Origin of the sequence: Burkholderia sp. EMB26 (genome assembly GCF_024730645.1) — a bacterium.
In the GTDB taxonomy this organism is placed as follows: domain Bacteria; phylum Pseudomonadota; class Gammaproteobacteria; order Burkholderiales; family Burkholderiaceae; genus Burkholderia; species Burkholderia cenocepacia.
This window is the reverse complement of sequence record NZ_CP078071.1, coordinates 2,156,072-2,271,414: the sequence shown is the minus strand read 5'-3', so window position 1 is coordinate 2,271,414 and position 115,343 is coordinate 2,156,072. Positions and strand designations below refer to the sequence as shown.

Annotated in this window: 100 protein-coding genes (2 of these 100 running past the window's edge); 43 read left to right on the top strand and 57 right to left on the bottom strand. The window is 65.1% G+C overall.

Going from position 1 to position 115,343, the window contains the following annotated elements:
* On the bottom strand, positions 1 to 206 hold the 5' end (the start) of the coding sequence (locus KU887_RS26965; RefSeq protein WP_258256098.1) for a YadA-like family protein. The gene continues 9,856 nt to the left of window position 1, outside the view; the window shows 206 of its 10,062 coding nt (coding positions 1-206); its start codon is at positions 204 to 206; the stop codon falls past the left edge of the window.
* 453 nt (positions 207 to 659) lie between these two features.
* Here KU887_RS26965 and KU887_RS26960 point away from each other — a divergent pair, with 453 nt between their 5' ends.
* The 5 genes from KU887_RS26960 to KU887_RS26940 all read left to right on the top strand — a co-directional run bounded on the left by KU887_RS26960 (position 660) and on the right by KU887_RS26940 (position 5,728).
* Entirely contained in the window at positions 660 to 3,641 is a 2,982-nt protein-coding gene (locus KU887_RS26960; protein WP_258256097.1) for a sensor histidine kinase, read from the top strand.
* Positions 3,642 to 3,916: 275 nt separating this feature from the next.
* Positions 3,917 to 4,312 carry a type I toxin-antitoxin system SymE family toxin gene (locus KU887_RS26955; protein ID WP_258256094.1) on the top strand — a complete coding sequence of 132 codons (396 nt, stop codon included), beginning with the start codon at positions 3,917 to 3,919 and terminating at the stop codon, positions 4,310 to 4,312.
* Positions 4,312 to 4,632: a helix-turn-helix domain-containing protein gene (locus KU887_RS26950; RefSeq protein ID WP_258256093.1), complete on the top strand. Its 321-nt coding sequence runs from the start codon at positions 4,312 to 4,314 to the stop codon at positions 4,630 to 4,632. The genes KU887_RS26955 and KU887_RS26950 overlap by 1 nt, the downstream gene beginning before the upstream one ends.
* A 413-nt stretch (positions 4,633 to 5,045) precedes the next feature.
* The gene (locus tag KU887_RS26945) at positions 5,046 to 5,408 is read left to right on the top strand and encodes a type II toxin-antitoxin system RelE/ParE family toxin (RefSeq protein ID WP_006494467.1); all 363 of its coding nucleotides are present in this window, start codon (positions 5,046 to 5,048) and stop codon (positions 5,406 to 5,408) included.
* Positions 5,408 to 5,728 (top strand): helix-turn-helix domain-containing protein, encoded by a 321-nt coding sequence (locus tag KU887_RS26940; RefSeq protein ID WP_043204562.1) that lies wholly within the window; start codon positions 5,408 to 5,410, stop codon positions 5,726 to 5,728. The genes KU887_RS26945 and KU887_RS26940 overlap by 1 nt, the downstream gene beginning before the upstream one ends.
* A 98-nt stretch (positions 5,729 to 5,826) precedes the next feature.
* Here KU887_RS26940 and KU887_RS26935 read toward each other — a convergent pair whose 3' ends face one another.
* The 3 genes from KU887_RS26935 to KU887_RS26925 all read right to left on the bottom strand — a co-directional run bounded on the left by KU887_RS26935 (position 5,827) and on the right by KU887_RS26925 (position 8,321).
* Positions 5,827 to 6,669 (bottom strand): peptidyl-prolyl cis-trans isomerase, encoded by an 843-nt coding sequence (locus KU887_RS26935; protein ID WP_258256092.1) that lies wholly within the window; start codon positions 6,667 to 6,669, stop codon positions 5,827 to 5,829.
* Positions 6,670 to 7,203: 534 nt separating this feature from the next.
* Positions 7,204 to 7,968: a glycosyltransferase family 25 protein gene (locus tag KU887_RS26930; protein WP_258256090.1), complete on the bottom strand. Its 765-nt coding sequence runs from the start codon at positions 7,966 to 7,968 to the stop codon at positions 7,204 to 7,206.
* 38 nt (positions 7,969 to 8,006) lie between these two features.
* Positions 8,007 to 8,321 carry a hypothetical protein gene (locus KU887_RS26925; RefSeq protein ID WP_006494471.1) on the bottom strand — a complete coding sequence of 105 codons (315 nt, stop codon included), beginning with the start codon at positions 8,319 to 8,321 and terminating at the stop codon, positions 8,007 to 8,009.
* A 346-nt stretch (positions 8,322 to 8,667) separates the two neighbouring features.
* On the opposite strand from KU887_RS26925, the gene KU887_RS26920 reads away from it, so the two are divergent.
* Entirely contained in the window at positions 8,668 to 10,242 is a 1,575-nt protein-coding gene (locus KU887_RS26920) for a hypothetical protein (RefSeq protein WP_258256089.1), read from the top strand.
* A gap of 26 nt (positions 10,243 to 10,268) precedes the next feature.
* Positions 10,269 to 11,123: a hypothetical protein gene (locus tag KU887_RS26915; protein ID WP_258256088.1), complete on the top strand. Its 855-nt coding sequence runs from the start codon at positions 10,269 to 10,271 to the stop codon at positions 11,121 to 11,123.
* Between the two features lie 30 nt (positions 11,124 to 11,153).
* On the opposite strand, the gene KU887_RS26910 is transcribed toward KU887_RS26915, so the two are convergent.
* From KU887_RS26910 to KU887_RS26900, 3 genes are read right to left on the bottom strand one after another with little or no spacing between them, the layout of a single operon-like run.
* Positions 11,154 to 12,737, bottom strand: a complete 1,584-nt coding sequence (locus tag KU887_RS26910) for a DHA2 family efflux MFS transporter permease subunit (protein WP_258256087.1) — start codon at positions 12,735 to 12,737, stop codon at positions 11,154 to 11,156.
* A complete protein-coding gene (locus KU887_RS26905) occupies positions 12,734 to 13,858 on the bottom strand; it encodes an HlyD family secretion protein (protein ID WP_258256081.1) in 1,125 nt (374 codons plus the stop codon). Before KU887_RS26905 ends, KU887_RS26910 begins: the two co-directional genes overlap by 4 nt.
* Before the next feature lie 59 nt (positions 13,859 to 13,917).
* Complete coding sequence (locus KU887_RS26900; protein ID WP_258256080.1) at positions 13,918 to 15,411, bottom strand: efflux transporter outer membrane subunit; 1,494 nt, start codon at positions 15,409 to 15,411, stop codon at positions 13,918 to 13,920.
* Positions 15,412 to 15,527: 116 nt separating this feature from the next.
* Between KU887_RS26900 and KU887_RS26895 the strand changes: the two genes are divergently transcribed.
* Positions 15,528 to 16,301, top strand: a complete 774-nt coding sequence (locus KU887_RS26895) for a helix-turn-helix domain-containing protein (RefSeq protein WP_006494477.1) — start codon at positions 15,528 to 15,530, stop codon at positions 16,299 to 16,301.
* A gap of 119 nt (positions 16,302 to 16,420) precedes the next feature.
* Positions 16,421 to 17,407, top strand: coding sequence for a LysR family transcriptional regulator (locus KU887_RS26890; protein WP_258256079.1), 987 nt, complete (start codon positions 16,421 to 16,423; stop codon positions 17,405 to 17,407).
* 28 nt (positions 17,408 to 17,435) lie between these two features.
* On the opposite strand, the gene KU887_RS26885 is transcribed toward KU887_RS26890, so the two are convergent.
* The 5 genes from KU887_RS26885 to KU887_RS26865 are packed head-to-tail and all read right to left on the bottom strand — an operon-like array spanning position 17,436 to position 23,647.
* The gene (locus KU887_RS26885; protein WP_006491040.1) at positions 17,436 to 17,924 is read right to left on the bottom strand and encodes an SRPBCC family protein; all 489 of its coding nucleotides are present in this window, start codon (positions 17,922 to 17,924) and stop codon (positions 17,436 to 17,438) included.
* 55 nt (positions 17,925 to 17,979) lie between these two features.
* Positions 17,980 to 21,546, bottom strand: a complete 3,567-nt coding sequence (locus KU887_RS26880) for an amino acid adenylation domain-containing protein (RefSeq protein WP_258256077.1) — start codon at positions 21,544 to 21,546, stop codon at positions 17,980 to 17,982.
* Between the two features lie 9 nt (positions 21,547 to 21,555).
* Positions 21,556 to 22,482 carry a diiron oxygenase gene (locus KU887_RS26875; protein WP_006479989.1) on the bottom strand — a complete coding sequence of 309 codons (927 nt, stop codon included), beginning with the start codon at positions 22,480 to 22,482 and terminating at the stop codon, positions 21,556 to 21,558.
* A complete protein-coding gene (locus tag KU887_RS26870) occupies positions 22,479 to 22,868 on the bottom strand; it encodes a hypothetical protein (RefSeq protein ID WP_006490841.1) in 390 nt (129 codons plus the stop codon). The genes KU887_RS26875 and KU887_RS26870 overlap by 4 nt, the downstream gene beginning before the upstream one ends.
* A complete protein-coding gene (locus KU887_RS26865) occupies positions 22,865 to 23,647 on the bottom strand; it encodes a DUF3050 domain-containing protein (RefSeq protein WP_006479991.1) in 783 nt (260 codons plus the stop codon). Before KU887_RS26865 ends, KU887_RS26870 begins: the two co-directional genes overlap by 4 nt.
* Before the next feature lie 396 nt (positions 23,648 to 24,043).
* Here KU887_RS26865 and KU887_RS26860 point away from each other — a divergent pair, with 396 nt between their 5' ends.
* Both KU887_RS26860 and KU887_RS26855 read left to right on the top strand, forming a co-directional pair.
* Positions 24,044 to 25,405 carry a condensation domain-containing protein gene (locus KU887_RS26860; RefSeq protein ID WP_105866198.1) on the top strand — a complete coding sequence of 454 codons (1,362 nt, stop codon included), beginning with the start codon at positions 24,044 to 24,046 and terminating at the stop codon, positions 25,403 to 25,405.
* A gap of 56 nt (positions 25,406 to 25,461) precedes the next feature.
* Entirely contained in the window at positions 25,462 to 26,808 is a 1,347-nt protein-coding gene (locus KU887_RS26855; protein ID WP_006494482.1) for an aspartate aminotransferase family protein, read from the top strand.
* Positions 26,809 to 26,838: 30 nt separating this feature from the next.
* Here KU887_RS26855 and KU887_RS26850 read toward each other — a convergent pair whose 3' ends face one another.
* The gene (locus KU887_RS26850) at positions 26,839 to 27,654 is read right to left on the bottom strand and encodes a helix-turn-helix transcriptional regulator (RefSeq protein WP_006490827.1); all 816 of its coding nucleotides are present in this window, start codon (positions 27,652 to 27,654) and stop codon (positions 26,839 to 26,841) included.
* 196 nt (positions 27,655 to 27,850) lie between these two features.
* On the opposite strand from KU887_RS26850, the gene KU887_RS26845 reads away from it, so the two are divergent.
* On the top strand, positions 27,851 to 28,564 hold the full coding sequence (locus tag KU887_RS26845) for an autoinducer binding domain-containing protein (RefSeq protein WP_006494484.1): 714 nt from the start codon (positions 27,851 to 27,853) through the stop codon (positions 28,562 to 28,564).
* 71 nt (positions 28,565 to 28,635) lie between these two features.
* Here KU887_RS26845 and leuA read toward each other — a convergent pair whose 3' ends face one another.
* On the bottom strand, positions 28,636 to 30,345 hold the full coding sequence (gene leuA, locus KU887_RS26840; protein WP_258258449.1) for a 2-isopropylmalate synthase: 1,710 nt from the start codon (positions 30,343 to 30,345) through the stop codon (positions 28,636 to 28,638).
* 960 nt (positions 30,346 to 31,305) lie between these two features.
* Here leuA and KU887_RS26835 point away from each other — a divergent pair.
* From KU887_RS26835 to KU887_RS26825, 3 genes are all read left to right on the top strand, one after another.
* Positions 31,306 to 31,695 (top strand): fucose-binding lectin II, encoded by a 390-nt coding sequence (locus KU887_RS26835; RefSeq protein ID WP_023474822.1) that lies wholly within the window; start codon positions 31,306 to 31,308, stop codon positions 31,693 to 31,695.
* A gap of 122 nt (positions 31,696 to 31,817) precedes the next feature.
* A complete protein-coding gene (locus KU887_RS26830) occupies positions 31,818 to 32,639 on the top strand; it encodes a fucose-binding lectin II (RefSeq protein ID WP_258256076.1) in 822 nt (273 codons plus the stop codon).
* A 162-nt stretch (positions 32,640 to 32,801) separates the two neighbouring features.
* Complete coding sequence (locus tag KU887_RS26825; RefSeq protein WP_258256075.1) at positions 32,802 to 33,536, top strand: fucose-binding lectin II; 735 nt, start codon at positions 32,802 to 32,804, stop codon at positions 33,534 to 33,536.
* Between the two features lie 153 nt (positions 33,537 to 33,689).
* On the opposite strand, the gene KU887_RS26820 is transcribed toward KU887_RS26825, so the two are convergent.
* The 4 genes from KU887_RS26820 to KU887_RS26805 all read right to left on the bottom strand — a co-directional run bounded on the left by KU887_RS26820 (position 33,690) and on the right by KU887_RS26805 (position 40,896).
* The gene (locus tag KU887_RS26820) at positions 33,690 to 36,989 is read right to left on the bottom strand and encodes an autotransporter outer membrane beta-barrel domain-containing protein (RefSeq protein ID WP_258256074.1); all 3,300 of its coding nucleotides are present in this window, start codon (positions 36,987 to 36,989) and stop codon (positions 33,690 to 33,692) included.
* 529 nt (positions 36,990 to 37,518) lie between these two features.
* Positions 37,519 to 38,085: a cytochrome b gene (locus tag KU887_RS26815; protein WP_112750893.1), complete on the bottom strand. Its 567-nt coding sequence runs from the start codon at positions 38,083 to 38,085 to the stop codon at positions 37,519 to 37,521.
* Positions 38,082 to 39,248 carry a catalase family peroxidase gene (locus KU887_RS26810; RefSeq protein WP_258256073.1) on the bottom strand — a complete coding sequence of 389 codons (1,167 nt, stop codon included), beginning with the start codon at positions 39,246 to 39,248 and terminating at the stop codon, positions 38,082 to 38,084. Before KU887_RS26810 ends, KU887_RS26815 begins: the two co-directional genes overlap by 4 nt.
* 274 nt (positions 39,249 to 39,522) lie before the next feature.
* Complete coding sequence (locus KU887_RS26805; protein WP_212266664.1) at positions 39,523 to 40,896, bottom strand: M23 family metallopeptidase; 1,374 nt, start codon at positions 40,894 to 40,896, stop codon at positions 39,523 to 39,525.
* A gap of 280 nt (positions 40,897 to 41,176) precedes the next feature.
* Between KU887_RS26805 and KU887_RS26800 the strand changes: the two genes are divergently transcribed.
* Positions 41,177 to 42,046: a mechanosensitive ion channel family protein gene (locus KU887_RS26800; protein ID WP_060264286.1), complete on the top strand. Its 870-nt coding sequence runs from the start codon at positions 41,177 to 41,179 to the stop codon at positions 42,044 to 42,046.
* Between the two features lie 33 nt (positions 42,047 to 42,079).
* Here KU887_RS26800 and KU887_RS26795 read toward each other — a convergent pair whose 3' ends face one another.
* The gene (locus tag KU887_RS26795) at positions 42,080 to 43,222 is read right to left on the bottom strand and encodes a branched-chain amino acid ABC transporter substrate-binding protein (protein WP_258256070.1); all 1,143 of its coding nucleotides are present in this window, start codon (positions 43,220 to 43,222) and stop codon (positions 42,080 to 42,082) included.
* A 68-nt stretch (positions 43,223 to 43,290) separates the two neighbouring features.
* Entirely contained in the window at positions 43,291 to 44,328 is a 1,038-nt protein-coding gene (locus tag KU887_RS26790; RefSeq protein ID WP_006493206.1) for a histone deacetylase family protein, read from the bottom strand.
* Positions 44,329 to 44,456: 128 nt separating this feature from the next.
* Here KU887_RS26790 and KU887_RS26785 point away from each other — a divergent pair, with 128 nt between their 5' ends.
* The 3 genes from KU887_RS26785 (at position 44,457) to mqo (ending at position 47,508) form a co-directional block, all read left to right on the top strand.
* Positions 44,457 to 44,945, top strand: a complete 489-nt coding sequence (locus KU887_RS26785; protein ID WP_006483264.1) for an Lrp/AsnC family transcriptional regulator — start codon at positions 44,457 to 44,459, stop codon at positions 44,943 to 44,945.
* Between the two features lie 70 nt (positions 44,946 to 45,015).
* The gene (locus KU887_RS26780; RefSeq protein ID WP_077021448.1) at positions 45,016 to 45,321 is read left to right on the top strand and encodes a hypothetical protein; all 306 of its coding nucleotides are present in this window, start codon (positions 45,016 to 45,018) and stop codon (positions 45,319 to 45,321) included.
* 543 nt (positions 45,322 to 45,864) lie between these two features.
* Positions 45,865 to 47,508: a malate dehydrogenase (quinone) gene (gene mqo / locus KU887_RS26775; protein WP_375167903.1), complete on the top strand. Its 1,644-nt coding sequence runs from the start codon at positions 45,865 to 45,867 to the stop codon at positions 47,506 to 47,508.
* A gap of 95 nt (positions 47,509 to 47,603) precedes the next feature.
* Here the strand turns inward: mqo and KU887_RS26770 are convergent.
* Positions 47,604 to 48,967 (bottom strand): IS3-like element ISBcen10 family transposase gene (locus KU887_RS26770; RefSeq protein ID WP_258250486.1). Its coding sequence is split into 2 segments (ribosomal slippage): positions 47,604 to 48,505 and positions 48,505 to 48,967, totalling 1,365 coding nucleotides; the frame shifts between segments, so codons are not numbered across the junction.
* Positions 48,968 to 49,235: 268 nt separating this feature from the next.
* Here KU887_RS26770 and KU887_RS26765 point away from each other — a divergent pair.
* Together KU887_RS26765 and dbpA are read left to right on the top strand one after the other, a co-directional pair.
* A complete protein-coding gene (locus KU887_RS26765) occupies positions 49,236 to 49,433 on the top strand; it encodes a hypothetical protein (protein WP_006483193.1) in 198 nt (65 codons plus the stop codon).
* Complete coding sequence (gene dbpA / locus KU887_RS26760; protein ID WP_006483214.1) at positions 49,430 to 50,827, top strand: ATP-dependent RNA helicase DbpA; 1,398 nt, start codon at positions 49,430 to 49,432, stop codon at positions 50,825 to 50,827. The genes KU887_RS26765 and dbpA overlap by 4 nt, the downstream gene beginning before the upstream one ends.
* Before the next feature lie 50 nt (positions 50,828 to 50,877).
* On the opposite strand, the gene KU887_RS26755 is transcribed toward dbpA, so the two are convergent.
* Complete coding sequence (locus tag KU887_RS26755; protein WP_258256066.1) at positions 50,878 to 51,705, bottom strand: phosphate/phosphite/phosphonate ABC transporter substrate-binding protein; 828 nt, start codon at positions 51,703 to 51,705, stop codon at positions 50,878 to 50,880.
* Positions 51,706 to 51,947: 242 nt separating this feature from the next.
* Between KU887_RS26755 and KU887_RS26750 the strand changes: the two genes are divergently transcribed.
* Together KU887_RS26750 and KU887_RS26745 are read left to right on the top strand one after the other, a co-directional pair.
* A complete protein-coding gene (locus KU887_RS26750) occupies positions 51,948 to 52,973 on the top strand; it encodes a fatty acid desaturase (protein WP_048992435.1) in 1,026 nt (341 codons plus the stop codon).
* 174 nt (positions 52,974 to 53,147) lie between these two features.
* Positions 53,148 to 54,356 (top strand): benzoate/H(+) symporter BenE family transporter, encoded by a 1,209-nt coding sequence (locus KU887_RS26745; RefSeq protein WP_258256064.1) that lies wholly within the window; start codon positions 53,148 to 53,150, stop codon positions 54,354 to 54,356.
* A gap of 73 nt (positions 54,357 to 54,429) precedes the next feature.
* Here the strand turns inward: KU887_RS26745 and icmH are convergent, their stop codons facing one another.
* The 17 genes from icmH to tssH form a co-directional block, all read right to left on the bottom strand.
* Positions 54,430 to 55,635 carry a type IVB secretion system protein IcmH/DotU gene (icmH, locus tag KU887_RS26740; RefSeq protein WP_258256063.1) on the bottom strand — a complete coding sequence of 402 codons (1,206 nt, stop codon included), beginning with the start codon at positions 55,633 to 55,635 and terminating at the stop codon, positions 54,430 to 54,432.
* A 31-nt stretch (positions 55,636 to 55,666) separates the two neighbouring features.
* A complete protein-coding gene (tssM, locus tag KU887_RS26735) occupies positions 55,667 to 59,758 on the bottom strand; it encodes a type VI secretion system membrane subunit TssM (RefSeq protein WP_258256060.1) in 4,092 nt (1,363 codons plus the stop codon).
* 25 nt (positions 59,759 to 59,783) lie between these two features.
* Entirely contained in the window at positions 59,784 to 61,085 is a 1,302-nt protein-coding gene (tssL, locus tag KU887_RS26730; RefSeq protein ID WP_258256059.1) for a type VI secretion system protein TssL, long form, read from the bottom strand.
* Between the two features lie 2 nt (positions 61,086 to 61,087).
* Positions 61,088 to 61,369 (bottom strand): PAAR domain-containing protein, encoded by a 282-nt coding sequence (locus KU887_RS26725; RefSeq protein ID WP_258256057.1) that lies wholly within the window; start codon positions 61,367 to 61,369, stop codon positions 61,088 to 61,090.
* A 24-nt stretch (positions 61,370 to 61,393) separates the two neighbouring features.
* Positions 61,394 to 63,766: a DUF2235 domain-containing protein gene (locus KU887_RS26720; RefSeq protein WP_258256056.1), complete on the bottom strand. Its 2,373-nt coding sequence runs from the start codon at positions 63,764 to 63,766 to the stop codon at positions 61,394 to 61,396.
* Between the two features lie 12 nt (positions 63,767 to 63,778).
* On the bottom strand, positions 63,779 to 64,306 hold the full coding sequence (locus KU887_RS26715) for a DUF3304 domain-containing protein (RefSeq protein ID WP_258256054.1): 528 nt from the start codon (positions 64,304 to 64,306) through the stop codon (positions 63,779 to 63,781).
* Between the two features lie 171 nt (positions 64,307 to 64,477).
* A complete protein-coding gene (locus tag KU887_RS26710) occupies positions 64,478 to 65,116 on the bottom strand; it encodes a hypothetical protein (RefSeq protein ID WP_258256053.1) in 639 nt (212 codons plus the stop codon).
* A gap of 37 nt (positions 65,117 to 65,153) precedes the next feature.
* Positions 65,154 to 65,681 carry a DUF3304 domain-containing protein gene (locus KU887_RS26705; RefSeq protein WP_258256052.1) on the bottom strand — a complete coding sequence of 176 codons (528 nt, stop codon included), beginning with the start codon at positions 65,679 to 65,681 and terminating at the stop codon, positions 65,154 to 65,156.
* Positions 65,682 to 65,692: 11 nt separating this feature from the next.
* On the bottom strand, positions 65,693 to 66,562 hold the full coding sequence (locus tag KU887_RS26700) for a DUF4123 domain-containing protein (protein ID WP_258256051.1): 870 nt from the start codon (positions 66,560 to 66,562) through the stop codon (positions 65,693 to 65,695).
* A 10-nt stretch (positions 66,563 to 66,572) separates the two neighbouring features.
* Positions 66,573 to 69,104, bottom strand: coding sequence for a type VI secretion system Vgr family protein (locus KU887_RS26695; protein ID WP_258256050.1), 2,532 nt, complete (start codon positions 69,102 to 69,104; stop codon positions 66,573 to 66,575).
* A 75-nt stretch (positions 69,105 to 69,179) separates the two neighbouring features.
* Positions 69,180 to 69,515: a hypothetical protein gene (locus tag KU887_RS26690; protein WP_258256049.1), complete on the bottom strand. Its 336-nt coding sequence runs from the start codon at positions 69,513 to 69,515 to the stop codon at positions 69,180 to 69,182.
* Positions 69,516 to 69,590: 75 nt separating this feature from the next.
* Positions 69,591 to 70,934, bottom strand: a complete 1,344-nt coding sequence (gene tssK, locus KU887_RS26685) for a type VI secretion system baseplate subunit TssK (protein WP_212260662.1) — start codon at positions 70,932 to 70,934, stop codon at positions 69,591 to 69,593.
* A 31-nt stretch (positions 70,935 to 70,965) separates the two neighbouring features.
* Positions 70,966 to 71,469, bottom strand: coding sequence for a type VI secretion system lipoprotein TssJ (tssJ, locus tag KU887_RS26680; protein ID WP_212157558.1), 504 nt, complete (start codon positions 71,467 to 71,469; stop codon positions 70,966 to 70,968).
* Positions 71,470 to 71,550: 81 nt separating this feature from the next.
* Positions 71,551 to 72,036, bottom strand: coding sequence for a type VI secretion system tube protein Hcp (locus KU887_RS26675; RefSeq protein ID WP_258256044.1), 486 nt, complete (start codon positions 72,034 to 72,036; stop codon positions 71,551 to 71,553).
* A 96-nt stretch (positions 72,037 to 72,132) separates the two neighbouring features.
* Positions 72,133 to 73,626: a type VI secretion system contractile sheath large subunit gene (gene tssC, locus KU887_RS26670; protein ID WP_212157557.1), complete on the bottom strand. Its 1,494-nt coding sequence runs from the start codon at positions 73,624 to 73,626 to the stop codon at positions 72,133 to 72,135.
* A 27-nt stretch (positions 73,627 to 73,653) separates the two neighbouring features.
* The gene (tssB, locus tag KU887_RS26665; RefSeq protein WP_212260844.1) at positions 73,654 to 74,196 is read right to left on the bottom strand and encodes a type VI secretion system contractile sheath small subunit; all 543 of its coding nucleotides are present in this window, start codon (positions 74,194 to 74,196) and stop codon (positions 73,654 to 73,656) included.
* Positions 74,197 to 74,233: 37 nt separating this feature from the next.
* Positions 74,234 to 76,915: a type VI secretion system ATPase TssH gene (gene tssH, locus KU887_RS26660; RefSeq protein WP_258256041.1), complete on the bottom strand. Its 2,682-nt coding sequence runs from the start codon at positions 76,913 to 76,915 to the stop codon at positions 74,234 to 74,236.
* A gap of 542 nt (positions 76,916 to 77,457) precedes the next feature.
* Here tssH and KU887_RS26655 point away from each other — a divergent pair.
* Genes KU887_RS26655 through KU887_RS26630 form a run of 6 tightly spaced genes read left to right on the top strand, consistent with a single transcriptional unit; the run spans position 77,458 to position 83,626 of the window.
* Positions 77,458 to 78,105: a TagK domain-containing protein gene (locus tag KU887_RS26655; protein WP_212260660.1), complete on the top strand. Its 648-nt coding sequence runs from the start codon at positions 77,458 to 77,460 to the stop codon at positions 78,103 to 78,105.
* Complete coding sequence (locus KU887_RS26650) at positions 78,102 to 78,953, top strand: type VI secretion system accessory protein TagJ (RefSeq protein WP_212260659.1); 852 nt, start codon at positions 78,102 to 78,104, stop codon at positions 78,951 to 78,953. The genes KU887_RS26655 and KU887_RS26650 overlap by 4 nt, the downstream gene beginning before the upstream one ends.
* On the top strand, positions 78,946 to 79,506 hold the full coding sequence (gene tssE, locus KU887_RS26645; protein ID WP_212260658.1) for a type VI secretion system baseplate subunit TssE: 561 nt from the start codon (positions 78,946 to 78,948) through the stop codon (positions 79,504 to 79,506). The genes KU887_RS26650 and tssE overlap by 8 nt, the downstream gene beginning before the upstream one ends.
* 35 nt (positions 79,507 to 79,541) lie before the next feature.
* Entirely contained in the window at positions 79,542 to 81,431 is a 1,890-nt protein-coding gene (tssF, locus tag KU887_RS26640; RefSeq protein WP_212260843.1) for a type VI secretion system baseplate subunit TssF, read from the top strand.
* Positions 81,431 to 82,498, top strand: coding sequence for a type VI secretion system baseplate subunit TssG (gene tssG / locus KU887_RS26635; protein WP_258256035.1), 1,068 nt, complete (start codon positions 81,431 to 81,433; stop codon positions 82,496 to 82,498). The genes tssF and tssG overlap by 1 nt, the downstream gene beginning before the upstream one ends.
* Before the next feature lie 6 nt (positions 82,499 to 82,504).
* Positions 82,505 to 83,626 (top strand): ImpA family type VI secretion system protein, encoded by a 1,122-nt coding sequence (locus KU887_RS26630; RefSeq protein WP_212260656.1) that lies wholly within the window; start codon positions 82,505 to 82,507, stop codon positions 83,624 to 83,626.
* Positions 83,627 to 83,707: 81 nt separating this feature from the next.
* Here KU887_RS26630 and KU887_RS26625 read toward each other — a convergent pair whose 3' ends face one another.
* Entirely contained in the window at positions 83,708 to 84,601 is an 894-nt protein-coding gene (locus KU887_RS26625; protein WP_258256030.1) for an NAD(P)H-binding protein, read from the bottom strand.
* A 229-nt stretch (positions 84,602 to 84,830) separates the two neighbouring features.
* Positions 84,831 to 85,748 carry an AraC family transcriptional regulator gene (locus KU887_RS26620; protein WP_202588731.1) on the bottom strand — a complete coding sequence of 306 codons (918 nt, stop codon included), beginning with the start codon at positions 85,746 to 85,748 and terminating at the stop codon, positions 84,831 to 84,833.
* A 192-nt stretch (positions 85,749 to 85,940) separates the two neighbouring features.
* On the opposite strand from KU887_RS26620, the gene KU887_RS26615 reads away from it, so the two are divergent.
* Positions 85,941 to 86,135: a hypothetical protein gene (locus tag KU887_RS26615; RefSeq protein WP_006483197.1), complete on the top strand. Its 195-nt coding sequence runs from the start codon at positions 85,941 to 85,943 to the stop codon at positions 86,133 to 86,135.
* A 13-nt stretch (positions 86,136 to 86,148) separates the two neighbouring features.
* On the opposite strand, the gene KU887_RS26610 is transcribed toward KU887_RS26615, so the two are convergent.
* Positions 86,149 to 87,102: a LysR family transcriptional regulator gene (locus KU887_RS26610; RefSeq protein WP_048987382.1), complete on the bottom strand. Its 954-nt coding sequence runs from the start codon at positions 87,100 to 87,102 to the stop codon at positions 86,149 to 86,151.
* 100 nt (positions 87,103 to 87,202) lie between these two features.
* Here KU887_RS26610 and KU887_RS26605 point away from each other — a divergent pair, with 100 nt between their 5' ends.
* The 4 genes from KU887_RS26605 to KU887_RS26590 all read left to right on the top strand — a co-directional run bounded on the left by KU887_RS26605 (position 87,203) and on the right by KU887_RS26590 (position 91,697).
* Positions 87,203 to 88,561 carry an NAD(P)/FAD-dependent oxidoreductase gene (locus KU887_RS26605; RefSeq protein WP_062885135.1) on the top strand — a complete coding sequence of 453 codons (1,359 nt, stop codon included), beginning with the start codon at positions 87,203 to 87,205 and terminating at the stop codon, positions 88,559 to 88,561.
* Positions 88,562 to 88,887: 326 nt separating this feature from the next.
* Positions 88,888 to 89,322 carry a hypothetical protein gene (locus KU887_RS26600; protein WP_006483196.1) on the top strand — a complete coding sequence of 145 codons (435 nt, stop codon included), beginning with the start codon at positions 88,888 to 88,890 and terminating at the stop codon, positions 89,320 to 89,322.
* Positions 89,323 to 89,504: 182 nt separating this feature from the next.
* Positions 89,505 to 91,139: a histidine-type phosphatase gene (locus KU887_RS26595; protein ID WP_258256029.1), complete on the top strand. Its 1,635-nt coding sequence runs from the start codon at positions 89,505 to 89,507 to the stop codon at positions 91,137 to 91,139.
* Positions 91,140 to 91,322: 183 nt separating this feature from the next.
* Positions 91,323 to 91,697, top strand: coding sequence for a hypothetical protein (locus tag KU887_RS26590; protein WP_034203042.1), 375 nt, complete (start codon positions 91,323 to 91,325; stop codon positions 91,695 to 91,697).
* An 18-nt stretch (positions 91,698 to 91,715) separates the two neighbouring features.
* Here KU887_RS26590 and KU887_RS26585 read toward each other — a convergent pair whose 3' ends face one another.
* Entirely contained in the window at positions 91,716 to 92,726 is a 1,011-nt protein-coding gene (locus KU887_RS26585) for a sterol desaturase family protein (RefSeq protein ID WP_258256028.1), read from the bottom strand.
* A gap of 49 nt (positions 92,727 to 92,775) precedes the next feature.
* On the opposite strand from KU887_RS26585, the gene KU887_RS26580 reads away from it, so the two are divergent.
* Together KU887_RS26580 and KU887_RS26575 are read left to right on the top strand one after the other, a co-directional pair.
* Entirely contained in the window at positions 92,776 to 93,822 is a 1,047-nt protein-coding gene (locus tag KU887_RS26580; RefSeq protein WP_006494522.1) for an AraC family transcriptional regulator, read from the top strand.
* An 86-nt stretch (positions 93,823 to 93,908) separates the two neighbouring features.
* Complete coding sequence (locus KU887_RS26575; protein WP_006494523.1) at positions 93,909 to 94,214, top strand: hypothetical protein; 306 nt, start codon at positions 93,909 to 93,911, stop codon at positions 94,212 to 94,214.
* A 21-nt stretch (positions 94,215 to 94,235) separates the two neighbouring features.
* Here KU887_RS26575 and KU887_RS26570 read toward each other — a convergent pair whose 3' ends face one another.
* The gene (locus KU887_RS26570; RefSeq protein ID WP_058902530.1) at positions 94,236 to 94,532 is read right to left on the bottom strand and encodes a hypothetical protein; all 297 of its coding nucleotides are present in this window, start codon (positions 94,530 to 94,532) and stop codon (positions 94,236 to 94,238) included.
* Between the two features lie 425 nt (positions 94,533 to 94,957).
* On the opposite strand from KU887_RS26570, the gene KU887_RS26565 reads away from it, so the two are divergent.
* A complete protein-coding gene (locus KU887_RS26565) occupies positions 94,958 to 96,562 on the top strand; it encodes an EAL domain-containing protein (protein ID WP_212157543.1) in 1,605 nt (534 codons plus the stop codon).
* A gap of 18 nt (positions 96,563 to 96,580) precedes the next feature.
* Here the strand turns inward: KU887_RS26565 and KU887_RS26560 are convergent, their stop codons facing one another.
* The 4 genes from KU887_RS26560 to kduI form a co-directional block, all read right to left on the bottom strand.
* Positions 96,581 to 96,952 carry an SH3 domain-containing protein gene (locus KU887_RS26560; protein WP_048986381.1) on the bottom strand — a complete coding sequence of 124 codons (372 nt, stop codon included), beginning with the start codon at positions 96,950 to 96,952 and terminating at the stop codon, positions 96,581 to 96,583.
* Between the two features lie 64 nt (positions 96,953 to 97,016).
* Positions 97,017 to 97,913 carry a DNA-binding transcriptional regulator KdgR gene (gene kdgR, locus KU887_RS26555; RefSeq protein WP_006483201.1) on the bottom strand — a complete coding sequence of 299 codons (897 nt, stop codon included), beginning with the start codon at positions 97,911 to 97,913 and terminating at the stop codon, positions 97,017 to 97,019.
* A gap of 59 nt (positions 97,914 to 97,972) precedes the next feature.
* A complete protein-coding gene (kduD, locus tag KU887_RS26550; RefSeq protein WP_060264235.1) occupies positions 97,973 to 98,779 on the bottom strand; it encodes a 2-dehydro-3-deoxy-D-gluconate 5-dehydrogenase KduD in 807 nt (268 codons plus the stop codon).
* A 4-nt stretch (positions 98,780 to 98,783) separates the two neighbouring features.
* On the bottom strand, positions 98,784 to 99,620 hold the full coding sequence (gene kduI / locus KU887_RS26545) for a 5-dehydro-4-deoxy-D-glucuronate isomerase (RefSeq protein WP_006494530.1): 837 nt from the start codon (positions 99,618 to 99,620) through the stop codon (positions 98,784 to 98,786).
* A gap of 281 nt (positions 99,621 to 99,901) precedes the next feature.
* Here kduI and kdgT point away from each other — a divergent pair, with 281 nt between their 5' ends.
* Positions 99,902 to 100,921, top strand: coding sequence for a 2-keto-3-deoxygluconate transporter (kdgT, locus tag KU887_RS26540; RefSeq protein WP_006494531.1), 1,020 nt, complete (start codon positions 99,902 to 99,904; stop codon positions 100,919 to 100,921).
* Between the two features lie 505 nt (positions 100,922 to 101,426).
* Here the strand turns inward: kdgT and KU887_RS26535 are convergent.
* On the bottom strand, positions 101,427 to 102,734 hold the full coding sequence (locus tag KU887_RS26535; protein WP_258256024.1) for a sel1 repeat family protein: 1,308 nt from the start codon (positions 102,732 to 102,734) through the stop codon (positions 101,427 to 101,429).
* Between the two features lie 2 nt (positions 102,735 to 102,736).
* A complete protein-coding gene (locus KU887_RS26530) occupies positions 102,737 to 103,618 on the bottom strand; it encodes a phospholipase D-like domain-containing protein (protein ID WP_258256022.1) in 882 nt (293 codons plus the stop codon).
* 257 nt (positions 103,619 to 103,875) lie between these two features.
* On the opposite strand from KU887_RS26530, the gene KU887_RS26525 reads away from it, so the two are divergent.
* The 4 genes from KU887_RS26525 to KU887_RS26510 all read left to right on the top strand — a co-directional run bounded on the left by KU887_RS26525 (position 103,876) and on the right by KU887_RS26510 (position 109,198).
* Positions 103,876 to 104,634: a hypothetical protein gene (locus KU887_RS26525; protein ID WP_060212147.1), complete on the top strand. Its 759-nt coding sequence runs from the start codon at positions 103,876 to 103,878 to the stop codon at positions 104,632 to 104,634.
* Positions 104,635 to 104,735: 101 nt separating this feature from the next.
* On the top strand, positions 104,736 to 107,120 hold the full coding sequence (locus KU887_RS26520) for a DNA polymerase II (protein ID WP_258256021.1): 2,385 nt from the start codon (positions 104,736 to 104,738) through the stop codon (positions 107,118 to 107,120).
* Positions 107,121 to 107,635: 515 nt separating this feature from the next.
* Positions 107,636 to 107,962: a DUF4148 domain-containing protein gene (locus tag KU887_RS26515; protein ID WP_258256020.1), complete on the top strand. Its 327-nt coding sequence runs from the start codon at positions 107,636 to 107,638 to the stop codon at positions 107,960 to 107,962.
* Positions 107,963 to 108,070: 108 nt separating this feature from the next.
* Complete coding sequence (locus tag KU887_RS26510) at positions 108,071 to 109,198, top strand: J domain-containing protein (protein WP_006483103.1); 1,128 nt, start codon at positions 108,071 to 108,073, stop codon at positions 109,196 to 109,198.
* Positions 109,199 to 109,214: 16 nt separating this feature from the next.
* Here KU887_RS26510 and KU887_RS26505 read toward each other — a convergent pair whose 3' ends face one another.
* From KU887_RS26505 to KU887_RS26480, 6 genes are all read right to left on the bottom strand, one after another.
* A complete protein-coding gene (locus KU887_RS26505; protein ID WP_006483110.1) occupies positions 109,215 to 110,120 on the bottom strand; it encodes a LysR family transcriptional regulator in 906 nt (301 codons plus the stop codon).
* Between the two features lie 79 nt (positions 110,121 to 110,199).
* Positions 110,200 to 111,444, bottom strand: coding sequence for an acyl-CoA dehydrogenase family protein (locus tag KU887_RS26500; protein ID WP_006494538.1), 1,245 nt, complete (start codon positions 111,442 to 111,444; stop codon positions 110,200 to 110,202).
* Between the two features lie 39 nt (positions 111,445 to 111,483).
* On the bottom strand, positions 111,484 to 112,242 hold the full coding sequence (locus KU887_RS26495) for an SDR family NAD(P)-dependent oxidoreductase (RefSeq protein WP_060264229.1): 759 nt from the start codon (positions 112,240 to 112,242) through the stop codon (positions 111,484 to 111,486).
* 7 nt (positions 112,243 to 112,249) lie between these two features.
* Positions 112,250 to 113,014, bottom strand: a complete 765-nt coding sequence (locus KU887_RS26490) for an SDR family oxidoreductase (RefSeq protein ID WP_034178669.1) — start codon at positions 113,012 to 113,014, stop codon at positions 112,250 to 112,252.
* A gap of 69 nt (positions 113,015 to 113,083) precedes the next feature.
* Positions 113,084 to 114,115 (bottom strand): phosphotransferase, encoded by a 1,032-nt coding sequence (locus tag KU887_RS26485; protein ID WP_006483113.1) that lies wholly within the window; start codon positions 114,113 to 114,115, stop codon positions 113,084 to 113,086.
* Between the two features lie 19 nt (positions 114,116 to 114,134).
* Complete coding sequence (locus KU887_RS26480; protein ID WP_006483087.1) at positions 114,135 to 114,809, bottom strand: histidine phosphatase family protein; 675 nt, start codon at positions 114,807 to 114,809, stop codon at positions 114,135 to 114,137.
* 203 nt (positions 114,810 to 115,012) lie between these two features.
* On the opposite strand from KU887_RS26480, the gene KU887_RS26475 reads away from it, so the two are divergent.
* Positions 115,013 to 115,168: a DUF3309 family protein gene (locus KU887_RS26475; protein ID WP_006483086.1), complete on the top strand. Its 156-nt coding sequence runs from the start codon at positions 115,013 to 115,015 to the stop codon at positions 115,166 to 115,168.
* A gap of 128 nt (positions 115,169 to 115,296) precedes the next feature.
* Here the strand turns inward: KU887_RS26475 and KU887_RS26470 are convergent, their stop codons facing one another.
* Positions 115,297 to 115,343, bottom strand: the 3' end of a protein-coding gene (locus KU887_RS26470) for a BON domain-containing protein (RefSeq protein WP_006494542.1). The gene runs 331 nt beyond the window's last position; the window shows 47 of its 378 coding nt (coding positions 332-378); the start codon falls outside the window, past its right edge — the gene reads right to left on this strand; the stop codon is at positions 115,297 to 115,299.

The window sequence follows — 115,343 nt, the reverse complement described above, 5'->3', positions numbered from 1 at the left end:
AGCGAACCGTTACCGTTCGCCGCCTGCGCATTCGCGTCGAGCGACATCGCACCGCCACCCACGCCGGTCATGACCGCGACTGCGGCCGTCACCGACGACTTCATCGTCGTATTCGACTTCGATTTCGTACGCATCCGCGCGGTTTCGGCCGCCGCCGTCCATGTACCCGTCGTCGCGTTCCAGACGGTGCGATAACTCTTGTTCATGTTGATTGCCTCTGTAGAGAAAAAGGGAGAAGGACGCTCCTCGTCCACAGATGCCAATGTATTGATCGCCTGTCATTTCGATAATCAGACGGCTGGACGTGCGACGACTTATTTCGTAGGCCCAGTCCTAACATGACGTTGCTTGACAATCGGCCGTGCCAGACACGGCACGACACGCCGTTCGCTTGAACGATTCCGTTTGACACGAGCGCGCGGCAAGCCTTATATACGCACCGCGCCGCCGATTGCTTGAATAGGACTGGTCCTATCCATCGCGCGCGAGTGTTTCGGACTGCCCTACATACAGACCCGCCCGCTATCCCGATAATTTTCCCGTTCCCCGAGCCGGCCGCGCATCGCGCCGCCGTCGTGCGGCTCGCGGATATCGTCCGCGTTCCGGCATCGCCGTAGCGCGTCTCCCGATTTGCGCATTGATTCACCGGTCTTCGTCTCATGCCCATCCGCCATCTCTTCGCGTCCCATACGGACGCCAGCGCGCCGTTCGCGTCGATCGACGACGATGCGCACGACCTGAGCCTGCTGAACCGGTATCAGCGCTTCACGCTGTACGGCGGCGCGGTCGTGCTGTCGCTCGTGATCCTGATCGCGGCCGGCATCCTGCTGGTCGGGTCGGTGCGCGACTACATCGCCGAGCGCCGCGACCTGTTCGCGACACACAAGGCGCTCGTGCAACTGGAAATGGACGCGAAACAGGCGTCGATGCGCCGCGCGGTGATCAACGCCGAGCTGTTGTGGAACGGCCATCCGCCGCATGCGCGCGAAGCCTCCGATGCACTGAGAAAAGACGGGCACGTGCTGCTCGCCCCGATGCCCGGCGTGAGCGAGATCTTCGTGGCCGCATCGCCGAAGGCGCTCGCCGACCACGAAACCGATCGATACGTGCAGTTGATGGAGCGCCAGACGATTTCCGTCGCGGCTGCCGAGCGGCAGACCGGCCGCGCAGTGCGCGGCTATGCGTACAGCCCCGACCGCAACGTGATCGCGATCACCCCGCCGCCGTCGATGCCGTATCCCGACCTGCTCGCGCGCATCGGCGTGCGCGACACGCATGCGTTGATCCAGCACCTCGCATTCGACGTGGCCGACTGGTCCGATCCGGCCGTCGCGCGCTACTGGCGCCTGTCGCGCCGGATCGCGTGGCAGGCGCCGTCGATCGATCCGCTGACCGGCAAGACGGTCTTCCGTCTCGTCGAGCCCGCCTTCGACGGTCAGCAGCATTTCATGACCTTCGTGAGCGACTTCGACGTCGACGTGATCGCCGATCGCATGAAGCACGCGCCGGCCGATGCGGTCGCGATGCTGATCGACGAAAACGGCCGCGTGCTGCTCGATGTCGACCGCACCGGCGACGCGGAGGACGGCGCCGCGCTGATGAAGCACGCGCTGGCCGAAGGCACGTGGCGGCGCGGTCTCGCGCATTTCGACGAAAGCTACCGTCACGGTGTGTTCACGATCAGCGACCGGATTTCCGACACCGGCTACGCGATCGTCTATGCGTACTCGTGGCGCACGATCGCCTTTGCGATCTGGTCGACGATGCTGCGCGAGTTCGGTACGACCGCGACGATCCTCATCGTGCTGTGGACGCTCGTGATCGCGTTCGACCTGCAGGTGTTCGCGCCGCTGTTCCGCCGCTCGCGCCGCGTGTTCGAAAGCGAGCGGATGAGCCGCACGATCGTCGCGACCGCGCCGTTCGGCATCGGCCTCGTATCGCCCGACACGCGACAGGTGCTGCTGCGCAACCGGATGCTCGAACTGTACGAACGCGAGGCCGGCGATCCGCCGCTGCACGAGCGGCTGCTGGCGCGCTACCGCGAACACGCGGACGCGTCGCCCGTCCAGCTCGACGTCGAACTGCCGGTGATGCTCGGCGACGGCCGCGCGCGCGACCTGCTCGTCAATTTCGTACGCGTACGCTACAAGGGCAAGGACGCGCTGCTGTGCAGCTTCTCCGACATCACGACGCGCGCCGACGCCGAACGCGCGCTCGACAGCGCGAACCGCGCGAAGTCGACGTTCCTCGCGACGATCAGCCACGAGATCCGCACGCCGCTGAACGCGATGCTCGGCAATCTCGAACTGCTCGACAAGGCGCCCGACCCGAGCCGGCAGAAACCACGCCTGCATGCGGTCACGTCGGCCGCGCGGATGCTGCTCGACATGCTGAACAACGTGCTCGACATGACGAAGATCGAAGCCGACCGGATGACGCTCGAAGCGACCGGCTTCCGGATCGACGAGCTGATGCGCGACGTCGCGGACCTGTTCGAGCCGGTGGCCGGCGCGAAGGGCATCGCATTGCGCATCGACGTCGATCCTGCGGTCGCGCACACGTACCTCGGCGACCCGATGCGCGTGCGGCAGATCGTCGTGAACCTGGTCAGCAACGCGATCAAGTTCACCGACCGCGGCGCGGTCGCGTTGTCGGTGTCGGCGCCGTCGGGCGACGCGACGCCCGTGACGATCCGCGTCAGCGATTCGGGCATCGGCATGACGGCCGATCAGCTGGCGCACGTGTTCGAGCCGTTCGCGCAGGCCGACGAATCGATCGCGCGCCGCTTCGGCGGCACCGGCATCGGCCTCGCGCTCAGCTACAAGCTCGCGGAATCGATGGGCGGGCGTATCGACGCGAACAGCGTGCCGGGCGTGGGTTCGACGTTCGTCGTCACGTTGCCGCTGCCGCTCGACCGCCAGCCGGGCGCCGCCCAGGCGCTTTCAAGCGACGACGCGCCGGACGTGCGCGTGCTGTTCGTCGACGACAATCCGGTCAACCGTTCGCTCGTCCACGATCAGCTGGACGTACTCGGCTATCAGGCCGATATCGCGTCGAACGTCGCCGACGCGCTCGACCTCGTGGACCGCCACGACTACGCGGTCGTGCTCACCGACCTCAACATGCCGGGCCTCGACGGCTACGCGTTCGCCCGCGTGCTGCGCGAGCGCGGCCGCGTGCAGCCGATCCTGGCGGTCACCGCGCATGCCGAACCGGACGAGTTGCGGCTGGCGTGGGAAGCGGGTATCGACGAGATCGTCACGAAGCCGACGTCGCTGAAATCGCTCGAGCAGGCGATCGCGAAGTACGCGGGGACGTGGCGGCGGCCGACGTATCCGCCCGTACCCGCGCGCGCCCCCGGCCCGTTGCCGAAAGACCTGCACACGGTGCTCGTCGATGCGACGCGACGCTCGAGCACGACCATTGCGCGGGCGTTGCAGGACGGCGATCTGAAGGTTGCGCGTTCGGAGATTCACAGCATGCGCGGTGCGTTCGCGATGATCGGCGAGCGGGAGATTTCAGGGCTCTGCGCGTCGATGGAAGCGCTGGCGCTGGCCGGGGATGCGGCGGCGTTCGCGCGGGAGTTCGAGCGCTATCGACAGAGCGCGAACGAGATCCTGATGCGGCGTGCGGCAGGCTGATCGAATCGTCGACTGAAACGATTTCTGACACATCGGGAATGAATCGACGACGCAGTCAGCCGACGCGATCGCGCCGGATTCTTTATGCAGCAAGCGTCGATGCATAGGCCGGATGGCCAACATCGATAAATTCGTACGTGACCGATCCATGACGCCGGATGTTCTCGGCTACAGTGGTTGCACGTTTTCGCCAGGGTTCTCAGGCCGCTTCGACATGCGATGCATGTGAGGAAGCGGTACTCGAAATCCGTTGCGTAAACGAGCGCGGCCCGCAGGTGAAACAGCACCTGCGGGCCGCTGACCACAACCAACTCCACACCGGAGAGTTAATCATGGCTGGCGCGAATCATAACGCACCGACGTATTTCCGCGATCGTTTTGTCTCCCCTCGTTCGTCTCTTCAATCCCGCCGTATCGTTCCGCACATCCGGCTCGCCGACATGGCGGCGCCTGTTATGCATCTGTGGATGAAATTGTCCGGCCGCTGGATCGAAGCAGCAGGCTTCGATCCCGAGCAGCGCCTGCGAATCGAGGTGTCCCACCGGCGGCTGGTGATCACGCCGATCGACGATGCGGATTGCGATCCTGGCGGGAAAGCAGGATTCCCCGATATCGATCCGGCGGCGATGCGACAGCAGCTGCGACTTTCGGTAACGACGGAGGAAGCGTAATGAACCACGATGCCTCGACCCCCTACACCGACGACGTGCCGGACGATTTCGACTACTACGACGTCGGTGAACTGGCGGCCAAGTCCGTACTCGTACTGAAACTCAACGCATTGATGGCGTCGCGCGGCCTGACCGAAGAAGAGGCTGCGGCGCTCACCGAAATGGCGCGGCCGGTCGTCACCCCCGAGCAGCGCGAGCGGCTCCGGAACGTGACGCTGGATCAACTGATGCTGACGCTGGCGTCGTTCGGCCAGCATGTGGAGATCGTGGTGAAGCCGGCGGGGGAATTCGGGCCGGCGGGAATTACGGTTTCGGTCTGACGGCCTGCGACGCAGGCTTAAAGAAGTGTGTGGCGGCCGGAAGCGCCTCGGCGCTCGCATGAGGCAGCGTTAGGAGTAGGTGCTATCAAACACATAGCATGACGACGGCCGGGCCCAACGGCCGCCGCCGAAGCGGCTCCGGCGCCACACTCGATCAATTTAACGTGAACAATCGTTACAACCAATCGGACCAGGCTGATTCTGTCATCCCCGTCGAAGCGTCGCCTGACCAACCGAACGCAACTGGCTTGATGTTCATAGGAGCGCAGCCGAACCCGTCACTTCACGTGCCCCGGGGCATCGCGCCGATCGCACTGACCTCCGCTTTCACCTTGTTTTGAACCGTCGCGCTGAAAGCCATGCTGCCGCGTTAGATTCAGTTCTTGCAGAATATACCTGAACGGATATAATCAATGGAGCAGAAACGAAAGCCGCTGTACTGGGAAGGCACTTCGAAGAAGGACTTCAAGACCTTCCCCATTGGCGTTCAGAAGGATATGGGCGTGGCGCTTTTTATCGTCCAGTCCGGCTGCACACCAGACTCGGCCAAACCTTGGAAAGGGTTGGTGTCCGGTGTGTACGAACTGGTTGACGACCACCGCGGCGATACCTTCCGAGTGGTTTATGTCGTACAAGTGGGCGACGCCGTGCATGTGCTCCATGCATTTCAGAAGAAGTCCCGTACCGGCATTGCCACGCCGCAGCCCGATGTGGAACTGATCAGGAAGCGGTTAAAAACTGTGCTCGCCCGTCATGGGCGATCAGGAGATCAATGATGAATCGCAAACCACACCCTCGCGGCACAGACAACGTGCTTGTCGACCTCGGTTTCGACGATGCTCCGGAACTGACCGCCAAAGCCGCACTCGCGCTCAAACTCAACGATCTGATCGACAAGCGAGGCCTGAGTCAAATCGAAACAGCAGCAATCACGGGTATGACGCAGCCGAAGGTGTCACAGATCCGCCGTTACAAGCTGCAGAACATTTCGCTCGTGCGGTTGATGGAGGCGCTGGTGTCACTGGACCAACATGTGGAAATCGTCGTTCAACCTGCACGGCGCACGCGTTTGGCGGGTATCACGGTCGTCGGGTAACAGTCGATGACTATTCGGCCATGCACCGAAATGAATCGGCCCGCGCTCGCTCCGAGCGACGGGTCGATTTCATCATGCGAGCCTGAAACGAAAGCCACTTACTGCTGAATCGTCGCCTGCCCGGCCAGCTTGTCCACCAGCGCCGTCATCGCACGCTGCTGCGCTTGCGCTTCGAGTTGCTGACGCAGCACGTTCTTCGCCGCCTCGAAGGTCGGCACGACCGTCGCGCGCTTCTCGTCGAGTTTCACGATCGCGAACGCATTGCCCACCCGAATCGGGCCCGCGACGGCACCCGGCTGCAGCGACGTAATCGCCTGCGCGAGCGGCAACGGCAAACCACCCGTCTTCCCTTCCGCCACCGGCGTACGCAACTCGACCCACTGCGCGACACCGCCGTTCGGCGTCGTGTTGTACTTCTTCGCCACCGCGTCGAACGCCGCGCCCTGCTTCAGCTCCGCGACCAGCGCGTTCACTTCGGCCGGATCGGCCACGGCGATCACGTCCGCGCGATATTCGAACTGCGCGGCGTTCGCGACGACGTCGTCGTAACGCGCCTTCACCTGCGCATCGGTCACCGCTTGCGGGTGCAGGTTGTCACGCAGATAGAGATCCGTCGCCGCGACCGTGCGCGCACGCATCACGACGCGGTTCACTTCGGGGCGGCTGCCGTAGTTGGCCGTTTCCGCCGCCTGCTCGACCAGTTGCCGGGCGATCAGCTCGCGCCTGGCCTGCTCGCGCAGTGCCGGCGTATCGGCCTGACCCCATTGATGGATCAGGACGTCCACGTCGCTGCGCGCGATGGGGGTGTCGTTGACGACCGCTTCGACGCCCGACGGCAGCGGCGTTTCGGTTTTCGTGCCTGCGGCGCGCGCGACGGGGGCGCCGCAGGCGCACGCGAGTGCGATCAGGGTGGAAACAATGGAAATGTGATGCTTCTTCATGACGATTCCTTCATCGATGGAGGGAGGTGCCGCACGCGAGGGCGGCCGTGAGGAGATGCGGCAGCTTCACCGCGGGCAGCCGACCGGGTCGGTGCCAGACAGGCCGCGCGCGCAATCGCGTCGCGGCCGGACCTGAAGCGCGAACCGGTCGAGCCGGCCGCGCGTTGCCGTGCAGGGTCACCGCCGTCGGCGAGACACGGGTGACCGACGGAGGGAAAGACAGAGATGAATGCCCTGCGCTCGCATGAGGCAGCGTTCTCCCAACCTGCGACCCGAATGGTGCAGACGCGACCGAGCCCACCGGTCGCCGCAAGGCATTCATGTGTGTCCGTCCGGTTTGGCCGATGCCGAGGACATCGTTCGCTTCGGTCACGCGCGGAGAAAAATACGCCGCCCGACGAACGGGCAGCGCGTCCAACGAAGCGTGGCTTCGGATACGAGGTATCTGGCGCGTACCATGCAGCCGCCCGACCTTCGCATTGTCGAAGCGCATACCGCGTCCGCACAATCGGTCTGGTCCTATTCCGCACGACGTCATCGTTGAATCGTCGACGTCTCGCACGCGTTCATCGTCACGGCGAGCGGCGGAAATGCGGCGACGCTGCGCATCGCGCCATAGCACTTGTTCATCGCGACGTCGATCCCGTAGTTCGGCAGCGTGCGGCCGAGCCCGTGCGAGAACAGCGTCTCCGGTTGCAGCGGAAAGCACTGGTCGAGCAGGAAGCGCGCACCGGCCGGCGAGATCGTGTACGCGCAGATCCCGTAGAACTCGAGCAGGTCCATCACGAGCACCGGGCCGCGGTCGGTACGAAAATCGTCGACGGCCTGCGCGAGCGCCGCTTCGTCGAAACGCATCGTCACCGGCGTGCGGCTGTTGAAGATCGCACCGCGCAGGATCGAATCGAAGTTGTAGCCCCACGCGACGAAGTCGTAACGGCCGGCATGCGCGGCAAGAAACTGCATCGCCGTCTCGTCGAAGTCCGGGCGGAAGATCGCGTCGTCCTCGACGATCGTGACCAGTTCGTTGCCCGCGGCGATGTCGGTCCACAGGCGATGCGTGGTCATCGCGATGCCGATCGCGCCGCGCGTGTACGGCAGCGCTGGCGCGAACAGGCCGCTTCGTGCGATATCGTCGTCCGACAGCGCCCGGCCGTCGACTGCGTCGACGAATTCGAATGCGAGCGCCGGATGGTTCGCACGAAACGTCTCGCGGCGGCCACGCTCGCCGCGCAGCGAAATCACGCGAAGCGTCTTGCAGACGGTCGGCGCATCGATCGCAGGAACACTTGCGGAAGCCATGGCCGCGTCGGTTCGGTCGGTAACGGGCATCGACATCGTCACCACCCCGTCACGATCGAAATGCCGAACACGATGCCGACGACGATACCGATCGTCCGCCCCTGCAGCATCGGCTTCAATGCCGCCGGCTCGTAGAACGGATCGACCACATCCTTGCGGTTGCGCCATGCGGTAACGAGCGGCGGCACGAGCAGCAGCATCGCCATCAGCAATGCGGTCGCCATCGTCACGACCATGCCGCTCGACGACCAGCGCGTGCCGAACTCGACCGCCACATGGACCATCCCGACCGTGGCCGCGCTCGCGACCATTCCGATCACCGTGCCTTTCACCAGAAAATCCGCTGCGCTCATCGTCAGTACTCCCTGTCTGATAGTTGCCGAACGACGTCGGCCGGAATACTGCGTATTACAAAGATCGCCGGGCGCGATCTCTATCAGACGGGTCTTATTGGCGAACGCCGAACTCCAAAATAGGACTGGGACTACAAACGTGACGAAGCACGCGTTCGGCTCCCGTCGTATCGCACAGTGCGATCGATTCGGACTGGTCTTATTCAGTTGCCGGATGCGGATCCATACAGTGGATGTCAAGCCGGCGCCACGCTGCTTGTACCCCACACACAAGCCGCCGGCGCCCCACGACAAACCCGCCACCGGCCGCTGCCTCGACAGGCGGCCGGCCCTCCGGAGCCCCGACATGCAGATCACGCCCCACGACACGCCCACGCTCGACCACACCGACGACACGATGCTCGCCACGCTGGCCGAAGCCGCCTCGCCCGATATCGACGACGACGCCGTGGCCACCGCCACGCAAACGCTGATCGATCGCGGTGAAGCCGAACGCGCCGCCCGACTGGCCGCCGCGCATTGGGACCTGCGCCCGGATTCGCCGGCAGCGGCGTTCAACTGCGGCTACGCGATGCAGATGGCGGGACGTCACGCGGATGCGATCGCGCCCTATCGCCGCACGCTCGAACTCGCGCCCGCGTGGCCGTCGCTGAAGAACAATCTCGCGCTCGCGATCCGCCTCACGGGCGGCGATCCCGAGGTGGAATTCGCGCTGATCGAAGGCGCGCTCGACGACAACCCGGGCGACGCACGCGCGTGGACCAATGCGGTCATCACGCGCATCGACCGTTTCGATCTCGACGGCGCACTGCGCGCGGCCACCCGCGCGGTCACGCTGGCGCCCGACAGCGCGCTGGCCGTCAACAACGCGGCGACGGCCATGAAGGAAGCGCAATGGTGGGGCCAGGCCGAACGGCACGCGCAACGCGCCGTCGAACTCGCGCCGCACGACCCCACCTATCGCCACAACCTGTCGCTGCTCCAGCTTGCGCGCGGCGATTTCGCGGCGGGCTGGGCCAACTACGAAGCGCGCTGGGAGGGCTCGGCCGAGCTGCGCGGCAACCGGCCGGCGTTTGCCGGCCCGCGCTGGCGCGGCGAGTCGCTGAAAGGCAAGACGCTGCTCCTGTGGGGCGAACAGGGCCTCGGCGACGCGCTGCAGTTCTGCCGCTACGTGCCGCTGCTCGCGGAACGCGTGCATCGCGAAGGCGGCCGAATCGTATGGAATGCGTTTCCGGTGATGGGCGACCTGTTCGGGCGCAGCCTGGCGCGGCACGTCGACGTGTTCGACACCAGCACGCGCATCGAGGACCTGCCCGCGTTCGACGTCGAGCTGCCGCTGATGAGCATTCCGGGCATGCTCGGCCTCGACGGCGACGCGCTCGCCGCGACGGCGCCATACCTCCACGCCGATGCGGCCGCCACCGACGCGTGGCGCACGGCGCTCGCGGGCGAACGGCGGCTGAAGGTCGGTCTCGCGTGGACAGGCAGTCTCTCGCACCAGCGCAACCGCTTTCGCCGCGTGGGCCTTGAGCGTTATGCCGAAGCATTCGGCCACCTGCAGCAGAACGTCGCGTTCTACTCGCTGCAACCGGGCGCGCAGCACGACATCGAAGCCGCCCGCTCGGCAGGCTTCGTCGTGAGCGACTGCACACGCGACTGGCGAACGATCGACGACACCGCCGCCTTCGTCGGCGCGCTCGATCTCGTGATCACCGTCTGCACGTCGGCCGCGCACCTGAGCGGCGCGCTCGGCCAGCACACGTGGGTACTGCTCGACGCGAACCCGCACTGGGTCTGGCAGCACGATCGCCGCGACAGCCCGTTCTACCCGAGTGCGTCGTTGTATCGGCAGAAGACGTTCGCGGACTGGCAGCCGGTCATGGACGCCGTCGCCGCCGATCTTCGCCACCTGGCCGGCTGACGGTCGCCCCCGACAGGAGATTCGTGATGGACTACAACCTCTGCATCGTCCGCCCGCGCGGCTACGTGCACGCCGGCGCCTTCACCGAACTCGCCGAAGTGATCGCGTACGGGCTCGAGGATCTCGGCCACGCGGTTCACTTCAACGAGAACAGCATGATGTCCGACGCACGGAACATCCTGATCGGCTGCCATCTCGCCGATCCGCGCGTGACCGAGCACGTGCCGGACGACACGATCGTCGTCAACACCGAGCAGCTGCATGTCGACGAGCAAGCGTGGAACCAGAACATCTATCGCTGGGCGTCGCGATACGAAACCTGGGATTACAGCGCACGCAACCTCGCGAAACTGCGCGGCCTCGGCATCGGGCATGCGCGCTATCTGAAGCTTGGCTTCCATCCGAAGCTGCGGCGCATTCCGGATGACGTCGAGCAGGATATCGACGTGCTGTTCTACGGTACGATCGGCCCGCGCCGCGCGGCGATCCTCGATGCGTTGCAGGCGCGCGGGCTGAACGTCGGAATCGTCAGCGGCGGCATCTACGGCGCCGAACGCGACGCCTTCATCGCGCGGGCGAAGGTCGTGCTGAACCTGCATCACTACGCGTCGCATATTTTTGAAGTCGTGCGCGCGTTCTATCTGATGACGAACGGCAAGGCGATCGTCGGCGAGGTGTCGCCGACGACGTCGGTCGATCCCGATTACGCCACCGGTTTCCGCGCGGCGCCGTATGACGGACTGGTGGATGCCTGCGTCCAGCTGGTGCACGATACCGCGCAGCGCCGCCGGCTCGAAGCGGCCGCGCTGGATACGATCGGACGGATACCGCAGGCGAAGTCGCTCGCGCCGCTGCTGTCGTGGGAGCCGGTGGCGGCATGACGGTGCGGCGGCGAGGCGACCACGCCGCCGTTACGCCTTCTTCTTCCCCCTCAACACGAACGCCGCCGCCGTACACCCGATCATCGCGATTCCCGCGATCAGGAACGTATCGCTGTACGCCATCAGCAGCGCCTCGCGCATCACCCGCTGGTTCACGAGCCCGAGCGCCATCTCCTGCACGCCGGAGATCGATCCGCCGGGCAGCACGTCCGCGCGCGGCGCATGCACGCGGGAAAGCAGCCGCGCAAGCATCGCCATCCGTTCCTGGAACGCTTCGGAGAACGGCGTGACCGTCTCGCCGATACGCATCGCATGCAGCTTCTGCCGCTCGACGACGATCTGGCTCATCACCGCGATGCCGATCGCGCCGCCGACGTTGCGGACCATGTTGAACACGCCTGACGCGGAGCCGAGCTGCGCCTTCTCGATCCCGTCGACGGCCATCACGGCCAGCGCGATCACGACGAACGACTGCCCGATCCCGCGCACGATCAGCGACGGTACGATCACGTTCGATGCCGCATCGGCGTCGAGGTGGATGTTCATCAGGCAGCCGGCCGCGACCAGCACGAAGCCGAGCACGATCGTCGTACGCGGGCTGGTGCGGCGCATCAGCGGCGGCGTCAGGAACGACATCGCGAACTGCACGAGCCCGTACGGAATCATCGCGAGGCCGATGTCGCGCGCGCTGTAGCCGTGCAGCTCGGCAAAGTAGTTCGGCACGAGGAACACCACGCCGAACACCACCGCGCCGAATAGGAACTGCATCAGGCTCGCGATCCCGAAGTTGTACTGGCCGAGCAGCCGCAGATTGATGAACGGCTCCTTGCGCCGCAGCTCGATCGCGACGAACGCGGCCAGCCCGAGCGCCGCGACGATCGACAGCTCGACGATCAGGTCCGACGCGAACCAGTCCTTGCGCCCGCCTTCCTCCAGCACGATCTGCAGCGCGCTCAGGCCGACCGCCATCGTCGCGATGCCGAACCAGTCGGCCCGCCTGAGCATCCCGAGCTGCACCGGCACGGGCTTGATCGCCCAGCCGATCGCCGCGACCAGCGCGATCGCCGGTGGAATCTGCAGATAGAAGATCCAGCGCCACGAATACATGTCCGTCAGCCACCCGCCGACCGACGGCCCCGCCGCCTGCGCGACGTTGTTCGCGATCGCGAACAGCGCCATCCCGAGCGGATGTTTCGACGGCGGCAATTCGGTGACGATCAGCTGGAACGACAGCGGGATCAGCACGCCGCCGAACGCGCCCTGCAGCGCCCGCGCGATGATCATCGTCGAGATGCTCGGCGCGACCGAGCACGCGAGCGAGAACGCGAGAAAACCGCTCGCGCCGACCAGCAGCACGCGTCGCGCGGAAAACACCTGCACGAGCCAGCCGGTGAGCGGAATCACGACGATCTCGGCGACCAGGTACGCGGTGGTGATCCACGAGCCTTCCTCGAAGCTCGCGCCGAGCGAGCCGCGGATGTCGGGCAGCGACGCATTGGTCACGTGCACGTTCATGCCGGCCATGAAGCAGCCGAACACGCCGCCGAGCACGGCGACCCACGCGCGCAGCGAAACGGTGTCTTCGTGCGCGGCCTGCGCGGTCGTCGTGCTCACGTGCCGGCCCCCTGCGTGCCGCGCGTGTCGACGCGCGCGATCACCGACATCCCGGGCCGCAGCACGACGCCGGCCGGCGGCGCATCGACGCGGATCTTCACCGGGATGCGCTGCACGATCTTCGTGAAGTTGCCGGTCGCGTTGTCGGGCGGCAGCAGCGCGAACTGTGCGCCCGAGCCCGGCGCGAGGCCGATCACGCGGCCGTGCAGCGTATGGCCCGAATAGGTGTCGACGTCGATCTGGACGGGCTGGCCGTCGTGCATCGCGCCCAACTGCGTTTCCTTGAAGTTCGCCACCACGTACACGTCGCTCAGCGGCACCACCGCGAGCAGCGGCATCCCGACTTCGACGTACTGGCCGGCCCGCACCGCGCGCTGGCCGACGCTGCCGTCGCGCGTCGCCCGGATCACCGTGTGGTCGAGATCGAGCTGCGCGAGCGCCAGCTTCGCCTGGGCGGCTGCAAGCCGGGCGCGCGCCTGCGCGGTCGCGGCCGTGCTCTGTTCACGCCGGCGCTGCAGCACGGTCTGCTGGTCGGTCTGCACCCGCACGGCCGCGCCGGCGCGGGTCAGTTCGGCGCGCGCCTTCAATGCGTCCGCGTGGGCCTGCTCCCAGCGCTGTCCGCTCGCGGCGGATTCGGCCAGCAGTTGCTTGTAGCGCGTCGCATCGGCGTCGCGCCGCGCGGCTTCGGCGCGCGCGGCGGCCGCATCGGCGTCGGCCTGCGCGATCTGGCTGCGCTGCTGGCCGATCTGCGCGTCAAGCGTCGCGGCCGCCGCCTGCTCGGCCTGCAGCGTCGCGTCGGCCGCCGCGACGGCGGCCTGCGCATCGTCGACCTTCGCGCGATAGTCGCGGTCGTCGAGCCGCACGAGCACGTCGCCGCGCTTCACCGGCTGGTTGTCGTCGACGGCGACCTGCGTGACGTAACCCGACACGCGGGAGCTGACGGTCACGACGTCGGCGCGGACATACGCGTCGTCGGTGCTTTCGATGAAACGGCCGACGGTCCACCAGTGCCAGCCGAACACGGCGAGCGCGATGACGGCGAGCACGACGCCCGCGGCGATCAGTTGGCGCCGGGAGAACCGGGCGGTTTTGGCTTTTTCGGGTACGGCAGTCGTGCTCATGATCGGAATGATGAGTTGGCGTGCAAGAGAACGGACAGGGACGCGGCGAACGCGGCCGGCTACGGTTGCCAGCCGCCTCCGAGCGCCTTGAACACGGCGACCTGGTCGAGCGAGACCTGCTGCGTCGACTCGGCCAGCGCCGAATCGACCGCGACGAGGCTGCGCTGCGCGTCGAGCACGCCGAGGAAATCGAGTGCGCCGGCTTCGTAGTTCAGCTCGGCGAGACGATAGGCGCGCGCATGCTCGGCGCGGGCGGTTTCGAGCGCGGCGCGGCGGCGCCACGCGGCGCCGTAGCGAGCCAGCGCCTGTTCGGTTTCCTTCAGCGCGCGCAGCACCTGCGCATCGAATTGCGCACGGGCGAGCGTGTCGTCGGCGCGGGCCTGCGCGAGCCGCGCGCGGCTCGCTGCCATGTTCGGAAAGCGCCACGTGATCAGCGGGCCAACGCCCCACGCGATCGCGTACTTGTCGCCGAGCGTCGACGGATCGCCGCCGGTCGACAGCCAGTTCACCGAGCCGCCGAGCGAAATCGACGGATACAGTTCCGCCGTCGCCACGCCGATCCGCGCATTCGCGGCGGCCAGCTGGCGCTCGCTCTCGCGCAGGTCGGGGCGGCGGCGCAGCAGCGACGCGCCGTCGCCGACCGGGAACGGCCGTGCCAGCACGGGCGCGGTACGGCAATGCGCGGCGGCGTCGGGCAGCGCGCCGGGCGCGCGCCCGGTCAGCACCGCGAGTTCGTACAGCGCCGCGCGCCGCGAGCCGACGAGCGCCGGCAGGTCGGCGCGCGTGTCGTCGGCGAACGCGCGCGAACGCGCCACTTCGAGGTCGGACACGAGCCCGTGCGCGCGCTGCTTCGCCGTCAGCGCGGCCAGCCGGTCCGCGATACCGACCGACTGCTCGGCCACGTCGATCCGCTCGCCGTATGCGCACACCTGCGCATACGCGGCCGTCGTCTCGGCGGCCACCACGACGCGCATCGCATCGGATGCGGCCTGCACCGCATCCGCGTCCGCCCGCGCGGCGTCGACCAGATGGCGCACGCGGCCCCACAGATCGACTTCCCACGACAGCGAGAACGACGGCGCGAAACCCCAGCGCGTACGGGCTTCGGTGCCCTTGGCCGCCGCGACGATCTGGTCGGGCGCGTGCTTGCCGTAGTCGACGCCGAAGCCGGCCGTCGTGTCGGGCAGCCGCGCGGCGCCGGCCTCGTCGAACACGGCGCGCGCGCGCTCGACCCGCGCCACGGCCGCCGCAAGATCGCGGTTCTGCGCGAGCGCATCGCGCACGAGGCCGTCGAGCACCGGATCGTCGTAGAGGCGCCACCAGCGTTGCGGCGGTTCGCCGGCGGCCACGGCCGGCACGTCGGCCACCGCGTCGAACGGCCCGGTGCGCGTTGCGTCGGACACCGGCGGCCGATACGGCTCGCCGACCGAACACGCGGCCAGCGCGGCCGACGCCAGCAGCACGGCCGCACAGGTGGCGCGCCGCACGCGCGGCAAGCGTGTCTCGACGGCGGGAGAAACGAGCGAAGCGGACGGAATGGACGGAACGCGCATCGGGTGGCAGTGGCAAGGAGGTCGAACAAACGATGGGCTTATGGTAATTTCGACCTATGCGGTCGATCTCGCGCGTAAAGCGCATTCGTCGTCGAGAAAAGGACAATCCCGATCAATTGGAAAATTTCTTCATCGCACTCGAGCGTCAGGCGCGCGACAAGCAGATCGCCGTCGTCGCCTCCGACTCGCCGGCGGGCATGGCGTACCCGCCGCATTCGCACCGCCAGGGCCAGCTGATCCACGCGATTTCCGGCGTGATGATCGTGCACGCGGACGCGGGCAGCTGGGTCGTGCCGACGGGCCGCGCGGTGTGGGTGCCGGGCGGCACGCAGCACGAGATCCGCTCGGCCGGCGACGTGCAGATGCGCACCGTGTTCGTCGGCCCGGAAGTGCGGCCGAGCCTGCCGACCGAATGCCGCGTGATCGAGGTCGGCACGCTGCTGCGCGAACTGATCGTGACGGCCTGCGACCTGCCCGCCGACTACGACCTGTCGCACCGCGCGGGCCGCGTGCTCGCACTGATCCTCGACGAGATCGAGATCGCGCCGTCGCTGTCGCTGCACGTGCCGATGCCGCGCCATCCCGCGCTCGTCGCGCTGTGCACGCGGCTCATCAACGACCCGTCGTCGGCCGTCACGCTGCAGGCGTGGGCGCGCGACGCGCACATGAACGAGCGCACGCTCGCCCGCGCGTTCAAGCGCGAGACGGGCATGACGCACGGCGCATGGTGCCGCCACGCGCGGCTGCTGCTGAGCCTGCCGCGCCTCGCCGCCGGCACGCCGATCCTCGAACTCGCGCTCGAACACGGCTACGACAGCCCCAGCGCATTCGCTGCGATGTTCCGCAAGGCGCTCGGCGTCGCGCCGAGCGAATACTTCCGGCGGCGCTGACCCGGGCGTCGATTGTCCGTTTTGCGACGATCGATCGCTGATGCGCGCGCGCGGCGTGCCGTGGCCGTCGCTACAGTAGCGGCATTGCCATACGGCCAGCCGGAGGTTTCGTTATCCCGATGGATCTGATTCAAAGCATGCAGGCGTTCGTCACGCTCGCGGACGCGGGCACCTTCACCGAGACCGGCAAACGGCTCGGCATCACGACCGCGCACGTCAGCCGGCTCGTCGCGTCGCTCGAGCATCGTCTCGGCATCCGGTTGCTGAACCGCACGACGCGTTCGATGTGCCTGACCGAAGCGGGCGAACGCTATCTGGCGCGCGCCCGCGACATCACGCTGGCCGTCGATGCGAGCGAGCGCGAGGCGCGCGACGCGCGCGTGCACCCGCACGGCCGGCTGCGCGCGCATTGCAGCGCCAGCATCGCGAACCATTTCGTGATTCCGCTGATCGGGCAATTCCAGGCGCGCTACCCGGACGTCAGCGTCGACCTGACGCTCGCGCCGCACCTGCCGAAACTGGTGCGCGACAGCTACGACGTCGCGGTGATCGCGATGCCGAGCCTGCCGAGTTCCGAGCAGGTCGCGATCGACGTCGGCCGGATCCGCAGCGTGCTGTGCGCGTCGCCCGCGTATCTCGATGCGCACGGCATGCCCGATTCGCCGGGCGCGCTGGTTCACCATCGCTGCGTGCAACTGGTCGCGCCCGCCTATCACGAGCGCATCTGGACGCTGTGGAACGGTACGGAAGCGCAAACGGTGGACGTCGATCCGTCGATGACGGCCGACGTCGCCGCGTCGCTCGCGATCGCGGTGCGCGAAGGCGCGGGGATCGGGCTGCTGCCGGACTTCGTCGCCGCGGCCGACCTGCGCTCGGGCGCACTCGTGCGCGTGCTGCCCGACTACCAGGCGGAAGAAATCGGCGTGTTCCTGGTGTACGCGTCGCGCCAGCATCTCGATGCGAAGACGCGTGCATGGGTCGACTTCATGAAGGCCGCGCTGCGCGACGCGTTCGCGCAGGTGCACGACGACGCGTGCGCACCACCGGCCGGGAAGAAAAACCACGCGCCGGGCAAGGCCGGCGCGTGGGCCGGCGCCGCCGCATAGCGGCACGGCGCCGGTGGCCGATACACGGTTACTGCGGCTTGAACAGCGCGCGCAGGTTCGTCATCGCCATGTCGAGGAAGCCGGTGACGAACGCGTCGAATTCCGGCTGGCGTGCGGCGCCGCCGTGCGACGGTTCGCCGGCGATATCCCACGTCACCGTGCAGGCGTGGTCGCCGCGCGGCTCGACGCGCATCAGCGCCCACAGATTGCCGATGTCGAACGACGTATGGATCAGGCTCCACGTCATCACCATCGCTTCGTCGTCGTGGCTGTTGAGCTGTTCGACGACGACGTTGCCGTCCGCGAAATGCTTGATGCGCAGCGAGCGCACGCCTTCGCCGATCATGTCGGTATGGTCGAGCCCCGTGATGAAGCGCGAGAAGCCGGCGAAATCGCCGACCACGCGCCACGCGTCGCGCGCTGGCACGTCGAGATCGGCCGAGCCGGACAGGATCGGCGTTTGCGGCGCATAGACGAGCGTGGACGGACGGGGTTGCGTTGCAGTACGTTGCAGCATGATGCCTCCTTGATGAATGATGCGATGACAGCGATTGATCGAACGGGGTACGTCTTCACCACGCGGGTTCGGGCTCGGCGTCGCGGCGGGCGTCGTTCGCGCGCGGCGCCGGCTCGGGCGGCGGCGGCATGAAGCCGCATTCGGCGAGATAGCCGAAATGCGCATCGAGCAGCGCGTCGTCCTTGTCCGGATACGTGACGCCGAGCCGGCGCAGCGTCGCCTCGGTGCGCGCGTGATCGATCACGGCCATGTCGCCGATATCGTCCTGCCGGTCGTCGAGATAGAACGCGACGACGTCGAACAGCGCATTCGATTCGTCGATCGACAACAGCCGCTCGCGCCAGACCTCGGGCGCCTCGAATCGCAGCGGATAGCCGCGCCGCGCGAGTGCGCGCAGGTAGCCGGCCCAGTCGAGCGGGCGCGGGTTGTGCAGATGGAACACGCGCTCGGTGCGCGCGCCGTCGAGCGTGCACGCGACGATCGCCCGCGCCAGGTAGTCGACCGGGCTCAGGTCGAACAGTCCGCCCTCGCTCGCGAGCGGGGCGCAGCCCAACTGCACCGCGCCCTTGAGCAGCAGCAGGATGCGGTTGCGTCCCGGCTGGCACAGCCCCGTGCGCGAATGGCCCGTGATGTTGCCGGGCCGCAGGATCGTCGTGTCGATCCCGCGCGCAGCCGCTTCGGCAACGAGATGCTCGGACACCCACTTCGTCAGGTTGTAGCCGTTGTTGACGAAGGCAGGACCGGCCTCCGACGGGGCCGCCTCGATCAGGCGGCCCGTCGGGCCCGTCGCGCTCGCCGCGGATAGCGTCGATACGAAATGCAGCGCCTTGCGGCGGCCGCTGCAGCACAGGCGGAGCAGTTCGAGCGTCGAGCCGACGTTCTCCGCGTGCAGGTACGGGTAGTCGTACACGTGGTTCACGTGTGCGCCGTTGTGATGAATCGCGCCGACCTCGGCCGCGAGCGTCTGCCACACCGCATCCGACAGCCCGAGGCGCGGCGCGCCGAGATCGCCGCGCAGCACCCGCACGCGCGGATGCCCGCACAGATGGCCGAGCCCGTTGACGAACGCCGCTTCGTCGAGCCGCCGGCGCGCGCTCGCATCGTCGTCGCCGCGCACGACGCAGTAGACGATCTGGTTCGTGCGGCTGATCAGCTCGCTGAGGATGAAACTGCCCAGGAAGCCGTTCGCACCGGTCAGCAGCACCGCGCCGGGGCCGTCGCCCGCCGGCTGGCCGGCCGGCAGTCGCACGTCGTCGGGCAGGCGGCGATCGTCGTGCACGCGCGCCGGCACGTTCGCGCCGCGCTCGCCCGACTCGTCGGTCAGCAGCGCCGCGAGCGCGGCGATGGTCGGCCGCTCCATGAAACGCGCGAGCGCCGCGTTGCCGCCCAGCTCGCGCTTCACCGCCAGCATCAGCCGCGACACCAGCAACGAATGGCCGCCCAGTTCGAAGAACGACGCATCGCGGCCGATCTCGTCCGGCGCGAGTTCGAGCAGCGTGGCCCACATCGCGGCGAGACGCATCTCCAGCGCGCCGCGCGGTGCGTCGCGCGTGTCGCTCCCCGCACGCGACACCGGCATGCGCGCGAGCGCGGCGCGGTCGATCTTGCCGTTCGGCGTCGCGGGCAGCACGTCGAGCGTCGTGATGTCGTACGGCACCATGTAGTCGGGCAGCGTGGCGGCCAGCACGGCGCGCAGCGCGTCGGGCGTCGCCGCCGCGTCGACCGGCTTCGCGGCGAACAGGCGGATGCGCTTGCGCTCGTCGGGCACCACCGCGCACTGGCGGTACAGCCCCGCCGCCAGCGCGGCCGTCTCGATCTCGCCCGGCTCGACGCGAAAACCGCGAATCTTCAGTTGCGCGTCGCGGCGGCCCACGTAACGCAGCGTGCCGTCCGGCTCCCAGCTCGCGATGTCGCCGGTCCGGTACATCGTCGCGCCCGGCGCGCCGTACGGATCGGCGACGAAACGCTCGGCGCTCAGGTCGGGCCGGCCGAGATAGCCGAGCCCGACGCCCGCGCCGGCGATGCACAGCTCGCCCTCCTCGCCGGTGAGCGTCGGACGGCCATCGGCCGCGAGCACATGGCAGCGCGCGTTCGCGATCGGCCGGCCGATGCGCCGGTTGCTGTCGCCGGCGCGCAGTTCGCCCGTCGTCGCGAGCACCGTGCATTCGGTCGGCCCGTAGATGTTGTGCAGCCGCCGGTTCGCGCTCCAGCGCGCGATCGTGTCGGGGTCGCACACGTCGCCTCCGGTGACGAGATGCGCGAGCGCGGGCCAGTCGCAATCCGGCAGCGCCGCGAGCAGCGCGGGCGGCAGGAACGCGTGCGTGATGCGCGCGTCGGCGACGAGCGTCGCGAGCGCGTCGAGTTCGCGGCGCTGCGCTTCGCTCGGCGCGACCAGCGTCGCGCCGGCGAGCCAGGTCGGGAACATGTCGAGCAGCGACGCATCGAACGCCACCGTCGAGAACTGCAGCACGCGCGACGACGCATCGAGCGACACGTGCGCGCGATACCAGTGGCAGAACTGCACGATGTTCCGGTGCGACAGCATCACGCCCTTCGGCACGCCGGTCGACCCCGACGTGTAGATCGCGACCGCGCAGCGCGCATCGCGGTCCGCATCCCGTTCGAGCGGCCACTGGCCGGCCAGCGCATCGGGCACGGCGTCCGCGTCCGCTTCCGCGTGCGCGCCGCAGTCGATCACGTCGAGGTCGAATCCGTCGAGCAGCGCCGGCTCGACCGCCCCGCCGACGACGAGCGCCTGCGCCCCCGATTCACGCAGGATCGTGCGGGCCCGCTCGGGCGGAAACGCGGGATCGAGCGGCACGCAGGTCGCGCCGGCGCCCAGCACGCCGACGATCGCCGGGTACAGCGCGACGCCCTTGTCGAGCCGCACCGCGACCACGCGCGGCGCGGCGGGCCGCGCGGCGATGCGCGCGGCAACCTGGCGGGCACGCGCGACCAGCTCGCGATAGGTCAGCTGGCCATCGGCCGCGACGAGCGCGCAAGCGTCCGGCGCAGCGGCCGCCGCACGCGACACGAGCTCCGGCAGCGACGGCTCGCACGGCCATTCGGCCGCCGTGTCGTTCGACGCATGCCAGCCGGCCAGCCGTTCGAGGTCCAGCGCGATGTCGGCCGGTCCGGGCGGCGTCGCGCGCGGCGCGTCGTTCGGATCGCTCAGCTCGCGCGCGATCCCGCTCGCGACTTCGTGCATCAGATCGACCGCGCATGCGGCGATCTCGTCCGCGAGGTCGGCGCCGTTGAGCGCCGCGCCGAACGCGAGCGTCGCGTCGGCCAGCACGCGCGTGTCGCCCGGCGCCGCGTCGGTCAGCCACGCGACGCGTACCTCGCGCGGCGGAAACGCATCGGCGACGATCTCGCAATGCAGCGGCCGTGCGTGCGCGCAATGCACCGCGGGGTCCGGCGCGCCGCAGACGATCGACCACTCGGCCGCGTTGCGCAACGGTTCGGGCGCCGGCGCCGGCAACAGCAGCGCATCGGCCGCGTCGCGCAGCGGGCCGTCGCGTCCGTCGGCGATACAGACGGTATGACCGGTCGCCTCGAGTTCAGACGCCAGCCGCGCGGCGAGACGGGTCTGCCCGCCGATCGCAATGATGATCGCTTTCATCGACGTGACTCACAGGTAGTCGGACAAGGCCGCGCGGGTCGGCGCGTGATCGAGCAGGCCGCTCATCCGGAAGAACTGCCGGATGTTGACGATCATCGGATGCTGGCTCGTGATCGGATACGCGCCGACCATGTCGTCCGCGATCCGTGCGCGCTCGGCGGCCGGCAGATCGAGCGCATCGATCAGGCGGCGATCGAACTGCAGTTGCAGGTCGGCGCTCAGGTATTCGCGCAGGAAGCAGGGCAGCCCTTCGCCGAGCGCGAGCCGCGCGGGTTCGTCGATCTCCGACCAGTACAGCTTCACGAGATTGATCCAGAACGCCGAGTGACGGCCTTCGTCCGCGAGGTGATCGGCCATCACGCCCTTCACCGAGCGCTTGAGCGTCGCGTCGCGCGAGAACGCCGCGACTTCCGCCGTGACCGTGTTCTCCGAGATCGCGACGCACAGCAGCTCCATGCCGTCGCGGTACTGCGCGCCGACCCGCTCGACCGCGCGCGGAATCGCCCGCGACAGCTCGATCTCGCTGTTCGGCGGCAGCGGCGCGATGCCGGTGGCCTCCTCGACCTGCCGCAGGTAGTCCATCGCGACGTACGCGTGGTAGTCCTCGTCGATCACCACCGTCATCGCATCCTGCCGGCACGCGAACGGAAACGGGTGCGCGAAGCGGCCGCGCGCGATCCGCAACGCGGTGGCGTTGACGATCTCCGTCTCGAAGATGATCACGTCCTGGATGTACTTGTAGAAGCTCTGCAGCAGGACGAAATCGCGCACCGCATCGCCCGCGTCGACGATCGCCGGGTGCGCGCACAGCGGCTGGCGTTCGAGCGGGTAGTAGCGCAGTTCGTCGTCCTCGACGATCCGCCGCGGGCGCGATCGCACGGTCGCGCGCGCCTCCCAGCGATCGACGTGGCTCACGTAGGTGACGGCGGTCGTCATCGCGTGTCCTCCGGGGAACCGTAGTAATGGATTTCGAGCAGCAGGCAGCCCGCGTCGCTGCGGAACGGGCCATGCGGCGTGCCGGCCGGACGCACGAAGTAGCTGCCTTCCCGATACGTCGCGCGATACTCGCGCGTCGCGACGTCGACCAGACTCTGGTCGCCGTCGATCAGGTGCACTTCCTCGTGGTAGTCGTGCAGGAACGGCACGCGCGTGCCCGCGCCGGGATCGAACCGCACGATCCGGGTCCGGATGCCGCGCTTCGCGTGCTCGTCCAGCGTATCGACGAGCACGACCTGGTCGATGCCGTCGTCGAACGCCGCCGGGTGCTCCCACTCGAGCGCCGCGAAATCGACGATGCGCTCCGACAGCCCGCGCGCGTTCATGCCGGCACCACGTTGCGGGTCTGGCCGAGATGCGCGAGCAGCCCGTCCCACAGACGCATGCGCTCGTCGATCGCATCGAGCCCGGCCTGCAGCGCTTCCTCGAGCTTCGCCGCGTCGCCGTCGGCCGCCTCGCGGATCATCGCGCGCGCCGCCGGCCCGTGCTCGCCCGAATCCACTTCGATGTGGCGGTCGAGGTAATACACGAGCAGCGGGATCGACGAGCGCTCGATCTTCCATTCGTCGAGCAGCGTGCGGAACATGTCGGGAATCACGTTCTCGCGGCCGTAGAAGAAGTTGCCGAGCACCTGGTGCGTCGCGCCCGACGTGCACGCGGCCATCGTCGCCTCGACGAAGCGGATCACCGGCTCCGGCGCATCGACGGCCTTCAGCGCGGCCGACACCGAGAAGCCCGAGCGCACCAGCGACACCATTTCCTCGATGCGCGAGGTTGACGCGCCGACATCGCGCATCGCGTGCAGGTACAGGTCGTAGTGGCTCATGTGGCCGTTCGGCGTTTCGTCCGATTCCTCGCCGAGCACGATCTCGTTGATCAGGCGCGACGCGTTCGCGTTGCGCGGCGCGACCCACGGCACCGCGACGGTCGTCAGGTCCTGCTGCAGCCGCTTCACGAGCGACATGAAATCCCACACGGCGAATACGTGCCATTCCATGAACACGCGCAGCTCGTCGATGGTACGGATCGATCCGAACACCGGATGATGCGCGAGCCGCTCGTGCTGCTCGCCGATTTTTCGCTCCAGCCCTTCCAGTTGATTCACGGGACTCTCCTAGTAATGTCCGCTCGCGCCAGCCCACTGCGCCGGCTTCCGGCGCCGGAAACCGTTTCCGGCGAATTGCCTACATGCCGTTTTCGGCTTGCGCAGCAATTTCAGGCGTCGATGCTAAATAAGCCGTCAATTTGCCGCCTATTCAAAACGGACATTCTCATATTCTTTCCGGACCAGACTACTCACCCATCCATCAGAGCCTTTACCGGTAAGGCTTTGACGCATTACCAACAAAACCGCATGGAATTGACAGCCGCAAATCGGGCTGTCTAGGATAAGAATTGCGATTCATCAAAAATGAAATGCACGATGCGAATATGTATTTTTTATTAAACAAATACGCGTATTTAATTCATCCACCGGAATAAGCTTTACAGGAGAAACGACGTGACCGATTCGACGCTTCAATTGCCGCTGTCCGCGCCGCAGCGGGATTTCTGGGAGGCCGCGCTCGCGTATCCCGTCCCGTCGACGCATATCTACGCGGCCGAGTATTTCGACATTCGCGGCGCGCTCGACACCGGCGCATTCGAACGCGCACTGCGGCAGGTGATCCGCGAGGCGCAGACGCTGCACACGACGCGGATCGTGCTGGATGGCGACACGCCCGTGCGCGTGCTCGATGCCGCGCTCGCCGACGACTGGACGCTCGAACACGTCGACCTCGCCGGCACGAAAGACGCGCACGCCATCGCGCTCGCCGGCATGCGCGCACACTGCACGGGCGCGATCGAGCTGGCGCGCGGGCCGTTCTTCCGCCATACGCTGTACCGCATCGCGCCGGATCACTACTACTGGTATCACGGCTACGCGCACATCCTGGTCGACGGCTATTCGGGCAGCCTGATCGCCACGCGCGCCGCCGAGCTGTACAACGCATTCGCCTCGGGCGCCAAGGCGCCGCCTGCGCGCTTCGCGTCGCTCGCGGAGCTACAACTGGACGAAGACGCGTACCGCGCGTCCGAACAGTTCGCGCACGATCGCCGCTACTGGCTCGAGCGCTTCGCGGACCAGCCGCGCACGGTCACGCTCGCCGGCCCCGCACGCTTTCCCGAGCGCGACGACGGGCCCGACCTGCGCGAGACGCGCCTCGCCACCGCAACCGAAAGCGCACGCCTCGAGGCGGTCGCCAGGGATCTCTTCACGTCGACGGTGCCGCGGCTCGTCACCGCGCTGACCGCCGCGTACCTGTACCTGAACACCGGCGCGCACGACATCGTGCTGTCGGTCGCCGCGATGGCGCGCACGTCGGCGCGCGAGCGCCGCACGCCGGCGCAGTGCGCGAACATGCTGCCGCTGCGCCTGCACGTCGAGCCGGGCCACACGCTCGACGATCTGTGCCGCCAGGCGAACCGCGAGATGACCGCGCTGCGCCAGCACCAGCGCTACCGGATGGGCGACCTGCACCGCGAGCTGACGTCGCTCGACAACGGCCAGGGCGTGTTCGGACCCGAGATCAACATCATGGCGTTCGACTACGACCTGCGGTTCGGCGACTGCGTGACGACGTCGCACAACCTGTCCGTCGGCACCACCGACGACCTGATGGTGAACCTGACCGACCGCCGCAACGGCGAGCCGCTGCGCTTCGACTTCGACGCGAGTCCGCAGTACTACAGCCGTGATGCGCTGAACGCCCACGTCGGCCAGTTCCTGACTTTCATGCGTGTCGCGCTCGACGAACCGTTCGCGACGCTCGGCGCGCTCGAGAGCCGGCTCGACTTTCAACCGGCGGCGCTCGCCGGCTGAGCGCCACCTGCGTCACCGTGTTGCCCCGTCAAACCGAATCACTACGGAGTCCTGTCATGTCCTATTCGGAATCGCGCTTCTGGCATCCCCGGCAACATCCGCTCGCCGCGTCGCGCCCGCCGGTCCGCATCACGCGCGGCGAAGGCTGCTATCTGTACGACGACACCGGCCGGCCGTATCTCGACGCAGTCGCGTCGCTGTTCAACGTGTACGTCGGCCACGGCCGGCGGGAAATCAAGGAAGCGATCGTCCGGCAGCTCGACGAGCTCGAATATCACCCGGTGTTCGCCGGGTTCAGCCATCCGCGCGCGGAAGAACTGTCGGCGCGGCTGATCGACATGCTCCAGCCGGAAGACATGAGCCGCGTGATCTTCGGCTCCGGCGGCTCGGACGCGGTCGAGGCCGCGCTGATGATCGCGCGGCAGTACTGGAAGGTGTCCGGGCAGCCCGAGCGCACCAAGTTCATCGCGCTGCGCCAGGCCTATCACGGCTCGCACTTCGGCGGCAGCTCCGTCACCGGCAACACCGTCTACCGGCGCAACTACGAGCCGACGCTCGCCGGCTGCTTCCACGTCGAGACGCCGTGGATCTATCGCAACCCGTTCACGCACGACCCGGAAGAGCTCGGCCGCCTGTGCGCGTCGCTCGTCGAGCGCGAGATCCTGTTCCAGGGCCCCGATACCGTGGCCGCCTTCATCGCCGAACCGGTGCAGGCGACGGGCGGCATCATCGTGCCGCCCGCGAACTACTGGCCGCTGGTGCGCGAAGTGTGCGACCGCCACGGCGTGCTGCTGATCGCCGACGAGGTGGTGACCGGCTTCGGCCGGACCGGCGCGGCGTTCGGCAGCCGCGGCTGGGGCGTCGCGCCCGACATCATGTGCCTGGCGAAGGGCGTGTCGTCAGGGTATCTGCCGCTCGGCGCGACCGTCGTCAACCGTCGCATCGAGAACGCGTTCGCGTCCAACCCGGGCGGCATCGGCACGCTGATGCACGGCTACACCTACTCGGGCCACCCGATCGTCTGCGCGGCCGCGCTCGCGAACCTGCAGATCATCGTCGACGAGGATCTCGCCGGCAACGCGGCGCGCGAAGGCGCGTACCTGCTGGAACGGCTGCAGCCGCTGGTCGACCGCTATCCGGTGGTCGGCGACGTGCGCGGCAAGGGCCTGCTGGTCGGCATCGACCTCGTGAAGGACAAGGTCACGCGCGAATCGATCGATCCGTCGGACGGCTATGCGGCCGCACTGGCCGACGCGGCGCGCGATGCCGGCGTGCTGATCCGCTCGCTCGGCAACCGGCTCGCGATCGCGCCGCCGCTCGTGATCGGTCGCGAGGACGTCGACCGGATCGTGCATGCGATCGAGCATGCGTTCGAAGCGGTGCCGCGCTGGACCGCCCGCTGAACGCGGCAGCGGGGGCGGCAGTGGCGGCGGTCAGCGCGCCGCCGCTTCCGCCGCCGCGAGGTACTGGCTCGGCGTGACGCCGAACGCGCGCTTGAAGGTGGCCGCATAGGTGGTCGGGCTGCGATAGCCGACCTGGTGCGCGGCCTGCGTGACGGGCATGCCGCTCGCGAGCAGCGCGAGTGACATCGACAGCCGCAGTTGCTGGCGCCACGCGGCCACGCTCATGCCGGTCTCGCTGCGAAACAGGCGCGCCAGATGGCGCGCGCTCAGCGCGGCGTCGCGTGCGAGCGTGTCGAGCGGCAGTTCGCAGTGCGGCTCGCGCTGCAGTCGCTCGCACAGCTTCAGCAGGCGCCGGTCGCGCGGCAGCGGCAACGTGAGCGGCGTCTGCGCGAGTTCGCTCAGTTCGTCGGCGAACAGGCGCGCGAGCGGATCGTGGTCGACGCTGCAATCGAACGGATGCGACACGCGCGTGGCGAGCTCGCGCAGCAGCGGCGAGACGGTCATCGCGCACAGCGTGGCCGGCAGCCGCGCGCCGAGCGCGTCGCCGAGATAGAGCGAGCAGAGCTGGACGTCGTCGGCCACGCGCATCGCATGAACGGTGCGCGCCGGAATCCAGATCGCGCGCAGCGGCGGGGTGATCCAGCGCTGGCCTTCGACGTCGAGTACTAATACGCCGCGCGTCGTAAACAATAGTTGCCCGGCCTGATGCGCGTGCGGGGCATACTCGTGAGCAAGCGCGCGGGCGGGGGCCGACGCGCAGGGCGGTTCGATCGCGCGGATCCCGCCGAAGGCGAACGCGCGCGCACCGGCGCGCGCGAGGAGAGGCACGTCTTGAACGCTGGTCATGGTCGATCAGTCCTGATACGAAACCGGAGGGGTACCGCAACACGTGAAACGACGGGGGGACAGTGCCCGCACAAGCGGGCCCGTCGTGCGAACAGCCGCCATTAAACCGGCGTCGGCTTCGCCTCAAAACTGTCCTTTTGAACAGGATACGCGCGGGCCGCAATGCACGGCCCGCCCACACCGACGAGGATCACCGATGGACCTGACAATACTGCACGACTGTTTCGACGCACTACAGCGCGCACCCACCGCGGAAGCCGCGTTCCCGCCGATTGCCGCCGCCGCGGCCGCGCTCGGATTCCGGTATTGCGTGTACGGCTTGCGCCGCACGCTGCCGCTCGCCCGGCCCGACATGCAGATCGTCGGCAATCATCCACGCGAATGGGAACACCGTTATGTGAAATTCGGCTACGTCACCATCGATCCGATCATCAAGCGGGTCGCGAGCCAGCCGCGGCCGGTCGTATGGAATGCGTTCGACGAACCGGGCGACACCGCGTTCTGGCACGACGCGGCGTGCTTCGGGATGCGTTACGGCTGGTCGCACGGCGGCTACGACCGAGCCGGCAATCTCGGCGTGCTGACGCTCGTGCGCGACACGACGCCGCTCGACGCGGATGAAATCTCGCGATTGCGCGCACCGTGCGCGAGCCTCGCGCATGCGGCTCATGCGTACCTGATGCCGCGCCTCGCCGATCCGATCGCGCCGGTCGGCACCGGGCTGACGCTGCGCGAGCGCGAGGTGCTGGCGTGGACGGCCGACGGCAAGACGGCCTACGAGATCGGGATGATCTTCGGGATCGCGGAGCGAACGGTGAAGTTCCACTTGCAGAACGCCGTCGTGAAGCTCGACGCGATGAACAAGACGCATGCGGCCACCAAGGCCGCGATGCTCGGGCTGCTGCCCTGACGGCGCGCACGCGCGCGCCGTGACGTGAAAAAGCACCCCGGGCCGGCCCTGCCGCCCGGGTTTCGACCCGCTTATGCGACGGCCTGCACCGCCGGCTGTCCGGCAAAGAAGGTTGCCTGCACAACCTCATCCGCGCGCGCATACGCACGGTTCACGCCGCTGATCACCGCACGAATCGACGCGGTCGTCAGGTTCGCATCGACCCCCACACCGAACGCGCTGCCGCGCACGCCCGCGCCGGCCAGTTCGGCGATCGCGATCGCCTTCGCATCGGCGCCCTGCGACAGCGCGCGTTCCTCGTAATGCTGGATCCGCAGCGGCGTGTGCAATGCATGCATCAGCGCGTCGAGCGGGCCGTTGCCTTCGCCACGCAGCACGCGGCGCTCGCCGTGCACGTCGGCGGTCAGCACGATCGTCTCGCGGCCGTCGCGCTCGGTCAGCTCATGGCCGACATAACGCAGCGGCGTGTCGCTTTCGACGTATTCCTGCTGGAACAGCGCCCAGATCTGCGCACTCGTCACCTCGTGCCCGCTCTCGTCGGTCAGGCGCTGCACGGCCGCGCTGAAATCGACCTGCATGCGGCGCGGCAACGCGACGCCGTAGCCCTGTTCGAGCAGGTACGCGATGCCGCCCTTGCCCGACTGGCTGTTCACGCGAATGATCGAATCGTACGTGCGGCCGAGATCGTTCGGATCGATCGGCAGGTACGGTACTTCCCATACGGTGTCGGCGCGCTGTACCGCGAAGCCCTTCTTGATCGCGTCCTGGTGCGAGCCGGAGAACGCGGTGAACACGAGGTCGCCGACATACGGATGACGCGGGTGGACCGGCAACTGCGTGCATTCCTCCGACGTGCGCGCCACTTCGTTGATCTGCGAGAAATCGAGGCCCGGATCGACGCCCTGCGTGTACAGGTTCAGCGCGAGCGTCACGAGATCGACGTTACCCGTGCGTTCGCCGTTGCCGAACAGGCAGCCCTCGATCCGGTCTGCGCCGGCCATCACCGCGAGCTCGGCCGCCGCGACCGCGGTGCCGCGGTCGTTGTGCGGGTGCACCGACAGGATCAGCGAATCGCGACGCGCGAGGTTGCGGTGCATCCACTCGATCTGGTCCGCGTAGTAATTCGGCGTGCCGATTTCCACCGTGGCCGGCAGGTTCACGATCGACTTGCGCTCGGGCGTCGGCTGCCACACGTCGAACACCGCGTCGCAGACTTCCTTCGCGAAATCGAGTTCGGTCGCCGTAAACGTTTCCGGGCTGTATTGCAGCGTGAATTGCGTGTCGGTCGCCGCATCGGCACATCGCTTGATCGTGCGCGCCGCGTTCACCGCCAGTTGCTTCACGCCGTCGCGATCGAGGTTGAACACGATCTTGCGGAATTCCGGCGCGGTCGCGTTGTACAGGTGCACGATCGCGCGCTTCGCGCCGCGCAGCGACGCGAAGGTGCGCTCGATCAGGTCGTCGCGCGCCTGCGTCAGCACTTCGATCGTCACGTCGTCGGGAATGTGGCCGCCCTCGATCAGTTCGCGGACGAAGTTGAAGTCGGTTTCGGACGCGGACGGGAACGCGACCTCGATCTCCTTGAAGCCGATCGCCACCAGCGTCTTGAACATCCGCATCTTGCGCGTGGCGTCCATCGGCTCGAACAGCGCCTGGTTGCCGTCGCGCAGGTCGGTGCTCATCCAGATCGGCGCCTGCGTGATCGTGCGCGACGGCCACGTGCGGTCGGGCAGGTTGACGGGCGTGAACGGTCGGTATTTCGTCGCGGGGTTCTTCAGCATCATGATGTCGGTCCTCGGTCTGTTTGTCGGTGAAGCGCGGCGCGGCAGCCATCGGCATCGGGAGCCGGCTACGTGCGCAGCGGTGAAAACGGCAAAAAAGCGGCACAACGGCAAAGCGGTACGGCAAACGACGGCCTTGGCGGTTGGGCGACCGGGACGGAGCGGAGCGGTGACGGAAGAAAGACGAACTCAGGCGCCGGTCGACAACCGGGGCCAGGTCGGTGATGCGGGGAAAATCTGGCGCTTCAGGAAAGAAGCAGATGGAAAGCGCGCAGCCGCAGACCCAGCCCGGAGAAGCGGGCTAGTAGTCGTAGCGAGAAGAGGAACTGGGCGGCGTGCATGACCGGCATCAAATCACAGGGTGGCCACGGCTGTCAACCCGGTACGCATCCATCCCGCTCCGTCCCTCGATGCGCGCGTTTGCGCAAAATCAGTCCCGTCCGATAGGCGGCGGCTTGCCCGGTCGATATGCTTCACGGGTGCGGTGCCGGTGAGGTCCTATTCATGTTCGGAGTGAGTCGGTCCATCCTCTTCGCCGGCGCCGCGCACCCCTCCTTGCAATCGGGCTTCGGTGTGGGCGTTCGACGGTGGCCGGTGGGCGCGGCCACGACAGAGATGCCGATGTTGAAACGAAACGCTGCCATATGCGAACGCCGAGCGTCTGCTCCGAAGTCCGATTGCTCCCCGCCTCTCCCGTCCCCCCTCGCGTTGCGCGCCCTCGCATCATTCAGGAAAGCGATACACGCATCGATATAATTTCTCAAATATATCGAAACCCGCCCCATTAAGCACATTTCATTAAATCGATTAGCGCTGTTTTTCGAATTACTGAACAATAACCATTCTCATCCGAATATTTTTTTATTTATTTTTCGTCATGCTCGGCATGTCGCGTTTCAAACGGCAAACGTTTGCGCGACGAGGCCCCTGGCCTTATCCAACAAGTCACAGGAGAACAGCATGGCCGACTCTCAAACGTCATCCAACCGCGCCGGCGAGTTTTCGATTCCGCCGAATACCGATTTCCGCGCGATTTTCTTCGCGAATGCCGCCGAGCAACAGCACATCAAATTGTTTATCGGCGACAGCCAGGAACCCGCCGCATATCACAAGCTGACGACGCGCGACGGCCCGCGCGAAGCCAAGCTGAATTCCGGCAACGGCAAGATCCGTTTCGAAGTGTCGGTGAACGGCAAGCCGTCGCCGACCGACGCGCGCCTCGCGCCGATCAACGGCAAGAAGTCGGACGGCTCGCCGTTCACGGTCAATTTCGGGATCGTCGTGTCGGAAGACGGTCACGACAGCGACTACAACGACGGCATCGTCGTGCTCCAGTGGCCGATCGGCTGACCTGACGCACGTTCGACGACCGACCGCCGCCGGCCGCGCCGCGTCCGCGCCTGCCGGCGGTTTGCGCCCGGTACGGCGGCGCCTCGCCCCCGACCGGCCCCGCCCTCCCTCCGGAGACTCCCATGCCCCTCCTTTCGGCTTCGATCGTCAGCGCCCCCGCCGTGACGTCGGAGACTTACGTCGACATCCCCGGCCTCTACCTCGACGTCGCGAAGGCCGGGATTCGCGACGGCAAACTGCAAGTCATCCTCAACGTGCCGACGCCTTATGCGACCGGCAACAACTTCCCCGGCATCTATTTCGCGATCGCGACGAACCAGGGCGTCATCGCGGACGGCTGTTTCACGTATTCGTCGAAAGTGCCCGAAAGCACCGGCCGCATGCCGTTCACGCTCGTCGCGACGATCGACGTCGGCAGCGGCGTCACGTTCGTGAAGGGCCAGTGGAAAAGCGTGCGCGGCAGCGCGATGCACATCGATTCGTACGCGAGCCTGTCCGCGATCGGGGGCACGGCCGCGCTGTCGTCGTCGCAAGGCGACGGCAATCAGGGTGCCGAAACCGGCGGCACCGGGGCCGGCAACATCGGCGGCGGCGGCGAACGCGACGGTACGTTCAATCTCCCGCCGCACATCAAGTTCGGCGTGACCGCGCTCACCCACGCGGCGAACGACCAGACGATCGACATCTACATCGGCGACGACCCGAAGCCGGCCGCGACGTTCAAGGGCGCCGGCGCCCAGGACCAGAACCTCGGCACGAAAGTGCTCGATTCCGGCAACGGACGCGTGCGCGTGATCGTGATGGCGAACGGCAGGCCGTCGCGGCTCGGCTCGCGGCAGGTCGACATTTTCAAGAAGTCGTACTTCGGGATCGTCGGCTCGGAAGACGGCGCCGACGACGATTACAACGACGGCATCGTGTTCCTGAACTGGCCGCTGGGTTGATCGACGGCCATCACTAACCATCGCAATGGCGACGGGGCCCACCATGCGTTGCGCATCGTTCGAGCAGTCATTTGCAGTCCCACTGCTGTACACCGCGCGCGGTCCGGTGAAATCCGTTCGCCGGTCATGCGATGCGGAACCTTCCATTCAGACGAGGACGACATGTCACAACCCTTTACCCACGACGACCTTTACGCGCTGCTGCAACTCGCGGGCAACGACGCCACTGCCGTGCAGGCCAACGGCGATCAGGCCGTGCTCGACCGGATGCGCCAGTTCATGACCGCGCAGCTCGTCGAGAAACTGCCGCAATACGACGTGTTCGTCGATATCGCGACGATCCCGTACAGCTTCGACGTCGGCAGCTGGCAGAACAAGGTGAAAACCGATGCGGCAGGCGAGGTCGTTGCCTGCACGGTGACGTGGGCCGGCGCGCCGGGCGTGTTGCCCGGTGCCGCGGCGAAGTTCGGCGTCGGCGCGGTGGTCAATTACTTCTCGAAAGCGACACCGCAACCCGTGCAGCCCGCGCCCGTGCCGACCGGCGGCGGCGAACGCGACGGCATCTTCAATCTGCCGCCGAACATCGCATTCGGCGTGACCGCACTGGTCAATTCGTCCGCACCGCAGACGATCGAGGTGTTCGTCGACGACAACCCGAAACCGGCCGCGACGTTCCAGGGCGCCGGCACGCAGGACGCGAACCTGAACACGCAGATCGTGAACTCGGGCAAGGGGAAGGTGCGCGTGGTCGTGACGGCGAACGGCAAGCCGTCGAAGATCGGCTCGCGTCAGGTCGACATCTTCAAGAAGACCTACTTCGGGCTGGTCGGATCGGAAGATGGCGGCGATGGCGACTACAACGACGGCATCGCGATCCTGAACTGGCCGCTGGGTTGACGCACGCTAGCCCGACGAGCGTCGCCACGCCGCCCGGCGTGGCGACTGGCCGGTGTGCGTCGGCCGGTCGCGAACCCGCCCGGGTCACAAGAACACGACCGGCCGTGACGATGCGCGCCACGGCCGATCGCCCCCGGGGTCTTCGCCGTCACATCACCACGCCCACCGCACGCCCGCATTCCCGGTGATCGTGCGCTGGTGCTCGCCGCCGAAGTTGGTCAGGTAGCTGACCGTCGCATATACGCTGCCGCGCTTCGTCAGTTGCGCGACGAGCCCCGCGCCGATCTGGCCGGCCGTCTGCCCGACCTGCGTGCCGATGGTCGTCGAACCGCCGAACGTCGTCTTGTCGTCCGCGCCGAACGAGCGCAGCACGTTCGCACGCAGATACGGCTTCCAGCTCACGCCGTTCGCATCGAACGCGTATTGCAGCCGCGCGCCGATCCGGCCGACGAACGTATTGCCGTTGTTCCATCCGATGCTCGACACCCCGTCGTTGAAGCGATCGAGCGACAGCCATTGCCACACGAGTTGCGCCTGCGGCTCGAGCGTCAGCCCGTTGCCGAGCGCGATCGGCAATCCGGCTTCGACGGAGCCCGTCAATGCGTTGCCGTTCGTCGAGCCGTTCACGTTGTCGTTCGAATGCGTGCGCACCGTCAGCGCGCTGGCCATCAGCACCGCGTCCGTGTACCAGCCGCCCGGGCCGATATGCGTCCAGTAGCCGCCGAGGTCGTATGCATTGACCTGCAGCGAGCCGACGCCCAGGTCCGGCTGCGCGAGCGCGAAGCCGTTCACATCGCCGACCGCGCGCGAGAAGCCGAGGAAGAAACCGTAGTGATTGCGATGGCCACTGGCGGTCGTATCGGCGTAGAGATCCTGCCCGACCTGCATCCCCCACACCGTGCCGTCGAACGACGGTGTCGCGTCGCCTTTCTGTCTGATGTTGCTGTTGCCGCCCCACACGCGGGCCCACGACGCGGGCACCGACCCGTTTTCGGCGAGCAGCCCTTGTTCGCCCTGACGATCGTGGAACGTGTCGATCTGCAGCAGGCCCAGTTGACGCGCGACGGCCGGCGCTTCCGCGTATAGCGGCACTTCGGGACGATAGATCGGCTCCGGATTGCCGCCGATGCCCGCATGATCGACCGCTCCGACGATCGATTCGGGCGTGCCTTCGGCGGCGATCACCGGCGGCTCGGCCGGCGGCGTCGGCTGGCCGGGCTCGACGACGGGCGGCTGCGGTTTCGGCGGCACCGTGTTGCGCAGATACCAGTTGTCGCCAGTGCCAGTCGACTCGCCGCCCTTCGCGAGGAAGTACGTGTATGCGCCCGCGCTGACCGTCCCGCCGGACAGCGCGAACGCACCCGCACTCGTCGTCGCGCCATTCGCCGCCTGCACGACCTGGATGCCGTCGCCCGTCGTCTGCGCACCTGCGCCGCCGACGTTCGTCACCTTCAGCGTGCTCGAGCCGCTCGCCGTGCCGCCGCTGACGACCAGCTTGTCCGACGGCGCGCCATCGCCGGCAAGCGTCGTGTTCAGCGCGAGCGTCGCATTCTGGCCGACGTAGTTGCCCGCGACCGTCAGCGTGTTGCCCACGCCGCTACCACCGAGCTGCACGCGCCCCGCGTTGGTCAGGTTGCCGTTGATCCGGAAATCGCCGGTCGCGCCGCTGGCGAGGCTGGCGAGTGCATTCGCGACCGAAATCGTGCCGTTGTTCGTCACGTTGCCCGTCACGCTGCCATAGCCGCCGAGTGTGGCGCCTGCTGCCACCGCCACCGGCCCGCCGCCGCCCAGCGCGGCGGACGCATGCGCGGCGTCACCGACGACGAGCGTGCCGGCATTCAGCGCCGTGCCGCCGGCATAGGTGTTCGCGCCGTTCATGGTCAGCGTGCCGGCCCCGAGTTTGGTGAGCCCGCCCGCGCCGGTGACGTTCTGCGCGATCGCGGAATCGAAGCCCTGCGTATCGATCGTGCCGTTGTTCGACGTGATCGACACCGCGCGGCTCGACGCGAGATCGAACGCGCTGCCGAGTTGTAGCGTGCCACCGTTGAAAGTCAGCGATCCCGACGAAGCGCCGAGCGCGTTGTCGGCCGCGACCGACAGCGTGCCCTGCGTGATCGTCGTGCCACCCGAATACGGGTTGCCGCCTGCGGAGGAAGGCGCGACGGTCAACGTGCCCGCGCCGGTTTTCTCCACCGCGCCCGACCCGCCGATCGTACCCGTGTACGTGCCGGCACTGTCCTGCTGGAAGCGCACGAGCCCGTTGTCGGTGACGGACAGCGGCAGGTTCGACGCATTCGCCTGCAGCGTCGCGCCCGCGTTGACGGTCGCGACGACCGATGCCGTCGTCGTGCCGAGCGTGCCGGTGAGGTTCAGCGTGCCGCTCTGCACCAGCGCGGTCGAGAACGTGCCGGTGCCGGCCCACGTCCAGTCGGTGCCGGCCATCGTCAGGCTCTGGAAATTCGTGAACGCATTCGACGCGGTGCCGGTGCCCTGCAACGTCACGGTGTTGGTGCCCGCGCCGCCGTTGGCCGTGCCGACAATCTGCGAGCCGGTCTGCAGGATCAGCGTCACGTTGCCGTTGCCGCCCTGGATCGCGGTGCCGCCGCCACCCTGGATCAGCCCCGCGTTGGTGATCGTCGTCGCGCCGTTGGTCGAGCGTACGCCGATCCCGTTGTTGCTGATGATCCTGCCGCCGGCCTGATTCGTGATGGTCGCGGTGAACGAGCTGCCGAGCGTGTTCGATACGACCGCGTCGACGCTGCCGCCGCTCGTCGCGGTGCCGGTGGTCTGAATCGTGCCGCTGTTGACCAGCGTGTCGTTGTTGCCCTGCATGTAAACGGCCGGCGCATCGCGGCCGTTCGACGTCAGCGTGCCGCCGTTGGTGATCGTCCCGTTGCCGCCGAGCAGCGACGCCGCGCGCGCGTTGTTGCCGGATGTCGTCACGGTGCCCGTGTTGACGATCTGGTTGCCCGACGCGCCGGGATTGCTCTGCCCCCACGCGGCCGTCATCCCGTACGAATTGTTGCCGCTGGTCGTGATCGTGCCGTTGTTGACGAGCGTGTTGTTGTTGCCGTTCGCGGCCATCCCGTCGTTGTAGGTGCCCGACGTCGCGATCACGCCGGTCGCCGCATTGGTGAGCGTGTTGCCGTTGTTCGCGCCGAGCAGCACCGCGCCGCGGTTCGCGACGCCCGTGCCGTTGCCGGACATCGACAGGCTGCCGTTGTTGGTGATCGTGCTCGACGTATCGACCGAGAACGGCGTCGGCGTGGACGTCAGCACGTAGCTGCCCGTCACGGTCGAATCGAGGTTGATCGTCACGCCGGTGCTGCCGGCCGCGGCCACGACCGACGGCGCATTCGCGCCGGTACACGTCACCGTCGTGCCGCTGCCCGGCGCGGTGGCCGAGCACGCCGCATACGCACTGACCGGCACCGCGCCGGTCAGGATCGCCATTCCACCCAAACCCAGGTTCCGCGCCTTTCTTTTCATTTTTCCGCTCGCATTTATTGGTGACGTTATTGCTGCAAATCGGTGCGTGAAACGGGTTATATCACCTGTCTTGAAATAATCGCAAGATGCGATGGGGTGATATCGGTAATCACGCGGCGATTTGTTTTGGAGCGGGAAATAAAGAAAACGGCTGTGTTGCTGCGCCGCAGAAAACGTTGCGCGACGGCCATCACCCAAGCGAAGCCGGTTTAATTTTCCGGTTGTCGCGTCACCCCTGAAAGCCGGGACGACGAGATTCGGGCGAATCGGAAAAGATGACGCAATACCGCCATCGAATGACCGTGCAAAGCAGCATGGACGATTCGGCCATGTTGCTTTGCACGATGCAATGACGCCCGCTTTCGGACGACTGCGCGGCCAGCGGTTCTGGTCTATGCGATCGACGATCCGGGGCAGCCCATATTTCGGACCGCTTGACGATGGCCGCCAGAACCGACGCTGGGCCCAGACGATGATCGAACGACGCGGCGGCCTAGCCGCGCGGCCGTCCACCTCGCGCCATGCTGGAGAAAACGCCGTCCCGGTAAATCCACGCATGAACCAGAGCGGCCGACAGATGGGCCAGCACGACGACGAACAGCAGTCGCGCCAATAGACCATGCGCATCGCGCAACCACGCAAAGAGCGTCGGACTGGCCGGTACGATCGCAGGCAGGTTGACGCCCTTGAACAGCACGATCGGGAACCCGCCCGCCGACAACAAGGCCCAGCCGATCAGCGGCAATGCCAGCATCAACGCATACAGTGCCCAGTGCGACGCTTTCGCTGCGAGCACCTGCCAATGCGGCAAGCTTCGCGGCAACGCCGGCGGCCGGCTGCGCAACCGGTTCGCGACGCGCAGCAGCGCCAGCACGAGGATCGCGATACCCAGCGGCCGATGCAGGTCGATCAGCCAGATCCGGTGATGCAACGACGTCATCATGCCGGCGCCGATGAACAGCATGGCCAGGATCATTGCGGCCATCAGCCAGTGCAGACCGCGCGCCAGCGCGTTGAAATGGCGGGGTGCATCGCCGCTCGTGATCTTCCGCGTATTCATTTGACCTCCTGCTTGCCGACCGCCTCGGTCGCCTTGCCGTAGCCGATTTCGCGTTCGCGGCGATTGAACGAATGCGCGTACGCGCCCGAACGCGCGTTCAGGATCGGATCGTTCGACACCTCGACGCCCGCGGGCACGATCGACGGATCGAAGTTGATGTCGCGGCACGCGCCCTCGGCCTGTTCGACGACGCGCGTCATTTCCAGCGTGCCGGCGACGAGCTGCTTGCGATCGGCCGGCCACGGCTGCGACGCATCGTCGACCGGATCGCCCGGCTGCGCCAGTTGCAGCACGTAATCCCAATAGAGCGGCTTTCGCGCGAGCCGCTCGCGCACGCCTTCGAACAGGAAGTCGTGGTCGGCCTTCTGCCGCTGTGCGTCGCTCATCGGCATGAACGGATCATGCGGGCGCATCATCCAGCGCACCGGCTGCCGGTGCCCGTCGGCGCCCACGAGATAGAACGCATTGACGCTGTAGAACGTCGCGCCCGCGAAACTGCCCGGAGCCGGTTCCTGCGCCGCCCATTTCATGAACTTCTCCGCCTCCGGGTACGCTTTCAGAAACGCGGAGAGCCGCGCCGGGTCGGGTTGGCCGGTGGCCGGATCGGGCGCGGTCGCCTGCTGCATGGCCAGAAAGCCCTCCGGTTCGTGTGTCGCGAAGTACGGCTGGTTGTTCATCGCCATGCGCCATTGCTGCTTGTCATCGGTCGTCAGCAGCAGAGCCATGCTCAGCGTCGTCGTGGAGCTGTCCGCCGCGTACGGGCTGCCGGTGCCGATCGAGAGCCGACCGACGACCGGGATATCCGCCTGCGTGAACACCCGCGCGGTCGACAACGGCACCGCCGCGCGGTCGGGACGGAAGGTGCCGGCGAAGCAGACGCCCTTGCCGTGCGCGCGGCGAAAGCCTGGCGGAAACGGCTGCGGGGTTTCCGACACCAGCGATACGCTGGTGGTGCGCGAGCCGATCCAGCCGGCCGTCCACGCAAGGGTCGACGTCAGTGCGCCGGCCACGGCGGCAATCGCCGCCAGCGCCCCCCACGTGCGTTTCGACGTGAAATCCAGTTTTGACATAGATGGTTTTTCATCCCGTTGTGTCGTCGTGCGTGCCGCGCCGTGTTTCGCGTAACGCGGCCGTCGATGCATGAGACGCGTGACCGCGCTCACGGGCGCCATCGGGTGCCCACGATCGAATCGATTGAGGTACGAACGCGGGCAGCGACGGCGACTGCGGCAGTCGCTACGCGCATTGCATACGAAAATCTTAGCGACGGGGTAACAGCGGAGCCATCAGACCAGGCTGAAATCGCAGGCCGCATGTAGGACCAGTCCGGCGGGACGGTGCCGTCACACGCGCTCGAATGCGACAACGATGGAACCGTGCATGCCGGTATCGCCCCATCCAGCGATACCGGCCCGGCGTCATCGAGATGGCCGGCAATCAGCCGGCATGCGGCGCCGAAGGCGCGGACATCGCCACGGGTTGCGCCCACGTAGCCGCCGCGAGCTGCACGCGCGCATCACGCGCCACGCGGTTGAACGCCACGCGCTGCGCGCCCTTCAGTTTCGCTGCTCGGGCTGCGTGCACGAGTTCGATCGGATCGACGAGACGCGCATGCCGGCGCACCTCGAAGTGCAGATGGGGGCCGGTCGCCGTTCCCGTGCTGCCGACCGCGCCGACGCGTTGACCGCGCATGACGCGCGCGCCGGTTCGCAACGTCGGCTCGAACGCCGACAGGTGCGCGTAGTACGACGCGTAACCGCCGTCATGGCGAATCACCACGTACTTGCCATAGCCGCGCGGCTCGGTGCCGATGAACGTCACGACGCCGCGCTCCGACGCATGCACCGCGCGGCCCGCCGGCGCCGCGAGATCGACGCCCGAATGCACGTGACGCGCGCCGCTCACCGGATGCACACGCGCGCCGAACGGCGAGCTGATGCGCGTCGCGGCGACCGGCATCGCGAAGCGTGCGCCGCCGAGCGGCAAGCCGTCGAGGTCGTAATAGGCGCCCGGCGAGCCGGCCTGCGCGGCGAACCACACGGCCGCGACCTGCTGCCCGCGAAAGCGGACGTCGAGCGCCGTCACGCGTACGCGGCCCGGCCGCGTGGCGTCGTGGTCAGGCTCGAATGCCACGCGGAAAGTGTCGCCCTGCGCGCCGCGCTGCTTCGGATCGACGCGCCCGGCCAGCATGCGGACGATCTGCGCGGCGACGCCGGCCGGCAGATCGGCGCGCGCCAGCGACGCGTGCAGGCTGCCGACGATCGCACCGGCGCGCGTGCCGCGATCCGGCTGCGCGAGCGTGAACGGCTCGGCGGAGGCCAGATCGACCGGACCGTGCGCGAACGCCGGCTGCGCACCCGTCGCTGGCAACGCCGATGCCAGCCCGTAATCGAACCGCGCCGCATAGCCGCGTTCGACCGCACCGCGCGCGGTATCGCACAGCACGCGATACGCGACACAGGCGCCGAAGCGCGCCACCGGATCGTCGCGCCCGGTGCCCGCCGACACGTTCCACGCATGCGACGCATAGGCGACGTCGAGCGGCGCGGCGGACGATGCACGCAGGCCGCCCCACGTCGTGCGCGCGGAATTGAAGAAAGGCACGTCGCCAAGATCGATGGTTTCCGCCGTCGCGGGCGCGGCCGGCGCGGCGTCGCGAAACGCCTGCGCTGCCGCGCCCTGTGCGCCGGCCACGCAGGCCGCCGCGACGATGCCGCGCAGGAACGCGCGACCGATCGGAAAACGGTGAACGCCGTGTGACGCGGGTCGACCTTGCTCGCGTGCGACACGGAAACGCAGGTCTGACCGCATGACGTCGTCACTCGCTATTCAATGAAAATCGGGAAAAAAACCGGACATCGCGGAGGAACGATCGTCGCGATCCGGCTACTCGACAGCGAGTGTATCGGCGTGGTCGAAACGGCTGAATAGGACTTGTCTTATTTGTTCAAAAAGCCGCTTAATACTCGTACTAAATCAGCGCAGCCGGCACGCCGCGCATTCGCGCGAAACCGGCGGCGCCGTGTACAGTCGAGGGCTGCCGGCGCGCGACACGCGCCGCTCACTGTGTCTTCAACACCGGAATCCCGTCATGTTTCTCGATCAACTTCATCCGGAACGCTGGACGTTCCTGTGGAACGCGTTGTCCACCTTCTCCCTCAAGCTGTCCGCCGGCCTGGCGCTGCTCGTCGCCGGCTGGTGGCTGTCGAAACGCATCGGCAACTGGCTGAACCGCCTGCTCTCGAACAAGGAGCGCGTCGACGACACGCTGCGGCCGATCCTCTGCGACGTCGCGGTGTGGGGCATCCGCATCGTCGCGATCGTCGGCGCGCTGTCGCAGCTCGGCATCGAAACCGCGAGCATCGTCGCGGTGCTCGGCGCGGCCGGCCTGGCCATCGGGCTCGCGCTGCAGGGCACGATGCAGAACATCGCGGCCGGCATCATGCTTCTGCTGCTGCGGCCGTTCAAGGTCGGCGACTATATCGACGGCGGCACGGGCGTCGCGGGCACCGTCGAAGAGGTCGGGCTCTTCATGACGCGCCTGACGAAGCCGGACGGCATCTGCGAGTACGTGCCGAACAGCGCGCTGTGGGGCAGCTCGATCCGCAACTACACGCGCAACCCGACGCGCCGCCTCGATCTCGAAGTGGAAGTGTCCGTGCATGACGATATCGATCGCGCGCTCGCTGCGCTGCGTGCGCTGGCCGTGGCCGATCCCGACGTGCTGCAGGATCCCGCGCCGGACGTGATGGTGATGCGCTTCGACGACAGCACGGCCGTCGCGAACATGCGCGTGTGGACGCATACCGACCAGTTCTGGGCGATGCGCTGGCGTCTCGCGCGCCAGGTGCGCAAGACGCTCGCCGACGCGGATTGCGCGCTGCCGATCCGCACGCGGGAGCTGCACATCGTGCACGATGCGGCGCGCCGCGCGGACGAGGCGCGCGTGCGGGTCTCGTGACGCAACGGGGCGCGGCGCGCCCCGGCCGCGGCGTTACATCCGGACGATGTCGAGCAGCGCCTTCCTGCCGCTCTTGTACGTAAACACCGAGATCGCGCCGTGCTTCAGGTCGCCCTGCGGCGTGAAGCTCGTTTCACCGATCACGCCGCGATAGTCGGTGGCCGGCATCGCGGCCAGCACCTTCGCCGGGTCCGTCGAATTCGCGCGCTTCATCGCGTCGACGATGATGTAGACCGCGTCGTACGAGAACGGCGCATACACCTGCATCGGCTGGTGATAACGCGCTTCGTAGCGTTTCGCGAACGCCGCGCCGCCCGGCATCTTCTCGAGCGCGATGCCGGCCTCGGAACACACGACGTTGTCCGACGCCGGCCCGGCGAGCTTCGGCAGATCGGTCGAGCACACGCCGTCGCCGGCCAGGATCTGCGCGCGCATGCCGAGCTGGCGCGCCTGCTTCGCGAGCGGCCCGCCCGTCGCGTCCATCCCGCCATACATGATCGCGTCGGGGTTCGCGCCCTTGATCTTCGTGAGGATCGCGCGGAAGTCGATCGCCTTGTCGTTCGTCGCGTCGCGCGACACGACCTTCATCCCGGCCGCCTTCGCGGCCTTCTCGAATTCGGTCGCGAGGCCCTGCCCGTACGCGGTCGAATCGTCGACCACGGCGACCGTCCTGATCCCCATGTTCTTCGCCGCATACATCGCCAGCGCCGGCCCCTGCTGCGCGTCGGTCGCGACGACGCGATAGGTCGTCTTGAAGCCCTGCTGCGTATACGTCGGGTTGGTCGCGGCCTGCGAGATCTGCACGACACCGCCGTCGCGATACACGCGCGACGCCGGGATCGACGTGCCCGAGTTGTGATGGCCGACGACGCCGACGACCTTGTCGTCGACGAGCCGCTGCGCAACCTGTGTCGCGGTGCGCGGATCGCCCGCGTCATCCTGCGCGTCGAGCTGCAGCGTGACCTTCCTGCCGCCGATCACGAGCCCCTTCGCGTTGATTTCCTCGACCGCGAGCCGTGCGCCGTTCTCGCTGTCCTTGCCGAGGTGCGCGATCGCGCCGGTCAGCGGCGCGACGTGCCCGATGCGCACGACGTCGTCCGCCTGCGCGGCCCCCGCAGGCAGCGCGCACGTCAGCGCAACCGCGATGGCGAATACCGTCTTGTGATGCCGATTCATGCTCGTCTCCTTCCTTGTCGCGCTTCGTTCGTGTTCGGATCCGTCATTCGCCGAAGGTCGTGCCGCGCTTACGCACGCCCTTCGAATCCCAGCAATACGTTCACCGCGTTGATGCCGATCTCGTCGACCATGTAGCCGCCTTCCATCACGAACAGCGTCGGCAGGTTCAGGCGCGCGAGCGTCTCGCCGATCCGCAGGTAGTCGGGCGAGCGCAGCTTGAAATGGCTGATCGGGTCGTGCTCGAACGTGTCGACGCCGAGCGACACGACGAGCAGGTCGGGCGCATGCTTCGCGATCGCCGCCGCGGCGTGGTCGAGCGCTGCCGAGTAGGTGTCCCACCGCGTGCCCTTCGGCAGCGGCAGGTTCAGGTTGAAGCCCGCGCCGACGCCCGCGCCGCGCTCGTCCGCGTAGCCGGAGAAGTACGGATACGACACCGACGGTTCGCCATGCAGCGACGCGAACAGCACGTCCGACCGCTCGTAGAAGATGTCCTGCGTGCCGTTGCCGTGGTGGAAATCGACGTCGAGCACCGCGACGCGCGCCGCGCCGCGCGCGATGCCGTGCTGCGCGGCGATCGCCGCGTTGTTCAGGTAGCAGTAGCCGCCCATGTACTCGCGCCCCGCATGGTGGCCGGGCGGGCGGCACAGCGCGAACGCGGCGCGCGCGCCGCCGCCCGACAGCAGGTCGGCGCCGGTCAGCGCCGAGTTCGCGCTCGCGCTCACCGCGTCCCACGTGCCGGCGTTGATCGGCGCGCCGGCGTCCATCGCGAAGAAGCCGAGCTTGCCGTCGATGAAGCCGGGCGGCGTCGCGGCCGCCGGCATCGCGCGCACCGGCCACACGAGCGGCAGCGCCTGGCAGGTGCGGCCGGTCGCGGTCCATTCGTCCCATGCGCCGGCGAGGAAGTCGACGTAGCGCGCGCTGTGCGCGCCGGCATAGCTCGCCCGGTCGAACGCACGCGGCGCGATCACGTCGCCGAGGCCGGCCGCGCGGACCTGCGCGAGCACCGTTTCGGCGCGAAGGGGGTGTTCGAACGACTCGGTGATCGCGCCGTCCTTCAGTTCGACGCCGCGATGCAGGTGGTGATCGCTGCTGTAGACCGTGAGCATGGTTGACCGTTGCAGGGATGACGGGGAAAGGGGTTGGCAACAGTCTATTGAGGCCGCCCGGCAATAGCTTTGCTTTTCAGCGCTTCGTTTCGTACAATTTTGAGAAAACTGTCTACGGAATGCCGGATATGAGCAAAAATCGCGCTTCAGTTGAACTGGACGGCGTCGACCGCGCGATGCTCCGCCTGTTGCAGGAAGACGGCGCGCTGTCGAACGCCACGCTCGGCGAGAAGCTGTCGCTCAGCGTCACGCCGTGCTGGCGCCGCCGCAAGCGGCTCGAGGACGAGCACGTGATCACCGGCTATCAGGCGAACCTCGACCGGCGCGCGCTCGGCATGAACGTGTTCGCGTTCGTGCAGGTGACGTTCAACATGCATTCGGGCCAGGATTCGGATCACTTCGAGGACGTGATGCGGCGTCACGACGAAGTGACGTCGTGCCACAAGATCACCGGCGCGGCCGACTACATCCTGCAGGTCGTCGCGGCCGATCTCGACGCGTATGCGGAATTCGTCGAGCGCGTGCTGCGGAAACAGGCCGGCGTGTCGTCGATCCAGTCGAGCCTCGCGTTGCGCGAGGTGAAGTTCTCGTCGCGCGTGCCGGTGCCGGACGCGTGACCGTTCATGCTTTGCAGGCGCCCGCACACGGGCATCCGCTGTCGATCGTCATCCCATGGAGCGCTACCCGATGAAACGTTACTCACCCGCCGCGTCGTTTGCCGCCGCGATCGCCTGCGCATTCGCATTGAGCGCCTGTGCGGCGCCATCGTCCACGCCGGCCAATGCGTCCGCGCCGGCCGACACTGCCGCGCAAGCGGCCCCGCCGCGGGTCGGCGGCGATCGCGACGCGCACGGCTGCATCGGCTCGGCCGGCTACGCATGGTGCGAACGAACCCGGCAGTGCGAGCGTCCGTGGGAACTCGCGAAGGCGCAGGGGTTCGCGAATTCGGCGCAGGCGTATGAGCAGTTCTGCCGGAGCGGCGGAGCGAAGTGAAGTGAACTGATGTAGCCGTGAACGGGTCGCGGTGCAACGCCGCGACCCGGTGACGTTCCGGTCTGTTGCATGGCCTGCGTGACCGTCCATTCCGCCCCGTTGATCCCCCTCGATTTTCCCGCGTCGCACACCGTCATTCCGGAAACCCGGACGCGCAAAAAACCCCACGAAAACAGGGATATTCGTCGCCTGCGACACGTTGTCCGAGTTCGGTTATATTACGCGCCCCTTGCCATCCCGCCCCCGCAAAACGTGTCGCGCGCGGCCGCTTTCGACGCAGCCTGAAGCGCCGTCCGCTCAGGCCCGCCACCCGGGCCGGGCGCGTGGCGCACCGTCGCGACGCAGGCCATTGCCTGTTCGCGGGAAGCCGATCCGAAGGTGTCCTTCCGAATCGCTTCGTGTGCGCCAATGCAACGGCGTGCAGCGTCGATCCGGAATTCCGGACTCGTGGTCCGGATCTCCGGACCCGTGTTTCGACACGACGGAACCGCGCGCCGGGCGGCATGGCAAACCGATGCATCCAAGTTGAAAAAGGGATCTGCTGTGATCAAAACGTTACGGGTAATACTGTCGGCGCTCGCGCTGTGCGTCGCGACATCGTCCGCGCACGCCGCCGACACGAAGAAAGTCGACGTCCTGCTGGTGGGCGGCGGCATCATGAGCGCGACGCTCGGCGTCTGGCTGCACGAGCTCCAGCCCGACTGGTCGATGACGATGGTCGAGCGTCTCGACGGCGTCGCGCTGGAAAGCTCGAACGGCTGGAACAACGCCGGCACCGGCCACTCGGCGCTCGCCGAGCTGAACTACACGCCGGAGAAGGCGGACGGCAAGATCGACATCTCGAAGGCGATCGAGATCAACGAGTCGTTCCAGATCTCGCGCCAGTTCTGGGCGTGGCAGGTGAAGCAGGGCGTGCTGAAGAACCCGCACTCGTTCATCAACTCGACGCCGCACATGAGCTTCGTCTGGGGCGACGACAACGTCCGCTTCCTGAAGAAGCGCTACGAAGCGCTGCAGGCGAGCCCGCTGTTCCGCGGGATGCAGTATTCGGAAGACTACGACCAGATCAAGCAGTGGGTGCCGCTGATGATGGAAGGTCGCGACCGCAACCAGAAGGTGGCCGCGACGTGGACGCCGATCGGCACCGACGTGAACTTCGGCGAGATCACGCGCCAGTTCGTCGGCTACCTGAAGACGCAGCCGAACTTCACGCTGTCGCTGTCGAGCGAAGTGCGCGAGATCACGCGCAACGCCGACGGCACGTGGCACGTGTCGTGGGTCAAGCTGCACTCGGATGAACCGCCGCAAGCCGTCGACGCGAAATTCGTGTTCATCGGCGCGGGCGGCGGTGCGCTGCACCTGCTGCAGGCTTCGGGCATCCCCGAAGCGAAGGACTACGGCGCATTCCCGGTCGGCGGCTCGTTCCTCGTGACCGACAACCCCGAGGTCGTGAAGCAGCACCTCGCGAAAGCGTACGGCAAGGCGTCGGTCGGCTCGCCGCCGATGTCGGTGCCGCACCTCGACACGCGGATCATCGACGGCAAGAAGATCATCCTGTTCGGGCCGTTCGCGACGTTCTCGACCAAGTTCCTGAAGAACGGCTCGTACTTCGACCTCGCGAAGAGCACCAACCTGCACAACGTCGCGCCGATGATGCGCGTGGGCGTCGACGAATTCCCGCTGGTGCAGTACCTCGCCGGCCAGCTGATGCTGACCGACGACGACCGCTTCAACGCGCTGAAGGAATACTTCCCGAACGCGAAGAAGGAAGACTGGCGCCTGTGGCAGGCCGGCCAGCGCGTGCAGATCATCAAGCGCGACCCGGTCAAGGGCGGCGTGCTGAAGCTCGGCACCGAGATCGTCGCGTCGCAGGACGGCAGCATCGCGGGCCTGCTCGGCGCGTCGCCGGGCGCATCGACCGCCGCGCCGATCATGCTGAACCTGATGAAGAAGGTGTTCAAGGACAAGGTCGCGACGCCCGAGTGGCAGCAGAAGATCCACCAGATCGTGCCGAGCTACGGCACCAAGCTGAACGACAGCCCGGCGAAGGTCGTCGAGGAATGGACGTACACGAGCGACGTGCTGCAACTGTCGCCGCCGCCGAAGATCGACCTCGGCGCGCCGTCGCAGGCCACCGGCAACGCGCCGGCCCGCCCGGCGAAGGCATCGGCCGACATGGCGCTGTAACGCGCCCGATGCCGCGCGGCACCCATGCGGCACCGTGATGCCGCCCGACACGGCCGCCCTCCTGAACTGACCCCACGAAGTTGGACGGTTAAAATCTAAGCGGCCAAGGGCTGAGTCCTGTATTGCACGGGACTCAGCCCATTTAATTTCAGCTTGATGCGTTCGTGGTTGTAGTAGTGGATGTAACGGCTCAACGCATCTCGCAACTGCTCCACGCTCGCAAAGCGCGTCAGCCGATAGCACTCGGATTTCAGCGTGCCGAAGAAGCTCTCCATGGCTGCGTTATCAAGGCAGTTGCCTCTGCGCGACATGCTCTGGGTGAGCGCATGCTGCTTCAACAGCCGACGGTAGGCGGGCATCTGATACTGCCAGCCTTGATCCGAATGCAGTAACGGCCGTCCTTCATCATCGAGCTTGGCCAACGCCTTCTTCAACATGCAGCTGACCAACTCGAAGCTCGGGCGCTCATCCATTTGGTAAGCGACGATCTCCCCGTTGTACAAGTCCATCACCGGCGATAGATAGAGCTTTTGGCCCTCTACATTGAATTCGGTCACGTCGGTCACCCACTTCTGATTCGGGCGTTCAGCATCAAACTGACGCCGCAGTAGATTCGGGGCAACGCGGCCGACTTCGCCTCGCCAGGAACGATATCTCTTTGGGCGCACCAGAGATTTCAATTGCAGCTGTCCCATCAACCGTTGCACGGTCTTGTGGTTGATCGCATCTCCGGTCTGCCGGATCGCCGCCGTGATTCGCCGATAGCCGTAACGGCCCTTGTGGTGGTCGTATACGGTCTGGATCTTCGCTTTGAGATTCGCATACCGATCGCCGGCAGCCAATGCCTTGAGCTGGTAATAGAACGTGCTGCGCGCCAGGCCTGCCGCCTTCAGGAGCGCAGCTACCGGATGACACTGCCTGAGCTCACGCACTATTTGCGCTTTTTCCTGGGCGCTGCCTGCTTCTTGGATTGCAGCAGCGCATCGAGCTTTTTTAGGTATGCCACCTCCGCGCGCAAATACACGATTTCCTTGAGCAGTTCCTCGCGGCTCGGCTCTTTCTGCACGGTATCGTCGAGGGATTTCGGTGGTGGTGAGGTGGTCATTTTCGGGGGGCGCCCTCGGCGACGAGGCGCCAACGCATCTATACCGCCCTCATGATACAGACGCTCCCAGATCGGGATGCTTCGTTCATTGCGGATGCCGAATAGCGCTGCCACCTGCGCATACGACAGCTCATCGCGCCGCATCCGCTGAAGGACTGACAACTTGAATCGCGCGTCGTAGTGGCTGTGCTTCTTGCGCAGCCCCTGTTCACCATGCTCGCGATAGCTCGCCACCCAACGTCGCACCATCGTCCTGCCCACTCCGTAACGGTGAGCAAGTGTCTTGGTGCCGGCCTCTCCAGCCAGGTACGCCTGAACCACTCGACGCCGAAAACGTTCGTCGTACTTCGTCATGAAAAACACCCCAAAGGTTGGATCTAGTCCAACTTTTGGGGTGCAGTTCACTCCGGGGCGGCCGTTTTTCCTGGTGCGCGCCGGGCGAAAGCACCGGCTTCCGCTAGAATTGCGGCACGCGCGACGCCGTCGCCGCCCGATCCATCATCCGCATCGACCCAACCCGAGCCACCGCCGGTGCGGCCCGCGCCCGAGCCGCGCGAGCGCCGCCCGCCGTGGCCGCGCCCGCCCGGGCGCGCCATCAACCGAATTCAGCTGGAGAAAGACCGTGTTTACCTGCCGAAACCAGAGCTGCGGCACGCAGTGGGAGCAGTCCGACGTCGTCATCAAGGACGAAGGCCAGGGGCTGCTGTTCCGCTGCCCGCTGTGCGGCGCCCGCAACTATCTCGAACGCTTCGAGGACGACGAAGGCAACGTCGTCTACGAGCAGATGGAAGGCCGCCCCTACCTCGGAGACCTGTCTTGACCCAACCGACCGCCACGCCGTTCAGCGCGCTGCCGCTGACGCCCGCCACGCTCGCGAACCTCGCGCAGCTCGGCTATGTCGACATGACGCCGATCCAGGCCGCGAGCCTGCCGATCGCGCTGGCCGGCCAGGACCTGATCGCGCAGGCGAAGACGGGCAGCGGCAAGACCGCCGCGTTCTCGCTCGCGCTGCTCGCGCGCCTCGATGCGCGCCGTTTCGACGTGCAGGCGATGATCCTGTGCCCGACGCGCGAGCTGGCCGACCAGGTCGCGCAGGAAGTGCGCCGCCTCGCGCGCGCCGAGGAGAACGTGAAGGTGCTGACGCTGTGCGGCGGCACGCCGATGCGCCCGCAGGCGCAAAGTCTCGAGCACGGCGCGCATATCGTCGTCGGCACGCCGGGCCGCATCATGGATCACCTCGATCGCGGCAACCTGAAGCTCGACGCGCTGAATACGCTGGTGCTCGACGAAGCCGACCGGATGCTCGACATGGGCTTCTTCGACGACATCGCGAAGGTCGCGCGGATGTGTCCGACGACGCGCCAGACGCTGCTGTTCTCCGCGACCTATCCGGACGGCATCGCAAAGCTGAGCCAGCAGTTCCTGCGTAATCCGAAGGAAATCAAGCTCGCGGAACGCCACGACGACAGCAAGATCCGCCAGCGCTTCTATGAAGTGACCGAGGACGAGCGGCTGCATGCGGTCGGCCAGTTGCTGAACCACTATCGGCCGGTGAGCACGATCGCGTTCTGCAACACCAAGCAGCAGTGCCGCGACCTGCTCGACGTGCTGCACGCGCAAGGCTTCCACGCGCTCGCGCTGCACGGCGAACTCGACCAGCGCGAGCGCGACCAGGTGCTGATCCAGTTCGCGAACCGCAGCTGCTCGGTGCTGGTGGCGACCGACGTCGCCGCGCGCGGGCTCGACATCGCGCAGCTCGAAGCGGTGATCAACGTCGACGTGACGCCCGACCCCGAAGTGCACGTACACCGCATCGGCCGCACCGGCCGCGCGGATCAGGACGGCTGGGCGCTGAGCCTCGCGAGCATGGACGAGATGGGCCGCGTCGGCGCGATCGAACAGGCGCAGAAGCGCGAGGTCGAATGGCATCCGCTCGCTGAACTGAAGCCGGCGGACGACAGCGTGCTGCTGCCGCCGATGGAAACGCTGCAGATCCTCGGCGGACGCAAGGACAAGATCCGCCCGGGCGACGTGCTCGGCGCGCTGACCGGCGACGCCGGATTCGACGGCAAGCAGATCGGCAAGATCAACGTGACCGAGTTCTCGACCTATGTCGCGATCGAGCGCGGCGTCGCGCGCGACGCGCTGCGCAAGCTCAATGCGGGGAAGATCAAGGGCAAGCGGGTCAAGGTCCGGTTGATGGACGAGGAGTAAGCGGGCCGCGGCGCGGGCGGTCGCAGCACCGCCGGGCGCCGCCCCGTGCGTCACCCGAGTTCGGGATAGCCGTGCGTCGCGGCGGCCTGCTCGAACCGCGCAATCGTGTCGTAGTCGGCCGGCGACAGCCGGTCGAATCCCTTCAGCCTCAGCACGCGCGCCCGTTCCGCATCGGCGGCAGCCGCGCGCTCGAGCGCCTCCTGCAACGCGCCCACCTGCGTATCCGCCAGCGCCGCCCGCGATGCGACGAACGGCAAGCCCGGCGCGGACGCCGTCGTGCCGATGATCCGGATGTCCTTCAGCAGATCGGGCAGCGCGTCGCGCACATACGCGAACGTCACGCAGTCGATCGCCGCGCAATCGGCTTCTCCCGACGCCAGCGCACGCAGCACGTTCAGGTGCGAACCGAACGGCGTGACCGAACCGAAGAACCGGCCGTCGTGCGCGTGCGGCGCAACCGCGTGCCGGAATGCATTCATCCCGCTGTGTGAATCCGCGCCGTTGAAGGCGGCCCGCAACCCGCGGCAGGCGGCGAGCGTCGTCGCGCCGCCCGCATGCACGCGCGCCGATACGACCAGTACGCTGCTGTAGCATGCCCCGTCGCAACCGTCCGCGTCGAAAATCGGGGTCGCAATCAATCGCACGACGTCGCGCAAGCCGAGCATCCGGTACGGGTAGCCGCAGGTCTGCGACAGCAGCAGGTCATCGCGCCGCCACAGCGCCTGCAGGTCGTCGAACGGCGCGTCGGGCAGCGCGACGTCGGCGGGCCCGCCCGCGTTCGCGAACGCATCGAGCGCGTCGCGCAGCAGTGCGCGCCACAGCACGGCATGGCGCGGCGTCACGTTGTACATCGGCAGGACTGCGATCCAGGGGTTCATGCCGGCATTCTACGCATCGGCGGCGGCCCGGATGCTTATCGGCCGCCAGACGATAAGCAAATGCGAATCGATTGGTTGGCGTAGTCGCCCCGCCCCGGTACCGTTCGAATGCCTGCCGGCGCGCCACCGTGCGCGATGCCGGACAGGCCGACCGTGATCCGCGAGACACCAGCGCACCCGGGCCGAGCGCCCCGGTTCCATCGCTCGTTCCCCGCACTGCCCGATCCATCTGCCTCAACGCCATGGCCGAATACTTCGACGTCGACCACGCGCGCGCGATCGCCGCGCTCGACGCCCGCTTCACCGCCCGGACCGAGTGGCCGACCTGGCTGCTGGTCGTCGTCATCTACGGCGGCTGGCTCGCCGTGCTGCTGCTCGTGCGCGACGGGCACCTGTCGCTCGGCGCCGCGACGCCGCCGCTGATCCTGCTCGGCGCGTGGCACCTGTCGCTGCAGCACGAGCTGCTGCACGGCCATCCGACGCGTTCCGCCTTCGTGAACAAGCTGCTCGGCTATCCGCCGCTGACGATCTGGTATCCGTACACGCTGTATCGCGACACGCATCTCGAGCATCATCGCGACGAGGACCTGACCGTGCCGGGCGTCGATCCCGAAACGAACTACGTCACACGCGAACGCTGGGCGCGGCTGCCGCGCTGGCGCCGGGCGCTGACGGTCGCGCGCAAGACTTTCCTCGGACGCATCGCCGTCGGGCCGCCGCTCGCCATCGCCGCGACGTTCCGCGATGCGTTCGCCGCGTTCCGGCGCGGCGACTTCCGCTATCTGCCGATGTGGGCGACGCATGCCGCGTGCGTGGTCGCGCTGCTCGCCTGGCTGCAATGGGCGATCGGCGTGCCGTGGTGGTACTACCTGCTGGCCGTCACGTGGCCCGCGCTGTCGCTCGCGATGATCCGCTCGCTGTACGAGCATCGCGCCGCGCCGCATCCGAAAGCGCGCATCACGATCAACGAAGCCGGCTTCGCGATGCGGCTGCTGTACCTGAACAACAACTATCACCTCGTCCACCACGACCTGCCGAAGCTGCCGTGGTACGACCTGCCGCGCGCGTACCGGATGCGGCGCGCTGCGTATGCGGAGAAATGCGGCGGCTTCGTGATCCGCGGCGGGTATCGCGCGTTGCTCGCGCGCCATGCGTGGACGCCGACCGATCCGCCCGTGCATCCGTTCGACGCAGGCACGGCATCGCTGTCGACGGGCAGCGGGATCAAGGTGGCGGTGGTCGACAGGGTGTTGCAGATCAGTACCTGACGTCAGACGTTTCCGCGTTTCGGCGCCATCCTTACGAAAAGCCGACAACGTCGATCGCCGCCCGCGAATTGCCAATTGCGTCGGCAATGCGCAGAATGGCGGCTCATCCGGGGCTTCCAACAATCATTCGCCCCGGCTCCGCCGCACGGCCGCGCGCCGCCCTCCCCGACGACGATGCAACCCAACACCCCACCCGGCGCGATCCGCACGCTCGGTAACGACTGGTCCGTTTCCGCGATCACCGCGGGCTTTCTCGCGGTCCTGATTTCCTACGCGGGCCCGCTCGCGATCTTCTTCCAGGCGTCGCAGGCCGCGCATGCGTCCAACGAGATGGTGACGTCGTGGGTCTGGGCGATCTCGATCGGCGCGGGCGTGTCGGGCCTGTTCGCCAGCTGGAAGCTCAAGGTGCCCGTCGTCACCGCGTGGTCGGCGCCCGGCACCGCGCTGCTCGTCGGCCTGTTTCCGCAACTGACGCTCAACCAGGCCGTCGGCGCGTACATCACGGCCGCGCTGATCATCCTGGCGATCGGCGTGTCCGGGTATTTCGACCGGCTGGTGCGCCACATCCCGCGCGGCATCGCGTGCGGCATGATGGCCGGCATCCTGCTGCCGTTCGGCATGCATGCGTTCTCCGCCGCGTCGGCGCAGCCCGCGCTCGCGTTCGGGATGATCGCGGCCTACGTGATCTTCCGGCGCCTGCTGCCGCGCTACAGCATCGTGCTCGTGCTGCTGACGGGCGCCGCGCTCGCGACGCTGCTCGGGATGACGCATCTCGGCAACGTGTCGCCGAGCCTCGCGCGTCCGATCTTCATCGCGCCCGAATGGACGCTGGGCACGACGCTCAGCCTCGCGCTGCCGCTCGTCGTCGTCAGCCTCACTGGCCAGTTCCTGCCGGGGATGGCGATCCTGCGTGTATCCGGCTATCACACGCCGGCGCGCCCGATCATCACGACGACCAGCGTGATGTCGCTGGTCGTCGCGTGCTTCGGCGGGATCACGATCGTCGTTGCCGCGATCACCGCGGCGCTGTGCACCGGCAAGGATGCGCACGAGGATCCGGGCCGGCGCTACGTCGCCGGGCTCGCGAACGGCGTGATCTACCTGATCGGCGGGCTCTTCGCGGGCACGATCGTCACGCTGTTCTTCGCGCTGCCGAAAGCGTTCGTCGCGATTCTGGCGGGACTCGCGCTGATCGGCGCGATCAGCGCGAACGTGCACGGGATCTTCGAGGACGAGAACCACCGCGAAGCGTCGGTGATCACGTTTCTCGCGACCGCGTCGGGGATGACCTGGCTCGGGCTCGGGTCGGCGTTCTGGGGGATCGTGATCGGGTCGGTGGCGTATGGGGTGTTGAACAGGGTGCGGGGGAGTCAGGGCGTGTGAGCGGGCCGATAATGCCTACTGCAACAGACAGGCCCGTTGTATCCGCGAATCGCAAGGCGTCCCGATCCTCCGTTCAGTTCGATACGGTCACTTCGACGCGGCGATTCCTTGACCTGCCGCGTGCCGTGGCGTTGTCGGCGAGCGGGTCGGCGTCGCTCTGTCCGGTTGCGGAGATGTTTTGCATCGGCACCCCCGCTGCCACGAGAATCCGTGCCACCTGTCGGGCGCGGGCTTCGGAAAGTGCCTGATTGTTGTCCCGGGATGTGACTCCAGCCGGTACGTTATCGGTGTAACCAACGACCTGTACCTGCGCGGCGGATACCGACGCAACAATGGTCCGTCCGATTGCCGCGATCATGGAAGCCCACCACGGCGCGACCGTCACGTCACCCGATGCGTACATGCCGTTGAACCGGAGTGTCAGTACCTTCGTCGCCACATCCTGATGCAATTCGACGTTACCGGCGGCCACCTCGTCACGCAGGCTCGATCCGAGCCGTTCCGACAAAGCGTCAAGAGGGGACGTCATCGTAGCCGGCCTGCCATGCATCCAAAGATCCACCGCCGCATAACCCGCCACGCCCAGCAACAATGCAACGGCAAGGCCCACACCAATCCACCACCGGGTTCGACGCACCGGTACGGGACGCACCCACGGATCGACAATCGAATGCCGCGACGGCCCGATCGGCTCATTGTCCGGTATGTTGCTGAATCCGCCGTTCGCGACAACCTGGTGCACGGCTTCACGAATACTCTGAAGACGGGCCGCCCCATCGCTCGCAAAGCGATATCGCCCCTTGAAACCCAGATCGAGGATGTTCTGATACAGCTCGAGCAGATCGAGATGTTCTCGAGGACGAGCCAGCGCTTCATCGATCAGTCGAAACACGCGATCACTTCCCTGCCGATCGTGGCCCAACGCTACTGCCAGGCTATTCGACTGCCAGTCGACTCCCGTCGCCCCGCCGCTGCCCCAACGCGTCTGCATGGCCGCTTCGTCGAGCGCCGTGCACAGGGAATAGCTCGCGCGAACGACGTGGTCGGACTGCAACTTCAACTCGCTGCAAACCCGCGCGAACAACCTGAGCTCCTGCTCCAGCCCCAAGCGTCGATGCGTGACGGCGTCAGGTTCCAGCACAGCGGGCGTATCCGCCAGCGCTCGCAGCAAGGTGCGCGCGGACTCAAACAGCGGATTGATCGCTTGCTCCGCGCTCCTGAGACGTACAGCAAGCGACGGGGATGCCGGCAGCCCGGCAGAGATCCTCGGATCGGTCATGAGATTCGTCACCGTGCACGCTCCCTGCGATTCACCGGACGGCATCGACCGGCCCAGCCGGCATCGCGCCGCGCGGCAATCCAGGCGGAGGGCCGCTATCCGACAGATTGAACAGCGGCATCGCGCTCGGGCAGCGGAACGTTTTCAGCACGTCGCTCGTCAGCGGATTCGCCACGCTTCCGGTACCCGCAATATCGAGCGCCGCTTTGCGACCGTCGAAGTCGAACGCGACACGGGTACGGCCGGGCGTCGCTGTTTCGACGACCCGTCCCCGCTGGAGCAACCGCATCAGCGCCCACGGGCCGTCGGCAGCGATCGTCGACGTCTCAGGGCGAATGCGCGGGTTCGCGGTGATCTCCGCATGGACGCCGCCGCGCGGCCCCGGCCACGACACCGGAAACGGCGCGACGGGCCCATGCTGATAGAGCAAAGTCTGGCCATCGACGTCGAGCGCCAGGCCCATGATCGACGGATCCAGTTCGGGAACGCGGATCTCGATCTTCCATGCGAGCTGTTTGTGACCGGAATCATTGAAGAAGACGTCCCGAATTGCCTTCGCGTGCTCGAAAGGTTCGAGATCCGGCCCATGCACGGGTTCCGTCGCGCCAGGCAGCGTGCGGTACCGCCATGGCTTCGCGGACGTGTCGACGAAGGGCGCCAGCGCCTTCGTGAAGAAATCGTCGATCACGCCGCCTTGCGCGAACACACGGGTGAAATCGTCGATGCCGACATCGCGCCTGCTGTCTGGCGAGAACGGATAGTTGCCCTCGATGGTCAGCCGGCACGTGTCACCGACGGTCGCCTGCATCTGGCGGGACAACAATTGCCCGATACCCTGGTTGACTTCGCGCGAGCCGTCCGCGGCAAGCTGCAGCAGCACGGCACGGAAAGGCGCGGGCATCGTGTTGGCCGCCATCTTCAGTTTCGCCGCCGCGTCGCTGGCCGGCGGCATGCTGTTGTTCGACAACGCGTTATCGGAGACCGTGAGCGCCGTGTAGTAGTCGTTCAACAGGTTGGTCACACCATCGAGGCCGGTCGCGCTGGCCTGGGCGACCGTCTCGGTAGCGCCCGGCGAATCGGCGTTGCCGGTCACGACCTCGCGCAGCGCGGCGAAACGGGTGTCGACGAGGTCGCGTTCGACCCGCTCCGACGCGCGGATGCCGAGCGCCTTGTCGGCCTTCTGGTTGATCTGGTCGGCAGCTTTCTGGAGAAACGTGCCGCCCGATCCGCTCATCGGCGCCGTGAGCGTCGTTTCATGCACCGCCGCACGGGCCAGCCGCACGAGTGGCGAGTCCGGAGCCGCGAAGCGGCGCAGCACCTGAAGATTGAACGCGAGACTCGTGCCGCTCACTGTCCGGATGTCGCCGAGAAACGCGTCCCATTGCTGCGCGTACTCCGTCAGATATTCGCGACGGACGGCATCCGTCAGCGCATCGTCCATCCCCGTCGCATTGCTCACGATTTCAGCCGTTTTTTTTTGAGCCGAGTCCGATGCCCCCGTCAGATACGAGCGCCCCATCACCCATGCGTCGTCATCGCGCGCAATCTGCACGAATTCAGGCAGCCGCTTGTCGAACAGATTCCGGTAGCCGTCAAACGTGAAAAGTCCCGACACACCGCGCGACAACGGCGCGTCGCTCGCCCGCGTGAAGACCGTGCCGGCCTGCGGCCCCACCGCGCGCAACAGCGTGAACTCGTCCGGCGCCTCCTTCTGCATCGCTGCCTTTGCGCGCTCGTACAAGCGTCCGGTCGCGTTGCTGCCATCGAGAAACGCCCGGGCCCGCTGGATCAGCGCGTCATTGCGAATGAGCGGAGACTTCACCACGCGATCGCCCGAAAAGAGCTGCTCGACATGGTCAACCATCGATGCGCGACCACCGAAGATCGCTGCACTGTCATTTTTCGCCCAGTCGTCGAGCACCCACGTCTTGATGTCGCCTGCATTGAACTTCGCGGCGTCGTAGAGCATCAGATAGACGCGCAGCGCATCGTAAGCGGCCTTCGAGTCGTTACCGGCAATCGCGCCGGACATCACGTCCTCCATCCGGCGCACGATTTGCGGCAACAACAGGTTGTCCTCGAGCGCATCGTACGCGCGACCGCTCTCCGTCGCGATATTCGGCGGCACATACAGCCCGTAGCGCCACTCGCTGCCGGGATCGGACACATCCAGATTCGGAAAGGTCGGCAGATTGCGCGCTTCGGTCAGCGTGTCCGGCACGGCCTGCGGTTTCGGCGTCTTGTAGAGTTGCGTCACGCGCGCTGTCAACGCCTGCACCTTGCGCCCCATCGCGTCGAGATAGTCGCTGTTGTGGCCGAAGCTCACGCGCAAACCGATCGCCAGCCATACGAACAACAGCAGGGTCAGGGTATGGCCGATCAGGCGCAACAGCCGGTAGCGGAATTCCCAGCGCAGATTGGGGCTGACGAGATGCGCCTCCGGGAACACGACACGCGTCAGGAAATCATGCAGAAAGAAGCTCTGATTGCCTTCGACGCGCTGCGGTGAAACGGCAGCGTGGTCCTGAACGGACAGCAGGCGTTGAACGAGCGTATGGTGCTCCGCAACGATCTCGCCACCCGATTGCCGCGCGCTTGTGAAATACACACCGCGCAACGTTGCATGGAGTTGCGTGTCGTCGTAGCGCGAATCGAGAAAGATCATGTCGATCAGGTCCGTCAGCGGACCGAGCAGTGCAGAAAACTCTTCCGAAAGCACGGCAAGTTTTCGCCGCTTCGGCACATCGTATTCATCCTGCAGATGTGTGTCGATCGGGTCGCTCAAACGGTCGGAGAGTTGCCTGAGCTCGTGGAGGCAACGCGCACGCAACCCCTCCTTCGCAACCGTTTCCTTGCCGTACGGAAGCGTGAAGCCCCATGCCTGTGCCCGTCCTTCCGATGTGAGGGAGCCGAAATACTCCGGGAAGCCCGTCAGGCCGTCCATCTTCGTGACGATCACGTAGACGGGGAAACGGATGCCGAGTTCCTGCCTCAGCTCGGCCAGCCGCCCGCGCAATGCAGCCGCCTCGGCGACGCGTGCTTGCTCATCGGCGCTGGCCAATGTCGCAAGATCGATCGTCAGCAACGCGCCATTGATCGGTGCACGCGGCCGGTTCCGGCGCAGCATGCCGAGAAACCCGAGCCATTCCGCGCGGTCGATCTCCTGATGGCTATAGCGCTGGGCCGAACGGCTCGGAGCGGAATCGGCACTCGATTTCGATACGGCGGCCGCCTTCGATAACGTCGATGCATCTTGTTTCGCATCATCGTCTGCGCGTTTCTCGTCCCGTTTTGAGTCGCTCACATCCGCGCCGGTGATCGGGGTTGCCGGTTTCGGTTCATCGATGTCCGCAGCAGGCGAGGTGCCATGACGCGTGTAGTGGCCCGTCGTATCGATGAGCACCGCATCATTGGTCAACCACCAGTCTACCGAGGCGGCATCGGCGACAGGCTTCCCTGCCGCACGCTGCATCTGCTCGGCGACCGGAAACGCCAGTCCGCCGTTCAACAGCATGCTCGTCTTGCCCGACCCGCGCGAGCCGAGCGTGATGTACCAGGGCAACTCGTACAGATAGCGCTTGCCCTGGAACAGCCGACCGAGACCGCGCGCACCCGTGCGCATCGATTTGAGGCGGGCGAGCGCGCTGGTCACGATCGGTTCGATTTTCCGAAGACGCGATGCGGCAGGCGACTCGTCCTTCTTGTCGCCCATGCGCAGCATTTTCTTCATGAACGCATCGTCCGCGCGCATCTTCTGCCAGACGCGGTACATCCCGAAGATGACGAGCACGGCCACAATCACCGCGATTGCCGTGAGTCGGGTCGACGCTGGCTCGAACGGAGCCATATGACCAAACGAAAGCAACGGGCCCGCGTACCAGATCAACAAGCAAAGCAGAGCGACGAATACGATGATCGTCGGCTGGCCCATGAGCCAGAGCAGCACCCCCACGAGCAGCAATGCGATCAACAACACGCGCATGCCGGCCCCAGCGAGCGGCTTCAGTCCGCCGAACGCGAAAAACGGCCCCACGAACCAGATCACCAGTGCGACGACAATCAGTGCGAGGAACGCGAGGAACTGGCGCGAGGCCAGAAACGACAGGAACTGGAACTTCTTCATGTGTTATTCCGGAAACGGATCTGGCTTATCGCGCGACGACGATCTCGACACGCCGGTTCTGCGCGCGCCCCTGCACGGTGCGGTTGTCGCCGACAGGATCGGCATCGCCCTTGCCGGCGGCTTCGAGACGATTGGCCGGCACGCCCGCGGCTTGCAGCATCTGCATGACCTGAATGGCCCGCTCTTCCGACAGCATCTGATTCGACGCGAAATGACGGCTGCGAATCGGCACGCTGTCCGTGTAACCAAGAACGGCTACTTTGCCAGGCACCTTGGAAATCTCGGCGGCAATCTTTGAAATCAACGGGTTCATCGACGGTTGGACCGACGCGCCGCCGGGCTTGAACATCGCATCACCGCGGAACGTCACGGCGCTGCGATGGGCGTCTTCGTCGACGCTGACAGTGCCGGCCGCGATTTCGTCCTTGAGCAACTGCTTGAGGTGCAGTTGTGGGGGTGCTGGGGGCGGTGTCATCGCGCCGATCGTGGCAATCTGCTTCTGGACTTCGGCGGCACGGGTCATCAGTTCATATTTGAACCAGCCGAACAGGCCGAGAAGGATTACCGACAGAACGACAACGGTGATCCACACCGGGAAATCGTAGAACGACAGGCGCTTGCCTTTTGCGGTCGATTGCCAGTTCGGTGACAAGGCCATCGGCACGAGTTCGCGTTGCGATGTGATGACGTTGTAAAGACGCTGGCGGATCGCGTCGTGCTTGCGCTTGCTATCAGCGCCTTCCCGGTAGCGGCCCTCGAAGCCAAGACTGAGAATGCGGTAGATCACCTGGAGCAGATCGCGATGCTCATGGGGATCCTCGAGCAGACGGGCGATCAGGAGATATACCTTGTCGCCGCCGTCGCGGTCTCCATGGAAGGTGATTGCAAGACCGTCTTTGATCCACTTGATCCCCGACAAGTCTTTCTTGCCCCATTCCGTCTGCGTTACCGCTTCGTCTAACGCGGTGCACAGGCAATATCGGGCGCCGATCATGTGATCGCGCCGAATGCTGGTTTGATCGCAAAGCTTCTCGAATACCCTCACCTCCCGAACGAGAAGCGTGCGCAACGAATCGATTGCATTCTTCGACGCAAACTTGTCCGGCATATCGGCCTGCGCACGGAGTAGCACTCGGGATGCCTCGAGCAACGGGTTGCGCGCCGCCTTGACCTTGGCCAACCGCTGCTCGAAAACCTCCGGAGGCGCAAAATCCTGGCTGGCGGACGAATCGTCCTCGCGGTTCAGCGCATCCGCCAACTCCTCCTGATCTTCCGCGGACGTGCGCACGGCACCGATCGGTGTGCTGGATTTTCTTGGCGTCGACATGGTTAGCGCCCCACCTTGGCCGTCGACGTCGCGATCAGCCGGCAACCGCACTCCGTACGGTGGCCGTGCAGCGCCACGTGGCGGCCGCCAACGCTGAGCGTCGGATGCGATTCGATGATCCTGTTGACGCCGTGCAGACGACCGTCCGGATAGATTTCCGGGCAATCGACCAGATCATGCAGACGAGCGACTTTCTTGCCGCCGATCTTGTGTGTATCCGAGCCGGTAATGATCCGGCCGCCATGGTCGGTTGCGTCTCCGACAACTGCGATGCTGATTGACATGGTGCTATTCGTAGGCTGGCGCGCTCAATAGCGCGGAAATGTACTGAAATCGACTTTCACCGGAGGCGGCAATTTTCTGGACTGCTCAGCGAGGTAGTTACCGCGATCCGCCGCAGCGACCCTTGCACGCGTGATGGCAATTTGTGAGGCGTCGTCTTTCAGACCGAGCGATCGAACGCGCCTGTCGTCACCGACGAAGAACGTCCGTGCCCACCCGTAACCGCCGGGCGCGTATTCATGGAAATAAGGCACGCGGAACCATGCACGACTATCGTGAACGTAGTCGTCCAGCAAGCGGATCGCGGCTTGAGGCAGCTTTCGCACTGCCTCGTCAGAGGTGTGCTCGAGCAGGAACGGCAGCATCTCCTGCCTCGGCGTGAGAACAAAATCCAGTATCGGCTGATACCCAGCGACGCCCCCTAATAGCATCATTACCCGGTCACGTTCCCCCATCCAGGCGGCCGTCGAGCCTTGCCTACGGTGCGAAACGACGTCCTTCCGGTCGACCGTGAGGTAATAGGCATTGACGTTCTGCTCCAAGGGAATCGCCTTCCCTATCGGTCCCATCTTCAGCTTCACCGCATCTGCCGGCGGGAGCGCCCAGTACACTTGCCAGCGCCATCGCTGATCGGGATACAGGTACGCAAGCAAGAGCCGGAACTCCTCTGCCGCTTCCAGAAGGTCGGTCTTGTCGTTGGTCATCACGTCCGTTGTACCCTCGCCAGGGCGCGGAGGTTTCCCCGCCGCGGCCGCCAGGATGTCGGCGTCTTTTTTCTTGATTTGCTCGGCAAGTTCGGCCGCCTTCTTCTTGAACGGATTCGCAAGCGCCGGAATCGCAGGCATGCTGAGCGCTGCCACGTCAAAGCCAGCCTTCTGCTTCTCGAGCTGCTGCTTCTCGCGCTTCAAGTCGTCAAGCCGAGAAGCAGATGTGGCCTTGCTCCCGATTCGCGTTTCCAGCCCGTACGGCGTGACATCGTTTTCTGGCGCACGACGGAAGAATTCCTGCGACGTGATGTAGGCCTGCGGATTTCCGTAATCGGCGCGCAAGGTACGCCACGCGAGCGACTGCCCCATGCCTATGCGAAGTGCGGATTCGACGCTGTCGAGGGGTTTTTGATTGACGGTCGAGAGCCAGTCGTTGAAAGCGCGGGCAACAGATGACGTCAACGAGAAATCTCTCATCAAGTCGTCTCGCTTTCGAATATCGGAATAAAGCATCAACGGCACCCCGGCCTTTAGTGCCTCGATATACATATTGTGCAAGGCGATCTGACTGAGCTTGCTGCCATCGCCGTCTCGAGATTTTCCTTCTTCGTTGAGCGCATAACCACCCCCGACGTCAGAATGCACTCCGGGGTAGGCGACCTCAATCCTGCGTGGCGCGCCGACTGGATAGGCTTGCTTTTCTCGAATGGAATCGAGCGGAAAGCTCATCCGCTGCTCGTGGATCGAGAAGAAATGCACACACTTCTTGACCGACGCGGGGATGTTGAGGGCACCCTCCGCCGTCCATGCCCAGTGCCCGTCAAGGTCCAGCAAATTGACCGCTGCGGTGGCGGTATCCGGCAGGCCGACTGATGCCACCGTGTCGAAAATTCCCAGAAAATTGACCTCATATGGAATCGAACCAGCAATCATTCCAGCCGGTGCCCAGGTGTTGATGAGGCGATTGACAAATACGCGCGCGCCAGCAGCACCACGCGAGAATCCGAAAACGTTCACCCAGACTTTCTTGATCGAACGATTGAGTTGACCTCCAGGTCCGCTATGCTTCTTCTGAAGCGCGGACAGCTCCCCGTTCAGACGCTCCAGCTTCGTCCGAGATTTGTATCCGTAGTACATCCTTGACCCGGTTTCGAGAAACCGTGCCGTTCGACTAACTTGAGAAATTCCCCCAACGATCCGATTCATCGTGCCATTGGAGGCGATAACGTCAGCGTCGATCGATGCACACAGAGCGCGAGCTTCCGGGTCATACAACAGGATGTCTCCCGCCATCGCCTCGTGCAGTGCGTTCAGCAAACGGGTGTACCCCCAAGCAACGCGCATGCCGAAACCAAGGGCGAACGCCTTACCTTCCGACGAGAAGGCCGTTTCACCAATTTCACGAAACGGAGTACCAACGCCGGCCAAATAGAATCGGTACTCCCCGGCCGCGCGATCGTCACTGCAGGCGTTGAACAACCGTGCGACGTTGCTATGTGTGGGTCTTTTCTCGTCTTTAACATCCCACTCCTTGTTGTTGTTCGTGCCGTCGAAGAACAGATTGACGTGTAGCACCTGCGGGCAGCCCTGTGGCTCCCCTGCCAGAGCACTTTTTCCCATCAATCGGGCAGCCTCCCCTTCGGCCAGACGCCCTTGCTCGTTGGATGGTTCGGGCCAGCGGATTACGCTCATCGCATATTCTCCTCACTTCTTGTTCAATTCTGGGTCCAGCACACCCTGTACGATGTAGGAATCCTGATCATCTATTTTGGGGAGAACGCCTTTCTCGTCCCTGATTTGGATGCGAATCCGGTCACCAGGCAGGAAATGCACCACGAAGCCCGCAGTACGTGGCCCATATGGTGGAACCCCCGTTGTCGCAGTAAGCCACTGATCACCGCTACGATCGTCGTCGTAAGGGTGGGTGTCCCGCCGCCACGTAACAACGAGCTTCATGTCCGGACGCCATTTGGAAGGAATACCAATGCAACATACGAATCCGCCCCCGCCAGACCGTTCCGCACCTGGCTTTTTCGGAAATATATTTGGACCGCTCGCTGAAAGCTCATGACCTTCATTTCCGACACGAAATCCTGCGATGTAGTAGTCGGTATAGTTGTAACCACTCACGTCTGATGGGTTACTCTCATTCGCATCCGAGCAACCCGCCAGTGTCAACAGCAGTCCAACGGCGAATAACGTAGCGAAATGCTTCCAGACAAACACGACCATTTCCCGATCTCCCGTTATTGGAGTACCTTCGCCCCTTCGGAACAACAGCATCCATCGAATACCTTGGGCTAACAGATTATTCCCATCGCATTTCACCCGTAATTTTTAAATTAACTACTTCACAATAAATCTCAATTCCATTGAATACACAAATATCAATTTCCGCCATTCCTAACAAGAAAACCAACTACCAAAAACCAATAAATATGCATGCCTCCCGAAATTTGGCTCCGTATGCCCGATGTCCCGCTCCCCCTGCACCACCGCTGCATCGTATTCACCGAGCATCTGACCATTTTTCCTGGAATTAGCGCGAATCTGCACTCGAACACTATTTCCAGGAAGGAAATTCAGCCTCAGAGTCAAATTTCCTTTCGGCAGGTCGCTTGGGATCCGAACTGTTGCCTTGTACCAATCATCGTCACCCGCTTTATCAAAACCCGCAGGGTTTTCGATTTGCCATTGAACAACAATACTCTCTCTTAAATACAACGCATCAGATCCATTTAATTTTGGACGATATAAACATGATTTTTTACGCCCACCGTTATCATCAGCGCGACTAGGCATGATATATTGATCAACATATATCCAATCCCTATAATCCTCATTCTCAGCAAGCACCCTATAAGCCATCACCACGCGATCAGTGTGATTGATAGCCACAAGATCGGCTACGCACAAGTCAGTCGATTTAGAGCAAGCCATCAGCACAAAAACAGCGATTGCGACAATTAAAGATAAAAATAATTTCCCCCCTCCCATTTCCGCACACCCGAACGAGCCCAAACCTCTTAGTAAATTTCTCACTCAAGCAAATCCAAGAAATTCATATACAAAATACCTTCTAATCGGATGCATCCACATCCCTCATAAACATACCCTGAACGATGTACGGGTCGCGGTCGTCGATTTTTGGCAGCACTCCTTTCTCGTCCCTGATCTGGATGCGAATTCGATCACCAGGCAGGAAATGCACCACAAACCCTGCGGTACGTGGTCCATATGGCGGCACATCTGTTGTCGCCGTGTACCATTTACCAGGTGTCTTTCCGTCTTGAATCTTGTCGACCTTCCACTTGACCACGAGCTTCATGCCGGGCCGCCATTTGGAAGGAATACTGATACAACATACGAATCCGCCCCCGCCTGCACGTTCAGCACCCGGCTTTTTCGGAAAAATATTCGGCCCGCCCGCCGAGGGCTCCTGGCCTTCATTTCCAACACGAAATCCCGCAATGTAGTAATCGGTATAGTTATAGCCACTCACGTCTGATGGATTACTCTCGTTTTCATCCGAGCAACCCGCTATCGTTATCAGCAGGGAGCCAACAAAAAAAAGAGCGTAAAATCGCTTAAAGACAAAGATGGCCATTATTCAAAATCCTATTCGCCTATCAACCCAGCATGCTTCTCGAAAGCACGCATCAAATCTCGCCAGACATACGCTGGGACCAACTCGAACTCTTGTATCAATGGTGTCTTGCTGGCGACAGTCGACCGAATGGCCGATCGAACTTCATCCTGTCGATCGAATTTTTCGCCATACTGATACGAGGCCACACAGAATGCGTGGATATCTGCGCGGAGATCCAGCCCCCATTGATTCGCGCGATCATATCGACGACGGAAATCCCGATACCGAATTGCATATGGCTGATTCGCGTCGATCAGACCCAAGTCGCTCAACTCGCTCATGACCGCGTGCGGCTCGTCATGCCTTTCCAACCTATCGAGCTGCGGCTGGCTGAGTGATAGAGAAAATTCCTCCGCATCCTCGGCGTGCGAACGCTCGTCAATCGCGACGTACTGCCACTCCGAGTTTCCTCCGCGGTACATCCATGTCGTCATCGGCCGCATGAGCTCAACTCTCGCCGCTTCGCCCGAGACTTCGAGAATCGACGGAAGCGCACGTGGATCGAACCAACGGAGCAGAACCTGGATGCCGTCTCCGATGTCGGCAAAGAGAAACTGCTGCAGATGCAGCTTGAGTTCATCGATATTCAAGACACTGCGCAGAACCGAGAAACAAGGCCGATACCGGTCCATCTGATCGATCTGCCGAACCCAGTCGCTATTCACATCGTCGATCTGAAAGAGAACCGGAGCGGCGTTGCCCGCCTCCTCCTCTGGCAACCCTTCGAATATCGATCTCACCTCCGGCGAAAATTCGAGCACCCATACAGCAAGAGCGTCCGGGTACTGCGCGCCATCGACCAGACCGTAGAGTTTTCCGTTGTCGTCTACCGTTTTCATGAAGCAAACCTTAGAGCCGCGGAATCACGGATGCACCGCTCTTCGCGGCTTTCAACAGACACTCGATACACACCTTGGGAACGTGAAGCTCGACGGGCACTTCGTCAGGTTGCGGAAAGTAATGGGTAGCGGCATGCGCCAGCCAAACACCGCTCGTTCCGCTTTTTATGCTGCCCTGCTCAAGCTCGATATAGCTGCCACCGCCGTTCAGAACCAGCTTCTTTTTCGCTTTGATATGGATCGCGTCGCTAGTAACGTTGACCTCAAGGAGGGCCAGCAGATTGATCGCCTTCTGCAGTGCCTGAATATCGATGTCACCATCTGCCGCGACGGATTTCATACCGCCGCGCGCTGCGAACTGACGCACCGTATCCTGAGCGCTGACGAGAACACTCCCGTTCGCCGACGCCGCGATGTGCTCTCCGCTCGTCAGCGCGACGTGCTGACCGCTTGCGATATGCGTTGTTGCGGGGGTCGTGGTCTGGATGCCGGCAGCGCCGGCCACGACGACGTGCGGGGCGCCGAATTCAGGAAAGCCATCGTCGGAGAGGTCTTGCGGGCCCCGTATGGCGGCGTTCTGCTTGGCAAGCGTGGCGGCGACTTCTTCCTGATGGGTGTTCGCGTCCTGGGCGGTTGCCTGTTGGGCAAGTTGAGCGATCGTCGACTGCCAACGCTCGGCTTCCTCGAGTCGAGCGGTCGTCTCGCCCATGTCGGTCAAATGGGCCTGCGCATTTTGCCGAGCCTCCGTTGTCAGCAGCATGCCCTGAGCCGCACGGAATACGCCATGGCCATCCGTCCGTAACTCGGCTCCGCGGCCACGCTCATCCTGCCGACCAGCGTTACCCGCGATACGTGTGATGTAACCCAGGTTCAACTGCGAACAGCTTTCGTCACTCGACAGATGAGCCTGAATCTTTCCGTGCGTATCGTCGAATGCCAGCGTGTTCGCACGCCGAGCGCCAACCTCCTTGCTGCGATAACCGGCGAGTGTCTGGTTCGCCGGTAAGCCGAACGGCGGCATATTGAACGCATTGGCCGCGCTGCCGACGATGATCGGCAAGTCCGGATCGCCATTCGCGAACGCAACTTCAACCTCATGGCCCCGGCGCGGCAGGAAGATCCCGCCGAACTGATCGCCATGCCATGCCCCGGCCACGCGCACCCAGCAACTCGAACGTTCGTCGTTGTTGCCGAGCCGATCCCACAGAAACTGCAACTTCACCCGACCGTACGCGTCCGTCCAGATTTCCTGATTCTCCGGACACGTCACAACCGCATATTCGACACCGGTAATACGCGGTTTCTCGATCGTGCGCAGCAACCGGAACGGCTCACGGGTCGGCTGCAACTCAAAGTCCGCTTCGCAGTGGTATCGCTGACCGGAACCCGATGCTTCGCCAACCTCTTCGATCGTCAGCCTCGCGGTGATAACCGCGTACTCGCAGTTGGCGGCGCTCTGCGGATAGTGCGAAAGCATGAAGGTCTGGCCAGTGATCAGCCCGCGCAGGTTGCCCCGTCCGGAAGCCCTGAGCCCCTGACAACGCCACGCCTCCATCTGCACGAGCGTCAGGTATTCCGCTTCGGTCCGCGGTTCGTTTGGCGCGCCTGACAAGCCGCCCGTACCGGCCTGCGGCTGTGCGTAATCGCCCCACGTGTAATGCTCCTGATTAGCGAGCCCCGTATTGCGCGGGTCTTCTCGCGCAACCATCAGGTCTGCGCGCGGCCGGGTGTAGTCGTAGTCGACACTGGTCACCGCACCGGTCGTCAACGCATTCGAGACCGACAATGCATGAATATGCTCCTCGTCGATACGACGGCTGTCGGGAGCCGCGTAGCGGATCGTCGAATAGGCATCGCCATGCGGCTTGAGCGCCGCTATCGCATCGCACAGCACGAGACGGTGCTTCCCGTCGTCGTGCTCGAAGAAGTAGAAGATGCCCCACTCTTCCCACAGGCGCTGCAGAAACGTCCAGTCGCTTTCGTGGTGCTGGCGCTGAATGTCCCGCTTGGGCCAGGTCTTGCTCGGACGCGGCGGCGTCAGTCGTTTTTCGACGGGGAACAGGTATGCCGAGAGCACCGCGTCGGTGATCTCGATCACGGACATATCCTGGAAGATGCGGCAATCGCAGTTCTTCGTCGCCAGCCAAAGCCACGGCCGAAGCGTGACCGCATATACGATCGAGCGCCCGTCTTCCCGCAAGATGGATGCGTTGGCGACGATGCCGGTGATCTCGCGCGTGCCTGCGCCGATATTCGCTATTCCGGCGTTGCCGGCAAGGCCTCGAATGAAATGCCCAACACCTTCGAGCTGAATCGAAACGGTCAGTTCGGTGCCGATCAGCTTGTCGAGATCGATATTCGCGGCGATGCTCTGCGAGAACCCGAGTTCGTCCGGGGTTTTCAGCTCGAGCGTGTACTCGAACAGCTCGCCGAGTGTTTCGCCGCCTGTAAGCTTCGCCGGTGTGAGGATCGGACGATCACCGTACATCGGCAAGGCCGCGCCGGAAATCGACAGCGTCCGTGGTGCGTCAAACAAAGCCATTCCGACATCTCCGTTGACTCGATCGAGTCCCTGGCCAAAACTGCCATGCATTCGATCTTTTAGGTCTATCTCGTCTTATTTCCACCCGTTAACGAGTGAAGGTGGATTACTAAAAAAGTAGATAAGCACAATAGCTGCCACCGCAATCACTGTACCTAGAATTGAGACAAGACCGAGAAATATTCCACCGGCGACATCCGGCTCTCCGGATGCAAGAAAAATAATCGCACTGCCGATAGCAACCACTGGTGGGGCCGAAAGGCCATATGCGCTCCAAGGCGAGCCCAGACCCATATCTAAAAATGAGACAATCAAATATCCCGCAACTATAATCATCCAAGCGAGGCCAATACCGCGTCGCGTGGGATTTTTGCGAGGCAGTTCGGGCAATTGTTTAGCTAGCTTTTCCATTTTTCAAATTCGAATCAATCAGAACCTGGATTTGAATCACTTCGCTCTCTAGCGCGTTCGTAACATCCACATTGCTCAACGCACGCCCCACAACTCAAGCTTCAACGACGGGAACTCACCCGCCACGTGCAACGCGATACCACCATGCCGCACAACTTCCTCCCAAAGCGGCCCACCTTGCGTCAACTCGTAATAGATGTATCCCGCATTGAACGGAATCTGCCGTGGCGGCACCGGCAGCGCCTGCAAGCCGATGCCCGGCAGGTGGCTGCGCACCAGGCTCGGCAGCTTCTCGGACGGCCCCGCCTTCGCCTGCGCCAGAAACTGCTGCTTCAGTACGTCCGGCGGCATCGCCGCATGAACGGCCAGCACCAGCGCGGTAAAGCCCTGCATATCGACCGGATCGACCACCGCGTTGCGCATCCCGTGCCCACGGTCTTCGAATGAGATGCTCTGCGCACTGCGCACCAGCACGGCGTTCAACAACCGATGCGTATCATCGACAACCGGTTTCAGACACAGATGCGGCGTCGTATGCTGATACGGCGGATGCGTGTCGAGCGGCCGACGCGTATCCGTGCGCAGATGCGTCGACAGTTCGCCAGCCATGCTGATCAGCAACGCATAGACGTCGGCCGGCGACACCGCCGGTACCCGCAGCACGTGCTGCAGCAACGGTTCGTAGCGGTTCAAAATCTGCAGCAGCAGATAGTCCGTAACCGTCGCCGCGCTCGCTGTCGTCTCGTCGGTGCCAGCGAGCCGTGCCGCGAGCGCATTTGCTCGCAGGTGCACGAGATCATGGATTTTCGTCACCCAGCTCGCGAGCAGGTCGCTCGCGCCGTAACCCGACACAGGCGGCACCAGCGTATCGTCGAGTTCGATGCTTCCGTCCGCCCGGATCGTCTTGACACGCGTGAGTGCGAGACCGATCCACGCATCGCCCAACTCCTTTTCCGGCATCAGGCGCAAGCGCAGATTCGACAGCTGCACGGACTCCGGGGCAAGGCCAATCGAATTCGTATCGCGCAATTCCGTATCGAATACCAGGTAGCGCGCCAGCGAATCCGCGCTATTCTGGAACGTCGTTTCTTCACAGTTCGGCAACCGGACCGGCACCGCGAGATAGATCACCTGATCGAGGTGCTCGGGCCGGATCGTCAGCGGCGGCGGCAGAGGTGTATTGCCCGGCGCATCGAACGGCGTGCCGTCGGCGAACACGCCGGCGGCCGATTTGACGATCACCTTCCCGAGCGCCAGCGACTCCAGGTCGAGCGCGTAGCTCGCGAAGCCGAAGAAGAACGGCGACAGCGGAGCCGCACGCATATGCGCGTACTTCTCGAAGTAGCGATCCTGCTGCTGGAACAGTTGAGGACGGAAAAACAGCCCTTCCTGCCAGGCGACCTTTGCATACCAGCTCATACATACCGTCCGGTTTGTTGCGCGACGTGTTTCATTTCTTCACTTCCTCGACCTTGACGGCCTTCGCCTCGAGATCGATAGTCAATTTCAGCTTCGGCGTGAACAAGCGGTACCACGCCTTGTCGGGTGCGGTCGGCATCGTATAAACCGTGCGCCATACCGCATTCGGCAAATCGCGATACGCCGCAATCACGCCGATGGCGGTCGTCGCTGGGTCCGGCCGCCGAACGAGGGTCTTGCGATCACCGGGACGCAGCTGCAGTTCGTCACGCTTCACGACGTCATCGCCCAATACCGTCTTTTCCTGGGTCTGCAGCGTAAAAAAGTCCGCCGTGCTGAAGGCGTTGTCGTTCTTCAGCTCATAGATGCGAACGACGATCGGCGCGGCCCGGCCGCGATCGTCCGGGTTGACGTCCGGTCGCGCGGTGACCGTCAGGTCAAGCCGAATGGGCTCCTTGGGCTTCGGTTCACCGCTCGCACAGGCCGCAAGAATCACGACATTGGCAAGCACGGTGGCAATCAGGATCGAACGCATGCGGATCTCATCTTGGAATCCGGCAAAAAGGACATTGCGCGTACGTCGAGACACCCGGCGCACGCGCAACGCCTTGCCGGCTTATGCTTCCTTGTTGCCCTTGATGTCGAAGCTGGCCGTCACCGCGCCGCCGCTGCCGCCTTGCGCGTTCTGCACGACATACTCCTGCTTCACCTTCGCGAACGACAACGCTACCGTCTCGCGGCTTTTCTCGGCGTCGCTCTTGCTGCCGGACGGCTTCACGCGCGTGACGATCACGTCGCTCATCGTGACCTTCAGGTATTCGAGCGGATTACCGCCGGCCTTGCGCATCACGAGCGTCGCCTGGTCGATGTGCTTGCCGGTCAGCGCGTACTTCATCAGGTTCGGGCTCGCGCGATCGATGTTGTGTTCGAACGTCAGATCCTTGACCGTCGCCTTGCCCGCGCCGCCACCGCTGCCGGCATGCATCGACGATTCCTGGGTGATTTCCCAATCCCAGTTCAGGACTTCGATCTCGTCCTTGTGCTTGTCGTCGAGCGATTCGCCGTTGATACCGTCGATCTTCAGAAAAATGTCCTGTACCATGCGTAGTACTCCTTGACTTACGTGAGTAGAAACAGGCCGTTCACCACAAGATGAAGCGATTGAATGCCCGGCCTGACGGGGTCGATTACCTTCCGGTTACGCCGCTTCCTTGATCGACGGAAGCTTCGTCACGAGCCGCAGCGAGACTGTCAGCCCTTCGAGCTGAAAGTGCGGTCGCAGGAAGAATTTCGCCTGGTAATAGCCGGGGTTGCCCTCGACGTCCTCGACGAGCACTTCGGCGGCGGCAAGCGGCCGGCGCGCCTTGGTGTCCTGCGACGAGTTGGCGGGATCCGCATCGACGTAGTGCATGACCCATTCGTTCAGCCAGCGCTGCATGTCCTCGCGCTCCTTGAACGCACCGATCTTGTCGCGCACGATGCACTTCAGGTAGTGCGCGAAGCGCGAGCAGGCAAACAGATACGGCAGGCGTGCAGACAGGTTCGCGTTGGCGGTCGCGTCCGGATCGTGGTACTCGGCTGGCTTCTGCAACGATTGCGCGCCGATGAAGGTTGCGTGATCGGTGTTCTTGCGATGCACGAGTGGAATGAAGCCGTTCTTCGACAGTTCGGCCTCGCGGCGATCCGAGATCGCGATCTCGGTCGGGCATTTCATGTCGATGCCGCCATCGTCGGTCGGGAACGTATGGCATGGCAGGCTTTCGACCGTACCGCCCGACTCGACGCCGCGGATCAGCGAGCACCAGCCATACTGCTTGAACGAGCGGTTGATGTTGACACCCATCGCGTACGCCGCGTTCGCCCAGCCGTAGCGGCTGTGATCCGAGCCATTGGTGTCCTCTTCGAAATCGAACTCGTCCACCGGATTGGTCTTCGCACCATACGGCAGCCGTGCGAGGAAGCGCGGCATCGTCAGGCCGACATAGCGGGCATCTTCGGTATTGCGCAGCGAATTCCACGCCGCGTACTCGAGGTTCTGCGTGAAAATCTTCGTCAGGTCGCGCGGGTTCGCCAGCTCCTGCCACGACTCCATCTGGAGCACCGACGGGCCCGCCCCCGTGATGAACGGCGTGTGAGATGCCGCGGCGACCTTCGCAATCGAACCCAGCAGATCGACGTCAGGCGGCGTGTGGTCGAAATAGTAGTCGGCCACCATGCAGCCGTACGGCTCGCCGCCGAGCTGGCCGTACTCCTGCTCATAGATCTGCTTGAAGAGCGGGCTTTGATCCCATGCCAGCCCCTTGTAGCGACGCATCGTGCGGTGCAGCTCGGTCTTCGACACGTCCAGGACACGGATCTTGAGATGCTCGTCGGTTTCCGTATTCGACACGAGATGGTTCAAGCCACGCCATGCCGATTCCAGCGCCTGATAGTCGTCGTGGTGCAGGATCAGGTTGATCTGCTCGGAAAGCTTGTGGTCGATCTGCGCAATGATCGCCGCGATGCTCTTGTACGCGTCGTCGCTGATGGTCGCAGTCTGTGCAAGCGCCTGCTCGGCGAGCGTCTGGACTGCGGATTCGACGGCCTCGCGAGCCTGGTCGGTCTTCGGACGGAATTCCTTTTCCAGCAGTTGCGTGAAGTCGGATTGAGCGGCCGTCTGTACTTGCGCGGCCTGTACGTGTTGCTTCGCCATGGTGGTCATCCTCGCTCGGTTCGTCGGTCAGTTGGCTTCGTTCTGGTCGAGGGCGCCGGCTTCATGATGCTCGGGCTTCGGCGCAGCGGCCAGCGATTTCAGGAGCGCCGGATCCTGCAGCAACTGCGTCACGAGCGCTTCGGCGCCCGACTTGCCGTCCATGTAGGTTTGCAGGTTCGCCAGCTGTGTACGGGCCTCCAGCAACTGGCGGAGCGGCTCGACCTTGCGTGCGATCGCAGCCGGGGAAAAGTCCTCCATGCTCTCGAAGGTCATGTCGACCATCATCTGGCCGTCGCCCGTCAGCGTATTCGGCACGGCAAACGCGACGCGCGGTCGAATGGCCTTCATCCGCTCGTCGAAATTATCGATATCGATTTCGAGGAAGCGCCGATCGGATACCGCCGGAAGCGGCTCGACCGGATGCTTGCCCGACAAGTCGGCCAGCACGCCCATGACGAAAGGCAGCTCGACTTTCTTCTCCGAGCCGTAAACCTCGACGTCGTACTCGATCTGCACGCGCGGCGCACGATTGCGCGCAATGAATTTCTGCGAACTGCTGGAAGCGGACATGGACAGGTTCTCCTGAACAGTGGGAAGTGGACGGCGCTTAGCCAAGCGATTCGTCCAGGCGAGAAGGCATTGCATCGAAGGTCAGCGCCCGCGCAGGCTCGGCGGCCGAGTCGGCGACACCGATCGCGATGCGCGCGAGCGCGCCTTTCGACGCGAAGGCATCGAGCCAGAGCGCCGAGAGGCGCGGCAGGATGTGTTGTTCGATGAAACCGATCAGGGCTCGCGCACCGGTTTCCTGTACGAGACAGCGACCGACGATGTAGCCGACCACTGCATCGTCGAACGTGAGCGCGATATCGTGCGTATCAGCCATGCGTTTCACGACACGCGCAAGGTGCAAGCGAACGATGCGCGCGAGCGCGTTGTCCGCCAGCGGCCGGTACGGCACCACCGTCACGCGGCCGACGAAAGCCGCCGGGAAAGTTTTCAGCAGCTCGGGAGCGAGCGCCTCGCGCAAGCCGTCGAGGTCCGGTGCGAGCGCGGGATCGGCACACAGGCTTGCGCTCAGGTCCGCGCCGACATTGCTCGTCAGCAGGATCGTCGTGTTGCGGAAATCGATATGGCGGCCGTCGCCGTCTTCCATGTAGCCCTTGTCGAACACCTGGAAGAACATTTCATGCACGTCGCCATGGGCCTTTTCAACCTCGTCGAGCAGGACGACCGAATACGGGCGGCGGCGCACCGCTTCGGTCAACACGCCGCCTTCGCCATATCCGACGTAGCCGGGCGGCGCCCCTTTCAGTCCCGAGACGGTGTGCGCTTCCTGATATTCGCTCATGTTGATCGTGACCAGGTTTTGTTCGCCACCGTACAGCGCCTCGGCTAGCGCCAACGCGGTTTCGGTCTTGCCGACGCCCGACGGGCCCGCGAGCAGGAACACGCCAAGCGGCTTCTTCGGATCGGTCAGGCCGGCCCGTGCGGTCTGCACGCGTTCGCCGATCAAGCGCAGCGCGTCCGTCTGGCCGACCACGCGTGCCTCCAGCGTTTCAGGCAATCGACGCACCGCTGCGACCTCGTCCGTGACCATGCGACCGGCAGGGATACCCGTCCAGTCGGAGACGATTTCCGCGACGATCGCCGCATCGACCTCCGGAAACACAAGCGGCGCGTCGCCCTGCAGCGCCAGCAACGCTTGCTCGAGCTCGCGAAGCCGATCGATCGACACCGGCGCATGCGCAACGTCACCTCTCATCGTTTCGCGGGCGTCCAGCAATGCCTGCGCAGCCGCCACCTGTTCGCGCCAGCGCACTTCGACGGCTGCTTCGCCCGCTGCAAGCGCGGCAATGCGTTCGTGTGCACTGTCCAGTGCCTTGCCCACGCCCAGTCCGATACGGGCCTCCTGCGCGAGTAGCGCCGCTTCGGCGCGGGCGGCCGCCAGCCGTTGACGCACGTCGTCGAGTTCTCGCGGCGTGGCATGCTGAGACAGCGCCACGCGTGCACAGGCAGTGTCGAGCAAGCTGATCGCCTTGTCCGGCAACTGGCGCGACGGGATGTACCGGTGAGACAACGTCACTGCACTGCGAATCGCCTCGTCGCGCACCACTACACCGTGATGCGCGGAAAACGTTTGCACGAGCCCCCGCACCATATCGACGGCAGCAGCCTCGGACGGCTCGGCGACTTGGAGCACCTGAAAGCGCCGCGTCAATGCAGGGTCTTTCTCGATATGCCGTTTGTACTCGGCCCAGGTCGTCGCACCAATCGTGCGGAGCGTGCCGCGCGCGAGCGCCGGCTTCAGGAGGTTGGCGGCGTCACCCGTGCCGGCCTGGCCACCCGCGCCGATCAGCGTATGGATTTCGTCGATGAACAGGATGACCGGCACTGGCGATTTCGCGGCTGCTTCGAGTAACGCCTTCAGGCGCGCCTCGAATTCCCCCTTCATGCTGGCGCCCGCCAGCAACGCCCCGACATCGAGGCTCAGCAGACGCACATCTGCAAGCTTCGGCGGCACGTTGCCCGATGCGATCGCGCGAGCGAGCCCCTCGACCACGGCCGTCTTGCCGACCCCGGCTTCACCGGTCACCAGCGGATTGTTTTGCCTGCGGCGCAGCAGCACGTCGATCATCGTGCGAATCGCGTGTTCGCGACCGATGACCGGGTCGATCTCGCCGGCACGAGCACGTGCCGTCAGATCCGCGCAATACTGATCGAGTGTCCCACCCTTCGGCGCGCCCGGCGTCGCACCGGATGCGTCACCCGGCGTGGCAGGCAGATATTCGCTATGGTCATACGGGGCGTCGTCCGCCTCCGGCGAGCCGGCTATCCAGGCTGGCAGCACGTCGTCGAAATCATCGACCGGGATTTTTCCGAACGTCGGAGAAATCGCGAGCATGACGCGCCGCAACTCGGGGAGGGACACGAGTGCCGCGATCAGCCACGCGCCGCGCACACGACGGTCGCCATATTCGAGCGTTGCGAGCACCCAGGCCCGCTCGATCGCCGATTCGATATGCCACGAAAAGTCGTTGATCGAGCTTGCGCCGGCCGGCAAGGCGGCCAGAGCCCGCGCGAAATCGCGTTCCAGCCCATCGCGATCGATCGCGGCGTGACGCACGATCCGCTGAAGATCGCCGTCCGGCTGCTGCAGCAACTGGTGCAGCCAGTGGACGAGTTCGACGAACGGATTCCCGCGCAGCTTGCAGAAACTCGTCGCCGACTCGATACCCCGGTAAAGCTGGACCCCGAGCTTACCGAATAGCGCTTGGCGAGAAATGGTCATGTTGATCTTTGTTGTCGGACGCGATGACGCTCCGCGCCATGCATGATCTATCAGGACTGCTATACAGATCATCTTCCAGAGGCCCCCGGAAGTACCCGTACATCATCCTCTTTTCAACTCGACTTGATCGGCCATTCAAATCGAATCCGCATTATCGGCACGAGTTACAACTTCCGTCAATGCATTCGATCGGAAATTTTTCTCTGAAATTCCCTCATCTCACTTCGACACATCACTACCTCGCTCTATGCAAAGCCTGATCAGCCTTCGGTTGAACAATCAAACAGATCACTCACGACCAACGAACGCAAGTCATTGTTATTTTGAGATAAATTCCATTCCAACAAAGATCCCATGCCCTCACCGCATCGATAAATTTTTATCTCAAAATAATCTTATCCATATTTTGACTTTATTTCACATTTCGCACCTCATCCCCAAAATACTCCATTCGATCTCATCCAATAGATTATTTTCATCTCAATAAAAAATCGACCGAAACTCATGGTTAAAATGCGGGATTCTCATCATTGGACAGCCAGATGCGTTCCCCTCGCCTGCCATGGTGTCGTCAATCGGACGTGCCGCACACGAGGCTCGCGCGTGGTAACGATCATGCGCGGCCCAGCCACACTGCTGCTGCCCAACCGGCGGTTCCGGCAGGCGAATCATCCGCGTGGCCCTGTGCCGGCGACCTGCTCGGTCAACTCGGCATCGGCGGCATGGAACGCGTCGCGCGACAGTCGGCTCCTTCGTCCCACGCTTCCATTGACACGTCCGACACCACCGACGTGCTGATCAATACATTGCACGCCCAGTATTGGCGGGCGCTGGCCGATCCCCACACAGCCGCTACCGCTGAATGGGGATCAGTCGCAGCGGCTGCAGAGCCGGCAACGCGCACAACCGCACTCGATTCGGCGGCGTGTCCGGATGCCAGTCGCGATCACGATTCAATCGAAACGCTACTGTTTGGGGACCGCACGCTCGAGGACGTATTCGAGCGACTTGACGAGCGCACTGGCCCGCTGCCGGACACCGAACCCGCGCCCGAGATCCTGCTTCTGTTTGCCCCTCCCGATTTTCGAGCGACGGCCGCGCAACATCCCCCCGCACTAACACGGCGCGAACACCACGCGTTGACTATCGACAGCCCGCTGTCCGCGCCCTTGTGCAAGGATGAAGATTGACCCGGCTTACCGCTTCCCATCCGCCCGCTCTCGTTCGTCTGGATGATGCCTCCCTCAGCGAACAGATCGAACGAATCTCCGCAAGCGTGCGCGCACAACCTGCCATCGCGTCCCATCGATGGGCGCTGTTCCAGCTGTTGTGCGTCATGAGTGAATGGGCGCGTGCAATCCGGCAACTACAGACATGGGCCACGCTGGATCCCGTGCAAACGGCAACCGCGCAGGTCTACCGCGACCTGATCCGCGCCGAATGCCGGCGCAAGCAGGTGGTTGACGGGCACGAGCGCCCAGGGTTCGTATTCGAGCAGCCGGCGCGGATCGACGGATTGCTGAATGCACTGCAGCTTGCCGCGGCGGGACGGATCGACGCGGCCGACGACGCGCGCGAAGCGGCCTTCGATGCCGCTCCGACCGTCGCGGCGCGCATCCCGCAGGGTGCGGTAGCCTGGATCGTCGATAGCGACTCCCGTTTCGGCCCCGTCTGCGAAATCATCGCGGCCGGGCACTATCGCTGGATTCCGTTCGCCGATCTGGCGTCATGGCGCGTGCCGCCTCCGACGAGGGTCATCGATCTGGTTTGGGCGCCCTGCACGTTCATGCTTGGCGACGGCGCCATCATTCACGGTTTCATGCCGGCGCGATATCCGGGTTCGGAGGCCGGCACCGATGCCGTTCGTGTCGGCCGCGAAACGTCCTGGCAAGAGCACGGCCGAACCGGCGTCATGGCGCTTGGACAAAAGACCTGGTCAACGGATCGGGGCGACTTCGGGCTGTTCGAACTGGCAACCGCGGAGTTCGGCGCGGGTATCGGGAACAGCGCCACGACCGGAGAGCCGACCGATGAGTGAGCGCAGGAAAGTGCCACAGGCCGCGGACTCGCTCGCCGTCCGCGCGCCGCGGCGCGCCAATACGCACTTGATGCCGACCTTGCTTGACCGGCTCCGTGACGATGCACCGCACCGAAGCACGGAGGCGCCGGAAGAATACACGGTCACCCGTAAACAGATGCGCGACATCGTGCAGCGCGATCTCGCCTACCTGCTCAACACAACCAGCATCGAGGACCAGATCGATCGGGGCCGCCACCCGCAAGTCGCTGCGTCGACCGTGAACTTCGGCGTGCCGCCCCTTGCGGGCGCCTTTATCGCATCACGTCACTGGAACGACGTCGAACAGACAATCCGGCGGGCCATTGCCGATTTCGAACCGCGGCTGATTCCGGCCTCTCTGGTGGTGTCCCCACGTCCCGGCAGCGGCGGCGCCGGCGAGCATCACAACGTCCTCGCATTCGAAGTTCGCGGCCTGATTCACATGGATCCGTATCCGCTCGAGTTCATGGTGCAGAGCTCGCTGGATCTCGAAACCAGCGAGATTCGCATCACCGGCATGCGCACGAGTTAGGCATGGCATGCCACAACGATAACGAGACCATCCCGATGGACCCGCGACTGCTCGACTACTACAACCAGGAACTCATCTACATGCGCGAACTCGCGGCTGAATTCGCGCATGCACACCCGAAGATCGCCCGCCGGCTCGGCATGCAGGCGGGCGAAGTGGCGGATCCCTACGTCGAGCGCCTGATCGAGTCGTTCAGCTTCATGGCAGCTCGCATGCAGCTCAAGCTCGATGCGGAATTCCCGCGCTTTACCGAACGGTTGCTCGAAGTCGTTTATCCGAACTACGTCGCACCCACGCCGTCGATTGCGGTCGCCCGCCTGCATCCCGGGGGGACGGAGGGCAGCCTCGCGAACGGATATCGAATTGCGCGCGGCACTGGGTTTACCGCCCGCGTTCCCGATGGCGAAAGAACGGCGTGCCAATTCACGAGCGGTCAGGACGTGGTGCTGTGGCCGCTGACGATCGCCGAGGCCCGCCTGACGGGCGTTCCTCCGGACATCGCCGGCCTCGAGCGCTACGCGCCGCCCGATACGCAGGTGCGGGGCGCACTGCGGCTACGCCTGGCGACCACCGGCGACGTCCGAATCTCCGACCTGAAGGGGCTTGATCGACTTCCGGTCTACCTTGCCGGTGACGAGCAGGTTGCATCGCACCTGTTCGAACTGCTGCATGCGGGCGCCATCGCGTCCGTGATCGGCACGCCTGGCGAGTTCGGCACGCCGGGGCGCCCGCTCGCAGCCGTTACGCGTGACGCAGTGGAATACGAAGGGCTGCGCACCGACCAGAATCTGCTGCCGCTCACATGGACCAAGTTCCACGGGCATAACCTGCTGCACGAGTATTTCGCATGCCCGGCCCGATTCTGGTTCTTCGCGCTGAATGGGCTGGCGGAAGGGTTTTCGACGGTACACGGCCGGGAAGTCGAGATCGTCGTGCTGCTCGACCGCTCGCCGGCTCAACTGGCAAACCTCGTCGACGCCTCGCGCTTCGCGCTGTTCTGCACGCCCGTCGTCAACCTCTTCAGCAAACATACCGACCGGATCGAGATCACGCCGCGGGAAACCGAGTTTCATCTTGTACCGACACGGCTTGCACCGCTCGACTACGAGGTGTTTTCAGTCGAGACCGTGTACGGCCGCGTGGCCGCGACATCCGACGAACTGACGTTCCGCCCGCTCTACCAAACGCTGAACAATGACGAAGGCAACCATGGCCGCTACTTTTCGGCGAGACGCGAGCGGCGTCTCGTGTCCGATTCCGCCCGCCGTTACGGTACACGCACGCCCTACATCGGCACGGAAGTGTTTCTCTCTCTCGTCGACCAGAACGAAGCGCCGTATCACGAAAACATCCGCTACCTGTCGGTCGATGCGCTGCTGACAAACCGCGATCTCGCGACGCTCGTGCCGCGCAATGGTATCGACGACCTGGACACGGCCGAATCCGCACCGGTCGAGAGCATCGGCCTCATCCGCCCGCCGAGCCCGCCGCTGCCGCCCTATGCCGAACGGGAAATGGCATGGCGTCTGATCCGCCAGCTCAACTTCAATTATCTGCCGCTCGACGATTTCGACCATCGTGAAGGGAGTCAAGGGCTGCGCGATCTGCTGCGCCTGTACGTCGTGGAGGGCAACTCAGGACAAGCCCGACAAGTCGAAGGCCTCGTCGGCGTGAAGACGCATCCGGTGACGCGCAAGCTGCTGCAAAGCGGCCCGATGACATTCGGGCGCGGCATCGAATGCACACTGACTGTCGACGAGACCAACTTCTCGGGGATAAGCCCCTATCTGTTCGGCGTGATCCTCGAGCATTGGCTTGCGCGGCACGTGTCGATCAACAGCTTTACGCAGACCGAACTGCACTCGATGCAGCGGGGCCGCATCGCACGCTGGCCCGTACGCACGGGTACGCGCGGAGTCCTGTGATGAAACGCGCCACCCCGCCCGCACTGCTGCGCGACAGCATGCTGTCGCGCGAACAACTCGAATCCTTGCAAGCCGAGCCATGGCGGTTCGGGTTTTTGTCGCTATTGCGACGCATCGGCGCGAACCCCGAGATCGATTCGATCGGCATGGCGCGCCGGCCTGGTGCGGAGCCTTTCCGGCTTGGCCAGCAGCCGAGCCTCGCCTTTGCCCCGCGAGAAGTCGCCAGCGCGGAACAAACGGACGGACGATTGAAGCTGCGGCTTTTCAGTCTCGGGATGCTCGGTCCCAATGGTCCGCTACCGATCCACTTCACCGAGATCGCGAAGGATCGTGAGGACAGCCGGCGGGACACGACGACCATCGATTTTTTCAACATCTTTCATCACCGCTACTTCACGCTGTTCTATCGGGCGTGGGCTTCGGCTCAATCGACCGCGGGACTCGATCGAAAGCACGAGGAGCGATTTTCGTTCTACATCGCGAGCCTCGCGGGACTGGACGTCGGAGAAATCACCCAGCGCGCGCTCCCCTCGCACGCGTGCCTCGCCGCTTCGGCGCATCTCATCCGCGAATCGCGCAATCCTGACGGATTGCGCGCGACGCTTGAACGCTACTTTGGCGTACCGGTTGCGATTGACGAGAACGTGTTCCACTGGATCGCAATCGATCCGGACGATTGCGGCCGCATGGGCTGCCCGGGCGCCGCCGCGACGATGGGACAAGGCGCGATACTGGGACGCGTCGCGCCGGATCGTCAGCACCGCTTTCGAATTGTCCTCGGCCCGCTCGATCTCGACGCTTACCTGCGCTTCACGCCTCAGGGCGAGGATCTGCCGCAGCTTGTCGAATGGGTGCGGACGTTCGTCGGTTACGAACTGGAATGGGAACTCGAGTTGCGTATCAAGCCCGAGAGTGCGCCGCCGGCGGTGATGGGTGGTCAACAACGCATGGGCTGGTCCGGATGGCTCGGGCGCCCGGACCAGCGCAAACCCGTTACGGGCATGCGGTTCGAACCAGAACGTTACGCGCGCCGTTTCAACCGCCGTCCGACCCGCCCCCTGAACTGACCGACCATGAGCAAGAAACCACCGGCCGCTTCCGCGAAGCCGAACCGACCCACCGCGATGGATACCACGCACGTCGACTGGCTGACGCCAGTAAGCGAGGACGCGCCGTGCGGCTCGGATCTCGAGTATGACCACGACTTCGTGGTGCTTTTCGCTGAAGCCGCGTCAAGACCGGACGTACAGTATGGCGCGTTCATCGGATCACCTGATCCACTCAACTGGAGTGAGCTGGAACGCAACTGTCGCAGATTGATGCTGCGCACGAAGGATATGCGTGTCGCGGTGCTCTACGCCCGCTGTCGCACGCGCCTCGGCGGTCCGTCGGGGTTGGCGGAAGGAACAGGGCTGCTCGCGGCGTTGCTGCAGGCATTTCCCGACAGCATTCACCCTCAGGCAAGCACGGATGACGATCGCGGCGCGGCACTGGAAATGCGGACGAATGCGCTACAGGCGCTGACAGATCCCGACGGGTTGCTGGCCGATGTCCGGGAGATCGCGCTGATGAAGTCGACCGTCGCGCGTCTACAGATGCGCGACGTCGAACGCGCTTTTGCCCACCCGCGCTCAGCGGATGCGCTCGCGCCCGATTCGGTCATCCAACAGTTGCAGGACCTCCGGATCCGACAGCCGGAAATGATGAGCGCGTTCGCCCAGACGATCTCAAATCTTGCCGCGATCGATATGTGGGCTGCTACGCATCTCGAGGCGTATCTTCTCGATCTTTCGCCATTGATTCGATTGCTGCAGCTGTCAAATGTCGAGGATGGCGGCACCGAAGCGGCTTCCAACGTCACACACGCTTTCGTGGAGGACATTGAAAGCGTGGATACAGGCAGTGGGCGACACGGTGAAGCAATTCCGTCAGTGCTTGCACATGAAAAGTTCATCGCCGACGCACACGCGCCGGCTGCCGTCACGTGTATCGAACATATGCCGATGGACCGCCGGGCGGCGCTGACGCTGATCCGTACGGCGCGTCAGTGGTTCGAAGCGAACGAACCAAGCAGCCCTATCCCGGTATTGCTGAAGCGGGCTGAACAGTACGTTGGCAAACGCTATGTCGAGGTTGTCAACGCGATTCCGGCCGAGCTTCTTGCGCAATGGGATCAGGCGAATGGCCTGGAATAGATTCGGAAATCGACGCGCACGGCGACCAGGCAGCATCTCGCCGGCGAACCTCGTATGCGACTGACCGCCGGTGGTCCCGCCTCACGCCCGCGTCGCATGCGCGCGCACTAGCGCAGCAAGCGCTTCCTCCAGCGTCGTCGTCCCGTACACCCGCTCCGACGCGTCGGCTTCCACATCGATCCGCCCCGCGTTGTGCACGTCATACAGGTCGACGATCAGCTGCGCATGACGCTCGCTGAGCCCAGCGCGCAGTAGCGTCGCGCTCCACGTATCGCGCGGCAACTCGTGCGCGACGATCGAGCGACCTGCCGCCGCGCCCAACGTTTCCGCAATCGCCGTCACGCTCACCCGCCGCGGCCCTTCGACACTGACGATGCGCGGCCCGCTGCCGCCTTCCGGCGCATCGAGCATCAGCCGCGCCGCGACGATGCCCACATCGGGCGCCCAGACCGTCGGAAACGCCTTGCCGACCGGATGATGGAAGCTCGGCAGCACGCCGGTACCGAGCGCGACCGGCAGCACGCGCGCCCAGTTCTGCAGATGCTCGGCCGAGCGCAGCAGCGTCAATCGCGTCGGGATCGTCTTCAGCCGTTCCTCGAATTCATGGAACAGGCGCGTGATACCCGTATTGCCTTCAAGCTCCGCGCCGTAATCCGACAACGCGAGCAGCGCCGGCGGCGGATTCGCGGCAAGCGCGGCGGTCGCTGCATCGATCGTCCGCGTCATCGTCGCGGCCGGATCGGGGTCGGCAGCCGGCACCGGGCACAGTATCTGCACCGCCTGCGCGCCGTCGATCGCCGCGGCGATCGCGTTCGCATCCGTCAGGTCCGCGATCGCAACATCGCAGCCGAGCTGCATGAAACGTTCACGATGGCGCGCGTCGCGCAGCACCGCGCGCACGGAATGGCCTGCGTAGCGCAAGGTCGTCACGGTCGACAAGCCGACGTTGCCGGATACTCCGAAGATCACGAACACGGTTCGCTCCTGAGGGATGAAGGTGCTGTGATTGTCGGGTTGCGCGGCCGAGAAGGCGCGCACGGAGGGATGAATCGAGCAGGAAAAGATGACGTGCTGAGTACGCCAACCATGCGTGCTCCCCGATACAAGCGCGTCAAAACCGGAGAAGGCGAACGCGACAATCGTCCAACCACCTGTTGGACAATTGCCCTTGGATCAAACGCAACGCCCATGTACCGCTGTTGCGTTATGCGTCTTTCCCGCCATCCTCACCGTCATACGCCAGCCGCAACCCACCCCGCACGCCTGACCGCGCTATCTCCGTCGGCGTCGCCCCGAGCATGCGATTCATCCAGTTCGCCATGTGGCTCTGATGCGCAAACCCGGCCTCCAGCGCGATCTGGCTGATGCTGAGCCGGCCTTCGAGCAGCAGCGTCTTCGCGCGCTCCACCCGGCGCCGCACGACGTACTGGTGCACGGGCATCCCGAGCGTTTCGCGGAACAGCACCTTGAAATGCGGCACGCTGATCGACACGAGCGCCGCGAGCTCGGCCAGCGTCATGCGCCGGTCGAGATTCGCCTCGACATAGTCGATCACGCGCGCCGCCGCCTTCGGCGCCAGCGTGCGCCGGCGTTCGCGAAACACGGGCTGGCCGTCGACCAGCCGCGCGACGAGCGCCGTGCACAGGCTCTCCGCGTAGAGCGGGTCCGATGCGTCTTCCGCTTCGAGTTCGGCGGCCATCGCCCACGCGATGTGCTGCAGCCGCGGGTCGCGCACCTGCAGCCGCCGGCGGATCCGCGCGTGCGACGGCTTCAGTTCGAGCTGTTCGACGGTGCGCCGCACGAAGGTGTCGCTGAGTGCGATGTGCAGAATCCGGCAGTCGGCGCTGTCGGTCCATTGGCCGGGCAGGCCGGCCGGAATCACGTCGACGTCGCCGTGCGCCTGGATACGCGACACGCGCTCGCCGTCGCACACGCAATCCGCGCGCACCGGCGCGCCGATATGCACGCCGATCCGGTGATGCTCGGCCGCCGGAATCCGGTACGTACCCGCGCGAATCTCCAGCAGCGACGCGCCGAAGCCACGCCAACCCAGCCCGCGGCTGGAGCGCAGACTGACCGGGACGCCGTTGTCCGTCGGCGCGGCAAGAATCGGATCGCTCATTGATGGTCTCCACCAGATCAGGTGCCGAACGCGCATTGTGACGCGTTTCGGGCCGGCGTGCCGGCCGTGCGCGAGCGCCGCCGGATCACGCAGAAAAAGATCATCCGTTTCTGCTCGGGACGATCCTTGCGTGCGCGCCGGCGGGCGCCACGCCGCTTACGATCCGTTCATCCGACACCTACGGAGCCCGTCATGCCCCATTCCTGCCCGCAACGCGCGGCGTTCATCGCGCGTTCGCCGTCCACCGTTCGCCCTTCATCCGGCCCCGACGTCCGCAATACACGCACCGCCATCGCCGCGTGGTGCCTGCGCGTGGTCGGCTGGTACCGGCTCGAACGGCTGCTCGCATCGATTCCCGACAGCAACGACGATTTCGGGCTCGCCTGACCGCCGGTCGCGCCTACTTGCGTCGCCGCTCGTGCGACGCCACCGTCGCGCCGTCGATCACCGGCGCACCCTGCTTGATCAGGAAGTCGCGGAACAGCCCCGTCACTTGCGAGATCCGCCGGTCGGCGAGCGTCACCACATACCATTCGCGTTCGATCGGGTTGCCGGGGAACGGCAGTTGGCCGAGCAGCCCCGTTCGCAATTCAAGTGCACACGCGTGCAACGACAGGAACGCGACGCCGAGGCCCGCTTCGGCCATCTGCTTGATCGCCTCGTTGCTCGACAGTTCGGAACCCACATGAAAGCGATGGCCCGCGTTCTTGAACAGGCTCTCGACGGTCGAGCGCGTGCCCGCGCCACGCTCACGCACGAGCAGGTGTGCGGATTCGAGATCCTTCAGCGTGACGCGCTTGCGCTGCATCAGCGGATGGCCGGGCGCCGCGACGAACACCATCGGATGCTTCGCGAACTCGACCGCGTGCGTGCGCAGTTCCTTCGGCGCGCTGCCCATCACCGCGAGATCGATTTCATGCGTCGCGAGCATGCGGATGATGTCGTCGCGGTTGCCGACCTTGAAATACGTCTTCACGTGCGGACGCGTCGCGGTGAATTTGACGAGCAGCGGCGGGATCAGGTATTCGGCCGTCGTGATCGCGCCGATCCGCAGCGTGCCGCCGAGATCGCCCGTCAGCGCGGCCACTTCGTCGCCGGCCTCGCTCCACAGATGCAGGATCTCGCGCGCGTAGCGCGCCACGATCTCGCCGGCCGCCGTCAGCTGCACGCCACGCCCCACCCGCTGCAGCAACGCGGCGCCCACGGCCTCCTCGAGCAGGCGAACCTGCAGCGACACGGCCGGCTGCGTCAGGTTCAGCTCCTCGGCCGCGCGCGACACGCTGCCGAGCCGCGCGATCATGTCCAGCGCCTTCAGCTGCCGGAACGTCGCGGTCTTTCCTATAAGTGAATACATATGAGTCGCTTATAAACATTAAATTGTTCGAGTGGGTTCGAAACTATATCGTCGGTTCTTGAGCAATGTCATCCGAATCGTCATTCAGCGGGAGCCCAACATGGACAACACCACGCCCACCCTTGCAACGGACCGCGCACCGCGCGTGCCGCGCATCGTGATCATCGGCGGCGGCGCCGGCGGCCTGCAGCTCGCGACGCGTCTCGGCGATACGGTCGGACGCCGCGGGCAGGCCGACGTCGTGCTCGTCGACCGTTATCCGACGCACTTCTGGAAGCCGCTGCTGCACGAAGCCGCATCGGGCCATCGCGATCCGGCCTCCCACACGATCGAATACGCGGCGCAGGCGAAGCGTCACGGCTTCCGTTTCGTGCAGGGCGCGCTGCGGCGGGTCGACCGCGCGGCCCGCACGGCGACGATCGCGGCCGTGCGGGATGCGGACGGCACGGAAATCCTGCCGCAGCGGGAACTCGACTATGACGATCTCGTGCTGGCGGTCGGCAGCGTGACGAATTTCTTCAATGTGCCGGGCGCCGAGCGTCATGCGCTGCCGCTCGAAAACCTCGACCAGGCCGAGGATTTCCGCCGCAAGTTCCTCGCTGCGTGCACGAAGGCGAATCACCTGGCCGAGCAGCAGCCCGCGCGGCGGGGCGCGCCGATCTGCATCAACGTGATCGGTGCGGGCGCGACGGGCGTCGAGCTGGCCGCCGCGCTGCGGCACGCGATCCAGCAACTGACCACGTACCGCTTCAAGGCGCTGGTGTCCGCACGCGACGTGCACATCCGGCTGATCGAAGGCGGCCCGCGCATCCTGCCGGCGCTCGACGAACGGCTGTCCGGCAAGATGCACGCGCAGCTTCGCGCGCTGAACGTCGACGTGCTGACCGATACGCGCGTGGCGGAAGTCGGCGCGGATGCCGTGACGACCGCGGCGGGCGAACGGCTCGCGAGCGACATCACGATCTGGGCGGCCGGCGTCGCCGGCCCCGCGATGCTGCGGGACATCGGCGACATCGCGCTGAACCGCTCGAACCAGGTGATCGTGACCGACACGCTGCAGACGCCCGACGATCCGCACGTGTATGCGTTCGGCGATTGCGCCGCGTGCCCGTCGACTGGTGCCGGCGGATTCCTGCCGCCACGCGCGCAGGTCGCGCACCAGCAGGCCGTGTATCTGGTCAACGCGTTCGCGCGCCGCGTCGCCGGCAAGCCGGTGGCCGGCTTCACGTTCCGCGATGCGGGCACGGTCGTGTCGCTCGGGCATGCGGGTGCGGTGTACCAGGCGGACATCGGCGTGCGCTCGCGCTCGCTGATCGTCGACGGGCTGGCGGCGATCGGGCTGTACAAGTTCCTGTATCGCAAGCACCTGTTCAGCGTGGTCGGCGTGAAGCGCGCGCTGTTCCAGTCGCTGAGCCACTGGCTGCAAAGCCGTAACCAGCCGTCGATCAAGCTGCACTGATCGCGCCTGTTCGCGCGCACCCTCGCAACGCGGCATATCGGGCGGGCATCGCTCGATATGCCGTTTCCTTATATGCATATGCGCGATGCATCCAGAATGTGCGCCATGCTGGTGCATCACATTGAAGGCCGTCGATGCGCTGCCATTCGCGCGGAAAATGCCGTGCGACACGTGTCCCGCGCCCGCTCTGGCTTGCCACCCCATTCATTAGTCAAATCGTATGAGTCGGCTAAAAATATTAATTGGTCGCATTTTCCGGATCGACGCTAAGGTGTGTGGCATTCCCGTCGGCGAACGGATCATCACGTTTCTGAAAAGGAATCACCGTGGTCATCGAAGCCATCGTCACCCGTCTCGACGCAGCATTCGCCCAGATCGAAGCAACACCGGATTCGCGCGAATCGCGCCATCAGCGCGACGCGATCATCCAGTGGCTCGACCGGGCATCGGAAGAAGGATATCGACTCGGTCTCGTCACGACGCTGCCGGCCGCACGGCTCAGCGACATGTTCGAAGGCCAGTTCGGCCGCGCGAACCTCGACCGCTTCTCGGTCGTCGTCACGGATTCTGATCAACAGGACTCCGGATCAAATCAACATCCGTTCGATGTCGCGTTGCAAGCGCTCGGCGTGCCGCCGGAGCGCGCGGTCGGGATCGCGAGCAGCGAACCGGAACGCCGCGAAGTCGAACATTTCGGCCTGTCGCGCTGCGTGAACATCACCGATACGGTGCGCTCGATCGCATCGGCCGGGCTGCACTGAACGCCCGCCCCCGGGCCGGCCGCAGCCGGCCATCATCGTCGATCCGGCGGCAATCCGACGATTGTCCGACCGCATCCTGACATTCTGCTGTCAAAGTCGCTTGCAACACTCCGGGGCTCGACCACATTGCCCCGGAGACGGTACGACGCGCATGCGCATCGTGCCGTCCGTTGCCCGCCACGATGACACGCCCGACCCGCACCGCCGCCGCCCTCACGATCGCCTGTCTGTTGCTCGCCGCCTGCGGCGGGGATGATGACCCGACGCCGCCCGCCACGTCGGTCGACAACAACGGCACGGCGCCCGCACCGCAACCGCAACCGCAACCTCAGCCCACGCCTGACCCGGCGCCCGCGACCTACTACCAGACGAAGACGCCGTACCGCCCGCAGCAGGACGCCGCGACCTACGAAGCGCCGCCGGCCGACTACGCGCCGGTCTACACCGAACTCGTCGCACGGCACGGCTCGCGCGGGCTGTCGGGCTTCAAGTACGACGGCGCGATCTACGCGATGCTGGTCAAGGCCGAGGCTGACGGCGCGCTGACCGCGCTGGGCGCGCAACTCAAGGCCGACACGTACGCGATGATGAAGGCCAATGCGCTGCTCGGCTACGGCGTGCAGGGCATCTCGACACCCGGGTACGGCAACCTCACGCAAACCGGCATCCGCGAACATCAGCAACTCGCCGCGCGTCTCGCGCAGCGGCTGCCTGCGCTGTTCGCCGCGGGCAACCGGCAGGTGGTCGTCGTCAACTCGGGCCAGGATCGCGCGGTCGACAGTTCGACATATTTCTCGGCGGCGCTCGTTGCCGCGCAGCCGGCACTGGCGCCGGCCATCACGCTGCCGGCCGCACCGGCCGGCTATCCGGCGAACGCACCGGTCGCGCAGCCGGCCGGCACCAATCGCTTCCTGCTGTATTTCCACTCGCTGAAGCCGGCCACCGATCTCGTGACCGACACGAGCGATCCGTACTACGCGACCTATCAGGCGAGCCAGGCATACCAGGCCTATGCAAACGACGCGACGGTGGCCGCGAAGCTGAAGGCGATCAAGGCCGCGCCCCAAGCGGCCGACGTCGCGCAAACGGTGCTGTCTGCGCTCGTGTCGCCGGCCTTCATCGCGAAGCTCGGCACCGACGGCTACACGTTCGCGAACACCGGCACCTATGCGTTTACATCGACGGACGGCAAGTTCACCAACACGCTGAAGGGCGACGGCAAGACGAAGATCGCGACGGCCGTCGATGCGGTGAACGTGCTGTACAACCTGCTGCAGGTTGCGCCGGCCATGACCGCGGAAACCGGCGGCGTCACGATGGAGAAATACATCGGTGCCGAGCAGGCGCAGTATCTCGCGTACCTGCAGGACGCCGAGGACTACTACCAGAAAGGGCCCGGCATCCAGGAAGCGAACCCGGTGACGTACCGGATGGCGAAGGTGCTGCAGGACGATTTCTTCGGTGAAGTCGATGCGATCGCGCGCGGCGACCTGACGCATGCCGCGAAGCTGCGCTTCACGCACGCGGAGATCGTGATTCCGTTCGCGTCGATCATGAACCTGAAGAACGTGTTCGTGCCGACGCCGCAAGCGCAGACGTACACATATGCGAACAACCCGTGGCGCGGCGACCAGGTGTCGCCGATGGCCGCAAACATGCAATGGGATGTTTATCGCAACGGGACGCGGCTCATCGTGAAGATGCTGTACAACGAGCGCGAGACGGATTTCCAGGCCGCGTGCGACGGCGCGAAGATCGCGCCGACCAGCCACTTCTACGACTACGCGGGGCTGAAGCAGTGTTACGGGTATCAGTGACGCATGGTGACGACAACGTATGCCGGATGCGCGATGCATCACGTCGACGACGTCCGCCCTTGTCCTTCATGCCCGCAATCACCGTCGACAATCTCGAATATCGCGGCCAATTAAAATATCTGATTGCGACCTATCAAGTTTTATCATCTCTGGTCGTTACTATGAATTTCGACCAGGGATGGCATGAATTCAATCATTACGCGCTCGTTTGGCGGACTCACTCGCCCCTACTATATTCGTAACTTTCTTTTCAGCTTGATCTTCCCCACGGTTTTCATCTTCATTTCCAGCTTCGGGAAAGAAGGCCTTCCCGGAGGGTTGCTCGCGCTTGTATTGATTTTCATGGCGGTGAGTTGCCTCCTCTACCCTTATTCCCGATTTGTCTACGAAAGCGTCGTGAACTACATCGTTGGACGCAATATGTTCTTTGTCAATGCAGCATTGATGCTGGTTGTCAAGTTCATGACCATGTTCCTGTGTTGGTATCTAGCCATTTTCATCGCACCGCTCGGCCTGGCATACCTTTTCTTCCGTCATCGCCCGACAGGCGCCAACTGAAAAACCGGCCCCGCGCGGTCAAGTACCGCGCTCGGTCATGTCCGCCCGACTCGCCCCTTCCTCCCCTTTCCGCTCGACGCTCCACGTATGGATCGGCCGATGCCCGGGCCGCTCCCACTCGGGCGGCATCCACAGATGCCTCAAGCGCTGCAGAACCGGCCCGGGTGCGAGCACATCGCGCCACATGTCGACGAATTCGTGCACGTTCAGAACAAGAAAGTTGTACGAACGAATCTGCTGCGTGATGCCGTAGTCGACCGGCTCCGTTTCCTCGACATAGGTGCCGAACATCCGGTCGAAGATGATCAGCACGCCGCCGTAGTTTCGGTCGATGTACCGCGGATTGCGGCCATGATGCGCGCGATGGTTCGACGGCGTGTCGAACACGTACTCGAACCAGCGCGGCAGCCGGCCGATCGCTTCGGTATGCACGAAGTACTGGTACGCGAGATCGACGGCAAGCAGGAACAGCACGACGGCGGGCGGAATGCCGAGCCACACCGGCGGCAGATAGAACAGGAACACGCCGACGAACGCGTTCAGCAGCGACTGGCGCATCGCCGTCGTGAAGTTCATCACCTCGCCGCTGTGATGCGGCACGTGTGCGGCCCAGAACCAGCGCACGCGGTGCGACGTGCGATGAAACCAGTAGTAGCAGAACTCGACGACGACGAAGATCGGCACGATCGTGAAACCGTTCACCGGCACGTCGAACAGCCGGTGTCGATAGACCCACGCGAAGATCGCACCGGTCAACAGCAATCCCGTCACGGTCTCGGCCACCTGATAACCGGCGCCGAGCGACAGGTTCGCGACGATCTCCTTCCAGCGAAACGGCTCGCGGCGGCCGCGCCGGGTCATTACCGCGTACTCGACCGCGAAGGCGATCAGGAACACCGGCGTCATGCCGATCAGCAGCACCTGCTTCCAGTCCACGTCGTTACCCAGGAACGCATGGAGGCACGTCATCAACTCGGTCGGCATGTCGGCAGCCTCGATCGGGAACTGCCGCGCAGTATGGTCGCGCACGGGTCGGCCCGCGTTGACACTTGCCGACGATTACTTGACACTTTCCGCCATGCCCGCCGCCTCCCCGCTCGCGACCCAGCGCATCTACTACTCGAGCACGTACGTGCGGCTGCTGTTCGACTATCTGTCCGGGCAGGGCAAGGATGCGGCGCGCGTGCTCGGCGAGGCACGGCCACCCGAGGACGACCGCGGGCTGACGCTGTACGCGAGCGCGCATTGGCGGCGTCTGCTCGAACGCGCGGCCGATGCGCTCGACGATCCGCTGCTCGGCCTGCACGTCGGCCAGCGGATCACGCCCGCGCATCTCGGCGCGCTCGGCTATGCGCTGCATGCGTGCCGCGACGCCGGCGCAGCGCTCGCGCGCTGGCAGCAATACGAACACCTGATCGCGAACGTCGCGCGCATGGAAGTGCGCGTCGAGGCAACGTCAGTGGCGATCGAATGGCACGATGCACCGGAACCGCTCGGCCCGCTCGTCGACGAAGTCGCGCTGACCGCCATCGTGCAATTCGCGCGCAATATCACCGGCACGCGCACCGGGCCCGACGAAGTCTGCTTCGTGCATCCGTCGCCCGGCGACGAACAGCCGTACCGCGACTACTTCGGCTGCCCGGTCCGGTTCGGCCAGCCGGTGAACCGGCTCGCGTTCCCGTTGCGCTTGCTCACGCAGCCGCTGCAGCGGCCCGACGACGCGCTGCGGCAGATGATGGAGCGCCAGGCGAGCGCGCTGCTCGCGGAACTGCGGCAGACGGACGATCTCGAACAGTCGGTGCGCGAGGCCGTCGCGCGTCTGCTGACGCAGGGTGAAGTGAGCATCGAGCAGATCGCGTCGGATCTGCATGTGTCGTCCCGCACGCTGCATCGCCGGCTGGCCGGGCTCGGGCTGAACTTCCGGCGCCTGCGCGAGGATACGCGGCGGCGGCTCGCGATCGATCATCTGAACGATCCGCGGCTCACGCTCGCCGAAGTGGCCTGGTTGCTCGGCTATTCCGAACACAGCGCGTTTACGCGCGCCTTTCGGCGCTGGACCGGGGAATCGCCGCAGCAGTGGCGCAGCCGTCAGCCGGCGCGGGCAGCCAGCGTCGCGCGCGGCTGAGCGGCTGTTGGGGCGGGTGCACGCATCGCGCGCGGACGAACTCGCATCGGCTCGCGTGGTCGAACCCGCATCGCCGGAGAACCCTCATGAAACGCGTCGCCCTTGCCGCCGCCCTGACCCTGTTTGCCGCCTTCAACGCACCGGCCATCGCCGGTGCGCCCTCCGGCGCTGTCGCGCCGGTTCCGGCTCAGGCCCATGCGAAAAATTGCGTGCCGTCGCGGGATGCCGCGCCAGGCGCCCGTTCGCCGTCCGGCGCACCGCCGATCCGCGTATGCGTCGGCGACGCCGACACGCAACTGAACCTGCCGTGGTTCCTGACCGACGTGCTCACCGCGGTGGACACGCATCAGTCGCCAAGCGGCCTGCTCCACAAGATGCGCAACGATTTCTGAAGCGCAGCCGCACCCCATCGTTCATGGCCCGTCGGCGCGCTTCAGCACCTCGATGAACGTGCCGACGATGCCGGCCCACATGGCAGGATCGGCAATACGCTCCAGCAGCACCCGCAATGCCCGTCGTTCTTCGTTCGACAGCACGCCGTGCGTGCCGCGGATGCTGTCGTAGCGCGGCGTGCCGCGCGACGCGAGTGCGCGATCGAGCGAGTAGTCGCGCGCCTGTCCATCCACTGCAATCCTGATCCACAGCGAACCGCCGTCCGCCACGGCGGCGCCATCGGTCACGATGACCGTGGGTCCGGCATTTTCTTCCATCGTCACGCTCCGGTTTGAGGCCCTGGCAGAAGTCTGCCGCCGGCCGCGCCACATGGAAATGTTTCTTTTTGAGACACAATCACAAAACCACATCAATATTTAAACAACAATATTTCGTAATATCGCGCCGCGTCTTATACTTGCCGCGCACCATCCTCGTGCCAAGAGACGGTGTTTTTTGTCCCGGCTGCACACACTGTGCGGCCGGGGCTTTTTTCGGTACGCTGCGTCGATATACATGCTCAATGCACGCATGTTATTGAGGAATGCTGCCAGATGAAGGATCGATCGCGACAGGCCGAGCCGATGCCGTCGCGCCGGCCGAATCGACCGGCGTCCCGAAACCGGCGCGCGAGCCGCATGGCCCGAATCGGGCATGCGGGATGCGCGCCGTTGGCGCATCGACCGGTTCGACTTGCCACGTCATGCGTACAACACCAAAGGCAACCGCGGGACTGTGGGCGCTCACGCCCGGCTCGAAGCCCCTTTTTCATCGCCGCGGCGCGTGGCCGCGCGTCGTGTTTTTCGCCGCCGTGATCATTTGCGTGCTCGTGCCCGCGTTCGCGATCGTGCTGGCCGACCGCTACGCGCGCGATGCCGTCACCGCGCATGAACGCGTCGTGGCAAACGACATCGTGGCTTCCGTGGACCGCATTCTGGACGGCGTGCGCCTTCGACACGCGGACGAGCTGACCGCACTGGTCGGGCGGCCGTGCGCGACGGTGTTCCGGACACTCGCCGAAGTGGGCACTCGCCTGCGCTATCTGCGAGCGGTCGCGCTGGTAAATGACGGGCGCGTGATGTGTTCGTCGGCGCTCGGCTCGATCGACCTGCCGCTCGCCGCATATGCGCGCGAACCCGAACCGGGATCGATGATCGTCACGCTGCTGCGCCAGACGCCGTTCCAGCATGGCATTCCGGTACTGTCCGCGTTCCGCGCGACCGCGCGCGGCGCGGGCGTCCTGTACCTGATCGAAGGCGACTACGTCGCCGACGCGCTGAACCACGGCACCGGCGATGGCGCGGAAACGGCCACGCTGTCGATCGCGAGTTCGGGCCGTCTCGATCAGCACGGCAAGTTCGCGCCGGAAACGGCGGCCGGCCCCGCCGGCGGCAGCACGATGGCGTCGCAGCGCTGGCCGTTCACGGTGTCGGTCATCGCCTCGGCGCGCTACGCGGCACAGGTGCAGCGCCACTACCGGCTGATCTGCGCGACGATCGTGCTGCTGGCCGACAGCCTCGTGATGGCCGCTTACCTGCTCGCGATGGCCCCGCGGCGGCTGTTGCTGAAAGCGGTGCGCCACGCGCTCAGGCGCAACGAATTCCATGTCGTGTACCAGCCGATCGTCGACGTGCAGACGCGCAGGACGGTCGGCGTCGAAGCGTTGCTGCGCTGGCACCATCCGAAGTGGGGGGCCATCAGCCCGGCCGCATTCATCCCGCAGGTGGAATCCAGCACCGTGCTGCCGAAGGTCACCGAATTCGTGCTGCGCACGGCCGTGTCCGAACTGACCGCGCTGACACCGTCCGCGCCGCTGCGCATCGCCGTGAACGTTGCGCCGCAGGATCTCGAGCGCGGGCGGTTCGTGGCCGTCGTTGAGGAGGCGATCCGCGCGCTGCCGCCCGGCTTCACACTGGTGCTCGAAGTCACCGAGCGCATCCTGCTGGAGAAGAACGCGCGAACCACCGAGATTTTCCAGACGCTGCGCTCGAAAGGCGCGAAGTTCGCGATCGACGATTTCGGCACGCATCACAGCAATCTCGACATGCTGTCGCGCTTTCCGTTCGACTACGTGAAGATCGATCGGCAGTTCATCTCGCAACTGGACGGCGGCAGCGCGAGGCTGATCGAGGGGATCGCGGCCGTCGCGCATCACTACGGCCTGAAGATCATCGCGGAAGGCGTGGAGACGGAAGCGCAGCATCGCGCGCTGCATGCGGTCGGGATCCAGTATGCGCAGGGATATCTCTACCAGCGGCCGCTGCGCGCGGAGAACCTGAAGCGCGATTTCGCATGGGCGCCGGTGTAGCGGCGCCGCCGACGGCGACTACTGCGCGCCGTATCGACCGTCGAGGCGCACGCGGCCCTGCTCGACCCATCCTTCGAAGTCGTCGCCGGTCTTGCCGTTCACGTACATGATGTTGTACCAGCGCCCGTGCGACTTGTAGACGGTCACCGAATCGCCGGGAACGATGAAGGTCTGCTTCGTCATGCATTGCGCGTCGGGCGCCGAGTAGAAATACGCGCGCCCCGTGCCGATCACCGTACCCGACGCCGGCGGCCGGAAGTTGTCGTCCGGGCCGCTCGTGGCCGCATCGAGCTGCCCGCAATCGACCGCGCGCCTCGCATGCGCGCCGCTCGCAGCCAGGCTCGCGCCGAGCACCAGCATCGCGATGCCCATGCGCATCGTCATTTTCATCTGCGTGATCCGTTCTGTATGCCGTATGGTTGTTTCGGCGTGCCGGTTCGCGCCCGGCACACGCTCAATCCTGCGCGATGGTCGTCGCTTCGACGCCTACCGCTTCCGGATGATGCCCGAGCCGGGCGGAAATCGCCTGCCCGGCCTCCTTCAGCAACGCGACGTAATGCGCCTTCGTGTCCGCGCCGCACCGCATCGTCGGGAACGACAGCGACAACCCCGCGATCACGCGACCGAAACGGTCGAACACCGGCACCGCGAGACACAGCAGGCCGTCTTCCTGCTCCTCGTTGTCCTCGCCGTAGCCCTGCTGCCGCACGTGCGGCAGGATGCTCATCACCGCGTCCGCCGACGCCAGCGTCTTCGCGGTCGACTTCCTGAACTCGATGCCGGCCAGCACCGCACGCGCGTCGCCGGGCGTCATCCATGCGAGCAGCACCTTGCCGATCGCGGTGCTGTACAGCGGATTGCGCCGGCCGATCCGCGACTGCATGCGCAGCCCGTAATCGGCGTCGATCTTGTGGATGTAGATGATCGCGTCCTCGTCGAACGCGCCGAGATGCACGGCTTCGCGCGTCAGTTGCCCGATGCGGCGCATCTCGAGATCGGCCTCGCGCACGAGGTCCACGCTTTCCAGCGCCTTGCTGCCGAGCTCGAACAGCCGGATCGTCAGCCGGTAGCGGTCGGTCTCGCCTTCCTGCGCGACGTAGCCGAGCGTCTTGAGCGTCTGCAGGAAGCGATGCACCGTCGTCTTCGACATGCCGAGCTGGTGCGACAGTTCGCTGATGCCGATCTCGCGGCGCTCGCCGAGCGCGGCGAGGATCGTGAAGACCTTGCCGACCGCGGCGACCGAATCGGGCTTCTCGACGCTGCCTGCCGCCGACAGGTCGGCCCCCGGTTGGCCGCCACCGGTTTCCTGGTTCGCCTGATCGCGCTTGCGCTGCCTGGGCGTTGCTGTCATGTCCGTGAATCCGTGAGATGCGAATCGGGAGAGCATAACGCGTTCATCGCGCGAGCCGGTCAGCGCGCGAGCCAACCGCCGTCGACGGCCAGCGTATGGCCGTGCACGTAGTCCGACGCGCGCGACGCGAGGAACACCGCCGCGCCCGCGAGATCGTCCGGCACGCCCCAGCGGCCGGCCGGGATGCGGCCGAGGATTTCGTCGCTGCGCCGGCTGTCCTCGCGCAACTGCGCGGTGTTGTCGGTCTCCATGTAGCCGGGCGCGATCGCGTTCACGTTGATGCCGCGCACGGCCCATTCGTTCGCGAGCAGCCGCGTGAGGCCGAGCACGCCGCTCTTCGACGCCGTGTACGACGGCACGCGAATGCCGCCCTGGAACGACAGCATCGACGCGACGTTCACGATCTTGCCGCCGCGCCCCTGCCGCACCATCTGCCGCGCGACGGCCTGCGACAGGAAGAACACGCTCTTCAGGTTCACGTCGATCACGGCGTCCCAGTCGGCTTCGGTGAACGCGAGCGCATCGCAGCGGCGGATCATGCCCGCGTTGTTGACGAGGATGTCGACGTGGCCGAACGCATCGACCGCACCCTCGACGATCCGCTCGACCGGCTCGAGCGTCGACAGATCCGCGCGCACGTCGACGAAGCGCCGCCCGGCGGCCGCGACGCGCGCCGACGTTGCATCGGATGACGAACGATTCGCACCGACGATGTCGCACCCGGCCGACGCGAGCGCGACGGCCATCGCCGCGCCGAGCCCCGTGTTGCAGCCGGTGACGATCGCGACCTTGCCGGTGAGGTCGAACAGGCGGGCGAGCGCGGCATGCGCGCCGGCGGCGGGAAGTTCGGGCGTTTCGCGTTTCATGATGTCAGCGCAGGTCGGCGACGGCGATGTGATCCATGTCCTTGAACACCTGGTTCTCGCCGGCCATCCCCCAGATGAACGTGTATGCCTGCGTGCCGACGCCGGAATGAATCGACCAGCTCGGCGAAATCACGGCCTGCTCGTTGTGCACCACCACGTGACGCGTCTCCCGCGGTTCGCCGAGCAGATGGAACACGGCCGCGTCGGCGGCGAGATTGAAGTAGAAATACACCTCCATCCGCCGCTCGTGCGTGTGACACGGCATCGTGTTCCACAGGCTGCCGGGCTCGAGTTTCGTCATCCCCATCGACAACTGGCAGGTCGGCAATACGTCGGGCACGATGAACTTGTAGATCGTGCGACGGTTGCTCGTGGCCGCGTCGCCGAGCGTTTCGGGCGATGCCTGCGCGAGCGTGATCGTGCGGGTCGGATAGGCCGTGTGCGCGGGCGCGCAGTTCAGGTAGAACTTCGCCGGCCGCGCGTGATCGTCGCTGCCGAACACGACACCCTGCCCGCCTTGCCCGATATAGATCGCCTCTTCGGTGCCCACCGCATGACGCTGCCCGTCGACCTCGACCCAGCCCGGCCCGCCGATGTTGATCGCCCCGAGTTCGCGCCGCGCCAGCAGATGGCTCACGCCCATCGCGGCGCCGAGCGACGCCGGCACCTCGACCGGCCGCGTGGCCGGCCACGCGCCGCCGACGATGATGCGGTCGATATGGCTGTAGGTGAGCGACAGCGCGTCCGGCGCGAACACGTTCTCCACCAGGAAATGCCGGCGCAGGCCGGCCGTGTCGAGCGCCTTCGCGTGTTCGCTGTGTATGCCCTGTCGCACGTCCATGCCGGTTCTCCGTTGGGGAATGGGCAGGCCGCCGGCACCGTCGCCGCCGCTCGCCCTGATGAAGATTGAAGCACACATTTATCAAATTCGGAACGTCGATCCGGATTTTCGATCCAGCTTCGTCGGTCGATCAATTCCTTTGCTGCCATAGCCATCGCGTCTTACGGGTATACGACTACCGATGAAATTCACAAAAACGGACCATCGTTCCGAACTCTGTCCTATAGTCAGTCAGCAGACATCATTCGACAACGGGACGCATCGACGTCCACGGAGGAGACGTGAAGCTGAAACAGGCCATCGACCGCATTCCGGGCGGGCTCATGCTGGTCCCGATGCTGCTGGGTGCGTGCGTGCATACGTTCGCCCCGAACGCCGGAAAGTACTTCGGTTCGTTCACCAACGGCCTGATCGCCGGCACGGTGCCGATCCTCGCCGTCTGGTTCTTCTGCATGGGCGCGACGATCAACCTGCGCGCGACGGGCGTCGTGTTGCGCAAATCGGGCACGCTGCTCGCGACCAAGATCGTGGTCGCGTGGCTCGCGACGCTGATCGCCGCGCAGTTCATCCCCGACGACGGCATCCGCACGGGCCTGTTCGCGGGCCTGTCGCTGCTCGCGATCACGACGTCGATGGACATGACCAACGGCGGCCTCTATGCGGCCGTGATGCAGCAGTACGGCAGCAAGGAAGAAGCCGGCGCGTTCGTGCTGATGTCGATCGAATCGGGGCCGCTCGTCAGCATGCTGATTCTCGGCGCGGCGGGCGTCGCGGTGTTCGAGACGCGGCTCTTCGTCGGCGCGGTGCTGCCGTTCCTGATCGGCTTCACGCTCGGCAACCTCGATGAAGACCTGCGCGAGTTGTTCGGGCGCTGCGTGCATCCGCTGATTCCGTTCTTCGGCTTCGCGCTCGGCAACGGCATCGATCTGAACGTGATCGCGAAGAGCGGGCTGCCGGGTATCGCACTCGGGCTCGCGGTGATCGTCGTGACGGGCGTGCCGTTGATTCTGGCGGACAAGTTCGTGGGCGGCGGCAACGGGACGGCCGGACTTGCCGCGTCGTCGACGGCCGGCGCCGCGGTCGCGAACCCGGCGATCATCGGCGAGATGATTCCGAAGTTCAAACCGATGGTGCCGGCGGCGACGGCGATCGTCGCGACCGCGTGCCTCGTGACGGCGATCCTCGTGCCGATTCTGACGGCGATGTGGGCGAAGCGGGCGGCGAGGGTGTCAGGGGTGCCGGTGAGGGTCGCCGCGCGGGTCGGGAATGGCGGGGCGATCGAGCATGAGGGGCATGTCTGAGGAGGAACAGCGATCGCCCGGTGATTCGCCGCCTTCGGCTTCTACGACGACGGCATTCCGTGGGACGTTTCCGCCGTGTCGCGGCTCACGGGAGCGTAGAACACGCGGCACCACACCCGGTAAACCACACAGGCGCCGCCGAGGGTCAAGATCGCCATCGTGATCGGCAACACGCGCATGCCGATGTGGACTCCGGGATCAATCAGTCGTCAGGTGCGCGATGCCGGTTAGCCGGGCGGGTGGTCGACGGACGGCGATGCGACGTTCTGGTGAAAAGGTGCTGCGTATCGTCAATCTGGTCGGTTCGGGTGTCGTGCAACCTGCGCCGTCTTGCGGGCAGGGTTGGCAGTCCGCGCGCGCGTAGCATTCTCGCTCTTCGAGCACGCGGCCAGCAGGCACGAAACAAGCAAGGCGATAGACGTTCTACACATGATCAATCGAGCCTGCTGCGCGTGGCCGCAATTGAACGAGCGGGTTGGCCACGCAGCCTTGACGCATGAACCGGTCAAGCCTGCTCAAGGTACGCAACGAGTTCCCACGCAACTTGTTCAACGTGCCGGCGCGTCCCCATCATGCTGTCGAGCACCGCCAGCTTTCTCGGTTCATGCACGACGACAGACGGCAGCGCGTCGCCCTTGAGGAATCGGCGCTGCGTATCGCCAAACTGACCCGCACCGAGTTTCGCGCACCATACGCCGTCTTCCGGGCAGGTCTGGCCCGTGTGAGCAACCGTACCCAACGGCAGGCGGGATGCGACGTTTTCCGGTTGCTCGGCCTGCGAAGTCTTGTCCGCGGATCCTGGGAGCGGTAATCCTGTCGCGGGATCGAGATGTTTGGCTTTCGCCATCTCGTTGATGAACTCGTCTGAAGGCTTCTGCGGTGGCGTCGCTGCGTCTTGTTCCTTTTGCCATTGGAACGTGCCGTCCCACGGCGGCAGTTTTGCCGGCGGCAGCGGAACAATCTTGTCGATATCCGGGACCTTGGGATTGCGGCCGTCGTTGTCTCTCAGAAACACTCCGATAAGGTTATAACGTCGGCTTCGTTCCGCATCCGGCTGCGCGCCTAGTGCATACAACGGATTCCTCCCGGCCTTCGCGTCGAACGACTCTTCAAGGAGTAGTGCAGACTGGCTGCTTCCTGCCTCGACACTTTTCTGAAATGCCTGAGAAGCTTTCATAAAATCTTTGTCATTCTGAAAAGTCACCCCAAGATAGTTCGCGGCATCCGCGTGACCTTGATCCGCAGCACATTGAAACATTTGACGAGCAATATCAGGCGCTGCATCAGCAGGATCAAGCAAGTTTGCCACGTAATACTGCGCGTCGGCATTCCCAAGGTCAGCAGCTTTTCGGATATACCGTCGCGCTGCGTCTTCATCATGCTGGAGACCGTAGCCACTCAACAAATAGTGACCAATGTCGTAGTATCCGCTCGGCACTCCAGCCTTGATAAGTTGCTCCGCAAGATCAACGCTTTCCTTTTCGGGATCAGGCGATGATGCCGCTCCGGATGAAATCAGAATTTGCAAATTGTGATTAGCCTTGTAGTGCCCATGCGCGGCAGCGATCCGATAGTAGCGCGCAACATCACCAAAATCCTTTTCACCCTCCTTTTTCTGAAGGTATCGACCATACTCAAACAGCTTATCTGCCTCCGGATCGAGAGGCGGCAAATGATCGACCTCATGCGCACAAGTGAAAGCCAGATTCAGACGCACAGCATTTACATCAGGTAACGAGTTCATGGCACTCTCATTCTTCGAGCAAGCCGCCAGTAGGCATGAGATCAGTAGGATGATAGAAATTCTTCGCATACTTAGTCGAGCGCGCTTCGCGTGGTCGTCGCAGTCTGAAAATTGACAATTGAAGCAAATGGCGGTTGCTTCTTTGAATTCAGGAAAGTTTGATTTTTAGAAAGAATCATCTTCCAAGTATCATAAACTCGCCCAAAATCATCGCCAACTGAATCACTCAAAACATCACCAGCATCCTTTACCCCCTGTCCCGGACTCGGCTTCGTATGAATAGTCCACAGCCGCTTCCGAAGCGACTTCGTTATATCGCCATTTTCGTGAGCTATATTCAGCTCACTATCCACTTCCATACTGCGCGTGTTGACGTTTGCTGATCCATGAGTTGTAAACACATCATCTATCAGCATGATTTTGCTATGTACATATGTATTCATCCAATTCCCGGCCGGGGAGTCTGGCGCAACCAACGTACATATTAACGCCTTAAGCCCGGGAATTTCCCCAGGAACAATTTTTCCATGATTATTATTGTCAATCTTAGAATCCAGTTCCTTCAATTGTTGTTGTAATTTCTTTTTTTGTGCAGCCAGTTTCGCGTAATACGCCGCCATTTGCTCCGGTGTCCCTGTACCGTACACATTCGCCCCCTGCACGGCACTGTCCACGCCGTCGATCTGAGTCATCAGATTCCAGCGTTGCTGCTGCATTGCGTCATTGCGCTCCAATCTGGTGACGTTCGGCATCGTATCCGCATGGCCCAGCGACTCCATCATGCGATACGTCGATACCTGTCCGTGGTCCAACGCGTCATCGCTAGAATTGGTCACCACGAACAGATAAAGCGGTCCGTGCTTGCCCACATCTCTGCCACCGCTGGTCTGCTTGTTGATAGCGGCCTTAATGTGGTCGACCAGCGGTGGCCAGCGAAAACCCGTGGCTTGCACGACGACACGGTTCCACCGTCACCGATCCCACCGCGCGATGCCCGAGCCGACCCACCCCGCGGCCCTGCTATGATCGTTTGCCTCGCGCCCGTTGCCCGCCTTTTCACAAAAGGTGCCGGAACAAACGCTACGCCGACGCGAGCCGCTGCAAAAGCCTAAAAAGAGCAATAGAGAGGCGACGGGGCGCCCCTGGCATACCCGTCGCGGATTTCCGATCCGGCCGTGCGGGCTTCGGTCCGCCATCAGGAGACATCTCCATGAATTTCATCTTGCGCGTCGGGCGCACCTGGGACACCCAGATCGATGCCATTCGCGACGCCGTTACCGAACACACGAACCTGATCCGCTACGACAACACGTACTACCGGATCTGTTCGAATGCGGCGCCGCCTTCGTTTACGATCAGCCTGCTTCCCAGCACCGGCGGCACACCGCTCGTGCTCAACATGCGTACGCGCGACCTGTACGTCGAGTTGATCGGCGGTCATCCGTTCGAAAACTACTCGCACAATCTCGACCGGATGCCGTTCGATGCGATCGCCACCAGTGGCAGCGACGCGGTGCGCGGCTTCTCGCTCGATAGCGCGATTCGCGGCCTGCTGCGCACACCCGGCGGCGACAAGCGCATGCTCACGCCCGATGATCGCTTCCTCGCGCAATCGCTCGTCGTGTTCTGCGTGGCCGAGTCGCTGCGATTCGACAAGATCGCGACCGAACTCGGGCAGTACTTCCGGTCGTCTTACGATCCGAATCATCCGGAAATCACCAGCTTCCTGAAGGGCGCCACGCCGATCCGGTATCTGCAGTCGTGGTTGAAGATGGCGAAGAACTGGGAAAAAACGACCCGGGACGTATTCGACGGCATCCCCGACAAGATGCGCGAGATCGTCGTCCAGCCGCGCGACCGGTTGTCGCCGGCCGACCGGCAGGCGTCCGCGCGCGTCGACACCACCGCGTTCGGCGAAGTCACGCAGAAGATCGCGCCGGGCATGCGCGTGCTGATGCGGCCGTCGTGACGCTCCGGCTTCCTGCCACCTGATGCCATCGACCACCGCCGGCGCGAAGCGCTTCCAGGCGCTAAAATCCGCCGCCTGAGCATCCACGACGAGCAAGCGTTTTGACGGCGTTCGAGCAGGGTTTCATCCTTACCCGCCACTGGCGGGACACCGCATCCGGCATCGAGATCGAGTTCTGGTTGGCAACCGGACACGGCCCGCGCCGCGTGCGGTTGCGCCCGCAGGAAGCCGTCGCGTTCATCCCCGCCGAGCAGCAGGCGCTCGCCGAGCGCACGCTGGCCGGCGAGCGCGACGCCGAGTTGCGGCCGCTCGCGCTGCGCGACTTCCGGCAGCGCCCGGTCGTCGGCCTCTATTGCAAGCGCTACCGCCATCTGTCCGGGCTCCAGAAACGCCTGGCCGCCGCCGGCGTCGACGTCTACGAAGCCGACGTGCAGCCGCCCGACCGCTACGCGATGGAGCGCTTCATCACCGCCTGCGTCGAGTTTCGCGGCCAGCCCGGCCGCGACGGCACGCTGACCGGCGGCGAGCTGAAGCCGGCGACCGGTTACCGCCCCGCGCTGCGCTGCGTGTCGCTCGACATCGAAACCAGCGTCCACGGCGAGCTGTACTCGATCGCGCTCGAAGGTTGCGGGCAGCGCCAGGTCTACATGCTCGGCCCGCCGAACGGCGACGAACGCGATGGCACCGGCACGCTCGATTTCAATCTCGACTACTGCGACAGCCGGCCCGCGATGCTCGCGCGGCTGAACGACTGGTTCGACGAGCACGATCCCGATGCGGTGATCGGCTGGAATCTCGTGCAGTTCGACCTGCGCATCCTGCACGCGCACGCGGAGCAATACGGCGTGCCGCTGAAACTCGGGCGCGGCGGCAGCGTGCTCGACTGGCGCGCGCACGGCCAGCAGCCCGACCACTTCTTCGCGGGCGCGGCCGGCCGGCTGATCCTCGACGGCATCGACATGCTGAAATCCGCGACGTGGACCTTCCCGTCGTTCAGCCTCGAATACGTGTCGCAGTCGCTGCTCGGCGAAGGCAAGTCGATCGACAATCCGTATCAGCGGATGGACGAGATCCAGCGCCGCTTCGATCACGACAAGCCCGCGCTCGCGCGCTACAACCTGAAGGATTGCGAGCTCGTCACGCACATCTTCGACAAGGCCGACCTGCTGTCCTTCGCGCTCGAACGCGCGAGCGTCACGGGCCTCGCGGCCGATCGCACCGGCGGGTCGGTCGCGGCGTTCACGCACCTGTACCTGCCGCGCATGCATCGGCTCGGCTATGTCGCGCCGAACCTCGGCGACGTGACGGGGCAGAACAGCCCCGGCGGCTTCGTGATGGATTCGCGCCCCGGGCTGTACGACTCGGTGCTCGTGTTCGACTACAAGAGCCTCTATCCGTCGATCATCCGCACGTTCCTGATCGATCCGGTCGGGCTGATCGAGGGGCTCGCGCACCCCGCCGACGAAACATCGGTGCCCGGTTTTCTCGGCGCGCGTTTCTCGCGCACCGCGCACTGCCTGCCCGACATCGTGCGGCGCGTGTGGGAAGGCCGAGACGACGCGAAGCGGCAGCGCAACGCACCGCTGTCGCAGGCGCTGAAGATCATCATGAATTCGTTTTACGGCGTGCTCGGCTCGACCGGCTGCCGCTTCTTCGATCCGCGCCTCGCATCGTCGATCACGATGCGCGGCCACGAGATCATGCACCGCACGCGCAAGCTGATCGAAGCTCAGGGTTACGAAGTGATTTACGGCGATACCGATTCGACGTTCGTATGGCTCGGCCGCGCGCATGACGACGACGAAGCCGGCGCGAAGGGTCGGGCACTGGTCGAGCACGTGAATCGCTGGTGGCAAGCGCACCTGCGCGAGCAGTTCGGGCTCGACAGCGCGCTGGAGCTGCAATACGAGCGGCATTACCGCCGCTTCCTGATGCCAACCGTGCGCGGCGCGGAAGAAGGCAGCAAGAAGCGCTACGCGGGCCTCGCGGCGACGGCCGACGGCGGCGAGGATCTCGTGTTCAAGGGGCTCGAAACGGTGCGCACCGACTGGACGCCGCTCGCGCAGCAGTTTCAGCGCGAGTTGTACCGGCGCGTGTTCAGGCGCGAACCGTATCAGGATTTCATTCGCGACTACGTGCGGCGCACGCTGGCCGGCGAATTCGACGATCAGCTCGTCTACCGCAAGCGCGTGCGCCGGCCGCTTCGCGAATACGAGCGCAACGTGCCGCCGCACGTGCGCGCGGCGCGCATCGCCGACGAGTTCAATCATGCGCAGGGCCGGCCTCTGCAGTATCAGCGCGGCGGCTGGATCAGCTACGTGATGACGACGGCCGGCCCCGAGCCGCTCGAAACGATGCGCTCGCCGATCGACTATGCGTTCTACCTGAGCCGCCAGCTTCAGCCCGTCGCCGATGCGATCCTGCCGTTCCTGCGCGACGATTTCGAACGCGTGATCTCCGGGCAGGGGCAGTTGTTCGGCGATTGACGGATCACACGCCAGCCCGTCCCGGTTGCGCACGCAACCGAGCCTTGCAGGCCATTCATCGCGCGTCGACCATGAGTCTGCGGATCGATCCGAAGCCGCATCGGTCGGCATTCGCACGTCCCCACCTGCCGCACGACAAGTAAAACCGATTGCCTCGATCAGGCGTCCGGCTTTGACGCCGCGCCGACCGGTCGCTCCGGCCGCATGCCGGATCATTGGCCTCGCGACCGATGCACGCACCTGCCGCTGAGCCGGGCCGTCCCGAGCGACACGATTGATGCAATCAGGGTCGCCTCACCACACGCGTCAGGAACGGCCCATGCGGCAAGCACCGTTGCAGCCATCGCCGATGCGTGATCGCCCCGGCATGCGCATTGCGCACTCTCACGCATTCTGAAACACAGCTCGCCAGGAATCGCCGTTTATCCGGCCGTTCCGGGTTCCTAAACTTGCTCCATCGATCTGGCGGCCTGCCGCAGGTACGTCGAATCGCAACGAAACCGTCTGAGGAAATCGTGAAATCGCTCATCGTTACCATCGCCGCCGTCATCGCTACCGCCACCGCGCTGCTTGCCGCACCGACCCTGTCGTACGCGCAGTCGTCGTCCTACTCGACGCTCACCCGCGCGCAAGTGCGCCAGGAGTTGCTGGACCTCGAATCGGTCGGCTACAACCCGTCGATCGGCGACGGCGACAGCTATCCGGACGACATCGTCGCCGCGCAGGAACGCCTGGCCGCGAAGCGCCTCGCCGAACACAAGAATGCCGAAGCGGGCTACGGCCCGAACGGCGCACCGGGTTCGGAATCCGGCGCGCCGGCAGCGGCGGCCGTGGCGCACTGACGCGCCGCCGGTCGCCGAGAGGAAGCCCCCAACTCCGCGCCGCCCCGCGGGCATGCGGCTAAAATACCGGCCTGCCGCGCGTCCCGCCGCGGCCGGAGGACACTCATCATGACCGCACGTCGCGGTGCCGCGGTCGCCATCGCACCCGGCCACGAGACAGCCAGCCTGTCGAAAGCCCAGCAAACGTTCAATACGCTCGTCAAGCAGATCGAGACGCGGCGCGAGCGGCTCGGCGCGTGGGAAGCCGTGATGCCGGCGTTCCAGAAGAAGTTCGTCGACGCTCTGTTGCCACTCGAACAGGAAGCGACGGCGCTGCGCATCCGGCTGATCCATCTGCTCGACGATGCGTTTCTGCAGAAGGGTCTGAGCAAGGCCGAGCAGCGCACGCTGTCGGACCTGATCGTCGACATGGCGCGCGACTTGCTCGACGTCAGCGACGACGCGACGTTGAAAATCATCTACGATCGGCATGCCGGACCCGCGCACACCGGCCACGCGGCAGGCGCTCCCGAGCCCGCCAAACCGGGACGGGAACAGGAACCCGAGCCGCAACCGCCAGAAGATCTCGACACGCTGTCGCCCGACGAACTCGCGGCACGCATGCAGGCTGAACTCGACGCCCAGTTCGAGCGCGACATGGCCGCCCATGCGGCCCGCGAGGCGCAGCGCGCCAAGCGCAAGAAGGCACCGAAGCAATCGGCCGCGCAGGCCCGGATCGAAGCCGAGCAGGCCGAATCGAGCAAATCGATCCGCGAGATCTATCGCAAGCTGGCCAGCGCGCTGCACCCCGATCGCGAACCCGATCCGCAGGAGCAGCAACGCAAGACCGTGCTGATGCAGCGGGTCAACCGTGCCTACGAGAAAGGCAACCTGCTCCAGCTGCTCGAACTGCAGCTGGAAATCGAACAGATCGACCGGCGTGCGATCGACGGTCTCGGCGAAGCGCGGCTCACGCGCTACAACGGCATCCTGGAGGAACAGCTGCGCGAACTCGATCAGGAGATCGTGCACGTCGAGCACGACTTCCGGCGCACGTACGGGATCGCGCCGTCCACCAAGGTCGCACCCGATACCGTGCTGCGCATGCTTGCGCGCGACATCGCCGGCATGCAGCGGAGCAACCAGGATTTGACCGTCACGCTGCGCGAGTTCGAGGATCCGGATCAGGTCAGGAACTGGTTGAAGGACATGAAACGCCGGCCCGCATCGTCACGCTTCGACGACGAATCGTATTGAGCCGCCTGCGCGCGCGTCACCGCACTTCGCCGATCCCGCCCATCAGCGTCATCAATTGCTCGCGCAGCCACTGGCTGCCCTGATCCTGATCGGCGCTGCGATGCCAGTAGCAGAAGTAGTCGAGCCCCGGCATCTCGAACGGCAGTTCCAGAATGCGCGCCGGATAGCGCTGCAGCAGCCGCAGCGGCGCCGTCAGCGCGAGATCGCTTCGCATCGCGATCAGCGGTGCGACCATGTAGTGCTGCACGCGCATCTGGATATTGCGGCGCAGCCCGAGCCGCGTCAGTTCCGCGTCGACGTGCCCGCTGCCCTTGCGGCGGCTCGATACGTGGATGTGGCCCATCGACAGGTAGTCGTCCATGGTCAGCGTGTCGCCGTTGAACGGGTGATCGTCGCGGATCATGCACGCGTAGCGGTCCTGCACCAGCAGCGCCTGGTGCAGATGCGGATCGCCGATCAGCGGCGCGTCGATCGCGATGTCGACCGAGCCGTTCGCGAGCGCGGTCGCGACTTCGCGGCGGTCCATCGTATAGCTGCGCACGTGCATGCCGGGCGCATGCGTCTGCAGCAGTTCACCGAGCGCGGGCAGCAGCAGCGCCTCGGTCAGGTCGCTCATGCTGAGCCGGAACACGCGCTCGGACGAAGCCGGGTCGAACACGTCGCCTTCATGCGCGCTCGAATCGAGCAGTTGCAGCGCCTCGCGCACGCGGCCGACGATGTTCTCGGCCATCGGCGTCGGCATCATCCCGGCCGGCGTGCTGACGAACAGCGGATCGTTCAGCGTCTTGCGCAGCCGCGCCAGCGCGTTGCTGACGGCCGGCTGCGTGAGGTTCAGCACCTCGGCCGCGCGCGTCAGGTTGCGCTTGTTGTAGATCGCCTCGAATACGACGAACAGGTTCAGATCAATCTTCGAAAGGCGCATCGCCGGATCTCCTTGCCGGCATCTTAATACGGCATGCGCCTCCCGTTCGCCCACGTCGCTCTCCCGCGCGGCGCGCCGCTCAGCCGCGCGGCGGCGGCGTCAGGTACGGCGCGGTCGCGCCGGGTTCGCCGTCCTTGATCTCCATCCGCGCGATCGCCTGCAGGTGCACCTCGTCCGGGCCGTCGGCGAAGCGCAGCGCGCGGCCCCAGGTCCACAGGTCGGCCAGCGGCGTATCGGGGCTCAGGCCCGCCGCGCCGAATACCTGCATCGCGCGGTCGCACACGTCCGTGTAGACGGTCGGCACGAGCGCCTTGATCATCGAGATTTCCTTGCGCGCGGCCTTCGCGCCGACCTTGTCGATCATCCACGCGGCCTTCAGCACCAGCAGGCGCGCCTGGTCGATCTCGATGCGCGAGCGCGCGATCCATTCGCCGACCGTGCCGTGCCGGTTCAGCGGCTTGCCGAACGCGACGCGCGACTGCGCGCGGTCGACCATCAGCTCCAGCGCCAGCTCGGCCGCGCCGATCGAGCGCATGCAGTGGTGGATGCGGCCCGGCCCGAGGCGCGCCTGCGCGAGCGCGAAGCCGCTGCCTTCCTCGCCGAGCAGGTTGCGCGCCGGCACCCGCACGTTGTCGAACGTGATCTCGCAGTGCCCTTCCGGCGCGTGGTGATTGACCACCGTGATGTTGCGCACGACCGTCACGCCCGGCGTGTCGCGCGGCACGAGGATCATGCTCTGCTGCTGGTGCGACTCGGCGTCGGGATCGGTCTTGCCCATCACGATGAAGATCTTGCAGTTCGGATGCGCGGCGTTGGTGATGAACCACTTGCGGCCATTGATCACGTACTCGTCGCCGATACGCTCGATGCGCGTCGTGATGTTGGTCGCATCCGACGACGCGACGTCGGGCTCCGTCATCGCGAACGCCGAGCGGATCTCGCCGCGCAAGAGCGGCAGCAGCCACTGTTCGCGCTGCTCGGGCGTCGCGAACATGTGCAGCAGCTCCATGTTGCCGGTGTCCGGCGCGTTGCAGTTGAACACTTCCGACGCCCAGCTCACGCGGCCCATGATCTCGGCGAGCGGCGCGTATTCGAGGTTCGTCAGGCCCATCCCCGGCTCGTCGTCCTTCAGGTGCGGCAGGAACAGGTTCCACAGCCCTTCCGCCTTCGCGCGTTCCTTCAGTTCCTCCATGAACGACACCGGATACTGGCCCGCGTGCACTTCGTCGTTCCACTGGCGAATGCGCGGCACGATGTGCGCATCCATGAATGCGCTCACGCGTTCGCGCAGTGCTTCCACTTTCGGGGTGTAGCCAAAGTCCATGATCGACTCCTCGAGATTCCGTGTTTCCGTTCGTTCGGTTCAGAAGGCCGAGACGCCGCCGTCGACGGCGACGGCCTGCCCGGTCAGATACGTGTTTTCCTTCGCGCACAGCGTGAGCATCGTCGCGACGATTTCGTCGGGCCGGCCGAGCCGCTTCATCGGCGAGCCCTGCGCCAGAAACTCCTGGCGCTCGCCGATCTCGCTGTCGGTGACCATCGGCGTCGCGCTGTAGAACGGGCATACCGCATTCACGCGGATGCCGTGGCGCGCATATTCGAGCGCGGCCGTCTTCGTAAGCCCGACCACCGCATGTTTCGACGCCGCATACGCGGCCAGCTTCGGCGCGCCGCCGAGCCCGGCCATCGACGCGACGTTCAGGATCACGCCTCCGCGCTGCGCGAGCATCTGGCGGATCTGGTGCTTCATCCCGAAGAACACGCCTTTCGCATTCACCGCGAAGCTCAGGTCGAGATCGGCTTCGTCGGTGTCGATCAGCGCCTTCATCGGCGGGGCGATGCCCGCGTTGTTGATGCCGACGTCGAGCCGCCCGAAGCGCGCGACGGCTTCCTGCACCAGCGACGCGACATCCGTTTCGATGCGCACGTCGCAGCGCTGCGCGAGCACGTCGGCGCCGCCCGCGCGCAACGGCGCGGCCACGCGTTCGAGCGCATCGCCGTTCAGGTCGCCGAGCGCGAGCCGCGCGCCCATCGCGGCGAGCTCGCGCGCGAGCAGCGCGCCGAAGCCGCTCGCGGCGCCGGTGATCATCACGGCCTGGCCGGCGTAGCTGTCGAGTTTCATCGCGCGCTCAGATCGTCAGGCCGCCGTCGACGACGATGCATTCGCCGTTCGTGTAGCTCGCCGCGTCCGACACGAGATACAGCACGGTGCCGGCCATTTCGCGCGGCTCCGCGTGGCGGCGCAGCGGGATCTTCGTCATCCAGGTTTCGTAGATGTCCTTGTCGGCGAACAGCGCGCCCGCGAACTTCGTCTTCGTGAGGCCCGGCAGCAGCGCGTTCACGCGGATGCCGAGCGGCCCGCATTCCTTCGCGAATGCCTTCGTCATGTTGACGACGGCCGCCTTCGTGATCGAGTAGATGCCTTGCCGGTCGCCCGGCTGCAGCGCGTTCACCGACGCCGTGTTGACGATCGCGCCGCCGCCGTGCGTCTTCATCAGCTTGCCGGCCTCGACCGACATGAAGAAGTAGCCGCGGATGTTCACGTCGACGGTCTTCTCGTACGCGGCGAGATCGGTATCGAGGATGTGCCCGAAATACGGGTTCGCGGCCGCGTTGTTCACGAGGATGTCGAGACGGCCGTGCTTGCCGCGGATGTGTTCGAACGTCGCGGCGATGTCCTCCAGACGCCCGACGTGGCACGCGAGCGCCTCGGCGCGGCCGCCCGCCGCGACGATTGCGTCCGCAACCGCCTGGCAGTCGTCGATCTTGCGGCTCGACACGATCACGTGCGCGCCTTGTTCGGCGAGCAGCTTCGCGATTTCTTCGCCGATGCCGCGGCTCGCGCCCGTCACCAGTGCGATCTTGCCCGTCAGGTCGAACAGGTTCGTTGCCATGTTGCTGTGCTCCTCCATTGATTGGGTTGTCGTGTCGCCGCGCGGCGAGCGTGACGCTTCGCGGCGATATCAGCGATGCGCGTCGATCACGCCGACGGCCAGTTCGGCCAGCCGGCCGGCCATTTCGCCGACGCGCAGCGCCTGCTCGCTCGATGCGTTGCCCTGCAGCGCGCGCGCCTTCACGCCCTGCGCGATCGCCGCGAGCCGGAAGAAACTGAAGGCGAGGTAGAAATGCCAGTCGCGGATCGGCGCGATGCCGCGCAGCTCGCAGTAGCGCGCGACGATCGCCGCTTCGTCCGGAATCCCGAGCGCCGCGCGATCCTGGCCCGCGAGCCCGCGCACCTGGCCGCCCGACGGCAGCCGCAGGCACATGCAGAAATACGCGAGATCGGCGAGCGGGTTGCCGAGCGTCGACAGCTCCCAGTCGAGCACGGCCTGCACGCGATAGCCGTCGCGCGCGAACATCAGGTTGTCGATCCGGAAATCGCCGTGCACCAGCGCCGGCCGGCCCGTGTCCTCGGGGCATGCTTTCGGCAGCCAGTCGATCAGCGTCTCCATCGCGTCGAGGCGGCCGGTTTCGGCCGCGCGATACTGCTTCGTCCACACGCCGATCTGGCGTTCGAAGTAGTTGCCCGGGCGGCCGTAGTCGGCGAGGCCCACCGCATCGACATCGACGTCGTGCAGCGCGGCCATCGTCTGCAGCAGCGCGTCGTAGCAGGTCGCGCGCTCGGCCTTCGGCAGTTCGGGCAGCGCGGGATCCCAGAAGATCCGGCCATCCTCGAAACTCATCACGTAGAACAGGCTGCCGATGACGTCGCGGTCTTCGCACAGGTGATACGGGTGCGCGACCGGCACCGCGGTGCCCGACAGCGCGGTGAGCACGCGGAATTCGCGGTCGACCGCGTGCGCGGATTTCAGCAGTTCGCCCGGCGGCTGGCGGCGCAGCACGTAGCGGCCGCTCTTCGCATTCAGCAGGAAAGTCGGATTCGACTGGCCGCCGGCAAACTTCTCCGTGTCGACCGGGCCTTCGAAGCCCGGCACGTGCGTTTCCAGATAGCGCGTGAGGCGGGCTACGTCGAGTTGCTGGGAAGGGTTCGTCATCGTCGCGATCGTTCGTGGGTCAGCCGTAGGTGCGCAGCGCGTGTCGTTCGGGATCCTCCAGATGCGGGATGCCGTTGAACGACGCGAGGTGGAACGCCTCGGCGTTGAAGAAAAACTGCGAAAGACTGCTGTTGCGGATCTGCAGGTTCAGCGCGATCGCGCTCGACGGCGGCGCCGCGAGCACCTGCTGCACGGTGACCGCGATCGGGCCGCCGGAGCTCACCGCCAGCACGCGCTGGCCGCCGCCGTGGCGGATCGCGGCGCGCGCGTCGGCCACGCGCTGCTGGAAATGGGCCCAGGTTTCGGGAGCCGCATCGCCGAGCTTGTCCTCGGTCCACAGCTGCAGCACCTGCCGGAGCGCGCGGAAATGTTCCTTCATCGAGCCGGCCGCGAGCCGCGCGATTTCCGGGTAGTCGCTGGCGGCGGCCGCGAACAGCCCGTGGAAATCGTATTCGTTCAGGCCCGGATGGCGGTCGACCGCGACGCCTTCGCGGTCCATTCCGCGCAGGATCGCGGCGACCGTCTGCGCATGGCGGTTCATCGTGCCGCAGATCACGCGGTCGAACGTCAGCCCCTGCCGCGCGAAGTATTCGCCGAGCCAGACGCCCTGCTGGTCGCCCGCCGCGGAAAGCCGGTCGTAGTCGTCGGTGCCGAACGACGCCTGCCCGTGCCGTACCAGAAAGAGTTCAGCCATTGCGCTCGCCTGAGGGAAAACCGAAGGCCCAGCATAGCGACCGGGCCCGCATTTTTGAAATTTATTTTCTGAATCAGTCGGTATTCATCGCATGAATTCAGGCGATTCAGACAACGCGCTTGCGCCGGCTTTCAACAGCGCCGCATCGCGGCACGCGAATTGCGACAGCCGACACCGTGTCGAATCAATCCAGGAGGGATGCGATGCTCGGTACGATCCTCATCATCGTTCTGATTCTGCTGCTCATCGGAGCATTTCCTGCATGGCCGCATAGCCGAAGCTGGGGCTACTGGCCATCGGGTACCGTCGGGCTGATCGTCGTCATTGTCGTGATACTGGTGCTGCTCGGTCGCATCTGACGCCCCCGCCACCGGCGGCGGGACGCGTCGCAGCCGGCACGGGTGCGTGCCTTCCCGAGCCTTCGCCGTGGATTCTTTACACGACGAAACCCGCAAAGACATGCACCCGATGCCGTCAACCCTTTCCGTTACTGCCCACCCTCCAGGCGCAACTGGAGCTTGCTCTTCACCGACG

Coding starts and splice junctions, on each gene's coding strand:
- KU887_RS26960 (WP_258256097.1), top strand. CDS start 660: ATGCCCATCCGCCATCTCTTCGCGTCCCATACGGACGCCAGCGCGCCG.
- KU887_RS26950 (WP_258256093.1), top strand. CDS start 4,312: ATGAACCACGATGCCTCGACCCCCTACACCGACGACGTGCCGGACGAT.
- KU887_RS26945 (WP_006494467.1), top strand. CDS start 5,046: ATGGAGCAGAAACGAAAGCCGCTGTACTGGGAAGGCACTTCGAAGAAG.
- KU887_RS26940 (WP_043204562.1), top strand. CDS start 5,408: ATGAATCGCAAACCACACCCTCGCGGCACAGACAACGTGCTTGTCGAC.
- KU887_RS26935 (WP_258256092.1), bottom strand. CDS start 6,669: ATGAAGAAGCATCACATTTCCATTGTTTCCACCCTGATCGCACTCGCG.
- KU887_RS26930 (WP_258256090.1), bottom strand. CDS start 7,968: ATGGCTTCCGCAAGTGTTCCTGCGATCGATGCGCCGACCGTCTGCAAG.
- KU887_RS26925 (WP_006494471.1), bottom strand. CDS start 8,321: ATGAGCGCAGCGGATTTTCTGGTGAAAGGCACGGTGATCGGAATGGTC.
- KU887_RS26920 (WP_258256089.1), top strand. CDS start 8,668: ATGCAGATCACGCCCCACGACACGCCCACGCTCGACCACACCGACGAC.
- KU887_RS26915 (WP_258256088.1), top strand. CDS start 10,269: ATGGACTACAACCTCTGCATCGTCCGCCCGCGCGGCTACGTGCACGCC.
- KU887_RS26905 (WP_258256081.1), bottom strand. CDS start 13,858: ATGAGCACGACTGCCGTACCCGAAAAAGCCAAAACCGCCCGGTTCTCC.
- KU887_RS26900 (WP_258256080.1), bottom strand. CDS start 15,411: ATGCGCGTTCCGTCCATTCCGTCCGCTTCGCTCGTTTCTCCCGCCGTC.
- KU887_RS26890 (WP_258256079.1), top strand. CDS start 16,421: ATGGATCTGATTCAAAGCATGCAGGCGTTCGTCACGCTCGCGGACGCG.
- KU887_RS26885 (WP_006491040.1), bottom strand. CDS start 17,924: ATGCTGCAACGTACTGCAACGCAACCCCGTCCGTCCACGCTCGTCTAT.
- KU887_RS26880 (WP_258256077.1), bottom strand. CDS start 21,546: ATGAAAGCGATCATCATTGCGATCGGCGGGCAGACCCGTCTCGCCGCG.
- KU887_RS26875 (WP_006479989.1), bottom strand. CDS start 22,482: ATGACGACCGCCGTCACCTACGTGAGCCACGTCGATCGCTGGGAGGCG.
- KU887_RS26870 (WP_006490841.1), bottom strand. CDS start 22,868: ATGAACGCGCGCGGGCTGTCGGAGCGCATCGTCGATTTCGCGGCGCTC.
- KU887_RS26855 (WP_006494482.1), top strand. CDS start 25,462: ATGTCCTATTCGGAATCGCGCTTCTGGCATCCCCGGCAACATCCGCTC.
- KU887_RS26850 (WP_006490827.1), bottom strand. CDS start 27,654: ATGACCAGCGTTCAAGACGTGCCTCTCCTCGCGCGCGCCGGTGCGCGC.
- KU887_RS26845 (WP_006494484.1), top strand. CDS start 27,851: ATGGACCTGACAATACTGCACGACTGTTTCGACGCACTACAGCGCGCA.
- leuA (WP_258258449.1), bottom strand. CDS start 30,345: ATGCTGAAGAACCCCGCGACGAAATACCGACCGTTCACGCCCGTCAAC.
- KU887_RS26835 (WP_023474822.1), top strand. CDS start 31,306: ATGGCCGACTCTCAAACGTCATCCAACCGCGCCGGCGAGTTTTCGATT.
- KU887_RS26830 (WP_258256076.1), top strand. CDS start 31,818: ATGCCCCTCCTTTCGGCTTCGATCGTCAGCGCCCCCGCCGTGACGTCG.
- KU887_RS26825 (WP_258256075.1), top strand. CDS start 32,802: ATGTCACAACCCTTTACCCACGACGACCTTTACGCGCTGCTGCAACTC.
- KU887_RS26820 (WP_258256074.1), bottom strand. CDS start 36,989: ATGGCGATCCTGACCGGCGCGGTGCCGGTCAGTGCGTATGCGGCGTGC.
- KU887_RS26815 (WP_112750893.1), bottom strand. CDS start 38,085: ATGAATACGCGGAAGATCACGAGCGGCGATGCACCCCGCCATTTCAAC.
- KU887_RS26805 (WP_212266664.1), bottom strand. CDS start 40,896: ATGCGGTCAGACCTGCGTTTCCGTGTCGCACGCGAGCAAGGTCGACCC.
- KU887_RS26800 (WP_060264286.1), top strand. CDS start 41,177: ATGTTTCTCGATCAACTTCATCCGGAACGCTGGACGTTCCTGTGGAAC.
- KU887_RS26795 (WP_258256070.1), bottom strand. CDS start 43,222: ATGAATCGGCATCACAAGACGGTATTCGCCATCGCGGTTGCGCTGACG.
- KU887_RS26790 (WP_006493206.1), bottom strand. CDS start 44,328: ATGCTCACGGTCTACAGCAGCGATCACCACCTGCATCGCGGCGTCGAA.
- KU887_RS26785 (WP_006483264.1), top strand. CDS start 44,457: ATGAGCAAAAATCGCGCTTCAGTTGAACTGGACGGCGTCGACCGCGCG.
- KU887_RS26780 (WP_077021448.1), top strand. CDS start 45,016: ATGAAACGTTACTCACCCGCCGCGTCGTTTGCCGCCGCGATCGCCTGC.
- KU887_RS26755 (WP_258256066.1), bottom strand. CDS start 51,705: ATGAACCCCTGGATCGCAGTCCTGCCGATGTACAACGTGACGCCGCGC.
- KU887_RS26750 (WP_048992435.1), top strand. CDS start 51,948: ATGGCCGAATACTTCGACGTCGACCACGCGCGCGCGATCGCCGCGCTC.
- KU887_RS26745 (WP_258256064.1), top strand. CDS start 53,148: ATGCAACCCAACACCCCACCCGGCGCGATCCGCACGCTCGGTAACGAC.
- icmH (WP_258256063.1), bottom strand. CDS start 55,635: ATGACCGATCCGAGGATCTCTGCCGGGCTGCCGGCATCCCCGTCGCTT.
- tssM (WP_258256060.1), bottom strand. CDS start 59,758: ATGAAGAAGTTCCAGTTCCTGTCGTTTCTGGCCTCGCGCCAGTTCCTC.
- tssL (WP_258256059.1), bottom strand. CDS start 61,085: ATGTCGACGCCAAGAAAATCCAGCACACCGATCGGTGCCGTGCGCACG.
- KU887_RS26725 (WP_258256057.1), bottom strand. CDS start 61,369: ATGTCAATCAGCATCGCAGTTGTCGGAGACGCAACCGACCATGGCGGC.
- KU887_RS26720 (WP_258256056.1), bottom strand. CDS start 63,766: ATGAGCGTAATCCGCTGGCCCGAACCATCCAACGAGCAAGGGCGTCTG.
- KU887_RS26715 (WP_258256054.1), bottom strand. CDS start 64,306: ATGGTCGTGTTTGTCTGGAAGCATTTCGCTACGTTATTCGCCGTTGGA.
- KU887_RS26705 (WP_258256052.1), bottom strand. CDS start 65,681: ATGGCCATCTTTGTCTTTAAGCGATTTTACGCTCTTTTTTTTGTTGGC.
- KU887_RS26700 (WP_258256051.1), bottom strand. CDS start 66,562: ATGAAAACGGTAGACGACAACGGAAAACTCTACGGTCTGGTCGATGGC.
- KU887_RS26695 (WP_258256050.1), bottom strand. CDS start 69,104: ATGGCTTTGTTTGACGCACCACGGACGCTGTCGATTTCCGGCGCGGCC.
- KU887_RS26690 (WP_258256049.1), bottom strand. CDS start 69,515: ATGGAAAAGCTAGCTAAACAATTGCCCGAACTGCCTCGCAAAAATCCC.
- tssK (WP_212260662.1), bottom strand. CDS start 70,934: ATGAGCTGGTATGCAAAGGTCGCCTGGCAGGAAGGGCTGTTTTTCCGT.
- tssJ (WP_212157558.1), bottom strand. CDS start 71,469: ATGCGTTCGATCCTGATTGCCACCGTGCTTGCCAATGTCGTGATTCTT.
- KU887_RS26675 (WP_258256044.1), bottom strand. CDS start 72,036: ATGGTACAGGACATTTTTCTGAAGATCGACGGTATCAACGGCGAATCG.
- tssC (WP_212157557.1), bottom strand. CDS start 73,626: ATGGCGAAGCAACACGTACAGGCCGCGCAAGTACAGACGGCCGCTCAA.
- tssB (WP_212260844.1), bottom strand. CDS start 74,196: ATGTCCGCTTCCAGCAGTTCGCAGAAATTCATTGCGCGCAATCGTGCG.
- tssH (WP_258256041.1), bottom strand. CDS start 76,915: ATGACCATTTCTCGCCAAGCGCTATTCGGTAAGCTCGGGGTCCAGCTT.
- KU887_RS26655 (WP_212260660.1), top strand. CDS start 77,458: ATGCGTTCCCCTCGCCTGCCATGGTGTCGTCAATCGGACGTGCCGCAC.
- tssE (WP_212260658.1), top strand. CDS start 78,946: ATGAGTGAGCGCAGGAAAGTGCCACAGGCCGCGGACTCGCTCGCCGTC.
- tssF (WP_212260843.1), top strand. CDS start 79,542: ATGGACCCGCGACTGCTCGACTACTACAACCAGGAACTCATCTACATG.
- tssG (WP_258256035.1), top strand. CDS start 81,431: ATGAAACGCGCCACCCCGCCCGCACTGCTGCGCGACAGCATGCTGTCG.
- KU887_RS26630 (WP_212260656.1), top strand. CDS start 82,505: ATGAGCAAGAAACCACCGGCCGCTTCCGCGAAGCCGAACCGACCCACC.
- KU887_RS26620 (WP_202588731.1), bottom strand. CDS start 85,748: ATGAGCGATCCGATTCTTGCCGCGCCGACGGACAACGGCGTCCCGGTC.
- KU887_RS26615 (WP_006483197.1), top strand. CDS start 85,941: ATGCCCCATTCCTGCCCGCAACGCGCGGCGTTCATCGCGCGTTCGCCG.
- KU887_RS26610 (WP_048987382.1), bottom strand. CDS start 87,102: ATGTATTCACTTATAGGAAAGACCGCGACGTTCCGGCAGCTGAAGGCG.
- KU887_RS26605 (WP_062885135.1), top strand. CDS start 87,203: ATGGACAACACCACGCCCACCCTTGCAACGGACCGCGCACCGCGCGTG.
- KU887_RS26595 (WP_258256029.1), top strand. CDS start 89,505: ATGACACGCCCGACCCGCACCGCCGCCGCCCTCACGATCGCCTGTCTG.
- KU887_RS26590 (WP_034203042.1), top strand. CDS start 91,323: ATGAATTCAATCATTACGCGCTCGTTTGGCGGACTCACTCGCCCCTAC.
- KU887_RS26580 (WP_006494522.1), top strand. CDS start 92,776: ATGCCCGCCGCCTCCCCGCTCGCGACCCAGCGCATCTACTACTCGAGC.
- KU887_RS26575 (WP_006494523.1), top strand. CDS start 93,909: ATGAAACGCGTCGCCCTTGCCGCCGCCCTGACCCTGTTTGCCGCCTTC.
- KU887_RS26570 (WP_058902530.1), bottom strand. CDS start 94,532: ATGGAAGAAAATGCCGGACCCACGGTCATCGTGACCGATGGCGCCGCC.
- KU887_RS26565 (WP_212157543.1), top strand. CDS start 94,958: ATGCGTACAACACCAAAGGCAACCGCGGGACTGTGGGCGCTCACGCCC.
- KU887_RS26560 (WP_048986381.1), bottom strand. CDS start 96,952: ATGAAAATGACGATGCGCATGGGCATCGCGATGCTGGTGCTCGGCGCG.
- kdgR (WP_006483201.1), bottom strand. CDS start 97,913: ATGACAGCAACGCCCAGGCAGCGCAAGCGCGATCAGGCGAACCAGGAA.
- kduD (WP_060264235.1), bottom strand. CDS start 98,779: ATGAAACGCGAAACGCCCGAACTTCCCGCCGCCGGCGCGCATGCCGCG.
- kduI (WP_006494530.1), bottom strand. CDS start 99,620: ATGGACGTGCGACAGGGCATACACAGCGAACACGCGAAGGCGCTCGAC.
- KU887_RS26535 (WP_258256024.1), bottom strand. CDS start 102,734: ATGCGAAGAATTTCTATCATCCTACTGATCTCATGCCTACTGGCGGCT.
- KU887_RS26525 (WP_060212147.1), top strand. CDS start 103,876: ATGAATTTCATCTTGCGCGTCGGGCGCACCTGGGACACCCAGATCGAT.
- KU887_RS26510 (WP_006483103.1), top strand. CDS start 108,071: ATGACCGCACGTCGCGGTGCCGCGGTCGCCATCGCACCCGGCCACGAG.
- KU887_RS26505 (WP_006483110.1), bottom strand. CDS start 110,120: ATGCGCCTTTCGAAGATTGATCTGAACCTGTTCGTCGTATTCGAGGCG.
- KU887_RS26500 (WP_006494538.1), bottom strand. CDS start 111,444: ATGGACTTTGGCTACACCCCGAAAGTGGAAGCACTGCGCGAACGCGTG.
- KU887_RS26495 (WP_060264229.1), bottom strand. CDS start 112,242: ATGAAACTCGACAGCTACGCCGGCCAGGCCGTGATGATCACCGGCGCC.
- KU887_RS26490 (WP_034178669.1), bottom strand. CDS start 113,014: ATGGCAACGAACCTGTTCGACCTGACGGGCAAGATCGCACTGGTGACG.
- KU887_RS26485 (WP_006483113.1), bottom strand. CDS start 114,115: ATGACGAACCCTTCCCAGCAACTCGACGTAGCCCGCCTCACGCGCTAT.
- KU887_RS26480 (WP_006483087.1), bottom strand. CDS start 114,809: ATGGCTGAACTCTTTCTGGTACGGCACGGGCAGGCGTCGTTCGGCACC.
- KU887_RS26475 (WP_006483086.1), top strand. CDS start 115,013: ATGCTCGGTACGATCCTCATCATCGTTCTGATTCTGCTGCTCATCGGA.